At 71.0% G+C, this 115,343-nt stretch carries 95 protein-coding genes and 2 pseudogenes (2 of these 97 cut by a window edge); 49 read left to right on the top strand and 48 right to left on the bottom strand.

Going from position 1 to position 115,343, the window contains the following annotated elements:
- The 5 genes from E0500_RS40280 to E0500_RS40260 all read right to left on the bottom strand — a co-directional run.
- Window positions 1-118: the 5' end (the start) of an NAD(P)/FAD-dependent oxidoreductase gene (locus E0500_RS40280; RefSeq protein WP_181587386.1), read on the bottom strand. The gene continues 1,238 nt to the left of window position 1, outside the view; only the first 118 of its 1,356 coding nucleotides appear in the window; its start codon is at window positions 116-118; its stop codon lies beyond the left edge, outside the window.
- 209 nt (window positions 119-327) lie between these two features.
- Window positions 328-1,314 carry an ABC transporter ATP-binding protein gene (locus E0500_RS40275; RefSeq protein ID WP_131568650.1) on the bottom strand — a complete coding sequence of 329 codons (987 nt, stop codon included), beginning with the start codon at window positions 1,312-1,314 and terminating at the stop codon, window positions 328-330.
- 29 nt (window positions 1,315-1,343) lie between these two features.
- The gene (locus tag E0500_RS40270) at window positions 1,344-3,875 is read right to left on the bottom strand and encodes an FtsX-like permease family protein (RefSeq protein ID WP_165935147.1); all 2,532 of its coding nucleotides are present in this window, start codon (window positions 3,873-3,875) and stop codon (window positions 1,344-1,346) included.
- Window positions 3,872-4,189 (bottom strand): hypothetical protein, encoded by a 318-nt coding sequence (locus tag E0500_RS40265; protein WP_131568648.1) that lies wholly within the window; start codon window positions 4,187-4,189, stop codon window positions 3,872-3,874. Before E0500_RS40265 ends, E0500_RS40270 begins: the two co-directional genes overlap by 4 nt.
- Complete coding sequence (locus tag E0500_RS40260; protein WP_131568646.1) at window positions 4,186-7,425, bottom strand: ABC transporter permease; 3,240 nt, start codon at window positions 7,423-7,425, stop codon at window positions 4,186-4,188. Before E0500_RS40260 ends, E0500_RS40265 begins: the two co-directional genes overlap by 4 nt.
- A 265-nt stretch (window positions 7,426-7,690) precedes the next feature.
- Between E0500_RS40260 and E0500_RS40255 the strand changes: the two genes are divergently transcribed.
- Entirely contained in the window at window positions 7,691-9,091 is a 1,401-nt protein-coding gene (locus tag E0500_RS40255) for a glycoside hydrolase family 43 protein (RefSeq protein ID WP_131568644.1), read from the top strand.
- On the opposite strand, the gene E0500_RS40250 is transcribed toward E0500_RS40255, so the two are convergent.
- Entirely contained in the window at window positions 9,085-10,284 is a 1,200-nt protein-coding gene (locus tag E0500_RS40250; protein ID WP_131568642.1) for a 4-hydroxybenzoate 3-monooxygenase, read from the bottom strand. The two genes, E0500_RS40255 and E0500_RS40250, sit on opposite strands and share 7 nt — an antisense overlap.
- Here E0500_RS40250 and E0500_RS44650 point away from each other — a divergent pair.
- A complete protein-coding gene (locus E0500_RS44650) occupies window positions 10,283-10,405 on the top strand; it encodes a hypothetical protein (protein ID WP_258573783.1) in 123 nt (40 codons plus the stop codon). The two genes, E0500_RS40250 and E0500_RS44650, sit on opposite strands and share 2 nt — an antisense overlap.
- A 49-nt stretch (window positions 10,406-10,454) precedes the next feature.
- Here E0500_RS44650 and E0500_RS40245 read toward each other — a convergent pair whose 3' ends face one another.
- From E0500_RS40245 to E0500_RS40225, 5 genes are all read right to left on the bottom strand, one after another.
- Window positions 10,455-11,657 carry a type III PLP-dependent enzyme gene (locus E0500_RS40245; protein WP_131568640.1) on the bottom strand — a complete coding sequence of 401 codons (1,203 nt, stop codon included), beginning with the start codon at window positions 11,655-11,657 and terminating at the stop codon, window positions 10,455-10,457.
- Entirely contained in the window at window positions 11,654-13,624 is a 1,971-nt protein-coding gene (locus E0500_RS40240; protein ID WP_258573782.1) for an IucA/IucC family siderophore biosynthesis protein, read from the bottom strand. The genes E0500_RS40245 and E0500_RS40240 overlap by 4 nt, the downstream gene beginning before the upstream one ends.
- 82 nt (window positions 13,625-13,706) lie before the next feature.
- Window positions 13,707-15,485, bottom strand: coding sequence for an IucA/IucC family protein (locus E0500_RS40235; protein WP_181587385.1), 1,779 nt, complete (start codon window positions 15,483-15,485; stop codon window positions 13,707-13,709).
- On the bottom strand, window positions 15,482-16,663 hold the full coding sequence (locus tag E0500_RS40230; RefSeq protein ID WP_131568638.1) for an acetyl-CoA carboxylase biotin carboxylase subunit family protein: 1,182 nt from the start codon (window positions 16,661-16,663) through the stop codon (window positions 15,482-15,484). Before E0500_RS40230 ends, E0500_RS40235 begins: the two co-directional genes overlap by 4 nt.
- A 105-nt stretch (window positions 16,664-16,768) precedes the next feature.
- A complete protein-coding gene (locus tag E0500_RS40225) occupies window positions 16,769-16,969 on the bottom strand; it encodes a hypothetical protein (RefSeq protein WP_131558238.1) in 201 nt (66 codons plus the stop codon).
- A 222-nt stretch (window positions 16,970-17,191) separates the two neighbouring features.
- Here E0500_RS40225 and E0500_RS40220 point away from each other — a divergent pair, with 222 nt between their 5' ends.
- Window positions 17,192-18,034 (top strand): (2Fe-2S)-binding protein, encoded by an 843-nt coding sequence (locus E0500_RS40220; RefSeq protein ID WP_131558236.1) that lies wholly within the window; start codon window positions 17,192-17,194, stop codon window positions 18,032-18,034.
- Window positions 18,035-18,069: 35 nt separating this feature from the next.
- Here the strand turns inward: E0500_RS40220 and E0500_RS40215 are convergent, their stop codons facing one another.
- From E0500_RS40215 to E0500_RS40205, 3 genes are all read right to left on the bottom strand, one after another.
- Window positions 18,070-19,398 (bottom strand): enolase C-terminal domain-like protein, encoded by a 1,329-nt coding sequence (locus tag E0500_RS40215; protein ID WP_131558263.1) that lies wholly within the window; start codon window positions 19,396-19,398, stop codon window positions 18,070-18,072.
- A gap of 57 nt (window positions 19,399-19,455) precedes the next feature.
- Window positions 19,456-20,793, bottom strand: coding sequence for a gluconate:H+ symporter (locus E0500_RS40210; RefSeq protein WP_131558234.1), 1,338 nt, complete (start codon window positions 20,791-20,793; stop codon window positions 19,456-19,458).
- 134 nt (window positions 20,794-20,927) lie between these two features.
- Window positions 20,928-21,866, bottom strand: coding sequence for a 5-dehydro-4-deoxyglucarate dehydratase (locus E0500_RS40205; protein ID WP_131558232.1), 939 nt, complete (start codon window positions 21,864-21,866; stop codon window positions 20,928-20,930).
- Window positions 21,867-22,663: 797 nt separating this feature from the next.
- Here E0500_RS40205 and E0500_RS40200 point away from each other — a divergent pair.
- From E0500_RS40200 to E0500_RS40175, 6 genes and pseudogenes are all read left to right on the top strand, one after another.
- Window positions 22,664-23,761, top strand: a pseudogene (locus tag E0500_RS40200) (polysaccharide lyase family 1 protein); the annotation flags it as partial.
- A gap of 139 nt (window positions 23,762-23,900) precedes the next feature.
- Window positions 23,901-25,136, top strand: a complete 1,236-nt coding sequence (locus tag E0500_RS40195; protein ID WP_131558228.1) for an MFS transporter — start codon at window positions 23,901-23,903, stop codon at window positions 25,134-25,136.
- A 151-nt stretch (window positions 25,137-25,287) separates the two neighbouring features.
- Window positions 25,288-25,845, top strand: coding sequence for a GNAT family N-acetyltransferase (locus E0500_RS40190; RefSeq protein ID WP_165934831.1), 558 nt, complete (start codon window positions 25,288-25,290; stop codon window positions 25,843-25,845).
- A 506-nt stretch (window positions 25,846-26,351) separates the two neighbouring features.
- The gene (gene dhaK / locus E0500_RS40185) at window positions 26,352-27,344 is read left to right on the top strand and encodes a dihydroxyacetone kinase subunit DhaK (protein WP_131558224.1); all 993 of its coding nucleotides are present in this window, start codon (window positions 26,352-26,354) and stop codon (window positions 27,342-27,344) included.
- Between the two features lie 96 nt (window positions 27,345-27,440).
- Window positions 27,441-28,058 (top strand): dihydroxyacetone kinase subunit DhaL, encoded by a 618-nt coding sequence (gene dhaL / locus E0500_RS40180; protein WP_131558223.1) that lies wholly within the window; start codon window positions 27,441-27,443, stop codon window positions 28,056-28,058.
- A gap of 4 nt (window positions 28,059-28,062) precedes the next feature.
- On the top strand, window positions 28,063-28,503 hold the full coding sequence (locus tag E0500_RS40175; protein WP_131558221.1) for a PTS-dependent dihydroxyacetone kinase phosphotransferase subunit DhaM: 441 nt from the start codon (window positions 28,063-28,065) through the stop codon (window positions 28,501-28,503).
- Between the two features lie 89 nt (window positions 28,504-28,592).
- On the opposite strand, the gene E0500_RS40170 is transcribed toward E0500_RS40175, so the two are convergent.
- A complete protein-coding gene (locus E0500_RS40170) occupies window positions 28,593-29,294 on the bottom strand; it encodes a glycoside hydrolase family 75 protein (RefSeq protein WP_131558220.1) in 702 nt (233 codons plus the stop codon).
- 427 nt (window positions 29,295-29,721) lie between these two features.
- Between E0500_RS40170 and E0500_RS40165 the strand changes: the two genes are divergently transcribed.
- Complete coding sequence (locus tag E0500_RS40165; protein WP_131558218.1) at window positions 29,722-30,684, top strand: fibronectin type III domain-containing protein; 963 nt, start codon at window positions 29,722-29,724, stop codon at window positions 30,682-30,684.
- Window positions 30,685-30,882: 198 nt separating this feature from the next.
- Entirely contained in the window at window positions 30,883-31,458 is a 576-nt protein-coding gene (locus E0500_RS40160) for a hypothetical protein (RefSeq protein ID WP_131558216.1), read from the top strand.
- A 14-nt stretch (window positions 31,459-31,472) separates the two neighbouring features.
- Here E0500_RS40160 and E0500_RS40155 read toward each other — a convergent pair whose 3' ends face one another.
- The 3 genes from E0500_RS40155 to E0500_RS40145 all read right to left on the bottom strand — a co-directional run bounded on the left by E0500_RS40155 (window position 31,473) and on the right by E0500_RS40145 (window position 34,189).
- The gene (locus E0500_RS40155) at window positions 31,473-32,291 is read right to left on the bottom strand and encodes a putative protein N(5)-glutamine methyltransferase (protein ID WP_131558214.1); all 819 of its coding nucleotides are present in this window, start codon (window positions 32,289-32,291) and stop codon (window positions 31,473-31,475) included.
- A gap of 204 nt (window positions 32,292-32,495) precedes the next feature.
- Entirely contained in the window at window positions 32,496-33,272 is a 777-nt protein-coding gene (locus E0500_RS40150) for a GNAT family N-acetyltransferase (RefSeq protein ID WP_131558212.1), read from the bottom strand.
- Window positions 33,269-34,189: an NADP-dependent oxidoreductase gene (locus E0500_RS40145; protein ID WP_131558210.1), complete on the bottom strand. Its 921-nt coding sequence runs from the start codon at window positions 34,187-34,189 to the stop codon at window positions 33,269-33,271. The genes E0500_RS40150 and E0500_RS40145 overlap by 4 nt, the downstream gene beginning before the upstream one ends.
- A 646-nt stretch (window positions 34,190-34,835) precedes the next feature.
- Here E0500_RS40145 and E0500_RS40140 point away from each other — a divergent pair.
- The 3 genes from E0500_RS40140 to E0500_RS40130 all read left to right on the top strand — a co-directional run bounded on the left by E0500_RS40140 (window position 34,836) and on the right by E0500_RS40130 (window position 37,960).
- The gene (locus E0500_RS40140; protein ID WP_309505304.1) at window positions 34,836-35,264 is read left to right on the top strand and encodes a DUF485 domain-containing protein; all 429 of its coding nucleotides are present in this window, start codon (window positions 34,836-34,838) and stop codon (window positions 35,262-35,264) included.
- Entirely contained in the window at window positions 35,258-36,868 is a 1,611-nt protein-coding gene (locus E0500_RS40135) for a cation acetate symporter (RefSeq protein ID WP_131558207.1), read from the top strand. The genes E0500_RS40140 and E0500_RS40135 overlap by 7 nt, the downstream gene beginning before the upstream one ends.
- Before the next feature lie 123 nt (window positions 36,869-36,991).
- Window positions 36,992-37,960, top strand: a complete 969-nt coding sequence (locus E0500_RS40130) for an acetylxylan esterase (RefSeq protein ID WP_131558206.1) — start codon at window positions 36,992-36,994, stop codon at window positions 37,958-37,960.
- On the opposite strand, the gene E0500_RS40125 is transcribed toward E0500_RS40130, so the two are convergent.
- Window positions 37,918-38,700 carry a class I SAM-dependent methyltransferase gene (locus E0500_RS40125; protein ID WP_131558204.1) on the bottom strand — a complete coding sequence of 261 codons (783 nt, stop codon included), beginning with the start codon at window positions 38,698-38,700 and terminating at the stop codon, window positions 37,918-37,920. The genes E0500_RS40130 and E0500_RS40125 overlap by 43 nt on opposite strands.
- Before the next feature lie 52 nt (window positions 38,701-38,752).
- On the opposite strand from E0500_RS40125, the gene E0500_RS40120 reads away from it, so the two are divergent.
- Window positions 38,753-40,339, top strand: a complete 1,587-nt coding sequence (locus tag E0500_RS40120; RefSeq protein WP_131558203.1) for an alpha-amylase family glycosyl hydrolase — start codon at window positions 38,753-38,755, stop codon at window positions 40,337-40,339.
- Window positions 40,340-40,359: 20 nt separating this feature from the next.
- On the opposite strand, the gene E0500_RS40115 is transcribed toward E0500_RS40120, so the two are convergent.
- The gene (locus E0500_RS40115; RefSeq protein WP_181587492.1) at window positions 40,360-41,568 is read right to left on the bottom strand and encodes a cytochrome P450; all 1,209 of its coding nucleotides are present in this window, start codon (window positions 41,566-41,568) and stop codon (window positions 40,360-40,362) included.
- 141 nt (window positions 41,569-41,709) lie between these two features.
- A complete protein-coding gene (locus E0500_RS40110) occupies window positions 41,710-43,551 on the bottom strand; it encodes a sulfatase-like hydrolase/transferase (RefSeq protein ID WP_131558199.1) in 1,842 nt (613 codons plus the stop codon).
- Window positions 43,552-44,026: 475 nt separating this feature from the next.
- Here E0500_RS40110 and rho point away from each other — a divergent pair, with 475 nt between their 5' ends.
- Both rho and E0500_RS40100 read left to right on the top strand, forming a co-directional pair.
- Entirely contained in the window at window positions 44,027-45,172 is a 1,146-nt protein-coding gene (gene rho, locus E0500_RS40105; protein WP_131558198.1) for a transcription termination factor Rho, read from the top strand.
- A 147-nt stretch (window positions 45,173-45,319) separates the two neighbouring features.
- Window positions 45,320-46,150: pseudogene (locus tag E0500_RS40100) on the top strand (D-alanyl-D-alanine carboxypeptidase family protein); the annotation flags it as partial.
- A gap of 59 nt (window positions 46,151-46,209) precedes the next feature.
- On the opposite strand, the gene E0500_RS45240 reads toward E0500_RS40100, so the two are convergent.
- Both E0500_RS45240 and mptB read right to left on the bottom strand, forming a co-directional pair.
- Window positions 46,210-47,700 (bottom strand): glycosyltransferase 87 family protein, encoded by a 1,491-nt coding sequence (locus E0500_RS45240; RefSeq protein WP_131558196.1) that lies wholly within the window; start codon window positions 47,698-47,700, stop codon window positions 46,210-46,212.
- Window positions 47,697-49,085, bottom strand: a complete 1,389-nt coding sequence (mptB, locus tag E0500_RS40090; RefSeq protein WP_131558194.1) for a polyprenol phosphomannose-dependent alpha 1,6 mannosyltransferase MptB — start codon at window positions 49,083-49,085, stop codon at window positions 47,697-47,699. Before mptB ends, E0500_RS45240 begins: the two co-directional genes overlap by 4 nt.
- Window positions 49,086-49,415: 330 nt before the next feature.
- On the opposite strand from mptB, the gene E0500_RS40085 reads away from it, so the two are divergent.
- The gene (locus tag E0500_RS40085) at window positions 49,416-50,927 is read left to right on the top strand and encodes a discoidin domain-containing protein (RefSeq protein WP_131558192.1); all 1,512 of its coding nucleotides are present in this window, start codon (window positions 49,416-49,418) and stop codon (window positions 50,925-50,927) included.
- Between the two features lie 15 nt (window positions 50,928-50,942).
- On the opposite strand, the gene E0500_RS40080 is transcribed toward E0500_RS40085, so the two are convergent.
- Complete coding sequence (locus E0500_RS40080) at window positions 50,943-54,644, bottom strand: glycoside hydrolase family 78 protein (RefSeq protein WP_258573779.1); 3,702 nt, start codon at window positions 54,642-54,644, stop codon at window positions 50,943-50,945.
- Between the two features lie 205 nt (window positions 54,645-54,849).
- Between E0500_RS40080 and E0500_RS40075 the strand changes: the two genes are divergently transcribed.
- Entirely contained in the window at window positions 54,850-55,458 is a 609-nt protein-coding gene (locus E0500_RS40075; RefSeq protein WP_131558190.1) for a TetR/AcrR family transcriptional regulator, read from the top strand.
- Between the two features lie 102 nt (window positions 55,459-55,560).
- Here E0500_RS40075 and aspA read toward each other — a convergent pair whose 3' ends face one another.
- The 9 genes from aspA to E0500_RS40030 form a co-directional block, all read right to left on the bottom strand.
- Window positions 55,561-56,976 carry an aspartate ammonia-lyase gene (aspA, locus tag E0500_RS40070; RefSeq protein ID WP_131558188.1) on the bottom strand — a complete coding sequence of 472 codons (1,416 nt, stop codon included), beginning with the start codon at window positions 56,974-56,976 and terminating at the stop codon, window positions 55,561-55,563.
- Between the two features lie 80 nt (window positions 56,977-57,056).
- On the bottom strand, window positions 57,057-58,139 hold the full coding sequence (locus tag E0500_RS40065) for an asparaginase (RefSeq protein WP_181587384.1): 1,083 nt from the start codon (window positions 58,137-58,139) through the stop codon (window positions 57,057-57,059).
- Window positions 58,136-59,572: an amino acid permease gene (locus E0500_RS40060; RefSeq protein ID WP_131558186.1), complete on the bottom strand. Its 1,437-nt coding sequence runs from the start codon at window positions 59,570-59,572 to the stop codon at window positions 58,136-58,138. Before E0500_RS40060 ends, E0500_RS40065 begins: the two co-directional genes overlap by 4 nt.
- Window positions 59,569-60,246: a FadR/GntR family transcriptional regulator gene (locus E0500_RS40055; RefSeq protein WP_131558258.1), complete on the bottom strand. Its 678-nt coding sequence runs from the start codon at window positions 60,244-60,246 to the stop codon at window positions 59,569-59,571. Before E0500_RS40055 ends, E0500_RS40060 begins: the two co-directional genes overlap by 4 nt.
- Window positions 60,247-60,379: 133 nt before the next feature.
- The gene (locus E0500_RS40050) at window positions 60,380-61,213 is read right to left on the bottom strand and encodes an undecaprenyl-diphosphate phosphatase (protein WP_131558184.1); all 834 of its coding nucleotides are present in this window, start codon (window positions 61,211-61,213) and stop codon (window positions 60,380-60,382) included.
- 110 nt (window positions 61,214-61,323) lie between these two features.
- Window positions 61,324-61,737 (bottom strand): DUF190 domain-containing protein, encoded by a 414-nt coding sequence (locus tag E0500_RS40045; protein ID WP_131558182.1) that lies wholly within the window; start codon window positions 61,735-61,737, stop codon window positions 61,324-61,326.
- Entirely contained in the window at window positions 61,734-62,213 is a 480-nt protein-coding gene (gene crcB / locus E0500_RS40040) for a fluoride efflux transporter CrcB (RefSeq protein WP_131558180.1), read from the bottom strand. The genes E0500_RS40045 and crcB overlap by 4 nt, the downstream gene beginning before the upstream one ends.
- Before the next feature lie 155 nt (window positions 62,214-62,368).
- On the bottom strand, window positions 62,369-63,937 hold the full coding sequence (locus tag E0500_RS40035; RefSeq protein WP_131558178.1) for an arabinogalactan endo-1,4-beta-galactosidase: 1,569 nt from the start codon (window positions 63,935-63,937) through the stop codon (window positions 62,369-62,371).
- Between the two features lie 67 nt (window positions 63,938-64,004).
- Window positions 64,005-66,026 carry a beta-galactosidase gene (locus E0500_RS40030; protein ID WP_131558176.1) on the bottom strand — a complete coding sequence of 674 codons (2,022 nt, stop codon included), beginning with the start codon at window positions 66,024-66,026 and terminating at the stop codon, window positions 64,005-64,007.
- A gap of 186 nt (window positions 66,027-66,212) precedes the next feature.
- Between E0500_RS40030 and E0500_RS44640 the strand changes: the two genes are divergently transcribed.
- From E0500_RS44640 to E0500_RS40000, 6 genes are all read left to right on the top strand, one after another.
- Window positions 66,213-67,532: an ABC transporter substrate-binding protein gene (locus E0500_RS44640; protein ID WP_131558174.1), complete on the top strand. Its 1,320-nt coding sequence runs from the start codon at window positions 66,213-66,215 to the stop codon at window positions 67,530-67,532.
- Window positions 67,529-68,503, top strand: a complete 975-nt coding sequence (locus E0500_RS40020; RefSeq protein ID WP_131558172.1) for a carbohydrate ABC transporter permease — start codon at window positions 67,529-67,531, stop codon at window positions 68,501-68,503. Before E0500_RS44640 ends, E0500_RS40020 begins: the two co-directional genes overlap by 4 nt.
- The gene (locus E0500_RS40015; protein WP_131558170.1) at window positions 68,500-69,405 is read left to right on the top strand and encodes a carbohydrate ABC transporter permease; all 906 of its coding nucleotides are present in this window, start codon (window positions 68,500-68,502) and stop codon (window positions 69,403-69,405) included. Before E0500_RS40020 ends, E0500_RS40015 begins: the two co-directional genes overlap by 4 nt.
- On the top strand, window positions 69,402-70,433 hold the full coding sequence (locus E0500_RS40010; RefSeq protein WP_131558168.1) for a LacI family DNA-binding transcriptional regulator: 1,032 nt from the start codon (window positions 69,402-69,404) through the stop codon (window positions 70,431-70,433). Before E0500_RS40015 ends, E0500_RS40010 begins: the two co-directional genes overlap by 4 nt.
- A 456-nt stretch (window positions 70,434-70,889) precedes the next feature.
- Window positions 70,890-71,240, top strand: a complete 351-nt coding sequence (locus E0500_RS40005; RefSeq protein ID WP_131558166.1) for a VOC family protein — start codon at window positions 70,890-70,892, stop codon at window positions 71,238-71,240.
- Window positions 71,241-71,315: 75 nt separating this feature from the next.
- A complete protein-coding gene (locus tag E0500_RS40000) occupies window positions 71,316-71,708 on the top strand; it encodes a MarR family winged helix-turn-helix transcriptional regulator (RefSeq protein ID WP_131558164.1) in 393 nt (130 codons plus the stop codon).
- Window positions 71,709-71,887: 179 nt separating this feature from the next.
- Here E0500_RS40000 and E0500_RS39995 read toward each other — a convergent pair whose 3' ends face one another.
- A complete protein-coding gene (locus E0500_RS39995; protein ID WP_131558162.1) occupies window positions 71,888-72,736 on the bottom strand; it encodes a LysR family transcriptional regulator in 849 nt (282 codons plus the stop codon).
- 353 nt (window positions 72,737-73,089) lie between these two features.
- On the opposite strand from E0500_RS39995, the gene E0500_RS39990 reads away from it, so the two are divergent.
- From E0500_RS39990 to E0500_RS39955, 8 genes are all read left to right on the top strand, one after another.
- On the top strand, window positions 73,090-73,809 hold the full coding sequence (locus tag E0500_RS39990) for an alpha/beta hydrolase (RefSeq protein ID WP_131558160.1): 720 nt from the start codon (window positions 73,090-73,092) through the stop codon (window positions 73,807-73,809).
- Window positions 73,810-73,882: 73 nt separating this feature from the next.
- Window positions 73,883-74,791: an ABC transporter permease gene (locus E0500_RS39985; protein ID WP_131558159.1), complete on the top strand. Its 909-nt coding sequence runs from the start codon at window positions 73,883-73,885 to the stop codon at window positions 74,789-74,791.
- Window positions 74,792-74,793: 2 nt separating this feature from the next.
- The gene (locus tag E0500_RS39980) at window positions 74,794-75,522 is read left to right on the top strand and encodes an ABC transporter ATP-binding protein (protein ID WP_220141501.1); all 729 of its coding nucleotides are present in this window, start codon (window positions 74,794-74,796) and stop codon (window positions 75,520-75,522) included.
- Window positions 75,519-76,490: an ABC transporter substrate-binding protein gene (locus tag E0500_RS39975; RefSeq protein WP_131558157.1), complete on the top strand. Its 972-nt coding sequence runs from the start codon at window positions 75,519-75,521 to the stop codon at window positions 76,488-76,490. Before E0500_RS39980 ends, E0500_RS39975 begins: the two co-directional genes overlap by 4 nt.
- A gap of 22 nt (window positions 76,491-76,512) precedes the next feature.
- Entirely contained in the window at window positions 76,513-77,613 is a 1,101-nt protein-coding gene (locus E0500_RS39970; protein WP_131558155.1) for an LLM class flavin-dependent oxidoreductase, read from the top strand.
- A 27-nt stretch (window positions 77,614-77,640) separates the two neighbouring features.
- Entirely contained in the window at window positions 77,641-78,645 is a 1,005-nt protein-coding gene (locus E0500_RS39965) for an ABC transporter substrate-binding protein (protein WP_131558153.1), read from the top strand.
- Window positions 78,642-79,760, top strand: coding sequence for an acyl-CoA dehydrogenase family protein (locus E0500_RS39960; RefSeq protein WP_309505303.1), 1,119 nt, complete (start codon window positions 78,642-78,644; stop codon window positions 79,758-79,760). Before E0500_RS39965 ends, E0500_RS39960 begins: the two co-directional genes overlap by 4 nt.
- A 2-nt stretch (window positions 79,761-79,762) precedes the next feature.
- Window positions 79,763-81,184 carry an FAD-binding oxidoreductase gene (locus E0500_RS39955; RefSeq protein ID WP_131558151.1) on the top strand — a complete coding sequence of 474 codons (1,422 nt, stop codon included), beginning with the start codon at window positions 79,763-79,765 and terminating at the stop codon, window positions 81,182-81,184.
- 45 nt (window positions 81,185-81,229) lie between these two features.
- On the opposite strand, the gene E0500_RS39950 is transcribed toward E0500_RS39955, so the two are convergent.
- Complete coding sequence (locus E0500_RS39950; RefSeq protein WP_131558149.1) at window positions 81,230-81,649, bottom strand: SseB family protein; 420 nt, start codon at window positions 81,647-81,649, stop codon at window positions 81,230-81,232.
- A 178-nt stretch (window positions 81,650-81,827) separates the two neighbouring features.
- Window positions 81,828-83,069, bottom strand: a complete 1,242-nt coding sequence (locus E0500_RS39945) for an acyl-CoA dehydrogenase family protein (RefSeq protein ID WP_131558147.1) — start codon at window positions 83,067-83,069, stop codon at window positions 81,828-81,830.
- A gap of 301 nt (window positions 83,070-83,370) precedes the next feature.
- On the opposite strand from E0500_RS39945, the gene E0500_RS39940 reads away from it, so the two are divergent.
- Both E0500_RS39940 and fusA read left to right on the top strand, forming a co-directional pair.
- Window positions 83,371-84,660 carry an alpha-L-fucosidase gene (locus E0500_RS39940; protein ID WP_131558145.1) on the top strand — a complete coding sequence of 430 codons (1,290 nt, stop codon included), beginning with the start codon at window positions 83,371-83,373 and terminating at the stop codon, window positions 84,658-84,660.
- A gap of 439 nt (window positions 84,661-85,099) precedes the next feature.
- Entirely contained in the window at window positions 85,100-87,199 is a 2,100-nt protein-coding gene (fusA, locus tag E0500_RS39935) for an elongation factor G (protein WP_131558143.1), read from the top strand.
- Between the two features lie 72 nt (window positions 87,200-87,271).
- Here fusA and E0500_RS39930 read toward each other — a convergent pair whose 3' ends face one another.
- Window positions 87,272-87,412, bottom strand: a complete 141-nt coding sequence (locus E0500_RS39930; RefSeq protein ID WP_220141500.1) for a hypothetical protein — start codon at window positions 87,410-87,412, stop codon at window positions 87,272-87,274.
- On the opposite strand from E0500_RS39930, the gene E0500_RS39925 reads away from it, so the two are divergent.
- Window positions 87,383-87,808: a LysR family transcriptional regulator substrate-binding protein gene (locus tag E0500_RS39925; protein WP_165934830.1), complete on the top strand. Its 426-nt coding sequence runs from the start codon at window positions 87,383-87,385 to the stop codon at window positions 87,806-87,808. The genes E0500_RS39930 and E0500_RS39925 overlap by 30 nt on opposite strands.
- Window positions 87,809-87,812: 4 nt before the next feature.
- Here the strand turns inward: E0500_RS39925 and E0500_RS39920 are convergent, their stop codons facing one another.
- Together E0500_RS39920 and E0500_RS39915 are read right to left on the bottom strand one after the other, a co-directional pair.
- Window positions 87,813-91,187, bottom strand: a complete 3,375-nt coding sequence (locus tag E0500_RS39920) for a pyruvate carboxylase (RefSeq protein WP_131558141.1) — start codon at window positions 91,185-91,187, stop codon at window positions 87,813-87,815.
- 258 nt (window positions 91,188-91,445) lie between these two features.
- A complete protein-coding gene (locus E0500_RS39915; RefSeq protein WP_131558139.1) occupies window positions 91,446-92,477 on the bottom strand; it encodes a LacI family DNA-binding transcriptional regulator in 1,032 nt (343 codons plus the stop codon).
- Between the two features lie 145 nt (window positions 92,478-92,622).
- On the opposite strand from E0500_RS39915, the gene E0500_RS39910 reads away from it, so the two are divergent.
- The 4 genes from E0500_RS39910 to E0500_RS39895 are packed head-to-tail and all read left to right on the top strand — an operon-like array spanning window position 92,623 to window position 96,653.
- On the top strand, window positions 92,623-93,825 hold the full coding sequence (locus E0500_RS39910; protein ID WP_131558137.1) for a phytanoyl-CoA dioxygenase family protein: 1,203 nt from the start codon (window positions 92,623-92,625) through the stop codon (window positions 93,823-93,825).
- Window positions 93,826-93,841: 16 nt separating this feature from the next.
- Complete coding sequence (locus tag E0500_RS39905; protein WP_131558135.1) at window positions 93,842-94,603, top strand: SDR family oxidoreductase; 762 nt, start codon at window positions 93,842-93,844, stop codon at window positions 94,601-94,603.
- A gap of 29 nt (window positions 94,604-94,632) precedes the next feature.
- Window positions 94,633-95,637: a Gfo/Idh/MocA family oxidoreductase gene (locus E0500_RS39900; protein WP_131558133.1), complete on the top strand. Its 1,005-nt coding sequence runs from the start codon at window positions 94,633-94,635 to the stop codon at window positions 95,635-95,637.
- Window positions 95,634-96,653 (top strand): Gfo/Idh/MocA family protein, encoded by a 1,020-nt coding sequence (locus E0500_RS39895; protein ID WP_131558131.1) that lies wholly within the window; start codon window positions 95,634-95,636, stop codon window positions 96,651-96,653. Before E0500_RS39900 ends, E0500_RS39895 begins: the two co-directional genes overlap by 4 nt.
- Before the next feature lie 66 nt (window positions 96,654-96,719).
- Here the strand turns inward: E0500_RS39895 and E0500_RS39890 are convergent, their stop codons facing one another.
- Window positions 96,720-97,739, bottom strand: coding sequence for a Gfo/Idh/MocA family protein (locus E0500_RS39890; RefSeq protein ID WP_131558129.1), 1,020 nt, complete (start codon window positions 97,737-97,739; stop codon window positions 96,720-96,722).
- Between the two features lie 75 nt (window positions 97,740-97,814).
- Window positions 97,815-98,702, bottom strand: coding sequence for a sugar phosphate isomerase/epimerase (locus E0500_RS39885; RefSeq protein ID WP_131558127.1), 888 nt, complete (start codon window positions 98,700-98,702; stop codon window positions 97,815-97,817).
- A 317-nt stretch (window positions 98,703-99,019) separates the two neighbouring features.
- Between E0500_RS39885 and E0500_RS39880 the strand changes: the two genes are divergently transcribed.
- A complete protein-coding gene (locus E0500_RS39880) occupies window positions 99,020-99,925 on the top strand; it encodes a 2-hydroxy-3-oxopropionate reductase (protein WP_131558126.1) in 906 nt (301 codons plus the stop codon).
- Window positions 99,926-99,968: 43 nt separating this feature from the next.
- On the opposite strand, the gene E0500_RS39875 is transcribed toward E0500_RS39880, so the two are convergent.
- Window positions 99,969-100,682, bottom strand: a complete 714-nt coding sequence (locus E0500_RS39875; protein ID WP_131558124.1) for a GntR family transcriptional regulator — start codon at window positions 100,680-100,682, stop codon at window positions 99,969-99,971.
- Between the two features lie 187 nt (window positions 100,683-100,869).
- Between E0500_RS39875 and manD the strand changes: the two genes are divergently transcribed.
- The 6 genes from manD (at window position 100,870) to E0500_RS39845 (ending at window position 108,584) form a co-directional block, all read left to right on the top strand.
- Window positions 100,870-102,078 carry a D-mannonate dehydratase ManD gene (manD, locus tag E0500_RS39870; protein WP_131558122.1) on the top strand — a complete coding sequence of 403 codons (1,209 nt, stop codon included), beginning with the start codon at window positions 100,870-100,872 and terminating at the stop codon, window positions 102,076-102,078.
- Window positions 102,075-103,496 (top strand): mannitol dehydrogenase family protein, encoded by a 1,422-nt coding sequence (locus E0500_RS39865; RefSeq protein ID WP_131558120.1) that lies wholly within the window; start codon window positions 102,075-102,077, stop codon window positions 103,494-103,496. The genes manD and E0500_RS39865 overlap by 4 nt, the downstream gene beginning before the upstream one ends.
- 64 nt (window positions 103,497-103,560) lie before the next feature.
- The gene (locus tag E0500_RS39860) at window positions 103,561-104,958 is read left to right on the top strand and encodes an MFS transporter (RefSeq protein ID WP_258573777.1); all 1,398 of its coding nucleotides are present in this window, start codon (window positions 103,561-103,563) and stop codon (window positions 104,956-104,958) included.
- Window positions 104,955-106,001 carry an L-idonate 5-dehydrogenase gene (locus tag E0500_RS39855; protein WP_131558118.1) on the top strand — a complete coding sequence of 349 codons (1,047 nt, stop codon included), beginning with the start codon at window positions 104,955-104,957 and terminating at the stop codon, window positions 105,999-106,001. The genes E0500_RS39860 and E0500_RS39855 overlap by 4 nt, the downstream gene beginning before the upstream one ends.
- A 159-nt stretch (window positions 106,002-106,160) precedes the next feature.
- Window positions 106,161-107,174 (top strand): sugar kinase, encoded by a 1,014-nt coding sequence (locus E0500_RS39850; protein ID WP_258573776.1) that lies wholly within the window; start codon window positions 106,161-106,163, stop codon window positions 107,172-107,174.
- 399 nt (window positions 107,175-107,573) lie between these two features.
- Entirely contained in the window at window positions 107,574-108,584 is a 1,011-nt protein-coding gene (locus E0500_RS39845; RefSeq protein WP_131558116.1) for a sugar ABC transporter substrate-binding protein, read from the top strand.
- Window positions 108,585-108,683: 99 nt separating this feature from the next.
- Here E0500_RS39845 and E0500_RS39840 read toward each other — a convergent pair whose 3' ends face one another.
- The 3 genes from E0500_RS39840 to E0500_RS39830 form a co-directional block, all read right to left on the bottom strand.
- Window positions 108,684-109,685, bottom strand: coding sequence for a LacI family DNA-binding transcriptional regulator (locus tag E0500_RS39840; protein ID WP_131558248.1), 1,002 nt, complete (start codon window positions 109,683-109,685; stop codon window positions 108,684-108,686).
- A gap of 199 nt (window positions 109,686-109,884) precedes the next feature.
- Window positions 109,885-110,586 carry an SDR family oxidoreductase gene (locus E0500_RS39835; protein ID WP_131558115.1) on the bottom strand — a complete coding sequence of 234 codons (702 nt, stop codon included), beginning with the start codon at window positions 110,584-110,586 and terminating at the stop codon, window positions 109,885-109,887.
- A 162-nt stretch (window positions 110,587-110,748) separates the two neighbouring features.
- On the bottom strand, window positions 110,749-111,318 hold the full coding sequence (locus E0500_RS39830; protein WP_131558113.1) for a TetR/AcrR family transcriptional regulator: 570 nt from the start codon (window positions 111,316-111,318) through the stop codon (window positions 110,749-110,751).
- Window positions 111,319-111,559: 241 nt separating this feature from the next.
- Between E0500_RS39830 and E0500_RS39825 the strand changes: the two genes are divergently transcribed.
- Window positions 111,560-113,014: a glyceraldehyde-3-phosphate dehydrogenase gene (locus tag E0500_RS39825; RefSeq protein WP_131558111.1), complete on the top strand. Its 1,455-nt coding sequence runs from the start codon at window positions 111,560-111,562 to the stop codon at window positions 113,012-113,014.
- A gap of 219 nt (window positions 113,015-113,233) precedes the next feature.
- Here the strand turns inward: E0500_RS39825 and E0500_RS39820 are convergent, their stop codons facing one another.
- Window positions 113,234-114,028, bottom strand: coding sequence for a LysR family substrate-binding domain-containing protein (locus E0500_RS39820; protein ID WP_131558109.1), 795 nt, complete (start codon window positions 114,026-114,028; stop codon window positions 113,234-113,236).
- Window positions 114,029-114,154: 126 nt separating this feature from the next.
- On the opposite strand from E0500_RS39820, the gene E0500_RS39815 reads away from it, so the two are divergent.
- Window positions 114,155-114,559 carry a DUF5997 family protein gene (locus E0500_RS39815; protein ID WP_181587383.1) on the top strand — a complete coding sequence of 135 codons (405 nt, stop codon included), beginning with the start codon at window positions 114,155-114,157 and terminating at the stop codon, window positions 114,557-114,559.
- 31 nt (window positions 114,560-114,590) lie between these two features.
- Here E0500_RS39815 and E0500_RS39810 read toward each other — a convergent pair whose 3' ends face one another.
- A complete protein-coding gene (locus E0500_RS39810) occupies window positions 114,591-115,175 on the bottom strand; it encodes a DUF998 domain-containing protein (RefSeq protein WP_131558106.1) in 585 nt (194 codons plus the stop codon).
- 134 nt (window positions 115,176-115,309) lie between these two features.
- Window positions 115,310-115,343, bottom strand: the 3' portion of a protein-coding gene (locus tag E0500_RS39805) for a hypothetical protein (RefSeq protein ID WP_165934828.1). Its footprint extends 110 nt past the window's final position; 34 of the gene's 144 nt are visible here — the last part of the coding sequence; its start codon lies beyond the right edge, outside the window — the gene reads right to left on this strand; the stop codon is at window positions 115,310-115,312.

Raw genomic sequence — 115,343 nt, 5'->3', positions numbered from 1 at the left:
GCGCGCCGGGGCGTGGACCGATCCCCTCGGGATAGCGATCGCGCTCGACAACCGTCACCCGGTCGGCGTGCTCGGCCAGAACGTGGGCCGCGAGCAGCCCCGCGATACTGCCTCCCACGACGACCGCATGGCGCCCCGCTGGGCTGCTTCTGTCCCAACCGCCCGCCTGTTGCGCAGAGTTCACGATGCCTTCGCTCCCCTGATTCAGCTCGTGGATCCCGAAGGTCCAGTCTCTCGCGCGCGAGAGACGGTTGAGCGGATTCCGGCCCGTCTCCGCGGGGCGCATCGTGGCACACCCGCGCCGGGCGGGATCCCGTCCGCCCGCTTTCACCACTGCTCCCCGTCGGCGTCGCCGGCTCCGTCCCGGCGGTCGACTCCGTCCCGGCGGTCGGCTCCGTCGGGCCACACTCCCACGTGGTCCGGTTCGGCGGTGAGGCGGACCCGGCCGTGCAGGCCGTAGCGGTCCACGTAGTCGCGGGGCAGCTGGAGGCGGCCGGCACGGTCCAGAACGGTGTACTCCTCGGTGACCGTGCCGCCGGGGCCGCGCAGGGTCTCCGTCGAGGTACGGCCGTCGCGGATGCGGACCGTGCGGCGGACCTGCCCGGAGACGAGCGGGTCGTGGGTGACGACAAGGACGGTGGCGCCGAGTTCCTCGTTGGCGCGGCGGAGCGCGGCGAACACGTCCTCTCCGCTCGCGGTGTCGAGTTCCCCCGTCGGTTCGTCGGCGAGCAGTACGCGCGGCGCGTTGGCGGTGGCCACCGCGACGGCGACGCGCTGCTGTTCACCGCCGGAGAGTTCGGCCGGGCGCCGGTCGCGGCAATGGGTGACGCCCAGCACGTCGAGGAGTTCCGCGGCGCGCGAGGCCCGGACGCGACGCGGCACGCGCGTGTACTTCATGGGCAGCGCCACGTTCTCCAGGGCCGTGAGGTAGGGCAGCAGGTTGCGGCCCGTCTGCTGCCACACGAAGCCGACGGTGTGCCGGCGGTAGCCGAGGCGCTCGCGCCGTCCCATGGTGAGCAGGTCGTGTCCGGCGACCCGGGCGCGGCCCGCCGTGGGCAGGTCGAGGCCCGAGAGGATGGACAGCAGCGTCGACTTGCCGGAGCCGGACGCCCCGACGAGCGCCACGCACTCACCCTCCTCGACGACGAGGTCGAGGCCCTGGAGCGCCTGTACTTCGACCTCCTCGGTGCGGTAGACCCGGACCAGGCTGTCGCACACGACGAGCCCGTCTCCGTCGTCGGCGCGCGGTCGACGGGCGTCGCGGGCCCGCTCCTCCAGGGTGCGCAGGTCGCTCTCGTCGGGCTCGGTCACCATTCCTCCAGACTGGTCTCCCTGAACTCCGGTCACCGTTCCTCCGTGAGGCGAAGGACCGCGCCGAGGCCGCGGCGGCGTCCGAGCCACGTCTCCACACCCACGGCGGCGGCCACGAGCACGCCGAGACCGATGCCCAGGGCTGCGGTCAGCAGCAGGTCGGGGCGGGTGGTGGGGTCGGTGGGGCCGCCGGTGAACTCCCGCAGGTCCAGGGCGGGGCCCAGCAGCGCGGGCAGTGTCAGGCCCAGCGCGGTGCCGCCCACCAGCGCCGCAAGCACCATCGGCAGGAGCTGCACCAGGTGCAGGGCCGACGTGGCGCGCCGGCCCAGGCCGAGGGTGCGGAGGTAGGAGGCGGTACGGCCGCGTTCGGGGGCGGACAGCAACAGGTCGAGCACGAGGGCCAGCAGGGCGAGGAGCACGGCGAGCGCGGTGCACGCGGTGTGCGCGGTCCTCAGGACGCCGACCATGCCGTCGGCGTCGGCGTCGGCCTCCTCCTCGGCGCGCAGGCGCAGTTCACCGACCGCGGCGCCGGCGGCGGCGCGCGGTACGAGGGACCGCAGCGTCTCCACGTCCAGCCGGGGACCGTACAGCAAGAGCGCGGACTCCTCGAAGTCGCTTCCCTGGAAGGCCCCGAGATCGCGGTTGTCGGCGAGCAGCAGTCGGTCCCGCGGCGTGGTCGTGCTGCGGACGGGGCCGAGCGCCGGGTCGCGGAGCACGTCGTCGGGGAGTCCGCCGACGACGCGCAGGCGCAGGGAGCGGCCCTGTGAGGTGATGCTCAGCAGATCGCCGGCGCGGGCGTCTGTGGCGAGGACCCGGATGTCCCGTGAACGGTCCCCGCCTGGTCCGCGGCCGCTCAGTCCGGCGGTGTCGAGCGCGCGTGCCGCGGCCGATTGAGGTGCCGCCTTGCGGAGTTCGGCGCCGTCTACACCGACGAGGCTCGCGATGCCGTACCCCTCGCCGCTGGTACCGCTCGTCGGGTCCACGCGCAGCTGACGCACTCGCACTGTGGCGCGTACTCCGGAGACGCGGGTCAGGCGGTCGGTGAGGCCGGGGTTGCGTTCCGCGCCGCGGAAGGACGCGTCGGCGCCGACCTGCCAGGCGGCGGCCTCCCGGCGCCCGTCGGCAAGTGTCCCGGCGACCAGCCCGCCGAACACGGCTCCGGCCAGCGTCACCACCAGCACGAGCAGCGCGAGCGCCCGGGCCGGGGCATCCTTCGCGGCCCGGGAGAGCGCGACGATCCCCACGACGCCGCGCCACCGTGCGGACCAGCGCGCCAGGAGCCGTACCGGCGGCGGACAGCAGCGCACCAGGACGACGACGGTGACGAGCCCCAGCAGGGCGGGCACGGCGGCGAGCAGCGGATCGGGACCGGCGTCACCCGTGGTGCCCCGGGCCCGCAGCGCGGCCACGCCGGCCGCGGCGAGCAGCAGCACCGTCGCCTCGGCGACGATGCGGCGGCCCGCCGCCTGCGGGCGGTGCCCGCCGGCGGTTACGCGGTCGCGCAGGGCGTGCCAGGTGAGCGCGGGGAGAGGCAGCCAGACGAACAGGGCGACGAGCAGCCCGTACCGGTACCCGGGTGACAGGTCCGGAAAGGACCGTGCCGTGACGAGTCCGGCGGCGAGCCCGAGCAGTACGGCGGGTGCGGTCTGCGCGGCCCGGGTCAGCGCGAGACCCGTCGCGGAGGCACCGCGGGCACGCTGGAGCCGGTGGGCGGCGAGGCGTCGGCGCACCGCGAGCAGGGCCGTGACGACGGTGGTGAGCAGCCCGACCACGATCAGGGAGGCGAGCGCGAAGGAGATCACGGTACGGCCCTGCCGCCACTGCGGACCGAACTCGGTGAGCACATCGGGGAGTCGGGAGCTGTTCTGGAGTCCGGAGGACGGGTGAGGGCCGATCTGGCAGTACATGCCCATGTCGAAGTCGCCGCAGTAGTCGCCGCGCGCGTCGTGCGGGTACTGGTAGAGCAGCCGCCCGAGGTCGGCCTGTCCCTGCTCGTCGGCGAACCGTGCGGCGGTGCGCGCGTCGAGGTCGAGGCGCATGCCCCAGGTCACGGTGAGCGTGGCGTCGGACTGCCCCTGGAGGGTGGTGACGGTGCGCGGGGCGACGAGGGCGCGGGCCTCCCAGTCGAGCCCGGAGTCGCTGTCGGGCGGGTACTGGGCGGGGCGGGCCAACTGGGGCAGTTCGCGGGAGAGTCGGTCTCCGCGCACACTGTCGGCGGCGGTGGCCCCGACCGTGGTGCCCCTGCCCGCCCGGAAGAAGCCCACCACGGCAGCGGTGCCGCGCACACTCTCCAACGCCCCCGGCTCGATGGGCAGGTGCTGCCCCAGCCGTAGTTTCAGTGCCTCGCGGGTGCGCGTGGAGACGGCGATCTCCAGAGCCTCGGCGCCGGGGTCGGGTGGCCGTCCCTCGGTGTAGGCGCCGCGGTCGGGTGCGTCGGAGGCGTACACCAGGCCCAGGCCGACGTCTCCGGCGGCCGTTCTCGTGCGGACGGGGGGCAGTTCGACGCGGGTGGAGTCGTGGACGAGGCCGCCGTCGAGGGCGTCGGGGACCGCGTTGCCGATCACTGCGGTGATACGGGGCGCAGGTCCTCGTCGAGATCGCCGGCGGCGCCCGGGACTGCGGGGGCGAACTCTGCGGTGAACCGGATTCCGGGCTCGGCGCTCTGCTCCTGTTCCAGCCGTGAGGCGAGTGCCTGTCCGGCGAACCGGTCGAGGAGTACGGGGCTCGCGGCGGCGACGGCGGTGAGGAGTGCCGTCACGGCCATGAGGCAGGCCAGCAGGGGCAGTTCGGCCCGTGCCTCGCGCAGGGCGACGGGGACGGGCCGCCTCGTGTGGCGCCGCACCGGCCCTGCCCCCGCGGGCGGTACCCGGCGTGTCATCGGTCCTCCCCCGCCCGCAGCACCCGGGCCAGGTCGACCCGCCCCAGGACCTTGGCGGCGACCGTCACGACCGCGCAGATCAGGAGGGTCGTCGCGCCCGCCGTGAGGACCACGCGCATCCACGGCACCTCGGTGAGCAGCCCGGGGTAGACCGGGCGGCCGGTGTCGTCGACGGTGACCACCGGCATGATCAGCGCGGCCAGCGCGGTCCCCAGCAGGGTGCCGAGCACGGCCGCGACGGCGGCGAGCGCGAGCTGTTCGGTCCACAGGTACGCGGCGAGCTGGCGGCGTCGTACGCCCAGCGCCCGCAGCAGCGCGAACTCCCGTGCCCTGGCGCGGACCGAGAGCGCCGTGTGCAGGGTGAAGCCGACGACGGCGAACGCCGGGGCGAGCACCAGGCACAGCGTGAGTCCGCCGCGTGCGCCCTGCCGGAGCGGGTCGGCGGCCAGCAGGGCCCGTGTGTGGGGCACGTCGACAGCCGTACCGAGGCGGGGGTCGGCCCGGACGGCGCGCAGGGCGGCCGTGGCGTCCCCGCGGTCGGCCGCCACCCACCAGGCGGTCTCGGCGCCGGGCAGAACGCCGTCGAGCGCGAGCTGGGCGGCGAGGGCCCGGGAGTCGGCGAGCAGCCGGGGCCGGTCCCGTTCGGCGCCCGGCACGGCGTCGATCTCCCCGACGACCTTGACGCGGGCCGTTCCGCCTCCGGCGCGCTGGAAGGTGACCGTGTCTCCGACGCGGACGACGCCGGAGGCCAGCAGGGCGCGATCCGCGAGGACGGGCGCGGCCGGTCGGCCACGGGCGCGGTCCGTGCCGAGACGCACGCTCCATGTCGGGTACTTGACCTCGGTGTCGGGGCCGCGCAGCACCGCGTCCAGGAGCGTGCCGGGTCCGGGTCGGTCGGCGCAGAGCACGGGTCCCGGGGCGCGCCCGGCCAACTTGCGCGGCTTGGCCGCCGGGCATCCGGCGACGTGCTCGTCGGGGGCGTCGGCGCGCAGGTCGTGCCAGGCGGCGGGCCGGGTGAGGCCGGGTACGCGATCGACGGTGAGGCGGTAGGTACGCCGCACGGACTCGCCCTTCATGCTCAGGCCGAGCTGGACGACGCGTAACCCGCCGCCGTCGGCCGGGACCTTCAGACGGACCGTACGGGCCTGGCCGCCGGTGTCGTCGAGGAGCACCTCACTGGTGTGGGCGAGGCCGTCGGCGTCGACGAAGTGCACGGAGAGCCGGACGGGTACGGGGGTGCCGGGTCCGTCGGCGGACAGGCGGACGCGGAGCGGGAGTTCGCGCGGGGCGCCGTCGAGCGGCAGCCCGTAGGCGGGGATGTTCCGGCCGAGCGGGGCGACGAGGTCGGACACGGGCCGGTCGGTGAGGTCGGGGCGCAGGGCGGGGGCGGGGCCGCGCGCGGTGTCGATGCCGGTGACGGCGATGTAGCTCTGGCCGACGAAACCGTTGATGTCCACGACGGGCGTGACGGACCGGGCGCCGGGTAACGCGACGTACGTCGTGCGCCGTTCACCGGGCGCGAGCCGGTCGCTCGGCTCGATCCGCAGGTCGGAGCCCACCTTGAAGACCGCCTGGTCGTGGTCGCCGCGGTCCAGGATGGCGAGCGCGGTGCTGCTGAGCGCGGCGACGGCCAAGGCCAGCGTCACCACCAGCGCGGGTCCGGCGTGCCGTGCCGCGCGCCGCCCGATCTGCCAGGCGCCCAGGGGCAGCACGAGCCCGGTGCCGCGCCGTGCGAGGGGGTCGGTGACGCGGGCGAGCAGGGGCAGCGCCCGCAGCACGAGGAGTGCGGCGGCGCAGGTCATCGCGACGGGTGCGAGGACCAGCACGGGGTCGACACCTCCGCCGGTGACGGGCGAGCGGTACTGCCGCAGCTGGAGCCAGCCGAGCACGGCGACGGCCGCGAGCGCCAGGTCGGCACCCAGCCGCTGGGCTCCCGCGAACCGCCCCAGCCACAGCCTGAGCCGGCGCACCGCGTGCTGGTCCCGCACGGTCCGTACCGTCGGCAGCAGCAGGGAGGCACCGTGCACGGCGACGGCCAGCAGCGCGGCCGCCCAGGCCGCCGTCGGCGTCGCCGTCGCGGACACGTCGCCGGGGATCAGTCCGGCCCGGTCGAGCAGCCGCAGCAGGGGACCGGCGAGGAAGGGCGCGGCGAGTCCCGCGGGTACCGCGAGGGCCGCCCACTGTGCCACCGTCGCCGAGGCCAGTCGCGGTGTTCCGGCGCCGCGCGCGGCCAGCAGCGCCAGTTCGGGGCGGCGGTGTTCGGCGATCTGGCGCGCGGTCAGTACGAGGGCGGCCGCCGCCAGGGCGGCCAGAAGCGTCGCCGGGACGTAGAGGCCGGCCCGGGCCACGGCTATGGGGGTGGTCAGGCCGTCGAGGGCGTCGTCGAGCTGTGACCTGACGGTGAGTTCGCCCGTGGGCCGCGTACCGCGGAGGACGGAGAGCGAGACGTCGCTTCCGCCGAATCCGTCGGCGCGCCGCTCCAATGGCCGGATGTCGCCGAGTCGCAGCCCGCCGCTATCCGGTACGGCGAGCCAGAGCGCTTGGGCGTTCCGGGCCAGGGTCGGGGTCGCGGTCAGTACCGGTCGTGGCACCAGGGCGATGGATTCGGACGTTCCGAGGGCGCTGTTCAGGTTCGCCCAGACGGCCGGGCTACGGGTGTCCGTCCGGTACAGGCCGGCCACTCGCAGACGGAGCCGCGTTCCGTCGTCGGCCCGCACCCTCAGCTCGTCACCGGGCCGTACCGCGAGCCGCGCGGCGAACACGTCGGTGAGCGCGGTCTCGACGGCGCCCGTGTGCCCGGTCGTGCGGGGCCAGCGCCCGGCCACCAACCGGGCGTGCCGGAACTCCTCCTGGAGGGCGACCAGGGAGATTCCGGCGTCGTCGCGCGGCTGCCCGGCCGCCTCCGTGACCGAGAGCTGGGCGGAGCGGTTGTCCGGGACCCGTAACGCGGACCAGGTGTGGTGCGGAACGCCGCCGAAGGTGCGTTCGACGGCGGCCCGTACGAGTTCGTCCAGGCGCTCGACGTCGTGCGGCGGGTACGGCCCCGAGACGTCGAGCACGGCCTCGGGGTCGCTCGCCAACCGCCGTTGCACCGCGCCCTCGACGGCCTTCTCGGTGAGGGTGGCCAGCGCGGCCAGGACGGTCGCGGCCAGCAGCACAGCGAGCCCGGCGGCACCGAGCACCAGTGCGTGGTGCCAGGTTCCCCGTACCGCGGCAGGCGTACGTCTCCCGCTCAAGCCACTGCTCTCCCCCTGTGCGACCGACCGGCACAGTATGGGTACGCCCCGGTGCGCCCGCAATCATGAAATTCGGCCAGCTGTGCATCTCAGTTGTGCACCACCGGCGTTCGCAGAAATCACCGAAGAACGACAGAACAATTGACGTGTTCGCAGCACACCCCTACCTTCTGATCGATTCATCGAACCTCGTTCGAAATATCGGCCACCTCTCGGTCATTTCTCACTTCCCCCCCCCGGCTCCCGCACGCCCATTGGAGACCAGATGAGCGCAAGACCCCACCCCGGCCCGCAGCCGTCGCGTCGGCTCTTCCTCGGCATGGCCGCCGCCACTCCCCTGGCCATGACCGGCGTGATGAGCCTCGGCGCGGGCGCCGCTCACGCCGCCGACTCGGCCTACGTGATGTGCTACTTCACCGAGTCGACCAGCCTCGGCGAGGGCACCGACTACGGTCTCCACCTCGCGGTCAGCCCCGACGGGCTGAACTGGACGCCGCTGAACCAGAACAACCCGCTCGCCACCCCCACCGCGGGCGCGCTCGGACTGCGCGACCCCTTCCTCATGCGCAAGCAGGACGGCACCTTCGTCGTCCTCGCCACCGACCTCAAGGGCACCGACTGGAGCTACAACAGCCAGTACATCCACGTCTGGGACTCCGCCGACCTGCGCACCTTCACCGGCTACCGCCGCCTCAGGCTGCACGACATGACCACCCACAGCTGGGCTCCCGAGGCGTTCTGGGACGCCGGGCGGGGACAGTACGCGGTCATCTACTCATCGGTGAACTCCAGCGGGCACAACGTGATCATGGTGAACTACACCAGCGACTTCATCACGGCCTCCGCCCCGCAGGTCTTCTTCGACCCGGGCTACGACGTCATCGACGGCAACATGACTGTCGGCGTGGGCGGCGTCAACTATCTCTACTTCAAGAAGAACCAGACCCTGGTCGCCGCGCGCTCCACCTCACTCAGCCCCGGGAGCTTCACCGAGTTCAGCACCGGTGTCGCGCACGGCGGCACCGAGGCACCCACCGTGTTCAAGTCCCTGACCTCGAACACCTGGTACCTGTGGGGAGACACCTACACTCCGAACGGCGTCTTCTACGCGTGGCAGACGTCCGACCTCGCGTCCGGGACCTGGACAGCCCTCGACCAGAGGACCTACACCCAGCCGGTCAACTCCAAGCACTGCGGCATCGCGACCATCACCGGCACCGAGTACACCAACCTGCTCGCCAAGTGGGGCGCACCGGCCTGGAACCGGCTCAAGTCCTACAACTATCCGGCCCGTTACGTCCGTCACGCGAACTTCGCCGCCCTCATCGACACTTACCCGTTCGACCTGTACACCGACTCCCAGTGGAAGCTCGTGCCCGGCCTCGCCGACAGCTCCGCCGTGTCCTTCCAGTCGGTCAACTACCCCACCCGCTATCTGCGGCACTACAACTACGAGCTGCGGCTCGACGTCAACGACGGCACGTCGACGTTCGCGGCGGACGCGACCTTCCACCGAACGGCCGGCCTCGCGGACTCCGGCTGGGCGTCCTTCCGCTCGTACAACAACCCGACCCGCTACATCCGGCACTCCGACTACGTGCTGCGCATCGACCCGGTCTCGACGGCCGCCGAGCGGCAGGACGCGACCTTCCGCGTCGGCTACTGAGCGAGCGGCAGCCCCGTGTAGTTCTCCGCCAGTTCGGCCGCGGCGTGCTCCGAGGTGGCGATGCGGTCGAGCTGGGAGAGCTGGAGCCTGGTCTCGAACGGGGACTGTTCCGGATCGGTGTGGAGGGTCGTCGTCATGAAGTACGAGAAGTGCTCGGCGCGCCACACCCGGCGCAGGCAGGTGTCGGAGTAGGCGTCCAGCAGGCCGGTCGAGCCGGTCTCCTTCAGGTGCGCGAAGGCGCGGGCCAGCACGATGACGTCGGCGGCGGCCAGGTTGAGGCCCTTGGCGCCGGTGGGCGGCACGATGTGGGCGGCGTCGCCGGCCAGGAAGACCCGGCCGTACCGCATCGGCTCGGTGACGTGGCTGCGCATCGGCAGCACCGCCTTGGACGTGACGGTGCCGCGCTTGAGCCGCCAATCGGGGTTCGCGTCGAGGGCGAAGCGGGCGTCCAGCTCGTCCCAGATCCGCTCGTCGGACCAGTCGGCCGGGTCCGTTCCGTTGGGCACCTGGAGGTAGAGCCGGCTGACGGACTCGGAGCGCATGCTCGCCAGGGCGAAGCCGCGCTCGGAGTGGGCGTAGATCAGCTCGTGGTAGACGGGCGGCGCGTCGGCGAGGATGCCCAGCCAGGAGTACGGGTAGGTCCGCTCGTACGTCGTCCGCACGCCCTCGGGCAGCGTGCCCCGGGTCACGCCGTGGAAGCCGTCGCAGCCGACCACGTAGTCACAGGTCAGGGTCTTCTCGCGGCCCTCGTGGGTGTAGCGGATCGCCGGGCGGTCCTCCGCTCGGCCCGATGCCGTGACGCCCTCCACCGCGTGCACCTCCGCCTCGAAGTACAGCGGTCCGCCGTCGGCGAGCTGGAGGGCGACGAGGTCCTTCACCACTTCGGTCTGGGCGTAGACCCACACCCGGCGCCCGCCCGTCAGTGCGGGGAAGTCGACCCGGTGGGCGCGGCCGCCGTGGCGCAGCTCGATGCCGTCGTGGGGCATGCCCTCGCGGTCCAGCCGCTCCCCGGCGCCCGCGGCGCGCAGGACGTCCACGGTGGCCTGCTCCAGGATCCCCGCCCGCTGCCGCTGTTCGACGTAGGCCCGGTCGCGGCGTTCCAGGACGACGCTGTCGATGCCGGCGTTGTGCAGCAGGCGGGCGAGCAGCAGCCCGGAGGGGCCGCCGCCGATGATCCCGACGGTCGTGTGCATGGACGTCTCCTCGTCGTCGAGGACGGGCGCGCGCCTGAAGGGGGCTCCGGACACGAGCGAGTGCGGCTTCCTGGTGTGGCTTGCGCGGCTCGTGCGGCTTCCCGGGCCGTTCGCCCAGTGAAACAACCTTCACCGACTCGGAGTGAGTCTGCGCTCCCGCTCGTCCCCTGTCAACGGCCGCCGGCCCCCAGGAAGTGGAACCCGGGACGCGGGTGCATCAGGAAGTCGTGATGGGAGATGTTCCACGCGTACGCCCCCGCCAGGGCGAACACCACCCGGTCCCCGGCCCGCAGCCCCGGGGCGTGGACATGCCGGGCGAGGACGTCCTTCGGGGTGCACAGCTGGCCGGTGAGCGTGACACGGTCGCCACCGCTCGCCGGGCGCTGCCAGGGGTGGGGCCAGGCGTCCACCTCCAGCACCGAGCACGGCTGGTCGTGCCCCTTGGTCGCGGGGGTGCGCAGATGGTGCGTGCCACCCCGGACGACCGCGAACTCCTCACCGTGGCTGTGCTTCACGTCCAGCACCTCGGTGGCGTACCAGCCGCAGTACGCCGTGAGGGCACGTCCGGGTTCGATGCGCAGCGTCAGGTCCGGGTACTCGTCGGCCAGCCGGGCGAGCCCCTCGCCGTAGGCCGCCCAGTCGAAGCGGCTCTCGGGCTGCGCGTAGTCCACGGTCATGCCGCCGCCGACGTTCACCTCGCCGATCGGGGCGCCCAGTCCCACCGCCCAGGCCATGACGGCGCGGGCCACCGCCAGGAGGTCGGCGGCGTCGAGTCCGCTGGCCAAGTGGGCGTGGATGCCGCGGAGTTCGAGCTGCGGGTGGGTGCCGTCCGTGAGGGCGCGGAGCATCGGGGCCGCCCGGGACGGGTCGAGGCCGAAGGGGGTGGGGCGCCCGCCCATGGTGAGGGAGCTGCCCGCCAGGGTGCTGTCGGCCACGGTGAGGTTGAAGCGGAGCAGGACCGCCACCCGCTCCCCCGGTACGACGCGCCGCGCCAGTTCGGCCAGCACACGCAGCTCGTGCTCGCTCTCCACGTGGAAGCGGTGGACGCCCCGCTCCAGGGCCGCCGTGATCTCGTCCGGGGTCTTGCCCGGGCCGCCGAAGGCCAGCGGGTGTCTCGGCACGGCCTTGGCCACGTGGGCGAGTTCGCCGCCCGAGGACACCTCGAAGCCGTCGACGTACGGGGCGAGTTCGGTGAGGATCTCCGGCTCGGGGTTGGCCTTGGCGGCGTAGTACAGCTCGACGTGCGGCGGCAGCGCGGACCGCACGGTCGCGACGTGCTCGCGCAGAGCCGTCAAGTCGTATATGTATGCGGGGAGTTCGGCGCTCGGCAGGGACAGGACGCGGTCGCGGACGGTGGACGTGGGGTGGGTCATCGGGCACTCCGGCGCAGGATGTCCTCGGCTGGTGCCCCGGCAGGCAACGTTTGCCCGTCAAGGAGCGGCGTCGTGGGGGTACCTCCCGCCCGAGGCGTGCGAAGCGCGGTTCGAGGGTGGGGGAGCGTGCTCTCGGCGTGCCGTCCGGAGGACCCCGTTGATGGACCGGACGTACTTGGGCTTTCGGCCGGTGCGGCGAAGGGGTTCCCCCCGTCCGAGCCGTGCGAAGCCGGTTCGAGGAGGGGGGCGCGTGCCGGGCGTCGCGACGGGGTGAACGTTGCCTGTTGGGGCACTAGGGGGGAGGGCAGACGGACGTAGCCGGCCTCGCGGTCGGCCTTGCGTTCCCAGCGGGTGAGCAGGTTGGCCTTGGCGGGCAGCGGCACTCCGGCGAGCAGGGCGGCGAGGCGGGGCGGGCAGCCGTACCGGTCCGCGTACGTCTGGAGGGCGGCCCGAACCCTCGCCCACAGGTCGGCCTCGGTCTCCGGATGGAGGTCGGCGAGGGCCGCGAGGAGCTCGGCGATGTGGTTGACCAGCAGGCAGTACACGACCCGGTCCCAGCCGCGCTGGGCGCCGTACGTCATCGGGCCCGCGACCTCGGGCGGCAGCGCGGCGAGCGTGTCGGCGTGGTGGTCGGGGAGGAGCTTGGTGCCCTCCAGGTCGCGGAAGAGGACCTGGGCGGGCATGCCGTCGGCGTCCACGCAGATCAGCACGTTCTGCAGGTGGGGTTCGAGGACCAGTCCGTGATCGAAGTAGGCGGCCAGGACGGGCGGGACGAGGAGGCGCAGATAGGCGTCCCACCAGTCGAGGGCGGCCCGTGGGCCCGCTCCGTCGAGGAGGCGGGACAGATGTGCGGGGCCCGTCGGGTACTCGTCGGCGACGGCCGCCGCGAGCAGCGGCGTCGTGCCGGGCAGCAGTCGGCGGCTCAGGCCCTCGCGCACGATGACGCCCAGGCCCTCCAGGAGGGTGCGGTCGGGGGTGCCGTCCGGGCCGGGAAGGGCGAGGCTGCGGTAGGCGGGTTCGCGGAGCATCGCGCTGCCGGGGAAGCGGTCCTCCAGGTCGGCCAGCACCGGGGCGAGTACGCGGGTGAGGGCCACCGCGCCGGAGAGTTCGTAACTGGCGTTCTTGCGCAGGCAGTTGGTGATGCGAACGTTGAGGCTGAACTTCAGGAAGGCATCGCCGCCGAAGAGCGTGCGCACGGACGCGGTGGCGGCGAAGGGCGTGCCGCCGGGGCCGAGGTCGAGCACGTCCCGGCGGCCGAGGGCGTCGCGCAGGGGCGGGTGGGCGCGCAGCATCTCGTACTGCCAGGGGTGCGCGGGCAGCAGCCGGTAGCCGTCCGGGACGTCGTCGCGCCCGCGGTCGAGGATGTCGGTGGCGCCGGGCTCGGCTCTCTCCTCGGCGATCAGATGGTCGCGTACGGCGAGGTGCCGCAGCGGGAAGGTCGCCCCTGCCTCGGGCGCGTACTCCCGCCACGCTTCCACGTCGCCGGTTCGGGCCTTGGGCGTGGGGTGGAAGCGGTGCCCGAAGAGCAGGGACTGCTCGGAGGCGAGGTAGTCCGGGCAGTCACCGGCGGCGGTCCTGTGGGCGGCGAGGGCGGCGGAGACGGTGCGGTGGCTGGAGGCGATCTGCTCCAGGAACTCCTCGTTGCGCACCCCGGTACGGAGGAACAACTCGTCGTGGGTGTACTCGGCGAGGCGGCGCCAGTCCACCTCCCGCCGGCCGGTGCCGGTCTCCTCGTGCACGGGCCCGGTGAAGCGATGGGCGCCGAGCAGCGACGTACGACGCAGGGCGGCCCGCAGCAGGACGCCGCGGCGCGGCAGCCGCAGCATCAGGTGCCCGTCGGCGACGGCGGTCTGCCGTTCGGGACCGGACACCTCGCGCAGCAGGCAGTTGAGGAGGGTGTGGGCCACGACGTCATCGGCGGTGGGCAGAGAGGTGGCGGTACCGAGGGCGTCGGTGAGCGGGGACATCAGCGGCTCCAGCGGAGGTTCAGAGCGACGGTGGCCGAGCGATGGCGGGATGCCGGACGTGTCATGGGCAGGGCTTCGGTGGTCATGCCGAAACCCCCTTCGTGAGCGTGGGGTTGCTGCCGGTGGTGTCCTGCCTGTCCGGCAGCAGGTAGTTCGGCCCGGTCGTGTAGTGCTTGTTGATGTCGACGGCGCCCGACCTCTCCTTGCTGAGCAGCGTCCCGGCGGTGACCATCGCCTTCACCGGCAGCCGGGGCGCGTCCAGCACCCGCTCGCGCAGTACGGCTCCGGGCTCGCCGCCGAGCCGTTCCACGGCCTGCGCGAGCCGGTCCCGTACGAGCCCCAGCAGCCGCGGCAGCGGAGCCCGGCCGTGCTCGGCGAGCCCGAACGCGTAGGCGCCCGCGCACAGATGGAGGGTGATGGTGGTGAAGAGGTCGGCGACCGGCCCGTCGTCGCGGCAGAAGGTCCGGGGGTCGTCGAAGTCCCACGGACCGCCGAACACCGCCTCCAGCCGCGTGGTGTTGATGCGCGGTCCGTCGTTGTCCTTGAGCAGCAGCCGCAGGTCGCCGGGGTGTGGCCCCAGGACGAGCGACACGTTCTGCTGGTGCGACTCCAGCGCGATCCCGTACCCGAACAGCGTGGTCTGCCAGTCGAAGAGGAGCGTCAGGACGGCGTCCAGGAGGGCGGTCACGTCACCGCCGTGGAAGCGGTCGGCGAGGTGATCGATCACCAGCCGCCCGCCGGGCGCCTCCGCGAGCAGCGCGGCCATGGGGACGACGACCGAGTCGTCGAGCCCCTCCGGGTAGCGGCGGCACAGCACGGCCAGCATCTCGTGCCCGGCGTGGGCGTACACGGTCTCGTCGGCGTGCAGGACCGTCTCCCGGAAGCGGGTTTCGCGGTCGACGACCGCTTCCAGCAGCCGCTGTCCCGCCGCGCCGTCGACGAGGGTGCCGGGTTTGATCGAGCGTTTGTTGCGCAGGCCCAACGAGGCGGTGGGCAAGGGCAGTTTGAGGTGCTCGGCCGGGTCGGCGGCCGATGCGACCGTACGGGTCGACAGCGTGGGAACGACCTCGAGGTACGCGTGGTCGGCGAGCACCGCGCGGCCGGTCAGCCCCGTGTCGCGGAGCGCCTCGTCGAGCGGAGCGCCCACGGACAACGGGTGGACGGGCAGGGCGACATGGGTGCGGTCGAGTTCGGCGAGCCCGAGGACGGCGGGCGTGGGCCAGTACGCCGGCAGGCTCCCGGCCACGGTGAGAGCGTCCTTCGGCACGGCCAGCCAACGGAGTGCGAACCTAGGATGTAACTCGGGCGCGTATGCACGGAGTTGGTCGTCCCCGAGCCCGGAGCGTCCACGTGCCGTCGGGTACACCGGGTGGTCGAGGCGGGCTGCGAGCGTGTCGTGGGCGAGGCTTCCGGTGAGTCCGGTCCACCGGGCGGGGTCGGCACCGTAGCGGTCGGCGAGCCGGTCGCGTGCCGCCTCGGCCGTGCGGGCGTGCAGCCGCATCGTGGCCAGCGTCTGGCGGCACTCCTCGGCCAAGGCGTCGAAGCCGCCGCGGTCGACGGGTTCGGCGAGGGCCCGCAGCTCGGAGAGAACGGTCCCGTACGTCGTCGCCTCGGAACCGTTCGACTCCCTTACGAGCAGCGGCAGTCGGGCGGTGTACGCACACTGGAAGCCGTCCTCGGCGACCGGCAGCAGCAGGGCGTCGCCGTCGACGGGCAGCCGGAGCCACGGGCCGTCGGGGCGGTGCACGAGTGCGCTGCGGGTGCGCAGGCCGACGACGTCCTCGCGGAGCAGGGCGCTGAGCACACGTGTGAGCAGCTCGGACTCGACGGCATCCGCGGAAGTCGTCGCAGTGGTCGTCACGGCTGGATCACCCAGCTCTGAGCCGCGAGGAACCGGGCCGCCGCACGGTCCACGGCTTCCTGGTCGGTGCCCACCGCCCGCAGGACGCCCAAGTAGTCGCGGTTGGTGCGGTACAGCTCGTGCCGCTCCCCGAGCGGGCGGAGCCGACGGTACGTCAATTGCACGCCGTCCACGCTGAGTTCGCTGCTCGGTGGTGCGGCGGTGAGGGTTCCGGCGCGCTCGGCGCACGGGTACTCCAGCAGGGCCGCTCCGTCGCGCCGCGCGCCCAGGTCCGCGGGCACGGATTCACCGAGGTGCGTGCGCAGGATGTGTTCGAACAGCGGGATGTCCAGGAGCTGTGCGAGCAGCAGGTCGCACTGGTCGCCGACGGCCCGGTAGTTGACCTCGATGAGGCGCGCCCGGCCCTCGTGGACCACGAACTCGGTGTGGCAGGCGCCGAACCCGACGCCGAGCGCGTCGAGCTGGGCGAGGACCTGGTCGACGACCGGCTCAGGGTGGGCCGGGACGAAGGTCATCCGCTCCTCGACGAAGTACGGCGGTGGGGACGGCTCGGTGTGGAACCCGCCGAGGACGTGACGGATGCGGCCGTCGCCGAGGGTCTCCAGCGTGTACAGCTCTCCCGGCAGGTACTCCTCCACGAGCAGGGTGGCCCCGGGGCGGCGCGCGAGGATCGCCTTGCTGTGTGCCACGAGTTCCTCGGGCCCTTCGACGAGGACGACGTCCTCGCTGGCCACGCCCTCGCGGGGCTTGATCACGCAGGGATACGGCGCGTCGAGGGCGACGGGGTCGGTGAGTTCGGTGAGTTCCGCCGACCAGACGGTGTCGGCACCCGCCGCGGCGAGCCGACGGCGCATCTCGGCCTTGTCCTTGGCTCGCAGGGTGGCCCGCCAGTCCTTCGCGGGGAGACCGAAGTACTGGGCGGCGAGGGCGGCCTGGGTCTGGAGGTGGTCGCTGTTGGTGAAGACGGCGTCCGGGGTGTGGTGTGTGGAGATGCGCGTGACGACGGCGCGGAAGTCGCGCACATCGCACTCCAGGATCTCGATGCCGGGGCAGATGCGGCGGTGGGCGTCGGGCTGGTCGGTCAGGAGGGTGACGTCGAGGCCGAGCCGGGCGGCGGCGGGCAGGAAACCCTCGGTGACGGAGTCGGTGGGGTTGAGAGCGAGCAGGTACAGACGCATGGGGTCGGGAGCACAACTTCCTTGAGGGGCTGGGGAGTTTGGGAGGGGGCGGGCCGCTCCTGGAGGGCCCGGCCCCGGACCACGCGGGCTGGTTCTCCGGCAGCTTCAGTCCTCCGGCAGCTCGACGCCGCCGACGTCCGCCACGCCGGCGAGCATCCGCTCCGCCGCCTGTCCGCCACCGGCTCGGCGGGCGGCGAGCGCGGCGCAGGGCGCGAGGGGCCCGAGGCCGGCGAGGAAGCGGGGAACGTGCCGGAGGGCACGGCAGGGTGGCACACCGGTCGGTGCGGCCCGTTCGGTCGCAATCACGAGGCGTGAGTTTAGGTTAGGCATGCTTTAGTTCCCAACCGGCCACACGATCACCACGAGGCACAGCACCCCCCTGATCACTGACGAGCAACCTCGCAGATCGCCGAAGTGCACCACCTTGCCCGCCTTCACGTGACCCCCTTGGTCATCAGCACTCGATCTTCAGAATAAGGTAAGCCTTACCTTCTTGTTTCGCAGCGAATCTCACTCTCTGGAGTTCCGATGACCGTGGCCCTCGATCTCGCGCCGGCAGAAGCCGACACGGACGTGCCCGGACTCCTCGCCATGTCGTACCGGCGCCTGACCTCCCTGTGCGAGGCGCTGTCGGTGCGCGTCACGCACGGCGGTCGACCCGGCCCCCTGAGGCCGTGTCTGGTGGAGGGTCAGGAAGGGGTCGAGGCCTTCGTCGACGCCGAGGCCGCACGGATTCAGAACCGCTACGGCCGCACCGCGCCCCGCCATGTCGCCGCCTCGCGCGCCCTCCACGACTACGCCTGGTCGGTGGGCCTGCTGATGGGCGGTGTCTGGTATCTGGAACGGAGGGTGCCACGCATCGCACCCGGGGACGTACGGGTCGACCTCGCCTCGGGGGCGTTCGACATCATGCCGGGTGCCCGCCTCGCCTGCCTGCCGGACGACCCGGCCGTGGCCCTGTCCGGTGTGCTGCCCGTAGCCCAGGAGGAGGCGCTGCGGGGCGAGTTGAGGCAGGCGGTCGCCGCTCACATGGGTCCGGTGCTGGACGCGATCGGCCCGTACGCACGGCGAGGCTCACGCGCCCTGTGGGGCATGGTCGCCGACGATCTGATCTCGGGCATCTGGTATCTCGGCCGGGTGCTCGGCGAGGAGGCCATCGCCGTACGGGCCGCGACCGACGTACTGCCCTCCGCCCTGGCGCCCTTCCCCGGCGGCGCCGGATTCCGCCGTCTGCGCACCGCCGACGGCCACGAACACCCGACCCGCACCCGCACCGGCTGCTGCCTCTACTACACGATCCGCCCCGACGAGGCCTGCTCCACCTGCCCCCGTACCTGCGACGCGGAACGGCTGCGCCGACTCGGCGGATGAGCCGACGCAGCGGATGAGCGGGGGCGTCTCCGCGCTCAGCGCACGAGACAGGGACGCTTGCTGTCGAAGGTCCAGTCCTTGATCAGGTACTGCATCCCGATCGCGTCGTCGCGGCCCGACAGCGCCTTCTGCTTGTAGAGCTCGTGGGCCGCGAGGAGACGGTCCATGTCGAGACGGACACCGAGGCCGGGCGTGTCGGGGACGGCGACCTCGCCGCCGACGATCCGAGGCGGTTCGACGGTGAGGTGCTCCAGCCCTTCCTGCCAGATCCAGTGGGTGTCGAGGGCGTTGTACTCGCCGGGCGCGGCGGCCCCGCAGTGGGCCATCATCGCCAGGGAGATGTCGAAGTGGTTGTTGGAGTGGCATCCCCAGGTCAGCCCCATGGCGTTGCAGAGCTGGGCGACCCGTACCGACCCCTGCATGGTCCAGAAGTGGGGGTCGGCGAGCGGGATGGAGACCGACTGCAGGGCCAGGGCGTGCGTGAGCTGGCGCCAGTCCGTGGCGATCATGTTGGTCGCCGTGGGCAGGCTCGTTGCCCGGCGGAACTCGGCGAGGATCTCACGGCCGGAGTAGCCGTCCTCCGGCCCGCAGGGGTCCTCGGCGTAGGCCAGCGTGCCGACGAGGGGGCGGCACAGTTCGACGGCCTCGCGCAGGGACCACGCTCCGTTGGGGTCGAGGGTGATCCGGGCCTCGGGGAAGCGCTCCTTGAGCGCCCGGACGGCCTTGACCTCCTCTCTGCCCGGCAGGACACCGCCCTTGAGCTTGAAGTCGTGGAAGCCGTACCGGTCGTAGGTGGCCTCGGCCTGGCGGACGATCGCCTCGGGAGTCAGTGCCTCCTCGCGCCGGATCCGGTGCCACTCCACGTCCGAGTCGGGTTCACGGACGTACTCCAGGTCGGTGCGGTCCGGGTCGCCGACGTAGAAGAGGTAGCCGAGGACCCGTACGGCATCACGCTGCTTGCCGTCGCCCAGCAGGGCGGCGACCGGGAGGTCCAGGTGCTGGCCGAGGAGGTCCAGGAGCGCCGACTCGACCGCGGTGACGGCGTGCACCGTGGTGCGCAGGTCGAAGGTCTGGGCGCCGCGGCCACCGGAGTCGCGGTCCGCGAACGTCCCCTCCATCGAGCGCAGGACGCGCTTGTAGTCGCCCACGCGCGCACCGACGACGAGGGACTCGGCGTCACGCAGGGTCCGCGTGATCTTCTCCCCGCCCGGTACCTCCCCCAGGCCCGTACGGCCCTCGGAGTCCTCGATGACGACGACGTTGCGGGTGAAGTAGGGGGCGTGCGCTCCGGAGAGGTTGAGCGCCATGGAGTCCCGGCCGGCGACCGGGAAGACGGAGAACTTGGTGACGACGGGCTGGCTCATGACGAATGGTGCCATTCTCGTGAGGGTCGCCGGCACGTGGGCCATGCCGGCGATCGGTCAGATACTGAGGGCGTCGAGGACCTGTTCCAGAACCAGTACGCCACCCAGACCGAGGATCGCGAGCACCGTGGTGTAGGTGGTGCGCGCCTTGATGGCGTCCAGGACGGACAGGTTGAAGTACTCCTTGAACATCCAGAAGCCCGGGTCGTTGACGTGGGAGAACGCGATCGAGCCGCAGGAGACCGCCAGCACCAAGACCTCGGCGTGGACACCGCTGCCCGCGAGCAGTGGCAGCGCCACACCGGAGGCGGTGACGACGGCCACGGTCGCCGAGCCGAGGGCCACCCGGAGGATGGCCGCGATCAGCCAGGCCAGGATGATCGGCGAGATGGACCAGCCGTCGGTCGTGTCCTTGATGTAGTCGGATATCCCGCCTTCGACGAGGACGTTCTTGAAGGCTCCACCCGCGCCGATCACCAGCAGGATCATCGCCATCGCCTGGGCCGCTTCCTTGCAGGAGGTGCTGACCTCCGTCAGGCTGCGGCCCACGCGCGGACCGAAGGCCCAGATCGCGACGAGCAGCGTGAGCAGCAGGGCGATCGGCGCGGATCCGATGAAGGCGACGAAGTGGAGCAGTGGGTTCGAGGCGGAGGTGGACAGGTCGGTCACCGCGGCACCGGCGATCAGCACCACGGGCAGCAGGGCCACGCCCAGGGACCAGCCGATGCCGGGCATCTCCTCGTCCTCGAAGACGCGCTCGCTGACCAGGCCCTTGGGGATGGAGGGGTTCATCGCCCGGACGAAGGGGATGCGCGGCCACAGCAGGGCGACGAGCGCACCGATCGGGACGGCGATGAACAGGCCGTAGAACAGCGTCAGTCCGACGGACGCGTGGAAGGTCGCGGCCACCGCGGTCGGGCCCGGGTGGGGTGGCAGGAAGCTGTGCATGGTGGACAGGGCGATCGACATGGGGAGCCCCACCCACAGCAGGTTCGAACGGGTGACCCGTACGAGGGTGAACGCGACGGGGACGATGATGACGAAGGCGACCTCGTAGAACATGGTCACGCCGATGACCATGGCCGTCACCACCATGGCGACCTGGACCCAGCGCGGGCCGCAGATGGCGAGAATCCTGTCGGCGATCCGCTGGGCGGCACCGGAGTCCCCCATCACCCGGCCGACCATGGCTCCGAGCCCGATGGTCAGCATGGTGTCGCCGATCTGGCTTCCGATGCCCTCGGAGAGGACGTCCGGGATGTCCTCCAGGCCTATCCCCTGGACCAGGGCGACACCCACGGCCACGAGGAGCAGGGCGGCGAAGCCATTCAGTCTGAGCTTCGTCATCAGGACGAGCAGGACCAGAACACTGATCCCGACAACGACGAGCGGCATGTGTCAGTTCTCCTTTGAACTGGCGGTGTGCTTTTGCGTCCGTGAACTGGCGGTGTGCTGGTGCGTGCGTGAACTGTGGGTTGGCCGTGGGTGCGTGAACTGCCGCCGAGGGTGCGACGACGGGGTGTGAAAGGTCAGCGGCCGGCGCCGACGAGCCCCAGACCCTGGTCGAGCAGTTTCGTCAGCTCGGCGAGGTCGTCCGGGCCCGGGTCCGTGAGCGGTGCGCGCACCGGGCCGACGGGCAGGCCGCGCAGTCGGGCGGCGGCCTTGACGAGGGAGACGGCGTAGCCGGGGACCCTGTCTCGCAGTTCGACGAACGGGATGTAGAAGCCGCGCAGCAACTCGTCCATCCGGGCGCTGTCGTCCTCCTGGAAGGCGCCGAAGAAGGCCCGCGCGATCTCCGGGGCGAAGGCGTGGACGGCCGACGAGTACGCGGGGACCCCGACAGCGGCGTACGCGCGTGCCTGGATCTCCGCCGTCGCGGCCCCGTTGAAGAACAGGAAGCCCTCGGGTGCCGCGAGCGTCAGCCGCTGGAGGCGGTCGAGGTCGCTGTGTCCGTCCTTCAGCCCGATGACGGTGGGGATCTCCGCGATACGGCGCACTCCGTCGGCGGTGAAGGAGACCTGGTCGCGCTGGTAGGCGATCAGGGGCAGCCGGGTGCCGTCGGCGATCCGGCGCAACTGCTCCACCAGCCCGTCCTGCGGGGCCCGCACCAGGTAGTGCGGCAGCACGAGTGCCGCGTCGGCACCCGACTCCTCGGCGATGCGCGCGAACCGCAGCGCCTGCGCCCAGCCGTACCCGATGCCCGCGACGACGGGAACACGCCCGTCGGCCACCTCCACCGCGGCCGTGATGACCTGGCGGTACTCGTCCTCGTCCAGGGCCGTGAACTCCCCGGTACCGCAGGCGGGGAAGACGGCTCCCGGACCGGCGTCCAACTGGGGGGCGAGGTAGGCGCGGTAGGCATCCAGATCCAGGCTCCCGTCCTCGCGAAAGCTGGTGAGGGGGAAGGACAGGACGCCCTGCGCCATGCTTCGGCTCAGGCGCCCGGCAACATCGGCAGTTTCCACCATGTTCGCTCCATTGAATGAGATCCCCATATGAAGACATCATCTACATATGGGGACGGAGGCTAGGTGTGCGGACGCGTCAGGTCAATGGGTGTGCAGGTATTGATTGCGATCCGGTGACGCAAAGGCCGGCCGAGAAGCATCGCCGGGACAGGTCGCAGGCCCGATGAGGACAGGACACGGGGCAAGTAGGTCCCTATCGCGTCCGGGCGGGCCAGGTCGGCTGGGCGGTGTGGTGGCGGGTCCCGGGCTCCCTTGCCGGGCCGCTGTCCGGCCGCTCGCCGCCGGCATGTCTACGCGGAACCGGAGGCGGCGAAAGCCGTAGAACCGCAAAGCCTCGGGCGTGCCTGCGACGACTGGATCCTGGCTGACGACCAACGACAAGGACCAGTCAAGGGACGAGATGCCGGCGCAGCCGCGTGCGCGCGGCCCTCTCGGCGTCGGCGAACCTGGCACGTCCTGCATCGGTCAGGGTGACCTCGACCGTCCTGCGGTCTCCGTCACAAGGACCAGTCAAGGGTCGAGATGCCGGGCAGCCGCGTGCGCGCGGCCCTCTCGGCGTCGGCGAACCTGGCACGTCCTGCATCGGTCAGGGTGACCTCGACCGTCCTGCGGTCTCCGTCACGGCGATCGCGTTCGATCAGTCCAGCCGCCTGCAGAACAGCGTCGTACAGCTCTTGGGCGAGCGCGGGCTGTCTGGACCAAAGGCCCGGCCATGGGCGGCAACCTTGGCGGCCCGGCGGGCGACTACAGCGTGGAGGAGCGACGCTCACCATTCGAAGACGAAAAGTGAGGCAAGGATGATACGACCAGTCGGACGACTCCATGCGGCAGTGGCGACGGTGGTCCTGGCGGCCGCGACCGGTGTGGCTCTGCCGATGACCGGGGCATCGGCAGCCGCCGGTGGTGCCACGGGGTACGCGACCCAGAACGGAGGGACCACCGGCGGCGCGGGCGGGCAGACCATACGGGCCACCACGGGGACCGCGATCCATGCGGCACTGTGCGGCCGTGCCAGTAGCAGCACCCCGATCACCATCGAGGTCGAGGGGACCATCAACCACGGCAACACCAGCAAGGTGTCGGGCGACAGCTGCAATACCGCCGCGGGCGTGATCGAACTCAAGCAGATCAGCAACGTCACGATCATCGGCGTCGGCAGCGGAGCCGTCTTCGACCAGCTGGGCATCCACATTCGCGAGGCCAGCAACATCATCATCCGGAACGTGACCGTCCGGAATGTCAAGAAGTCCGGCTCGCCCACGTCCAACGGTGGTGACGCCATCGGCATGGAGAGGAACGTCCGCAACGTCTGGGTCGATCACACCACCCTTGAGGCATCGGGTGGGGAGGCGGAAGGGTTCGACGGCCTCTTCGACATGAAGGACAACACCCAGTACGTGACCCTGTCCTACAGCACCCTGCGCAACTCGGGCCGCGGTGGCCTCATCGGGTCCAGCGAGAGCGATCTCTCGAACAGTTTCATCACGTACCACCACAACCTGTACGAGAACATCGACTCCCGCGCGCCCTTGCTGCGCGGCGGCACAGCCCACATCTACAACAACTACTACGTGAAGCTCAACGACTCCGGTATCAACTCCCGAGCCGGGGCCCGCGCCAAGGTGGACAACAACTACTTCAAGGACTCCAAGGACGTCCTGGGCACCTTCTACACCGACGCGGCCGGGTACTGGCAGGTCAGCGGCAACACTTTCGACAACGTGACCTGGTCCAGCCCCAGTAGCGAGAACAATCCCGCCGGACCCGACCCGAAGTCCAACACCACCGTCAGCATCCCCTACTCCTACAGCCTCGACGGGACCGGCTGCGTGCCGAACATCGTGACCCGGACGGCCGGTGCCAACAAGGGGCTCCAGGAGTCCAACGGCAGCTGCTAGGCAGTATCTTCAGACGCGCCCACGTGCTGAGCGTGTCGAACATATTCCGTTGACCGAGAGACGCCCGCGGAGGAAAGTGTCGCCCTGGTCGGGATCAACGGCATACGTGGGGCGGTGAGCGGTGGCTGGTTCGGACATGGCCCGTGACCTGCACGTCAAGGAGACCTCGTCTGATCTGCCGCTGTGGACAGCGGACTTCCGGCTGTTCTTCGCCGCCCGCACCACCTCACTGCTGGGCGACGCGATGCTCCCCGTCGCGATCACGGCCGCCGTGATCCGGGCGGGATACGGGCCGAGCGGGGTGGGCTACGCGCTCGCCGCGCTCGTAGCCCCGTTCGCAGCGCTGATCATCTTTGGTGGGGTACTGTCCGACCGCTTCGGTGCCCGACGACTGATGGTCGTCTCGGACACGGTCCGGCTGTGCTTCCAGGCGGTGCTTGCGCTGCTGTTCCTGCTGGGTACGCCACAGCTGTGGCAGATCCTGGTGCTGCTGGCCCTGGTCGGGGCAGGTAGCGCAATCTTCCAGCCGGGAGTCGCCAGCATCACCCCGCGCATAGCCCAGGACGTGCAGAAGGCGAACGCCACCCTCCGCATCTCGGAGTCCGTCACCGTCGTGATCGGCCCGTCGCTGGCCGGCCTGCTGCTGATGGTCTCCTCACCGGCAACGGTGGTCGCCCTCGACGCCTTGACCTATGGGGTCAGCGGCGCCTGTCTGCTCCTGCTCCGCTCGGTCCCGATGGGCCCGGACGCGCGGGACGGCGCCTCGTCGTTCCGGTCCGATCTCGTCGAAGGGTGGCGGGAGTTCCGGGCCAGAACATGGCTGTGGAGTGTCATCGTCGTCTTCATGCTCTGGCAGCTGGCGGGCGCCGGCCCCACCATGACCCTCGGCAACAGCACGCTGGTCACCGACTACGGAGCATCGACGTTCGGCCTGGTCATGTCGTCCCTCGGGGCGGGAAGTGTGTTGGGCGGAATCGTCGCGATCAGGCTCCGCCCGCGATATCCACTCCGGGCCGGCGCCCTCTCCATGATCCTATGGGCGTTCATGCCGTTGGGAGTCGCTCTCGGCCTTCCCGCGCCGCTCATCGCCGGGTGCTACGGGGTGAGCGGCGTGGGCATGGCGTTCTGGATCGTCATGTTCCACACGAGCGTACAGACGCACATCCCGCAGGACGTCCTCGGCAGGGTGCACGCGTACGACGCGGCCGGCTCACTGGTGATGAAGCCAGTTGGGCAGGCGCTGGCGGGCCCGCTTGCGGTCGTCGTGGGGACGGTGCCACTGCTGTGCGCGTCCGCGTCCATGGCGTTCGTCGCCTGCGCCCTGCTGCTGACGATCCCAGCCGTGCGCGGCCTGAAGCGCGTGGAGCGCTGAGCCGGCCGAGCGGAGTCACCGATCAGGGCAAAGCACGCTGCCCCTTCTTGATCCATTCGAAGCTGGTGAGCGTTATCGTGGCCGGGTCGACAATGAGTCCGGGCCCGGTGAGGCGGGCTGAGGGCTGGGCGTTCCGGGTGAGGGGATGGATATGGGCGAGGTGTTCTTTCGCAGGCTGAGCCGGTGGCAGGCCGACGGGGACCGGGAAGAGCTGGCGGACCTGTACGTGGCTGCCTATGAGGAACCCCCGGGCGAGGAATACCGAAATCGCGAGCGGTTCCTGACCAGACTCGCGGAGGATGTCCAACGTCCGCGCTTCGACATGGTGGCGGCTGACGATGAGGACGGCGACGACGACGAACCCGCTGGGCTGGCGTACGGGTATCCGCTGCACCGTGACGGTTCGTGGTGGCGGGGATTCGTCGGGGTGCTTCCCGATGAGGTCGAGGAACTCACCGCCTCCGGGAAGGTGTTCGCCCTCGCCGAGCTGATGGTACTGCCGGAGCACCACCGTCGCGGGATCGGTGGTCGCCTCCAGGAGAGGCTTCTGTCCGCCAGCGACGCGGAACTGGCGGTCGTCCTGCTCGACCCGGCCAACACGGTGGCGCGCGCCGCCTTTGAGTCATGGGGTTGGGACGCGCTCGGCGAACTCCGTCCCGCTAAAGGGGACTCCGTTCTCCATGTACTCACCCGGGCCCTGCCGGACTGAGCGCCGGCCGTATGCCCGGCCGACATCGACGCCAATGCAACCCCGCTCCCGCTGACGCCGGTGGGCTGCTTGGGAGAGCGCCACCGCGCGTTCGCCACGAGGTGCGACTTGCTCGCCGCCCGGTATCACGCGACCGTGCTGGTCACAGCCATCAACGAGTGGCTGGGACCGGCAGGGCCGTGGCTCACCGGAGTATCGACAGCGTGATCATCACGTCCGCTCCGACGGCGGAGTACACGTCCTGCCCGACGACCTCACACGTACGCCCCGCACCCGGCTTCGAAGTCCCACGCGTTCGCCTTTGCACCCATCCCTGGAAAGGGCTACAGGGCACCCCGAGTTCGCACAAGAGGGTTCCAGGTCCGCAGCCAAGTGAGGCACAAGACGACACCACGCCCAGGTGCATCCGCACACGTGACCATCGCTGGCGCAAGGTCGATACTGCCGATAGTGGCACTCCAAGAAACCCATCCCCGACACATCAGCACCGAGCCTAGGAGACACCCATGAAGATGCTGATCAACGTCGCGGAAACCGTGGTCGCGGACGCGCTCCGCGGGCTGGCGGCGGCGCATCCCGAGCTGACCGTGGATGTCGAGAACCGGGTGATCGTGCGACGGGACGCTCCGGTGGACGGGAAGGTGGCCCTGGTCTCGGGCGGGGGTTCGGGTCACGAGCCGTTGCACGGTGGGTTCGTGGGGCCGGGGATGCTGTCCGCGGCTTGCCCCGGTGAGGTGTTCACCTCACCCGTGCCGGACCAGATGGTGCGCGCGGCCGCCGCGGTGGACAGCGGCGCAGGCGTGCTGTTCATCGTCAAGAACTACACCGGCGACGTGCTCAACTTCGACATGGCGGCGGAGCTCGCCGAGGACGAGGGCATCCAGGTCGCGAAGGTGCTCGTGAACGACGACGTCGCCGTGACCGACAGCCTCTACACCGCGGGGCGGCGTGGCACCGGTGCCACGTTGTACGTGGAGAAGATCGCCGGGGCCGCCGCCGAGGAGGGGCAGCCCCTGGAGCGCGTCGAGTCCCTGGCCCGGCAGGTCAACGAGAACTCGCGCAGCTTCGGTGTCGCGCTCAGCGCCTGTACGACCCCCGCCAAGGGCAGCCCGACCTTCGATCTCCCCGCCGGGGAGCTGGAGTTGGGCATCGGCATTCACGGCGAACCGGGGCGCGAGCGGCGCGCGATGATGACCTCGGGCGAGATCGCCGACTTCGCCGTGAACGCCATCCTGGAGGACATGACTCCGCGCAACCCGGTGCTGCTTCTCGTCAACGGCATGGGCGCCACCCCGCTGCTGGAGCTGTACGGATTCAACGCGGAGGTGCAGCGCGCGCTCACCGAGCGCGGAGTCGCCGTGGCACGCACCCTCGTCGGCAACTACGTCACCTCGCTCGACATGGCAGGCGCGTCGGTGACCCTGTGCCAGATCGACGAGGAACTGCTGCGGTTGTACGACGCGCCGGTGAAGACGCCGGGGCTGCGGTGGGGCGTCTGAGCGGCACGCCCCCACGCTCACCGACGGCCCGGCCACGACTCCCCTCCGGCCGTCTCCGTCCGTCGCATCAACTTCCGGACCACGCAAGGAGATACCGTGCTCGACGCCGACTTCTTCCGCCGTTGGATGAGCGCCACCGCGGCGGCCGTGGATCGCGAGGCCGAGCGGCTCACCGCCCTGGACTCACCGATCGGTGACGCCGACCACGGCAGCAATCTGCAGCGCGGGTTCAACGCCGTGGTGGCCACGCTGGAGAAGGAGTCCCCCGAGACGCCGGGCGCGGTCCTGGTGCTCGCCGGGCGGCAGTTGATCTCGACGGTGGGGGGCGCCTCCGGGCCGCTGTACGGGACGCTGCTGCGCCGTACCGGGAAGGCGCTCGGGGAGCCGGAGGAGGTCACCGAGGAGCAGCTCACGGGCGCGCTGCGTGCGGGCGTCGACGCGGTGATGACGCTGGGCGGCGCCGCGCCCGGCGACAAGACCATGATCGACGCGCTGATGCCGGCCGTCGACGCGCTCGGCGACTCGTTCGCCGCAGCGCGGGCCGCCGCCGAGCAGGGTGCCGAGGCGACGACGCCGATGCAGGCCCGCAAGGGCCGGGCCAGCTATCTGGGCGAGCGCAGCATCGGGCATCAGGATCCCGGCGCCACGTCGAGTGCGCTGCTGATCGCGGCACTCCTGGAAGCTGCTGAAGCAGCCGAGGCCGCCGGTGAGTGACTCCATGGACACCACGGATGCCACCGACGCCACCGACGCCAGGAACGATCTGGTCGGGATCGTGCTCGTGTCGCACAGCGCCGCCGTCGCTTCCTCGGTCGCCGAGTTGGCGAAGGGCCTCGCGGGCTGCGGCCCCACCGCCCCGGTCGCCCCTGCGGGCGGCACCCCGGACGGCGGGCTGGGCACCAGCGCCGAGTTGGTGTCGGCGGCGGCCGCCGCCGTGGACCGCGGTGCCGGTGTGGCGATTCTGGCCGACCTCGGCAGCGCGGTCCTCACCGTGAAGGCTCTCCTCGCCGAGGGCGACGAACTGCCCGCGGGCACCCGCCTGGTCGACGCCCCCTTCGTCGAGGGCGCGGTCGCCGCGGTCGTCACGGCCTCCGCGGGTGCGGACCTCGCGGCGGTGGAGGCGGCGGCCACGGAGGCGTACGCGTACCGCAAGGAGTGACCTGAGCCCGTATGGAAGCGGGAGCCGGCTCAGGGCGGGCTCCGGTTTCCGGCCGTCCTGGTCACTCCGCCGCCGCGGGCCCCCTGCGGTCACTCGTTCCTCACCAGCTTCCGCACCAGCGCCTCTCCCTGGGCCACCGCTTCCTCGTGGTCCTCGATGTGTGTCACACGGGTGTTCTTGAACACGACGTACGTGACCCCGGAGGGTGCGCCTCCGGAACGTGGGTCGGGGCGGAGACCGAGGCCCTTGGCCGTGGCGTACGAGGCCTCGCCGATGAGGCGGTGGGGGCCGATGTCCCCGACGACGGCGTACTGGATGCGGCCGTCGTGGATGACGGCGGCGACGGACCCGGCCCCGACACCGTGGGCACGGTGGTCCCAGATGCGGCTCGGGGCGGGGACGACGATGAAGGGGAGGGTCTCGGCGTTCAGGTAGCGGCCGTCCGACTGCCTGTAGGCGGTGGAGGGCCAGAACCAGGGGTCGGTCGTGTGGTTGCAACGGGAGCCCGGCCGGCCGTCACAGTCGATATCTATGTCGGCCTTCCAGAACACCGCGTCCTGCGTACCGCAGACGGGGATGTCGGCGGGGGCGTCGGCGTCGGTTCGGTAGCGGCCCTGCGAGACGGGCTCGCAAGCGGCCAGCCTGTCCAGCAGATCGGCGGCGCTGACGCGGCTGACACGGCTGACAGGCTCGACCCGGACCGGCTCCCGTGGGTGCGCCGCAGTGGACGCCGTTGTGAAGGCGAGCAGGGTGGCACCGGCGGCAGCCGGCGCCAGCGACTGGGCACGCACAGTGAGTGGCCCTCTCGTCGGCGGATAGTGACGATCATTCGCCCACGGTGCTGGAAAGCCACGCGGCCCGGCCAACGCGGCACGTCCGGATGGAGCACGGGTCACTCCGGCGCGCGCATGCGGCCGAGGGCCCGGGTCCGTTGCGGCCCGGGCCGCTCGGCCGCCCCCGTCGGCGCGGGATCAGCGACGACAGCGGGCCGCGCCGTGCAGCGCGAACCCCCCTCGGACGAGAGCGAGTTCACGCCGCGTCAGTGCCCCAGCATACGTAAGCGGGGTGCCGATCCGGCGGAACCGTCGCGCGTGTGATGTCTCGTCACCCGCCCGTGACCGACACCCCGGCTCCGCGAATCACCCGCACCTCTTGACGAGAGCATGCCGACACCGCCATACAGGTACAGACCAATCCCGTACCGGGGAGGGCGGAGAAGTGCGTCTCGTTCCTGTACTGGCGATCTGTGGCTCGCTGTTCCTCGCCGTGGCCTGCGGCCAGGACGGGGTACCTGAGCGGCGCACGCCCGGGGCTCCCGTCGGGGTCACCGCCGCGGCGGGCAGTGCCACCAGCGTGCACGTCATGTGGAACCGGGCGTCCGGGAAGCCGGAGGTCACCCGGTACGAGGTGTATCGCGGCACCACGAAGGTGAAGGACGTGCCCGGCGGTGAGCACATGGTGGACGTCACCGGACTGGACCCGTCCACCACGTACGCGTTCACGGTCCGGGCCCGGAGTGAGGGAGGGGTGCTCGGGCCGCCCAGCCGGCGGGTACGGGCCACGACACCCGAAGCGGTCGCCGCCGACAGCAGGGCACCGAGCCGGCCGGGGCGTCCCCAGGGCACGGTGGCCGGCAGCCGGGCGGTTCAGCTGTCCTGGGGGAGGTCGGCGGACGACCGGGGCGTGGTCTCGTACGACATCCTGCAGGGCGGCTCGAAGATCCACAGTGTGGGCGGCGGGCAGACCGCGGCCGTGGTGACGGGGCTGCGGCCCGGCAACCGCTACTCCTTCACCGTGCGGGCGCGGGACGCGGCGGACAACGTCTCACCCGCGAGCGAGGCCGTCCGGCTCACCACCCCGCCGGGAACGGACGACGGCTGGGGCACCGCGCCCACCCGGTTCCGTGCGACGACCCGACGGGCCGACAGGGCGTACTACGTCGACCTGGCCTGGGTCCCGCCGCGCGCCGACGGCACGATCACGGAGTACGAGATCCATCTCGACGGACAGGTGGCCACCTCGCTCGTCTGGGGTGGCACGGCACCCCAGGACCGGGCCGAGTACAGCTTCTACTTGGGACGTGAGGCCGGAGTGACACACCGGGTGCGGATCAGGGCCAAGCTGCCGGACGGGACGTGGGGCGGGTTCTCGGCGGAGCGCACCGTGACGACAGGTCGATGAGGAGATCCGTGGTGGGAAACGGAGCGGCACGAAACGGGACGGGCTCCCCCGGAGGAAGGAATCCGTCACCTGCCCGGGGGCGGTCCGCATGCGGGAGGGCCCGCGGGCACGTTGGCTCGCTCTGAGGCAGCACGGGGTTTCCCGATCCTCGGCGGCGCAAGGGATGTACCGCCAACCGTGCCGCTGGAGGGCAGTCCTATGCGAACCACTCAGCCACTCCTCCGCTCCTGCCTGACGTCGACCGCCGCTGCCGCGCTGCCGCTCGCCCTGGCCGCCCCGGCGGGCGCCGAGTCGGGGATCTCGGTGAGCACCACCGGGTCCACCGTCTCGGTCACCACCAGTGCGTGCACCACCATTGACGCCAACGGCACGTTCGGCCGGGCCTCGCTGCTGGCCGGCGGGCAGACGAACTTCTCCCAGGGACGCCAGGCGACGCTGACCGGAACGAGCAGCAGCCAGTCCGCCGCCTTCGCGAACGTCAGTTCCGGCACCTTCACCGTTACCGTGGTGTGCAACAACGGGACCACGGCCGGCACACAGTCCATCATCGTCTCGGGCACGGCCACCCCCACCCGCACACCCACCATTACGCCCACACCCACGCGCTCCGTCACCGCGTCGCCCTCGCCCACGCGTGGTGTCATGGGCGGTTTCGGCGGGACGGCCGAGGACTACCGCACTCTCACCCTGGTGGGCGGCGGTGTCCTCGTGGCCACGGGCCTGGGGGCGACGGTCTGGTACCTGCGCCGCCGTGCCAAGCCGCACCGCCTGTGAGACGTCGTAGCGTGCTAAGCGGAGCCCTCGGGCGCGGGCAGGTGCTCGAACAGCGCTCCGGGTCTGGTGCCGATCACGACGTGGGCGTCCCACTCCTCCGACACTGCCAGGCGCGTGCTCAGCCCGCTGTGGGTGAAGGTCCGCACGGCGAGGGGTGCCTGCCGTGCGCTCGTCTCGATGAGCAGGTGGCCGCCGGGGGCCAGCCAGCGCGGTGCCTCGGCGGCCACCCGGCGCAGGACGTCGAGCCCGTCCACGCCCCCGTCGAGCGCGGCCAGGGGTTCGTGGTCGCGGGCCTCCGCCGGCAGGAGGGAGACCTCGCCCGTGGGGACGTACGGGACGTTCGCCGCGAGGAGGTCGATGCGGCCGAGCAGGGTGTCGGGCAGGGCCGCGAACAGATCGCCCTCGTGGACATGACCGCCGAAGGGAGCGACGTTGTGGCGGGCGCACCGCACCGCCGCCGGCTCGATGTCGGCGGCGTACAGGGCGGCACCGTCGAGGGAAGCGGCCAGCGCCGCCCCCACCGCGCCCGACCCGCAGCACAGATCCACGACGACGGAGGCGCCGGGTGCCGCGGCGAGTGCCTGTTCGACGAGGAACTCGGTACGACGGCGGGGTATGAACACACCCGGCTCGACGGTGATGCGCAGGCCCCGGAACCCCGCCCAGCCGAGGACGAGTTCGAGGGGGAGGCCCGCGACGCGCCGGTCCAGCATGGCGGCGGCCTCGTCGGCGGTGCGGGCGGTGGAGAGGATCAGCTCCGCTTCGTCCTCGGCGAAGACGCATCCGGCGGAGCGAAGCGCGGTGACGACAGCGGAAGTCGAGAGAGGTGGCATGGGTGCCGAGAGCCTTTCGGTGGGCCGAAGGGCGCTCTCAACGGTGGGCCGGTGTCAGCGCACCGTGCCGTTCGGGGGTGAGAGCACCCGACCTGACACTGCGGTGATGGGTCCCACCTCCTCCGGCGACGTGACGACTGGCCGGGCCACACTACCCCACGGCAGCCCACCGCCACTCTCCTTTCCCCGGCGACCCGTCGCGCCTCACCGGCCCGCGGCCACGAGCTCCTCCCGCCCTTCGGCGGCGGGCACCCGCACGGCGCTGAACCTCGTCGTACGACGCAGCCGGAAACCCAGTGTCTCGTACAGCCGTATGGCGCCGGTGTTGCCCGCGCCGGTGTGCAGGAACGGGGTTTCGCCGCGCTCGCGGATGCCGTGAGCCACGGCACGGATCAGCCGGGTGGCGAGGCCTTCCCCGCGGAAGTCCGGGTCGGTACAGACCGCGCTGATCTCGGTCCAGCCAGGCGGGTGCAGCCGCTCCCCCGCCATCGCGACGAGGACGCCGCCGCGGCGTATCCCGAGGTACGTGCCGAGTTCGACGGTGCGCGGCAGGAAAGGCCCGGGCCGGGTCCGTTCGACCAGGCCGAGCATCTCGGGAACGTCGGCGGGGCCGAGCCGTACGGCTTCCGGATCGGGTGCGGCGGCCATGCCCTGGTCGACGAGCTGGACGCCGTCGACGCTGAACGTCACGTCCCAGCCGTCCGGGAGTGCTCCTTGGAAGCCCGGCAGCTCGATCTCCGCGCCAGGGCCCGCCAGCGCCGCGACGTCCGCCCAGTCGTCGGCGTCGGGCTCGTCGGGCAGGGCCAGCCACGGGGACACGTCGGCGGGGTAGCGCAGGATGCGTCCGCGCCGCTCGGCGAAGCGGGCGTGCGGGCCGGTCAGTGAGGCCAGGGCGGGGTTGTTCAGGACGTGCCGTGCGGGGCTCGCGCTTCCCGGACGGTCCGCCTGGTCCGTGAGGCCCGGGCGCGCCGTACGGCTCATCCGCCGACCTCGATCACGATCTTGCCCCGGGCGTGGCCCTCCTCGACGGCGCGCAGAGCTCCGGCGGCCCGGTCGAGCGGGAAGGTCTGCGTCACGTACGGCTTCAGGCTGCCGTCGACGACCAGCCGGGCCACCTCGTCGAGCACGGCGGAGGTGCGGGCGCGGACGACGGGCGCGCCGCCGAGCCGTCCCACGATGTCCTTGCCGCCCGCGGTGATCAGCTTCGTCCGGTCGGCGGGCAGTTCGGCCGCCGCCTCCAGGACATCGCCGCCCACCAGGTCGTAGACGGCGTCCACGCCCTCCGGGGCCGCGGCCCGTACGCCCGTCACGAAGCCGGGTCCGGAGGGCACGTGCACGGCGCCCAGCGACTCGACGAACTCCTTCTTGCCGGCGCTCGCCACGCCGATGACCTTCACTCCGAAGGCCCTGGCGATCTGCACGGCGGCCACGCCGACGCCACCGCCCGCGCCGGTGACGACGAGGGTGGCACCCACGGGCAGATCGAGCTGGCGGACGCCGTCGTACGCGGTCGCGGCCGCGACGGGCAGGGCGGCGGCCTCCGTGAAGGAGATCTCCGGGGGCTTGTGCGCGGTCATGGCGACGGGCAGCAGCGCGTACTCGGCGTACCCGCCGGAGACGGGGTTGCCGAACACCTCGTCGCCGACGGCGAATCCGGTCACGTCCGGGCCGACCCGCTCGACGACTCCGGCGACCTCGTTGCCGAACACGGCGGGCAGTTCGCGGGCGCTCTGACCCGGCCGGGCATAGCCGCTCCGCTGCTTCCAGTCGACGGGGTTCACGCCGGCCGCGCGCACCGCGACGAGCAGTTGGCCGGGGCCGGGGCTCGGCTTCTCCTGCTCGACGAGGGCCTCGGCCTCCGGGCCGCCGAACCGTGTGAAGACGTACGCCTTGGGCATGGGCTTCCTCACTCTCCTTTCACTGTCACCGGGTCGCCGGTCGCACCGCCGGCCACCGTAGTCGGCACCTTTCGCCAAGGAAGATCGCGCGGCGGCTATTCCCGGGAGCGGCAGCGTTCATGCCGCCGCAATGATCAGCGCGAGCACACGGCCCCGGGTTCTTCACCTGGCCGGGCGAGCGGCCCGCGCTGCTGAGCGGGGCGGTTGCCCACGTTGTGGCCGGCGCACGCCAGGCCGGGACGGGGACGTCCGCGGGCCGGCGTGGAAACGTCGCCGGGCCCGGGACAAGCCGGCCGAACCCGGTTCCGCGATCTTCACCCCATCCGAACTCCCCCTGCATAGATAGCGGTTGCTGGTGATCACGACTCTCCGTACGCTGTGGGTCACGCTGACGGCACCGAGGACGTCATCCGTCTTCTCGGGCCACCGGTGACGCGCCCTCGGATCGTCCGACCTCCGTATCCGAAGAGGTGCGTTTTCCATTCGGCGAGGCCGTTGATCCTTCAATGGCCGCACTGCCATACTCCGGCTTTCCCCTCCCCCCACGGTCCGCACGGAAAGCGTGGCTCTCCAGGTTGTCGGCGGCTCTTTTGAGCCTTTTCCCGGCTGGAATGGGTCACGTGCGTGACATAAGGCAGCGAAGAAGGTGCTTGTGTCCCAACACCACCCACCGCACGGTGGTTATGCCCCGCCTCCACCCACCGGGTACGAACCGGCCGGCTCACATGCGATACACGACGACCCCGAATTCCATTCACTGCGGCGCGCATATCGCTCCTTCGGCGCGGTGGCGGCTCTTCTGTCCGTTGGCGGATTTCTTTCGTACGTTCTGCTGTCGAGTTTTGCTCCGGCCCTGATGAACCAGGAGTTGTTCGGCCGGATCACCCTCGGGCTGGCGCTCGGACTCGTCCAGTTCGTTGTCATGGGGGTCGCGACGTGGTGCTACGTGCGGCACATGCGTGAGCGGGTCGACCCGATCGTCCTCCGGCTGCGCGCCCAGCAGCGCGAGCAGGAGCGCGCGCAGGAGGAGCAGCAGGCCCGCGTCGCGGCCGGAAGGCGGTTCCGCGCGTGGTGACGCAATCGGCTGCCATAGCCGACCAGTTCAGCCTGCGGCTGACGTTCATCCTGTTCGTGTCCGTCGTCGTGGTCACCCTGTTCACGGCGCTGCTGACGGCACCGCAGCGCGACGAGATCAGCGAGTTCTACCTCGGCAACCGTGACATGTCGCCGCTGCGCAACGGGCTCGCGATGTGCGGTGACTACGTGTCGGCGGCGACGCTGCTCGGCAGTACGGGACTGGTCGCGCTGAACGGGTACGACGGTCTGCTCTACCTGGGCGGCACGATGGTCGCCTGGATGATGGTGCTGCTGATGGTGGCCGAACCGCTGCGCAACTCCGGCAAGTTCACCCTGGGCGACACCCTGGCGCTGCGCCTGCCGCAGGGACAGCGGTCGGTCCGGCTGGCGCTCGCCCTGTGCACTCTGGCCGTGTGTCTTCTCTACCTGGTGGCCCAACTCGTGGGCAGTATCGCCCTGTTGACCCAGTTCATCGGTGATCCGAGTCCGACGACGCGGGCGATGTGCGTGGTGGTCATCGGCTCCATGGTCGTGGTGTACGCGGCGATCGGCGGCATGCCGGGCGCCACGTTCATCCAGGTGGTGAAGGCCGTGATGCTGGTCGCCGGAGTGGCGATCACCGCCGTCATGGTGCTGCAGCACTACAGCTGGAACATCGACAAGCTCCTGTCGACGGCCGCCGACAACAGCGCCCTGGGCGACCGCTTCCTCGAACCCGGGCTGCGGTACGGCGGGACCACCACCAACAAGCTGGACTTCTTCAGTCTGCAACTGGCCATCGTGCTCGGCCTCGCCGCGCTGCCGCACATCATGATGCGGCTGCTCGCCCCGCGCTCCACCCGCGTCCTGCGCGGCTCCGTGGTGTGGGCCGTGGGGCTGGTCGCCTTCGTCTGCCTGATGGCGGGTGTGCTGGGCCTGGGCGCCACGGCGATCGTGGGCCGGGAGAACATCGCGGAGGTCGACCCCCGTGGCGACGCGGCCATTCTGCTGCTCGCGCACAAGCTCGGCGGTGCCGTACTCGAGGCGCTCCTGTCCAGCCTCGCCTTCATCACACTGCTGGCCGTGGCGGCCGGGCTCACGCTCGCCGCGGCCTCGTCCCTCGCCCACGACCTCTACAGCGAGGTGATCCGCAAGGGGAAGGCGAAGCAGACGGAGGAACTGGGCGTCGCCCGGCTCGCCGCGGTCGTCATCGGGGTCATGGGCATGCTGCTGGCCCTGCTGTCATGGGGGACGAGCACGGCCACGCTGGCGTTCCTCGCCTTCGCGATCGCCGCGTCGGCCATCCTGCCGGCCATCGTGTACGGCCTCTTCTGGCGCGGCTTCACCGCGTGCGGCGCCCTGCTCAGCCTGTACGGCGGGCTGCTCAGCTCGGTGCTCCTGGTGGTGTTCTCGCCGATCATCTCCTCGCAGCCCAACTCGGTCTATCCGGACGCGGACTTCGCCTGGTTCCCGCTGCAGAACCCCGGCATCGTGTCCATCCCCGCGGGCTTCCTGCTGGGCTGGCTCGGCTCCGTGGCCGGCGGGCGCGGTCAGGACGCGACCTCCACCGACGCGTTCAAGGAGTTCGAGGTCCGCGCCCTGGTCGGCACCGACCAGCGGTGACCGGACACCGGCGATGACCCGAGGTCAGGGGTGAGCGGAACGGACCGCCCGCCCCTGGCGGCCCGCGGCGATCGCACCGTACGGTGTGATCAGCCGCGCCCCTGACCTCGAAGGTGGTCCTGCATGGCCCTGTTCGACCTGCCCCTGGACGAGCTTCGCGGTTATCGAAGCGCTTCACCCGAGCCTGAGGATTTCGAAGCGTTCTGGGCGAAAACGCTCCAGGAAGCGCGCGCACACGACCTCGACGCACGCTTCGAACCGGTCGAGACCCGCCTGAAGACGGTCAAGGTGTACGACGTCACCTTCGCCGGGTTCGGCGGGCACCCGGTGAAGGGCTGGCTGGTCCTGCCGGCGTGGGCGGACACACCGCGTCCCGCGGTCGTCGAGTTCATCGGGTATGGGGGCGGACGGGGCCTGCACCACACACATCTGCTGTGGGCGTCGGCGGGCTTCGCGCACTTCGTGATGGACACCCGGGGCCAGGGCAGCGCATGGGGCGGTGGCGGCGGCACACCCGACCCGGTGGGCGGCGCCCCCGCGTTCCCCGGTTTCATGACGCGGGGCGTCGACGCCCCCGAGAACTACTACTACCGGCGCGTGTACACGGACGCCGTACGGGCGGTGGAGGCGGCCCGGTCCCACCCGCTGGTCGACGCCGCGAAGACGGCGGTCGTCGGCGCCAGCCAGGGCGGCGGCATTTCCCTCGCGGTCGGCGGCCTGGTGCCCGACCTGGCCGCGGTCGCCCCGGACGTGCCGTTCCTGTGCGACTTCCCGCGCGCGACGACACTGACGGACCGCGACCCGTACCGGGAGATCGGCAACTACCTCAAGACGCACCGCGGCCGCACCGGGCAGGTCCAGCGCACGCTCTCCTACTTCGACGGCGTCCACTTCGCCGCGCGCGGCCGGGCACCCGCCCTGTTCTCGGCGGCTCTGGAGGACCAGACATGCCCGCCGTCGACGGTCTTCGCGGCCTTCAACGCCTGGGCGCCCGGCGACAAGCACATCGAGGTGTACGACTTCAACGACCACGAGGGCGGCGGCCCCTATCAGGAAGCGGCCAAGCTGGAGTGGCTGGCCTCACGCCTCTGAGAGGGGTCGTCCCGGCGCGTCGCCACGACCATCCGGCAGCGCGGGCTCCCGTCACGCCGACTCCCGAACTCGGGCAGCGCGTACAGCTCGACGTCGAACCCGGCGCGTTCCAGCTCGCGTCGTACGTCCCCGAGCCGGAAGGCCCGGTAGTACATGACGAACGGCGGATGCCAGACGGCGTTGCGCACCCGCATCACCGTGTCGAAGCCCAGCAGGGCCCAGTACCAGGGGGAGCTCGGCGGTGCGGGCGCCGGCAGCGGGAACGCGAAGCGTCCGCCCGGCCGCAGCGCGGAGTGGACCTGACCGAACAGCTCCGGGAACTCGCGCGGCAGGAAGTGCCCGAACGCTCCGAAGCTCACGACCAGATCGAAGACGGGCCCGAAGGGCAGGGCCAGCGCGTCACCACGCACCCAGGCGACACGGGGCCCGGGCTCCGCGGGACGCGGCTCCTGATCCCTCCCCACCGTGAGCATCCCCGCACTGATGTCGACCCCGGTCACACGCTCCCGGCACACCGCGCGCAGGACGCCCATGCCCGCGCCGGTGCCGCAGCACAGGTCGAGCCCGTGATCGAACGGCCCCAGGACGGACAGGGCCCGCTCCACCGCCTCCAGGATCGAGTCCGGCGTACGGAACGGGGTGTGGTCGAACTTGGGCGCGAGCAGGTCGTATCCGCGCTCGACGGACGACAGCGCCTGAACAGCCAGTTCGCGGAGGCTGGGACCGTGCGGAGTGAACATCACCTTCAGCTTAGGGCAGTGCCCGACGTACGCGATCACTTATCGTTACATCATGACTTCGTTCCGTCCCGCCCCCGCCTGGCTGGCAGACGCCGTCTTCTACCAGCTCTACCCCCAGTCGTTCGCCGACTCAGGCGGCGACGGCATCGGCGACTTCAACGGAATCACCGAGCATCTCGGCCATCTGGCCTGGCTGGGCGTCAACACCGTCTGGCTCAACCCGTGCTTCGTCTCGCCGTTCCGCGACGCCGGGTACGACGTCTCCGACTACCTGAACGTGGCGCCTCGCTACGGCTCGAACGACGAGTTCGCCAAACTCGTCGACGAGGCCCGCCGCCACCGCATCCGTGTCCTGCTCGACCTCGTGGCGGGCCACACCTCCGACGCGCACCCGTGGTTCACGGCCTCCGCGAACGACCCGGACGACCACCGCTACATCTGGGCCCCCGAGGGCCGCCCAGACGGCTTCGTCCCCTCCCCCGGCACCCGCCCGGGCGCGTATCTCCCGAACTTCTTCGACTCGCAGCCGGCCCTCAACTTCGGCTATGCGCGAGAGAACCCGGCCGAACCGTGGCGCCGGCCGGTCGACGCCGAAGGCCCGCGCGCGAACCGTGAGGCGCTCCGCTCGATCATGGACCACTGGCTGCGTCTGGGCGTCTCGGGTTTCCGTGTCGACATGGCCTCGTCCCTCGTCAAGGACGACCCGGACCGGAGCGAGACCGCCAGGATCTGGTCGGAGCTGCGCCGCTGGCTGGATGCCGCGCACCCGGAGGCCGTCCTGCTGTCGGAGTGGGGCGAGCCCGAGGTCTCCGTCCCGGCGGGCTTCCACGCGGACTTCTTCCTCCAGTTCGGCGGCCCCACGGACGGCCTCGCCCTGCGCTCGCTGTGGAGCAACGGCGAGGGCACGGTCGACGAGAACTGGGCCCCGCTCGACTGCTTCTTCGACCCCGGCGGCAGGGGCTCACCCCGCCCCTTCGTCGAGGCGTGGCAGCGGGCCTCCACCGCCATCGGCGGCAAGGGGTTCATCTCCCTGCCCACCGCCAACCACGACTTCTCCCGCCTCAACTGCGGCCCGCGCACCGCCGAACAGCTCCCCGTCGCCTTCGCCTTCCAGCTCACCTGGCCGACGCTCCCGGCGATCTACTACGGCGACGAGATCGGCATGCGCTACATCGACGGACTGCCCGACAAGGAGGGCAGCGTCCTCGGCCCCCGCTACAACCGGGCGGGCTCGCGCACGCCGATGCAGTGGGACGACACCGAGAACGCCGGCTTCTCCTCGGCCCCCGCCGACGACCTGTACCTGCCCCTCGACCCGGACCCCGGCCGCCCCACCGTCGCCGCCCAGCGCGCCGACGAGACCTCTCTCCTCCACCTCGTCCGCCGCCTCGTCCGGCTGCGCACCACCACCCCTGAGCTCGGCTCGGGCGGCTCGGTGGAGGTGCTGCACATGGGCTGTCCGTTCGTGTACCTCCGGGGCGGGCGGTACCTGGTGGTGATCAACCCTCAGCGCAACGAGGCGAGTTGGGCGTACGACTCCGCCGCCGCAGACCCCTTGGAGTTGTCGGGCGTGGAGCTCGACGGCGGCAGGATCACCGCCCGCGGCTTCGGGTACGGGATCTTCGACCTCGGTCACTGAACGGCGAGCGAGCCACGGGCTCAGGTTCGTACCGGTAGCGCCTGCACGCTGTTGCCCACGAAGCTGGAGTGACGAGGGAGGTCCGTCTCGGGTACGGCCAGGTCGAGGTCGGGGAAGCGGGTGAACAGCCGCTCCAGCGCGATCGTGGCCTCCAGGCGGGCCAACGGTGCGCCGAGGCAGTAGTGGGCGCCGTGCCCGAGCGAGAGGTGGCGTACGGCTCCGGGCCGCCCGGGCCGGGTGACGTCGAACAGTTCGGCGTCCGGCCCGTGCACGGCGGTATCGCGCCCTGCCGCCGAGTAACCCGCCAGCACGGGCGTCCCCTTGGGGATGACCGTCCCGTCGACCGTCAGGTCCCGCACGGGATAGCGGAACGGGAAGTAGCTGACCGGCGCGTCCCAGCGCAGGGTCTCCTCGACGGCGTCCGCCCAGCTCGCCTTTCCGCCCCGGACGAGATCGAGCTGGTCCCGGTGTCCGCACAGCGCCCGTACCGCGTTGGTGATGAGGTTCAGCGTGGTCTCGTGCCCGGCGATGATCATCAGCACGAGGGTGCCGATGAGTTCCTCCTGGCTGAGCCGGTCGCCGCCCTCGTCACGGGCGGCGATGAGCGCGCTGGTCAGGTCGTCGCCCGGGCGTTCGGCCCGGGCGGCGGCGATGTGAGCGAGCAGGGACACGAGCTCGCGGTTGGCGGCGACGGCCTGCTCGGGGCCGATGTCGGTGGCCACGACCTGGTTCGACAAGTGGTGCAGCGCGTCCCGGTGCTCCGCCTCCACTCCGAGCAACTCTCCGATGACGCCCATCGGGAGCGGCAGCGCGAAGTGCCGGCGCAGATCGGCGACCCCGCCGCCGGCCTCGCCCGCGCCTGCGAGGTCGTCGAGCAGGGCTTCCGTCAACTCCTCTATACGAGGTCGTAGTTGCTGTACTCGTCGCGCGGTGAAGGCCGTACTCACCAGCGACCTCAGCCGCCGGTGGTCGTCACCGTCGGCGGTCGTCATCCCGCGTACGGTCGCGAAGGTCCGCAGCGGCCATCCGGCGCCGATCCGGCCCTGTCTCAGGGCGGTGAAGTGCCGGGCGTCCTTGGCGACGTCGGGGTGCGCGAGGAAGTCCTTCAGCGCCTCGTGGCCGAGTACGGCCATGCCCGCCACCTCGTCGGGGAGCACGACGGGCGCGACGGCGCCCCGGGCGAGGAGCCGCGCGTTCGCGGCGTGCGGGCAACCGCCGGACGGGTCCATGCGGTACGGCTCTGACGATGGAGTACCCACGGTCGATCTCCCTGACCACAGCGGCGAGTTGGCGCGTACGACGCACTCATGCTCACAGTGCCGTACGCGCCGTCTCAAGAGGTCACTCGGCCAACCATGCCGTCTGCGGCCTCACGGGTTCGCCGGGGACGCCGACGGAGTCGGGGTGGCACCGTTCTGCGGGCCGTACGCCGTGAGGAAGCGGTTCCGGAAGCGGTCCATCCGCCATACCGGGGCGTCCTCCGTGGGCTTCAGGCCGTCCGACCAGCCCCAGTCGGAGACCCGGTCGAGGACCTTCTGGTCATGGGCGACGATCGTGACCGGCACGTCATGACTGGCGCCGTTGCCGCTGACGCGGGCCATGGGCTGGTGGTCTCCGAGGAAGACGACCACGGTGTCCTTGTCGCCGTACCGCTCCACGAACTCCGTGAGGCTCCGCACCGAGTACTGGACGGACCTGCCGTACTCCTCCTTCACCTTGGTGCCGTCGGAGAACACGTCCGCCGGATCCTTGCCCGCCTTCTCGACGGGCTTGTAGACGGAACCGTCACCGACGCGGTCCCAGTCGATCATCTCGGGCAGGGGCGCCCACGGCTGGTGGCTGGAGGTCAGGATGATCTGCGACATCAGCGGCTTGTCGCGCTTCTTGCCGTGTTCCAGGCGCTGGAACGCGGTCAGGGCGTACTGGTCCGGCATGGTGGACCAGCTGAACTTCGGGCCCCGGTAGCCGAGGTCGCGGGAGTCGTAGACCTTGTCGAGGCCGTAGAACCTGCCCTCCGGCCAGTTGTACTGGACACCCGGCACGACACCGACCGTCCGCCAGGCACCCGTGCGGTGGAAGGCACCGGGGAGGGTGAGGCGCTCGCCGGCGGTGACGGTGCGATAGCGGTCCTGGTTGTCGATCCACAGACCGCTCAGGAACGTGGAGTGACCGAGCCAGCTGCTGCCGCCGTACGTCGCGGAGGTGAGCCAGCCGCTCTTCGCCGAGAACCCGGCCTCGCTCAGGTCGTCGGTGGCGTCGTCGAGGGTGGCGTTCACGCCGGGTGCGATGGCCGGATCCTGGAGGGCGGCACGGCCGTAGCTCTCGATGAAGGCGAAGATGACGTCCTTGCCGCGCAGGCCGGTCAGCAGCTGGTCGGGCGGTACGTCGGCGAAGGCGTCCTTCTCGACCTCCTTCGCGAAAGCCGCCTCGTCCCTCAGCGTCGCCTTCACGCGTGCGGCACGGTCCTGGAGGAGGCCGATCGTGTTGTTGGCCGCGACCGGTGTGGTGCCGATGAGTTGGAAGCCGAGGGCCGAGCAGGTGATCCACACGGTTCCGGCAATGATCGTGGCCCGGCTCGCGGTGTGCCGGTCGCGGTGCATGAGGCCGACGAGCCGGACCACCGCCAACGGCATCACGACGAGCAGGGCCAGGACCAGGACGACGATCCCGATCACGGCGGCCAGCGCGCCCGCGCCGCCGGCCGTGTCCTGGAGGTACGACTCGGCGTCGTCGAGCAGGCCCCAGTCGAGCACCACGTTGAACCCTCGCCCGAGGAACTGGTTGAAGCCGATGTCCAGCAGCTTCAGGATCAGCACCAGCGCGAGGCCCACCCCGGTGAGCACCGCCAGGACACGTCTCGGCCGTCTGGGCAGCACCAGCAGCAGGGCCGCGAGGAGGATCGGCTCGGCCGGTATCCGCAGGAAGCTCTTCGCCTGGAAGTACGCGACGTTGCCCGGCAGCATCAGCGCCACGAACACGAGCGCCGCGGCCAGCACGGTGACCGTCCACCAAAGGACACGGGCGGCGACGGGGTACTTGGCACGCCAGCCGGGGGTGCGGGGGTCGGCTGTGCGGGGGCCGTCTCCGGCGGTGCCGTTGTCCGTGCCGCCGTCGCGGAGCCCGTCCTCCGGGGGCGCGGACGGTTCGTGATCCTCCTTGGTGGTTGCCCCGTCCGGGTCCGGCGGTTGGTGAGAGCGCGTGAAGAGCGACACCCCGAGTGTCCTTCCGGTGCGAAGCGCGGTGGTGGCACGACGGGCCGGGCTCGGGGGCCCGGATCGCCGCCCTCCCCTGTACGGCTCACGAACACCTGCAGTTCAACGCGCACAAAAAAGCCAGCCAGTGTTTCCTTGCAGGTCAAGTACGGTCCAAGCCTGGTTCAAGTGCCGGCCAAGCCCAGTCGGCGGACTCTCGTCCAACGGCTCGTCTTACTTGAGTCCACCAAACGGTGCTACACTGCCGAAAGCACGTGTGTTCGCCCCGTCGTGGGCGCCGGTGCGGGTTCCACAGTTTTCTGCTTCATCCTCCTTTCGCAGTACCACCTCTCGCGTATGGCTCAGGGCTCAGTCGCCGCCGTACCCGACGGCGTGGTGTCCGGCCGTACCCAGGCGTGACCACTCCGCCTCGCGGCAATCCCCCCTCCCCCATGCACTTGTCCGCTGAGCCCGGCTCAGTCCCGAAAGGACCTCCATGACCACCACACTCGAAGCCCCTCCCACCCAGCGGCAGCTCCCGGTCCCCGTGTCGGGTGTCCTCGACATCGCACAGGGCGGGCAGGGGTTCCTGCGCACCGACAGCTGCCTGTCCACCCCCGACGATCCGCAGGTACCCGCCGCGCTGATCCGCCGGTACGGCCTGCGCAAGGGCGACACCGTCGAAGGCGTGCGCGGCGCTCGACGCGCCCTCACCGAGATCGAGCGGGTCAACGGCCGCGCCCCCGAAGGAATGCGCGGCCGCCCCCACTTCCACGACCTCACCCCACTGCACCCGCACGACCGGCTACGGTTCGAACACCGAGCCAGCGGTCTCACCGGACGCGTCGTCGACCTGATCGCGCCCGTCGGAAAGGGCCAGCGCGGCCTGATCGTGGCCCCGCCCAAGACCGGCAAGACCGTGCTGCTCCAGCAGCTGGCCGCCGCGATCGCCGGCAACCACCCCGAGTGCCACCTCATGGTGGTGCTGCTCGACGAGCGCCCGGAGGAAGTGACCGACATGCGGCGCTCCGTGCGGGGCGAGGTGTACGCCTCGACGTTCGACCGGCCGCCGAAGCAGCACATCGCGCTCGCCGAACTCGTCGTGGAGCGCGCCAAGCGCCTCGTCGAGCAGGGCGAGGACGTCGTGATCCTCCTGGACTCGCTCACCCGGCTGTGCCGGGCACACAACAACGCCGCCGCGGCCGGTGGCCGCACCCTCAGCGGCGGTGTCGACGCCGCCGCACTGCACGGACCCAAGCGGATCTTCGGCGCCGCACGACGGACCGAGGAGGGCGGCTCGCTCACCATCCTCGCCACGGCCCTGGTGGAGACCGGCTCCCGCGCCGACGACTTCTTCTTCGAGGAGCTCAAGAGCACGGGCAACATGGAGCTCCGCCTGGACCGCTCCCTGGCCGCCCGGCGGGTCTTCCCGTCCGTCGACATCACCCCGTCCGGGACCCGTCGCGAGGAACTCCTGCTGTCGGCGGGCGAACTGACGGCCGTACGAGGACTGCGGCGCGCCCTGCGGTCGCGGGACGGTCAGGACCGGGCGTCCCTCGAAACCCTCCTGGAGCGGATGCGCGCCACCCCGGACAACGCGGCCTTTCTGCGCCAGGTCCAGCCCACGCTCCCCGCCGCTTGACGTTCAACGCCATGGGGTGTCCGACACCACCCGCCGTGTGCACCGACCCGCCCCACCGGCACGGCCCTTGATGCATCCGGGTGTTCGATCCACTCGCTTGGCCCCGGTGGCCCGGCGGGACAGCGCACGGGTTCTTACGTTGACGCCATGACCATCGGTTTCTCTTCCCGCGCCGCCGCCTTCTGCTCCGCGGTCTGTGTGATCGGGATGCTGCCCCTCGCTCCGGGCGCCGCCGCGCTGCCGGGTGCGGACCCGGACGCCACCCGTGCGACGGCCTCACCGGGGCAGCGGTCGTCGCTGCACCGGTCCGGGACGCAGGTACGGCCACGGAAGGGGGCACCGAGGGTTCCCGCGGACCTGTCCGCGCTGTCGTGGGTCGTGGCCGACGCCGGCAGTGGTGACGTGCTGGCCGCGCGCAACGCGCACCGCAGGCTGCCGCCCGCCAGCACCCTGAAGACGCTCTTCGCGCTCACCGTGCTGCCGAACGTGCCGGGAAGCACCCGGCACACCGTCAAGCCCAAGGAACTGGCAGGCATCGGCGAGGGCAGCAGCCTGGTCGGGGTCCAGGAGAACCACACCTACCGTGCGGCCGACCTGTGGCGCGGTGTCTTCCTCAGCTCCGGCAACGACGCGGTGCACGTCCTGGCCTCGCTCAACGGCGGCTGGCGCAGCACCGCGACCCAGATGCAGGCCAAGGCCCGCGCCCTGGGCGCCCTCGACACACGGGTCGTGTCGCCCGACGGGTACGACGCGCCGGGACAGGTCTCGTCGGCGTACGACCTCGCGGTGTTCGGGCGGGCCGGGCTGCGCAACAAGGAGTTCGCGCGGTACTGCGCCACGGCCGAGGCGCGGTTCCCGGGGGACGGCGAGACGTACCCCATCCGGAACACCAACCGCCTCCTCACGGGCGCGCAGGGCGTCGACCGCTACCCGGGCCTGATCGGCGTCAAGAACGGCTACACCAGCAAGGCGGGCAACACGCTCGTCGCGGCCGCCAAGAGGAACGGGCGCACCGTGGTCGTCACGGTGATGAACCCTCAGGCGGGCGGCGGTTTCACCGTGTACCAGGAGGCGCGTTCGCTGCTCGACTGGGGTTTCCGGGCAGCCGGGCGCGTCGACCCGGTCGGCTCGCTGCTGCCCCCGCACTCCTCGGCGGACACGCCGAGCCCCTCCGCGCATACGCCGCGGCCGTCGGCGGGAGCGGGCTCCGAGCCGGTGCCGCTCGCCGAGAAGGAGACCTCGCCTTCCCGCTGGACGGTGGCGGGCGTGATCGTGGGGACCACCGGGTTCGGCGCGGGAGCCGTCGCCCTGACCCTGCGGCTCAGGAAACGGCGGCCCGCCGAGGACTGACCGACGGGCAGCCCGAGCAGCAGACCCAGCGTGATCCACACGTAGATGTTGCTGCCGAGGAATCCGCCCGGACCGGACGCGTCGTCGAACCACAGCCACACGACGCTGCTGCACAGCACCGCGTACAGGCACCCCGCGAGCCACAGCAGCCGGCGGTGCCGCAGCAGTACGGCGAACGACGGCAGCAGCCACACCAGGTGGTGCACCCAGGTGATCGGACTGACCAGGCACGCGGTCAGCCCGGTGACCGCGAACGCCCCCACCCAGTCGCCGGTCGTGACCGCCCGGTGCGTCCGCCAGGCCCACACGCACAGCACCACCAGCACCAGCGACGCCCAGGCGGCACGGCTCGGTTCGGCCGGTTCCGCGAGCCGGGCCAGCACGCCCTGCAACGACTGGTTGGAGACGTAGGCGAGGCGGCCGATCCGGTTGGTGTCCCAGAGCGCCTCGGTCCAGTAGAAGCGGGAGGCGTCGGGCGCCACCCAGGCCGCCGCCGCGGTGGCGGCCGCGGCGACGGCGGTCGCGAGCCCGGCGGCGCGCCAGCGCCGGGCGATCAGGAGCAGCCCGATGAACAGTGCGGGCGTCAGCTTCACGGCCGCGGCCAGCCCGATGCCCACGCCCACCCAGCGGCCCCGTCCCGTGGACAGCAGCCAGGCGTCAGCGAGGACGAGCGCCAGCAACAGCAGATTGACCTGCCCGAAGCTGAACGTGTCCCGCAGGGGTTCGAGCAGGGCGAGGACACAGGCCGCGACCGCCGTGCCGTACCAGCCGTACCGGCGCAGCAGCGGCCCGGCGATGATGTACAGCACGGCCGCCAGCGCCGCGAGGTTGAGCAGCAGGCAGAGCGCGATCGCCGTGTCCAGGCTGACCAGCGCCATCGGGAGCATGCCGACGGCGGCGAACGGCGGGTAGGTGAAGCCGTACGTCGTCCCGGGCACCTGGTAGTCGTAGATACGGCCGTCGTGGTGCACCCAGGTGTCGATGGTCCCGTAGTAGACGCGCAGGTCGAACCAGTCACGCAGGAGCGGCACGGTGGCGGTGAAGACGGTGACCGCGGTGGCGAGTACGAGCAGCAGCAGGAGCCGTCGGCGATCGATTCCCACGCTGTCGCTGTTCACTTTCTCGTTGTCCACCCTTGCGGCGTCCGCTCTCTCGATGTCCGGCGGGGTCGTTGTCATGCCGTCCGCTCCAGCATGGGTGCGCGGGCCGCCTGATGGGCGTGCCAGAGCACGACCAGCGCGAGCGCTCCACCCGACACCGCGAGGGCGATCTGGTCGGCGTCCGGAGGTCCGCCGCTCGGCAGGACGGCGAGCGCGAGCACCGCACTGGCGGCGGCGACGCGCCCGCGCACGGAGCCGTTGGGTGCCGCGGCGGCGATGAGGAACAGTCCCCACAGCGCGTACCAGGGCCGGATCGCCGGACCCAGCACCGCCACCACGGCGAGACTGAGGCCCAGCGCGTACACGGGGCTGGGGCGCAGTTTCAGCCATATGTAGAGGACGACGGCGGCGGTCGCGACGAGTCCGACAGCGTGCCAGGCCGGCAGGGCCAGGGGGGCGAGTTCACTGCCCAGGTCGTGCAGGAGGGCTCCGGTGGCGCGCCCGAGGACACTGGTGGGCGACCAGTTGTCCGGGGACACCGGGGTCCGCAGCGCGGCGATCCAGCCGTATCCCGTACCGGTCAGGGCGGTGGTCACGGCGGTAGTGGCGAGGGCGACACCCACCGTGGTGGCCGTCGCCCGCACCACATGCGTGCGCCCCTGCATCACGACGATCGCCAGCAGACCGAGCGCGGCGGGCGCCTTGACCAGCGCGGCGAGCGTCACGAGGACGACGCCGAGGACGTACCGCCGGCCGCGTGCCGCGACCAGTCCGACGCCGAGCAGCCCGAGCATGACGGCGTCGTTGTGCGCCCCGGCCACCAGGTGCAGCAGCACCAGCGGGTTCAGGGCACCCAGCCACAGGGCGGCGGCCGGATCGACACCGCTGTGCCGGGCGAGGCGGGGCAGCGCCACTGCCATCAGTCCCACGCCGAGCAGGGCGACCATGCGCATACCGATCAGCCCGGCGGGCAGCTGACCGCTGGTCAGACCCGCCAGCCCGGAGGCTATGGCGAGGAAGACGGGGCCGTACGGCGTCGCCGTGTGCTGCCACACCGGGGCCACTTCGGCCGCGAGGGGCCCACCCATGCGCGCGGGCCCGTCGGCGTACACGTCCATGTTGGCGTCGACCATGGCGCCCTGCGCGAGGTAGCTGTACACGTCCCGGCTGAACAGTGGCGGAGCGAGCAGCAGCGGAGCCGCCCAGACGACCAGAACGACCAGCAGGGACCGAGGAGTCGGCGGCCGCGTTCCTCGTACGACCCGGCCCAGCAGCGCCCATGCGGCGATCAGCAGGACGACGCCGAAGTACACGCCGACCAGTCCGAGCGCGGCGCGCGCCGACGCGGGCGCGAGCAGGTCGCGCACCGGGAGAGCACCGGCGGTCTCACCCCCCAGTGCGAGGACGGCGGAGCCGACGAGGCCCAGCGCCTGACAGCGACGGAGATCGACGGGAAAAGCCATGGCCAACACTCGGCAAGCCTGTCGACACGGGGTGACGGGGAGGCGACGTCCCGCTCGCCGGGCGGCGGCCTGTACATGACCGCCACGTGATCGACGGCGTCGGCCGCCGACGAGGAGTTAAGCGCACGCGAACACGGACGGTCCGGTGGGTGTCGCGCGACGGTCGAGCACCGGGGACGCCTTCTGCGGAGCCTGCGTGATCGCCCTGTGCGGACCGCGCGGCGACCGGGCTGTGAGACCCGAGCACCAGGGTCGTTGATCACGGTCACCGGCCTTTGGCGCGACCGTAGTTGACGATGCGTTACTTCAAGACCGGAGCCCCCCAGGAGCTTGAACGTCACCATCGCGGACTTCTCCGTCGACCCCCCGCGTCTGTCCAACGCCGAGGCCAGGCAGCACCAGTGCGATGTCGCCGGATCACACCTGGCGCTGAACGCGGGCGGCAGCGTGGAACTGGACTTCGAGGTGGCGGACCCGGAGGAGGTCCCCGAGGCGACGTTGACCATCACGGCCCTCGTCTCCAAACTGGGCTCCTCTCTGGGGTACTCACCGATCGACGTACTGCTGCAGGGCGAGGTGCTGGTCGAGGGACTCACCGTGCCCGGCGGGGGCGACCTTCCGCACGACAATGTGTTCGCGGTACCCGGACACCTGCTGAAGCCCGGCACCAACACCTTGGAGATACGGGTTTCGGCCAAGGCACGCAGCATGCTGTGGCTCTACCGCATCACTCTGGACCCCGTCCATGAGCGGGGGCGCTCGGAGCGCGCCCGGGCGGCGGAGGCCGTTCGGGACTCGATCTTCGCCTTCAGGACGGAACGTCACCCCGCGCACTCCGAGTCCTCTTCCTGGGAACCGGCCCCGCGACTGGTGTTCCACATCGACCGGGGTGAGCACTCGCTGCCCGCGCAGCTCAGCTGGCGAGGGGAGGACGGCGCGGAGTCGGCCGTCAGCTTCCAGTCGAGCATGTCCGACTTCTACGGCTGTCACCGCACGGGCGACGGTACGACGTACGAGTACCGCGGCCGCCGCGTCGACGGACAGGAGTGTCCGCAGAGTGTCGAGAACTCCTTCCACCTGCACCGCTTCCGCACCGAGGAGGGGTGGGGCGGCGGCTGGCACCCCTCCCACGACCTGCGGTTGATGGTGGACGACGGCGGAGCGCCGGCGGAGCGGGTGGCGTGGCGCGATCAGCAGGGCAACTCCGGGGTGGCCGTCCTGCAGTCCGCGTCGACCGATGTCGAGGTGACCGGCGTCGTGGCGAGCGACGAGTTCAGCGCGGCGGGCGAGACGGCCGACAACCTCCTGGACGAATCCCCGGAGAAGTGGCTGGCCGGCTACGACACCGCATGGGTCGACTTCACCCTCGCCCGCCCGACCGTGATCACCTCGTACTCCCTGATGTCGGCGAACGACTTCCCCGGCCGCGACCCCCGCAACTGGACGCTCCACGGCTCCCACGACGGCCGCCACTGGACTCCCCTGGACTCCCGCACGGGCGAGACCTTCGCCGGCCGTTTCCAGACCAGGAAGTTCTCCCTGGGCGCCAACACCACGGCCTACCGCCACTACCGCCTCGACATCACCCGCAACGGCGACGCGACCGAGGTCCAACTCGCTCACGTCCGCTTTGCCGGAGCGCCCGCCGACCAGACGTTCACGGGCTACTACCAGCGCTTCAACGAGGGCCCGATCGGCTACCGCGGCACGGCCCTCTCCGCACCCACGCCCCCCGCTTTCCCCGCTCCCCGGCTGGCCGCCGACCTCGAAGCGGCCGCCGAGAGCCTGACCGCCACCGCCCAGACCCTGTCGGACCTGGCGGCCCGACTCCGCGACCACTGACCTCGGGCGCTCACATCAGGCGTTGAAGCGGTACGCCCCCTGCCGGGCCCGGTAGATCCGGTAGGGGGCTCCGCCGGAGGTGTCGTCGCGGACGAAGTCGACTCCTCGGGGAGCGGTGACCGGCTTGTTCCGGGTGGGGACCCAGACCTCGGCCTCCGTGTTGTATGGGATGGTGACCGCGAGATCGATCCTGCCGTCCTGCCGGCGCCGCCATTCGGACGACACCCTGCCGCGGACGGTGTCGATCGAGGCACTGACATGGTCGAGAGTCGCGGGCGCCAGGTCGGTGTCCTCGGTGTTCTCCGGGACGCGGCTGTTGACCGCGGCCGAGGGGATGCGGGGGCGGATGCGCAGCGTCTCGTAGGCGGTCGAGGTCGGCCTGATGCCGGCCAGGCTCTGGTAGAACCAGGTGGCCACGTTGGAGCGGTAGTGGTGGTTCACCGAGAGCCGGTCGGTCCACTGTTCCCACAGCGAGGTGGCGCCCTTGGCGATCTGGTCGACGTAGCCGGGTACGCCGGTCTGTGTGACGGCCTTGAGCGCGATGTCCGTGTAGCCGTACTCGCTGAGGATGTCGAACTCGTAGCGCGAGCCGTACATGTCGTTCTGGAGGTGGTGGTCCGCGGCCACGATGCGGTCGGCGAGGAGCTTCGCCAGGGCCTTCTCGTTCTCCGCGACCGTCCTGGTGCCGGCCAGGTGGCGGGGGTCGTCGGGGCTGAGGTCCGAGCCGGGGACCAGGTCGAAGGCGATGGCCATGGCGTTCTCGCTGGAGATGCTGCCCTGGGTGAAGTGGCCCTGTGCGGCGTCCCAGTAGTTGGCGATGAACGCCCTGCGCAGGGTGCGCGCCAGCTTCGCGTAGTGGGCGGCGCGTTCGGTGCGGCCGAGTCCGCGGCCCACCTCGTCCATGTAGTCGCAGAAGTGGATGTAGAACGCGAGGCTGATGACGGCGTTGCTGCCGGGGCTCTCGGCGCCCGAGTAGGCGCCGAGGGACGCCTCGAACTTGTAGTCGTTCTCGGCGGTGAACAGGGTCTCGTAGTACTTCAGGAGCGTGTCCTGGTGGTCGTACAGCTCGGCGAACAGACGGCTGTTGCCGTAGTAGGTGTACAGCTCCCTCGGGATGACGAAGTACGCGGAGTCCCAGGCCGGCACCGCCTTCCATGCGGCGTTCCAGCCGGGGGTGTGGTCGTAGCCGTATCCGCCCTTGGCGACGGGCACGATCATGGGCAGCTGGCCGGTGGAGATCTGGGTGTCGGGGAAGTGGCGCAGGTAGGTGGTGAGGACGGCGTTGACGTCCCAGGTCAGGCACTCCGACTCGGAACTGGCCATGGCGTCGCCGGTCCAGCCGTTCTTCTCCCGTGACGGGGTGTCGGTGGGCTTCTGCACCAGGTTGTTCTGCTCGGCCCACTCCAGGTTGCGCTGAAGCCGGTTGATCAGGGCGTTGTCCGTGGTGAAGGTGCCGGTGCGGGCGAAGCCGGTGCGGGCGACGTCGACGGTCAGCACCTCGGCGTCCCGCTTCAGGTCAGGGGCCCGCCCCAGGACGGCATCGAGGTTCATGACTTCCAGGTAGCGGAAGCCGAAGTGGCTGAACTGCTGTTCCCAGGTCTGCGCCGACCGCCTGCTGAGGGTGTAGTAGTGCGTCTGGAGGTTGGCGTCGTGCTGGAAGTTCTCCTCCTCGACGGAGAGCGGGGAGCCGGCCGTGCCGTCGCCGGTGCTGATCCGGTTGCCGCCGCGGATCCGCAGAGTGAGGCCCTCCTTGCCGGGGCGTACGCCGGTGAGCGCGAGCCGGACGAAGCCCGTCACGATCTGGCCGTAGTCGAGGACCCAGACGCCCGAGCCCGGGGCCGTCTCCGTGATCGAGACCGGGCGCAGTGTCTGGCTGACCAGCACCGGCTCCGCCTCGTGGGCCCGCAGGCCCGCGGGCTTGAAGCCCTCGGGAATCGTCGTGGCGGGGAGCGTGCCGTGGTGCTTCGGCGAGGGGCCGGCACAACTGCCCGGCGGGATCAGTACGGTGGCCGGGCGCCAGTCGCGGCCGGTCCGGTAGCCGGCCGAGCGCCAGTCTCCCAGTTCGTCCGCCCGCCGGGCGTCGTACTTCTCTCCCGAGTACACGGAGTCGAACGTCGTGGGCCCGTCCGCGACGAGCCAGTCCTCGTCCGTGACGAGCGTGGTGGCGGAACCGTCGGTGTGGGTCACGACGAGCTTCGCGCGCAGGCGGGGCTGGCCGGCATAGGGCGCGAGCTGCCAGTACCACTCCTGGGGTGTCGTCACGCCGTACCAGCCACGACCGAGCTCCGCGGCGACGACGTTCTCCCGGCCGGCCCTGAGCAGGACGGTCACGTCGAAGGTGTCGTACAGCACCGTGCGGTCGTAGGTGCTCTGGTCGGTGAGCAGCCGAGGCACGTTGGACCGGTCGCCGGCCGCGCGTTCGCCGTCGACGGTGATCGGGTCGCCGTTGACGGTGAACGTGACGTTGCCGGCGGCGCTCAGGTGCAGGCGGGCCTTGGCGATGCGGCGGCCCCGGGGCAGCGTGAACGCGCGGCGCAGCACCGGTGCCGGGTTGGCGATGGGCAGCACGCTGGTCTTGGCGGGAATGTAGGGGTTCTTGGGCGGGAAGGTCAGGCCGGCGAGGGTGCCGATGCCGTTCTCGAACGGGTTGGCGCCCGTGGTGAGGTCGGCGGAGAAGTCGGGGGCGCCGGTGCCGGTCACCTTGACACCGCGCACGGTGGCCGAGGTGCCGCCACCGAAGCCGAAGCTTCCGTGGCGGCGGATCTGGTCTCCGGTGAGCGTGCGACTGTCGACCTCGACGCCGTTGACGGAGGTGGTCACTGCGAGCCCGCGGGCCGTGACCACCACGGTGTGGTCGCGGGTGGCCCAGGTGTCCTTGGTCAGCCCGGTCGCGGCAGGGAGTGTGACGGTGCCGACCGGGACGCTGCGGGTGCCCGCGGCGGTGGGGTTGGTCTCGCTCTGCGGGTCGTAGTGGTCGACGCCCCAGTCGGGCTCCGAGGCGCCGTCGTCCACCCAGGTGTTGCCGGCGTAGTGACTGGTCTTCATGACCAGCTGCATGTCGTCGCCACTCTGCCGGACGGTCCAGTTGAGCCCCTCGCCCCAGGTCTTGCCGATGGGTTCGGCGCGCAGCAGCAGGGACAGCCCTCCGGCGGCGTCGGGACCGCCGCGGAAGACGACGGTCGCGCTCAGGTCCTTCCAGTCGTGGTCCTGTGCCTCACGGCCGCCGACCCACCGCGCCCCCGACCAGTCCTGCTCGCCCTTCAGCAGACCGGTCTCCCACGTCGCGGGCCCGCTCCAGGAGCCGGGTACGCCCTTGTCGTCCCAGGTGCGCACCCGCCAGAAGTAGGCCTGCCCGGACCGCAGCGCGCCGCCGCCGTAGGCCACCTCGGTGCTGTTCGAACTCGCCACCCTGCCGCTGCGCCAGACGTCCGCCTTGCCGGGCCCGGTGCCGACCTGGATCTCGTACGCGGCCTGCCTGGCCACCGGAGGCACCCAGCCGAACGTGGGCGCCGTCTCCGTGCCCAGCGGTTCGGTCCGGGAGTTGACCCGCAGGTTCACGGGTGCGGAGGGTGCGGAGCTGTGCCTGCCGGATGCTGCCGGACTCGCCGCCACGGCGTTCCGCGCGGCGGTGAGCGGGAGGGAGGCCCCGGCTGCCGCCGCCGTCATGATGCCGAGCATGTGTCGGCGGTTCAACGCACTTCTGTTCTCCTCGGCCATGGCTCAGTTCCCTTGCGATCGCTGGAGATTGAAACGATTCAATACCTTCCAAGTGGAAAGCTTACGAACAGGCCGGGCCGGAGCACAATGGTCTGGGACTTCACGGCAGGCAAACCCCCGTCGCCTGGTAAGTTTTGGCGCCCAGTTGCCCGGTTACTGCGCAGGACCGTCCCGGACCGGCTTCGTCGAGGAGAGTGAGCGCACCGTGGGTCAGGCAGGAGCGCGGGGGCCGTACGCCAGGACACCGGCCCGCAGAGCCGAGATCGTACGGGCGGCGCGCGACAGTTTCGCCGAGAACGGCTACGCCAAGGCATCCCTGCGCGACATCGCGGAACGGGCCGGCATCACCCACGCCGGCCTCCTGCATCACTTCCGCAACAAGGACGAACTGCTCACCGAGGTGCTCGCCCAACGCGACGCCGAGGAATGGCAGCAGGGTGTGGCGCAGGTCGACAGCCCGGACCAGCTCGCGCCCTACCTCGGCGAGCTCATCCGCCACCATCAGAGGGCGCCCGAGCTGATGCGCCTGTGGATCGAGCTCGCCGCCGCGGCCTCACGGTCGGATCACCCCGCGCACGCCTACTTCGTCGAACGGTACGAACGCGGGCGGGCGCAGTTCGCCGAGGGACTCCAGGACGACACGGACCGCGACAGGCTGCGCGGGGACATCAGCCCCGAGAGCGCCGCCATCCTCTTCCACGCGGTGCTGGGCGGGCTCCAACTGCAGTGGGTACTCGACCAGGACCTCGACATCGTCGGGCCCGTGACCGACTTCGTACACCTGCTCTTCGACCGCGACCACTCAGGCGAGTGAGCGGGTCGCCGCCCGACCCGGCGCCGTGACGGACGGCGTGGGGGAGAACTGTCGCCACTCCCCCAGGCCGTACGCCGTCTCGTCACCGAACCGCGCCGGGTCTCAGATCGTCTGCGGCGCCCCGTTGCCCGCGACGACCTCCGGCCGGAGCAGGGCCTGGAGCCGCTCGGCGGGCAACAGGCCCTTCTCCAGGACCAGTTCGGCGACGCCGCGGCCCGTGGCGAGGGCTTCCTTGGCGATGTCGGTGGCGGCCGTGTAACCAATGTGCGGGTTGAGGGCGGTGACCAGGCCGATGGAGTTCTCCACGGCGGCGCGCAGCTCCTCCGTGTTGGCGGTGATGCCGTCGACGCATCGCTCGGCGAGCGTGAGGCAGGCGGCCCGCAGGTGGGTGATGCTCTCCGAGAGCGAGTGGAGGATGATCGGCTCGAAGGCGTTGAGCTGGAGCTGTCCGGCCTCCGCGGCCATGGTGATGGTGACGTCGTTGCCGATCACTTCGAAGGCGACCTGGTTGACGACCTCGGGGATCACCGGGTTGACCTTGCCTGGCATGATGCTCGAACCCGCCTGCACGGGAGGCAGGTTGATCTCGTTCAGGCCCGCGCGCGGCCCGGACGACAGCAGGCGCAGGTCGTTGCAGCTCTTCGAGAGCTTGACGGCGATGCGCTTCAGAACACCTGACATCTGCACGAAGGCGCCGCAGTCCTGGGTCGCCTCGACCAGGTTGGCCGCGGTCACGAGCGGCAACCCGGTGATCTCGGCGAGGTGGCGGCGGGCCGACTCGGCGTATCCGGCGGGGGCGTTGAGGCCGGTGCCGATGGCCGTGGCGCCCAGGTTGATCTCGTGGATCAGCTCCACGGCCTCGGCGAGCCGGCTGCGGTCCTCGTCCAGCATCACCGCGTACGCCGAGAACTCCTGCCCCAGCGTCATCGGCACCGCGTCCTGGAGCTGTGTGCGCCCCATCTTCAGCACGTCACGAAACTCGACGGCCTTGCGGGCGAAGGAGTCCTGGAGGACCGTCATCGCCTTCAGCAGCTCGCGCACCGCGAAGACCGTCGCGATCTTCACCGCGGTCGGGTAGACGTCGTTGGTCGACTGCCCGAGGTTGACGTCCTCGTTGGGGTGGAGGTGCTCGTACTGGCCCTTCCGGCGGCCCAGCAGCTCCAGCGCCCGGTTCGCGACGACCTCGTTGGCGTTCATGTTCGTCGACGTGCCGGCTCCGCCCTGGATCACGTCGACGACGAACTGGTCGTGCAGCTTGCCGTCACGGATCTCCTGGCAGGCCGCGACGATGGCGGACGCCTTCTCGGAGTCCAGCAGGCCGAGTTCCTCGTTGGCTCGGGCGGCGGCCTCCTTGACCGCGGCGAGGGCGTCGATCAGATGCGGGTAGGCGGAGATCGGCGTACCCGTGATGGGGAAGTTCTCCGTGGCGCGCAGGGTGTGGACACCCCAGTAGGCGTCGGCGGGTATGTCCCGGTCGCCGAGCAGGTCGTGTTCGCTGCGGTGGGTCGCGGCGCTCATGGCTGTGCGGGCCTTCTTTCGTACGGCAGTACGGGGATGGGCGGGTGCGGGAGTGCGGGAGTGCGGGATGCGGGAGACGGTCAGGCGTGGTTCGTCAGGTCTGCGTGGGGCGGCGTGAGGGGATCGAGTGCGCGGGTCGGCCTGACGCGCCCGACCACCGCCCCGCCGCCGAGCAGCGGGGCGCCGGCGAACTCGTCGAGCGTCGCCGGGTCGATGCCCGCGCGGACGAGCGCGGCCGCGGCGACGGGTACGCGGGCCCGGTCGGCGCCGTCGGCGATCTTGACGGCGACGGCACGGCCGTCCGGCAGCGCCGCGACCTGGACGCCCTCGAAGCCGTCCTTGGTCAGCAGCCCGGGCACGGCCCGCATCATGGCGGCGACGTCGCGCCCGGAACCGGACGCCATCTCGGCGTGCTCGCGCATCGCGTCGGCCACCTGCCGCTCGGGGGTGCCCACGGCCGCGGTGGTGATCCGGGCCGCGGCGCGCGCGAGCCCGTGCAGCGAGATCGAGAACAGGGGCGCGCCGCAACCGTCCACCGTCACCTCGGCGATGCCCTGCCCGGTGAGGTCCTCGACGATCTCGGCGATGGCCTGCTGGAGCGGGTGCCGCGGGTCGAGGTAGTCGTCGAGGGACCAGCCGTTGAGCTTGGCGGTGTAGAGCATGGCCGCGTGCTTGCCGGAGCAGTTCTGCGCGAGCCGCGACGGCAGCCGGCCCTCGCGCAGCCAGGACTCGCGAACGACCGGGTCGTAGGGCAGGTCGGGCACGTTGAGGAGGTGGTCCTCGCTGAGCCCGGCCAGTTCCAGGATCCGCCGGGTGCCCTCCAGGTGCCGTTCCTCGCCGGAGTGGCTGGCCGCCGTCAGCGAGAGCAGCGCGCCGTCGAGCGGCAGCCCGGCCCGCAGCATGGCCACGGCCTGCACGGGCTTGAGCGCCGAGCGAGGGTAGAAGGCCGCCTCGATGTCACCTATCTGGAACTCGACGCTGCCGTCCGCGGCCAGGACGATCACCGAGCCGAAGTGGATGCCCTCGATGACGCCACCCCGTACGAGGTGGGCGACGGGGGCGTGCAGGGGCTCCCGGATCGCGGGAGCCGCGGCCACCGGCGACGAAGGGGTCGCCCGGACACCGGAGGCCGCTGAATTGCCGTACGTCACTGCTTGAATCACGCATCCGCTCCGCTAGAACGGCGGGCGACCCGGGACTTTATCCCGAACCACCCCGCCACCAACGCCCCCACGATCAGCGGGAGGCACAGCACCGTCGTGCGGCCCGCGCCGCCGTCGGCGTACATCAGGACGAGGACCGAGGCGAGGAAGAACAGCGTCACGAGCTCGGTCCACGGAGAACCCGGGAGCTGGTAACCCGGCCGGGACAGCTCGCCGTTCTGGGTCTTCCGCCAGAACAGCAGGTGACAGATCATGATCATGCCCCAGGTGGCGAGGATGCCGATCGCTGCGAAGTTCAGCACGATCTCGAAGGCCTCGGCCGGGACCACGAAGTTCAGCCCGACGCCCAGCACACAGATACCGCTGGTGAGCAGGATGCCGCCGTACGGGACCTGGCTGCGGCTCATCACGCCGGTGAACTTCGGCGCCGAACCGGACATCGCCATGGAGCGCAGGATGCGACCGGTGGAGTACAGGCCCGAGTTGAGCGACGACATGGCCGCGGTCAGCACGACCAGGTTCATGATGCCGCCGGCCGCCGGGATGCCGATGTTGGAGAGCACGGTGACGAAGGGGCTCTCGCCCGCCTTGTACGAGGACCAGGGCAGCAGCATCGACAGCAGCACCACGGAGCCGACGTAGAACAGGCCCACGCGCCACATGATCGAGTTGATCGCCTTCGGCATGATCTTCTCGGGGTTCTCGGTCTCACCGGCCGCGACACCGACCAGTTCGACGGAGGCGTACGCGAAGACGACGCCCTGGATGATCAGCAGCATCGGCAGCATGCCGTTGGGGAAGACACCGCCGTTGTCGGTGATCAGGGACGGGCCGGGGACGGTGTCGCCGACCTGGTGCTGGGTGACCAGCAGGAAGATGCCGATACACATGAAGAGGACGAGCGCGCCGACCTTGATGATCGCGAACCAGAACTCCAGTTCGCCGAAGATCTTCACCGAGATGAGGTTCACGGTCAGCACCACCGCGAGCGCGATGAGCGCGATCACCCACTGCGGGATGTCGGAGAACATGCCCCAGTAGTGGGTGTAGGTGGCCACCGCGGTGATGTCGGCTATGCCGGTGGTGGCCCAGTTGAGGAAGTACATCCAGCCGGCGGTGTACGCGCCCTTCTCACCCATGAACTCGCGGGCATAGGACACGAAGGCGCCGGACGACGGCCGGTACAGGACTAGTTCGCCGAGGGCGCGGACGACGAGGAAGGCGAAGATGCCGCAGACCGCGTAGGCGATGAACAGGGACGGGCCCGCGTCGGCGAGGCGGCCACCGGCGCCGAGGAAGAGGCCGGTGCCGATCGCGCCGCCGATGGCGATCATGTTGACATGCCGGGACTTCAGGGACTTGCTGTAGCCCGCGTCGCCGGCGTCGACGTGCGCGGCCGGTTTCTGTACGGCTTGCTGGAGTGACTCGCTCACGCCTCGGGTCCGCCTTCCGTGGAACTGTCCGTGCGTGGGGGACGCACGATGTCGGTGAGGGTGCTTTCGACGCGGTCGAGGTGGTGGGACATGGCCTCCACCGCGTCGTGTTCGGAACCGTCGACCAGCGCCTCGACGATGGCCCGGTGCTCGCGGTTGGACTGCTCTCGGCGGCCGCCGAGTTCGTTGAGGAAGGCCGACTGGCGGGCCAGTGCGTCCCGGATCTCCTCTATGACCCGGCGGAACACCGGGTTCTGCGCGGCCTCGGCGATGGCCAGATGGAACACCGTGTCCATCGCGACCCACGCGGTCGTGTCGGTCTCCCGCTCCATCCGCTCCAGCAGATGGGCCAGGTGGTCCAGGTTCTCCGGGCCCCGGCGCAGCGCCGCGTATCCGGCGACCGGGATCTCCACGTGCCGGCGCACCTCCAGCAGGTCGCTCGCCGTGAAGTCGCCGAAGGTGGGGTCCTCGACGGAGCTGGCGATCACGAAGGTGCCCTTGCCGGTGCGGGACTGGGTCAGTCCCATCGCCTGCAGGGCCCGCAGCGCCTCGCGCAGGACCGGACGGCTCACGTCGAGCCGTCGGCACAGCTCCGCCTCCGAGGGGAGCTTGTCGCCGATGGCGTACTCGCCGCGCTCTATGGCGCCGCGGAGGTGGATGAGCACCGCTTCCATGGCGCTGATGCGCCGGGGTGCCGAGCCACCTGTCTGGCTGTCTGACAGGTTCACGGGGGTGATCCTGAGGGTGACGCAAGGGTGCTGTCAAGGGGCGGCGACCCGGGCTCCGCCCCCCTGCCCTCCCCCTTGGTCAATTGAGCACGCCCGTGCCCAGCAACCCGAACAGCAGCAGACCGATCGCGATCCGATAGATCACGAACGCGTTGAAGGAGTGGTTGGCCACGAACTTCAGCAGCCAGGCGATCGAGGCGTACGCGACCGCGAACGACACGATGGTGCCGACGACGAGCGGGGCGGCGCCCACGCCCGTGCCCAGGGCGTCCTTCAGCTCGTACAGACCGGCACCCGTCAGGGCCGGGATTCCGAGGAAGAAGGAGAGCCTGGTGGCCGCGACGCGGTCCAGGTCGAGCATCAGCGCGGTCGACATGGTGGCGCCGGAGCGGGAGAAACCGGGAAAGAGCAGGGCGAGGATCTGCGAGCTGCCCACCAGCATGGCGTCCTTGAACGAGGTGTCGTCCTCGCCCCGCTTGTGCCGCCCCATCTGGTCCGCCGCCCACATCACCGCGCTGCCGACGATCAGCGAGGCGGCCACCACCCAGAGGGAGGCGAGCGGACCCTGGATGAGCGGTTTCGCGGCGAGCCCCACGACGACGATCGGGATGGTCGCCGCGATCACCCACCAGGCGAACCGGTAGTCGTGGTGGTACCGCTCCTCCCGGTTGGTCAGGCCCCGGAACCAGGCGGAGACGATGCGCGCGATGTCCTTGCGGAAGTAGACGAGTACGGCGGCGATGGCACCGACCTGGATGACCGCTGAGAACCCGACCACCGCGTGGTCGTCGACGGGGATACCCATGAACCCCTCGACGATCTTGAGGTGACCCGTCGAGGACACCGGCAGGAACTCGGTCACCCCCTCGACGACTCCGAGGATGACGGCTTGACCTAGGGAGATGGCGCTCATGTGATCCAGTTCCGGTGGGCGTCGGGTGGGCGCGGACAGTCCTACCACGACGAGGTAAGGAACCAGGGCAAACCGGTTACGGTTCACCTCGTATGGTTCACAACGACCTCTTACCCTCCGCGGCCCGTTCCGCCGGACTCGCCTTCCCGGCCGGCGGTGAGGTTGCCCCCGATCGGACGAGGCTGGGACCGGGGGATGACGACCTCGCACTCGTCGAGGAGCACGAGCCCCTCGGTGACGAGCCCGTCCAGCTCCGACAGGAAGGCACGTACCCGGTCCTCCTCGTCCACGACGACGACGGCGACGGGCAGGTCCTCGCTCAGCGAGAGCAGCCGCGAGGTGTGGACGATCGAGGAGGCTCCGAAGCCCTCGATGCCCCGGAACACGCTCGCGCCCGCCATGCCGGCCGCGTGGGCCCGGTGGACGATCTCGCTGTACAGCGGCTTGTGGTGCCAGGTGTCGTGCTCGCCGACGAGGACGGTCAGCCGCAGGGCACGACCCGTGAGCCGGGTGGATCGCGTCATCTCTGCCTCACCGCCAGGATGCGGCGCGCCGCCGCCACCGCGAGCCACACCGAGGCGAGGGCCGCGAGGAGCGTGGCGGCGAGATAGGCGAGGCCGGTGCCGGGACGACCCGCGCCGACCAGTCGTTCGATCTCGACGGCGTACGTCGAGAAGGTGGTGAAGCCGCCGAGCACCCCGGTGCCGAAGAAGGGGCGCACCAGCCGGTGGGCGGCCCACACGTCGGTGATCACGACCATGAAGACACCGATCACGGCGCACCCGACGATGTTCACCCAGAACGTCGTCCAGGGAAAGCCGCCGGTCGGTGTGGGCCACAGCAGCGACGCACCGTACCGGGCCGCGGCGCCGATGCCGCCGCCGAGCGCGACCACGGCGACCACGGGCGCCTGGCCGTGCCAGAGGGGCAGCCGTCGGGCGGGGACGACGAGGTCGGCGGCGTCGGGAACGCCGAGCCCGTCGGGGTGCGGAACTGTCACATGACTCAGCGTGCCACGTCGGGCCGGTCGCGCACCGCGACCCGCTGTTCCCACAGGCTGCCCAGAGCCGGTCGCCCGTCGGTCGGCTTCCAGCGGGGCGCCACGCGGCAGGGCCCGGCCGCGCACGGCGACCGGGCCCGCGTCACGGACGTGGCTCAGCGGTGGCCGAACCACGCCATCGCCGGAAGTGCCCTGTCGTCGTAGCCGAACAGTGCCTGGTTCTCCCAGCCGTTTCCTGACGAGGGGTCCGCCGGGTCCCAGCCGTTGCCGGTGACCGCGGTCCAGGTCGACTCCCAGTAGAAGACGCCGAGGCCGCGGCCGTTCGGGACGGCCTCCACGATGCTCGCCACGTCCTTCATCCACTGGGTCTGCCCGGCCGTCGAGGCCGGGTAGCCGGACACGAGCTCACCGGTGGTGTCGATGATGTTCTCGTGCGCGTCGTCGCTGTCCAGCCGGAACGGGTAGGCGGTCTCGGCGAGGAAGACCGGCTTGCCGTAGCGGGAGGCCGCGTCGTCGAGGGTGGTCTGGAAGTCGGACAGCGTGCCGTGCCAGTAGCCGTAGTAGGACAGGCCGATGACGTCGAACCTGACCCCGCCCGAGACCGCGTTGTCGAACCACCAGCGGGTGCCCGACAGGTCGCCGCCCTTGGCGAGGTGCAGCGCCACGGTCGTGCCGGAGTCGACCGCCTTGACCGCGTCGTAGCCGGAGTTGAGGAGTCCGGCGAGCTGCGGCCAGTTGTCCGTGGAGCCCTCGTTCCACAGCATGCCGCCGTTGATCTCGTTGCCGACCTGCACCATGTCGGCCGTGGTGCCCTGTGCCTTCAGCGCGTTCAGGACGTCGTACGTGTGGTTGTAGACGTCGGTCTTCAACTGGCTGTACGAGTGTCCGGCCCACGCGGACGGTTTGGACTGCGCGCCCGGGTCGGCCCAGGTGTCCGAGTAGTGGAAGTCGACCAGCAGCTTCATGCCCTGTGCCTTGACGCGCTTGGCGATGGCGAGGACGCGCGTCTTGTTGTTGTAGCCGTCGGCGGGGTTCACCCACACCTTGAGGCGGGCGTAGTTCTGCCCGGCGGACCTGAGGATGGCCAGGGCGTCCCCAGCGGTACCGGAACTGGTCTTGTAGACGCCTCCCTTGGCCGCGCTCTTGGCGAGTGACGACACGTCAGACCCCTTGATGGACAGGCCGGTCGAGCCCGGGGTGAAGGTCAGGTCGTCGACGTTGCTCCAGTTGCCCGCGCCCGCGTCGGAGGTGACGCCGATCGTGCACTGGTTGTTCGTCACCGTGACGGAGGTGACGATCCGGACCCAGCCGCTGGAGGAGACGGGAATGTCGGTGCGCTGCTCGGAACTCCCGCAGTTCTTCAGCGAGATGTACGCCGCCTTCTGGCCGCCGCCGGAGCGCACCCAGGCGGTGAGCTTGTAGTTCCCGTTGGTCAGACCGGACAGGTACTGGTACGTCTCCACCTTGTAGGCGGAGGACGACCAGTGGGTCAGGCGGTGACTGCCGCCGTGGCCACCGGACTCGGTGAAGGAGGCGGTGTTCTGGCCGGCCGCCGAGTACGTCGACCAGCCGGCCGGGGTCGCGGTGCCCGTGCCGTCGGACTCGAAGCCGCCGTTGGTGAGGGTGCTCGCGGCGTGGGCGGTCTGGGCGGGCAGGGCGGTGAGGGCGAGCCCGGCGGTGAGGGGCAGCAGCAGGGTCCGCAGTATGCGTCTGGGATGGAACATCGTTGTCCGTCGTCCCTTCGACGTGGTGGGATGAATACTCCGGTGCGACCCGGAACCGGCAGCGGGCTCAGCCGTCGAGTCGTACGACCCGTACGGCCCCCGCGGGCACCGCCAGGCGCCCCGCGGCACGTTCACCCGTCAGCAACTCGGTCCCGTGCGCGTCCAACGGCACCTTGACGTCCGAGGAGCCGTGGTTGATCGCGAACAGATAGGTGCCCGACTCCCCCGCCCGCCGCACGACCTCGACGTCCCGCGGCAGATCGGCGCGCGGCGCGATGCCGGCGTCGTCCAGGGCCCAGCCCAGCAGCGCGTCCAGCCCCTGGGTGTCGAGGCGGGTCGACACGTACCAGGCCGAGCCCTCGCCCAGACGGTGCCGGGTCACCGCGGGGTGGCCCTCAGCCGGGCCGTCGGCGTACGTCCACACGGTCTCGGCGTCACCCGGCACCACGAACTCGGTCCACACGTCCCCCGTGAGCTCGGAGCCGTCGGGCCCGGTGACGCGGACGCTCTCGGCGGGCAGCAGCGGCGAGAACTCCTCGACGGTCAGGCCGAGAACGTCCCGCAGGGCACCGGGGTACGGGCCCTCGTGCACGGCGTCGTGCTCGTCGACGATGCCGGAGAAGTACGAGACGACGAGGGTGCCGCCGTTCTCGACGTACGCGCGGACGTTGTTCCCGGCGGCCTGAGTCATCAGGTAGAGCGCGGGAACGACGACAAGGGGATACGCCGACAAGTCGGCTTCCGGGTGGGCGAAGTCGACGGTGAGGTGGCGGTCGTAGAGGGCCTCGTAGAAGGCGTCGGCGCGCTCACGGGCGTCGTGGTCCTCGCTGGGACGCCACGCCAGGTTCTGCGCCCACCAGGAGTGCCAGTCCCAGAGGACCGCCACGTCGGCCCGGGTGCGGGTGCCGCGGACCGAGCTCAACGAGTCGAGGGACGCGCCGAGTTCGACGACCTCGCGCCACACCCGCGACTCGGTGCCCGCGTGCGGCACCATCGCCGAGTGGAACTTCTCGGCGCCGCGCAGGGACTGCCGCCACTGGAAGAACAGGGCGCCCTCGGAGCCGCGCGCCACATGGGCGAGGGAGTTGCGGGCCATCTGACCGGGGGCCTTGGCCGGGTTGCGGGGCTGCCAGTTGACGCCGGACGTGGAGTGCTCCAGCAGCAGCCAGGGCGCGCCGCCCGCGACGGAGCGGGTGAGGTCGGCGGCCATGGCGAGGTTGACGTGGGTACGGCGGCCGTCGGTGATCAGATAGTGGTCGTTGGTGACGAGGTCGACCTCGCGGCCCCAGGCCCAGTAGTCGACGGAGTCGCACTGGCTGAGCGCGGTCATGAAGTTGGTGGTGACCGGGATGCCGGGGGCGAGGCGGTGCAGGATGTCCCGCTCCGCGCGGAAGTTCTCCCGCATGGTGGCGTCGGCGAACCGCTTGTAGTCCAGGGCCTGGCCGGGGTTGCCGACGGTGGGGGCCACCCGGGGCGGGTTGATCTGCTCGAAGTCCGTGTAGCGCTGGCCCCAGAAGGCGGTGCCCCAGGCCTCGTTGACCGCGTCGACCGTCTCGTACACGGCCGCCAGCCAGCGGCGGAAGTGCGCGGCGCAGGTGTCGCAGTAACAGGCCGAGACGGGGACGCCGTACTCGTTGTGCACGTGCCACAGGGCGAGGGCGGGGTGGTCGGCGTACCGCTCGGCCAGCTTCGTGGTGATGCTCGCGGCGGCGGCCCGGTAGTCGACGTTGCTGTGGCAGATGGCGCCGCGCGAGCCGAACTCGTACCGCGTGCCGTCGGCGGCCACGGGCAGTGCGTCGGGGTGCGCGCGGTAGAACCAGACGGGCGGTACGACGGTCGGTGTGCCGAGGTCGGCTCGTATGCCGTTCTCGTGCAGCAGGTCCAGCAGACGGTCGAGCCAGGCGAAATCGTACGCGCCGGGTGAGGGCTCCAGCAGTGCCCAGGAGAAGATCCCGACGCTCACCATCGTGACGCCCGCCTCGCGCATCAGCCGGACGTCCTCGTGCCAGACGCCTTCCGGCCACTGCTCGGGGTTGTAGTCCCCGCCGAAGGCGAGCCTGGTGAGGCCCTTGGGGGTGGTCTCCGGCATCGAAGTCTCCCGTTAAATCGATCATTTGGGAACGTGCACACACGACATCTGGCGGCGTTGGCCTTACATAACCGCACAGAAACAACCATTGACAAGTGTCCCGAGTGTTTCTCTACTGTGAACGCTCACATACGCAGGGCAGGTCCTCGCCGAGGGCGAGGGCCCCAGGCCAGGGGAGAACGATCCATGCCCAACACGAAGCAACGCCGCTTTGTGGCCACTGCCGTCGCCGTGGCGCTCGGTGCCACGACGCTCGCCGCCTGCGGTGGGTCCGACGACGACAGCGAGGCCCCGTCCGGACCCGCGAACCTGACGTACTGGACCTGGACGCCAGGCATGGACAAGGTCGTGGACCTGTGGAACAAGGGTCCCGGCAAGGAGCAGGACATCACCGTCACGGTCAAGAAACAGGCCTCGGGCGACAACCTCGTCACCAAGATCCTCACCGCGCACAAGGCGGGCAAGGGCCCCGACCTGGTGCAGGCCGAGTACCAGGCACTGCCGACCCTGGTGAGCAATGACGCGGTCGCCGACATCTCGGGCGACGCCAAGGACGCGAAGAGCAAGTTCGCCGAGGGGGTCTGGCAGCAGACGACGCTGGGCACGGACGCGGTGTACGCGATTCCGCAGGACATCGGGCCGATGATGTTCTACTACCGCGAGGACCTGTTCGAGAAGTACGGCCTGACGGTGCCGACGACCTGGGACGAGTTCGCCGAGACGGCCCGCGCGCTGAAGCGGAAGGCGCCGGACGTGGATCTGACCACCTTCTCCGCCAACGACTCCGGCCTCTTCGCGGGCCTCGCCCAACAGGCGGGCGCCCAGTGGTGGACCACCGAGGGCGACAAGTGGAAGGTGGGCATCGACGACGCGGCCAGCCAGAAGGTGGCCGACTTCTGGGGCGGCCTCGTCAAGGAGGGCGCCATCGACAACCAGCCGATGTACACGCCGGCCTGGAACAAGGCTCTCAACACCGGCCGGCAGATTGCCTGGGTGAGCGCGGTCTGGGCGCCCGGCACGCTGACCACCGCCGCGCCGGACACGAAGGGCAAGTGGAGGATGGCGCCGCTGCCGCAGTGGTCGAAGGGCGAGGATGTGACCGGCAGTTGGGGTGGCTCCTCGACCGCCGTGACCACGGACTCCCGGCACAAGGCGGCCGCCGCGCGGTTCGCCGTCTGGCTGAACACCGACCGGGACGCGCTGACCGCGCTGGCGAAGGAGGGCGGCATCTACCCCGCTTCCACCAGCGCGCAGCTCAGTGACGCGTTCGCCGAGCCGCCGGCCTTTTTCTCGAACCAGACGGATTTCTACGCCGGCGCCGCCGAGATAGCGAAGACCACGGCTCCCTCCGCATGGGGCCCGAACGTGAACGTCGCGTACACCACCTTCAAGGACGCGTTCGGCGCCGCCGCCAAGAGCAGGTCCGACTTCGGTGCGGCCCTGGGGACGATGCAGGACGACACGGTCGCCGATCTGAAGAAGCAGGGCTTCGAGGTAGCGGAGTGACGAGTGCACACCGGACGTCGTACGGGGCCAAGGGGGCCCCGTACGCCCGCCGGTCCCCCGCCGCCACCGTCGAACGAGCGCGCAGCGCCCCCTTCTTCTTCCTCCTCCCCGCGGCAGTCCTGTTCGCCCTCTTCTTCGCGCTGCCCATCGGCTACGCGGTCTGGCTCAGCCTCCACAAGATCGAGGTCAAGGGCCTGGGCCTGGGCTCGGGTGCGCGGAGCGAGGTCTGGGCCGGTCTGGAGAACTACGCCGACGCCCTGACGGACTCCGAGTTCGTGGGTGGCGCGCTGCGTGTGCTGGGCTACGGCGCCATCGTGATTCCGGTGATGCTCGGACTGGCGCTGGTCCTCGCGCTGATGCTGGACAGCGAGAAGGTCCGGTTCGCTCCCTTCACCCGGCTCGCGATCTTCCTGCCGTACGCCGTCCCGGGTGTCGTGGCGGCCCTGCTGTGGGGCTTCCTCTACCTGCCGGACGTCAGCCCCTTCTACTTCGTGCTCGACAGGCTCGGGCTGCCGCAACCGGACCTGCTGGACGGCGGCGGGCTGTACGCGGCGCTGTCGAACATCGCGGTGTGGGGCGGCACCGGCTTCAACATGATCGTCATCTACACCTCGCTGCGGGCTATCCCGGCCGAGGTGTACGAGGCGGCGAAGCTGGACGGCGCGACCCCACTGCAGATCGCGCTGCGGATCAAGATCCCGATGGTGGCGCCGTCGCTGGTGCTGACCTTCTTCTTCTCGATCATCGCGACGCTCCAGGTGTTCAGTGAGCCCACCACCCTGAAGCCCCTCACCAACTCCGTCTCCACGACATGGAGTCCGCTGATGAAGGTGTACCAGGACGCCTTCGGCAAGGGCGACATCCACGCGGCCGCCGCCGGCGCCGTGATCATCGCCGTGGCCACGCTGGTCCTGTCCTTCGGTTTTCTGCGGGCCGCGGGCTCCCGTTCCCGGCAGGAGGAAGCACGATGAGTTCACCTGCCGTCGTCAAGGCCGGTCCCGTGGCGGGCACCACGCCCGGCGCCACCCAGGGCCCCCTGCCGCGCCGCCGTGCCGGGCTCGTCCCGACGCTGGCGCTGCTGCTGGGCACGGGCTACTGCCTGCTGCCCGTGGCCTGGGTGGTGATCGCGGCCACCAAGTCCGGCAGCGAACTGTTCTCCACGTTCACCTTCCTGCCGGGAACCGGCCTCACGGACAACCTGTCCGGCCTGAACGCCTACCGCGACGGCATCTACTGGCAGTGGATGGGCAACTCCGCCCTGTACGCGGGCCTGGGCGCCCTGCTGTCCACGGCCGTCTCCGCGATCAGCGGCTACGCGCTGGCGGTCTACCGCTTCCGCGGCCGCGAGACCGTCTTCAACATCCTGCTGGCGGGCGTGCTGATGCCCCCGGTGATCCTCGCCATCCCGCAGTACCTGCTGCTGGCCCGGGTGGATCTGGCGGACACCTACTGGTCCGTGCTGCTGCCGCTGGTCCTGTCGCCGTACGGCGTGTACCTGTCCCGGATCTACGCGGCCGCCGCCGTGCCCGGTGACGTGGTCGAGGCGGGGCGCATGGACGGGGCGAGCGAGTGGCGGATCTTCATACGGATCGCCCTGCCGATGATGGTGCCGGGCCTGGTGACCGTCTTCCTGTTCCAGTTCGTGGCGGTGTGGAACAACTTCCTGCTGCCGTACATCATGCTCAGCGACGACGAGAAGTTCCCGATCACGCTGGGTCTGTTCACTCTCCTCGAACAGGGCTCCAACACTCCGGCCCTCTACACCCTGGTGATCACTGGCGCGCTGCTCGCGGTGCTCCCCCTGATCGCGGTCTTCCTGGTCATCCAGCGCTTCTGGAGCCTCGATCTGCTGTCCGGAGCCGTAAAGTCATGACCATGAGCAACACCGCGGGACGGCGCAAACCGCCGACCATCCACGACGTGGCGCGCGTGGCGGGGGTCTCCCGGGGCACGGTGTCACGCGTGCTCAACGGCGGCCGCTACGTCAGCCCGGCGGCACAGGAAGCGGTCAACGCGGCGATCCGCAAGACCGGTTACGTGGTGAACCGGCACGCCCGCTCACTGATCACGGGTCGCTCCGACTCGATCGGCTTCCTGCTGACCGAACCCCAGGAGAAGCTGTTCGAGGACCCCAACTTCAATGTCCTGCTGCGCGGTTGCACCCAGGCGCTGGCCGCGCACGACATCCCCTTGCTGCTGATGCTGGCCGGTACGGAGGACGAACGGCGCCGCATCACGCGGTACATCACGGCGGGCCACGTCGACGGCGTGCTGCTGGTGTCCAGCCACTCCGGTGACCCGGTCGCCGAGGAACTGCGCGAGGCGGGGGTGCCTCTGGTCCAGTGCGGCAAGCCGATGGGGCTCGGCTCCAAGGTGAGTTACGTGGCGGCGGACGACCGGGACGGGGCCCGGGACATGGTCCGCCATCTGCTGTCGCTGGGCCGCCGCCGCATCGGTGTCGTGACCGGTCCGCTGGACACGCCGGGCGGAGTGGAGCGCCTCGCCGGGTACAAGGAGGTGCTCACGGACGCGGGCGTCGAGATCGACGAGCGGCTCGTCGTCACCGGCGACTACAGCCGGGCCAGCGGTGCTGCCGGCGCGGAGCGGCTGCTGGACCGGGCGCCGGACATGGACGCCGTGTTCGTCGCCTCGGACCTGATGGCGCAGGGCGTCCTGACCGCGCTGCGCCGGGCGGGCCGCCGGGTCCCGGAGGACGTGTCCGTGGGTGGCTTCGACGACTCCCCCGCGGCGACGGAGTCCGCTCCGGCCCTCACGACGATCCGCCAGCCCTGGGACCGGATCAGCGGCGAGATGGTGCGGGTCCTGCTGGCACAGATCGGCGGCGACGACCCCGCGGCGGTGATCCTGCCGACGGTGCTGGTGCGCCGGGACTCGGCCTGAGGGACTCCGGCCTCGCGGGCGTGGGCGAAGACCGATCAGGATCGAAGAAGCGGGCCCCGCTCCCCCGTCCTGGGCCCTGTCGTCAAACTCCCGTCGTCCGCCCGGAGGGCGGGCCCCGCGGAGGCGATGGGGGCCCCCGCGCGAGCGAAGCCGAGCGTGGGGGAGGAGCTACTAGGGCTTTCGGGCAACGCGGCTGGGGTCCCCCCACGCCCTTAAGGCAGTGGGGGAGTGCGTGCCAGGCGTCGTGCCAGGCGTCGCGGGGCTGGGGGCACCCCCCACGCCCTTAAGGCAGTGGGGGAGTGCGTGCCAGGCGTCGTGCCAGGCGTCGCGGGGCTGGGGGCACCTCCCACGCCCTTAAGGCAGTGGGGGAGGGAGTTTGACGACAGGGCCTAGCGTGGGATTGTCGGCGGAATCCCGTCGGTGCGACAGGCGACAGGACCATGCGAGGAGTACGCCATGACCCGCGGTCTCACCACCATCATCTATCCCGTCAAGGACCTCGACCGGGCAAAGGCGCTGTTCAGCGAGTTGTTCGGCACGCCCTACGCGGACTCGGCCTACTACGTCGGCTTCAGGGACGCCGGACAGGAGGTCGGCCTGGACCCGCACGGGCACTCCAGGGGCATGACGGGACCGGTGCCGTACTGGCACGTCTCCGACATCAGGTCCACCCTGGCGGCCCTCCTCGCTGCCGGGGCCGAGACCCTCCACGACGTGCGCGACGTGGGCGGCGGCAGGCTGATCGCCTCGGTGAAGGACACCGACGGGAACCTGATCGGGCTGATGCAGCAGGCTCCCGCGGAGTGACGTCCGGGAGAAGAACCTTGCACCCGCACTAGTTGCACAATCAACAAGTGTTCACATGTCTGTTACCGTGCAGGTATGGCAGCGAACACGGCCGACGCCCGGCTCGAGGACGAGTGGCGGGACATCCTGTCGGTGCACGCGCGCACGATGTGCGAGATCGACCGCGCACTGCATCCGCACGGCCTCGGCGCCAGTGACTTCGAAGTCCTCGACATCCTCGCCTCGGGCACGGTCGCGCACAAGGGTGAGCAGTGCCGTGTGCAGAACATCGCCGACCGGGTGCACCTCAGCCAGAGCGCGCTGTCCCGCCTCATCGGCCGTCTGGAGAAGGACGGCCTGGTGGAGCGCTCCGTCTGCCAGGAGGACCGGCGCGGAGTGTGGGTCGTCCTCACCCAGAAGGGCCGTGACCTGCACGCCGAGGTCCTGCCCCTGCAACGGGCCGCCCTGTCCCGCATGTTGCGGGGCTAGGGCCTGTCGTCAAATTCCCTCCCCCACTGCCTTAAGGGCGTGGGAGGTGCCCCCAGCCCCGCGACGCCTGGCACGCTCCCCAGGGCTGTCATCGTGCGGGGCCGGGAATGCCATGTTGCGGGGCTGGGGCTCGGTTTGGTCCTGTGCCGGGAGTGGCGCCTGCCGCCCACGACAGGCCCTCAGCCCAGCAATTCCCGTACCGCCTCGAAGGCCGCCTCCGCCGTCGCCGGATCCGCTCCGGGCCGGGCCAGCGCGCTCATCGGGATCGGGGTGACCGGAGGCAGCCCCTCGTACGGGGCCAGACCGTCCGGCGCGGATCCCACGGAGGCGAGCAGGGCGACGCCCTGACCCGTGCGGGCGAGGTCGAGGACACCCGCGAGATACCCGGCGTCGCCGACGACGGTGGCCGCCACCCCGTGCGCGGCCAGCGTCGCGATGGCCCGGCGGCGGATCGCGCACGGGTCCTCGATGGCGACCAGCGGGACGGGGACCGGGGCTGCGGGCGGTACCCAGCCGGGTGTGGCGTGCCAGGTCAGGGGCAACCCGCCGACGGGCGTGCCCTCGGTGGCGGCCGCCTCCGTGACGTATACGGCGACATCGACGCTGCCCCGTTCCACCGCATCGACGAGCCGTGCCGAACGGTCGATGCTGAAGCGCACCCTGCAACCGGGACGCACCTCCTGGACGGCCGCCGTCAGCCGGGGCAGGAACTGGTCGGCCGCGTGCTCGGTGGACCCGATGGTGACGGTGTCGCCGTCGACGTCGAGCAGGGCGCGTACGGCCTCGTCGTGGACCGCGAGAATGCGCCGGGCCTGCTCGACGAGCAGGCGCCCCCCGTGAGTGAAGCGGGTGCCCCGGCCCTCCCGCTCGACGATCGTGCGGCCAAGGGTCTTCTCCAGCCTGCGCACGTGCTGGCTCACCGCGGACTGGCTCAGGGTGAGGGAGCGGGCCGCGCGGTGGAAGCCACCGCAGTCGGCGATCGCGATCAGGCTGCGCAGTGCCACGATGTCGAGGACGGGTTGGGGCATGCGGTGACCGTAACCGCTGCCGGGCATCGATCGCGATCGCTGATCGGTTTTGATGCGGAATCGTCGTTGGACGCGGTGCGGCGCCGCCGGTCATGATGAACGCATGGTTCCGACCCGCGCCTTCGCTGCTCTTCTGACGCAGCGCCGAGTCATCGACTTCGGCGTTGCGTGCAGCGCGCGCTGTCGTTGATTCCCGCCGTACGTCGGCGCTCCTCCCCGGTCTGAGCTGATCACGTCCGGGCTGTCCTGACACGCGTCGGTCCTCTCCTCGGCCCTGCCGCTCCGTCCTCTGCCCTACCGCTGCCCTTCCGCATGCACTTTCCCTGTTTCCTGACTACGGGAGTCACCCCCTCATGCCCTCGTCCCCCTCCCCCGCCGTGTCCTCCTGGGACGAACCCGAAGGTCTCGCCCCGCGCGGCACCCTGATCGTGCTGGCCGGGCGCGGTGAACACGGCGGTGTGTACGAGCGGTTCGGCCGCCGTCTCGCCTTCGACGCCTACCGCGTGCGTGCCCTCGGCGACCCGTCGGCCGACGCGTCCGTGCTCGACCGGGCGGCCAAGCTGCTCGCCGACGAGTCGCTGCCCGGTCCGAAGGTGCTGGTCGGCTCGGACACGGGTGCCCGGTACGCCGCCCGCCTCGCCGCCGAGCACACCGCGGGCGTCGACGCGCTCGTCCTCGCCGGGCTCCCCACCGGCCCGTGGATGTCGCGGGGCTGGGAGGCCGAGGTGACGGCGCGCACCGCCTGCCCCACCCACCAGGGCCGGCTCACGAACGACCCGGGCTTCCGGCGCGGCGCACTCGACGAGACCCCGGACCTGCCGGATCTATGCCTCGATCACGTACGGGTTCCGGTGCTGGCCCTGCACGGCACGGACGACCGGATCAGCCCGCTCGACGGGGCGTTGCGGGCCTACGCGGGCCACCCCCGCGTACGGACGGTGACCTTCGACGGTGGCCGTCACGACGTCCTCAACGACGCGCTGCACCGCACAGTCGCCGCGACGCTCGTGCTGTTCCTGGAGCGGCTGCGCCTCTCCCCCGAGCTGCCCCTCATCGCGGACGGCGTCTCCTGAGCGGACCCGCAAGGAGTTCCGAGGAACCCCCGAGAGGCCCCCGGAGGCCTGAGATGCCGAGAGGAATCCCCACATGACGACGAAACCGATCGACGTGCCCACCACGGCACCGCCCGACGACCCCGCCCATTCACCGCCTTTCCCGCCGCACCCGGCCAACGAGCCCTCCGCTCCGCGCGTCACCATCCGCGGAACCGCCAGGTCCGCCCGCCAGATCTCCGTTCCCCGCTCCGTACGCCGCGCCTCCGGTCCGGTGGGCCTCGTGCTCGCCTGGTTCCTGGCCTCGGCCACCGGCGTGCTCCCCGAGTCCGTGCTCGCCTCCCCCGTGGACGTGGTGAAGCAGGCCGTGGAGCTGACCCGGAGCGGCGAACTGCCCAGCGCCATCGCCGCGTCCGGACGCCGGGCCGCCACCGGGTTCCTCATCGGTGCGACGGTCGCACTCAGTCTGTCCCTGCTCGCGGGGCTGTTCCGGCTCGGCGAGGACGTCATCGACTCCTCGATGGGTATGTTCCGCGCGATCCCCTGGGTGGGGCTGATCCCGCTGTTCATCGTGTGGTTCGGCATCGAGGAGACCCCGAAGATCGCCCTGGTCGCTCTCGGTGTGACATACCCGCTCTACTTCAACATCTACGGCGGCATCCGCTCCACCGACGCCCAACTCGTCGAAGCAGCCCGGATGATGGGGCTCGGCAGGCTCGGCCTGATCCGGTACGTCATCCTGCCGAGCGCGCTGCCCGGGGCGCTCGTGGGGCTCCGGTACGCGCTCTCCACGGCCTGGCTCGCGCTCGTGTTCGCCGAGCAGGTCAACGCGGACGCGGGGCTCGGTCATCTGATGAGCAACGCCCAGCAGTACTTCCGCACGGACATCATCGTGCTCTGCCTCGCCGTGTACGCGCTGCTCGGCCTGACCTGCGACTTCGCCGTACGGGTGCTGTCGCGCCGCCTGCTGCGGTGGCGGGCCAACTTCGAGGGTGAGGCGTGACCATGACGACCACCGTGCGCAGCAGCGTGGAGATCCGGGGCCTTTCACGGGCCTTCGACGGCAACACCGTGCTCCACGAGCTGGATCTGGACATCCGTGAGGGCGAGTTCGTGGCCCTGCTCGGCCACAGCGGCTGCGGCAAGTCGACGTTGCTGCGCATCCTCGCGGGGCTGGACGACGAGATCGGCGGCGAGGTGACCGTGCCGGCCCGGCGCAGCGCGGCCTTCCAGTCGCCGCGGCTGCTGCCCTGGCTGAAGGTGTGGCGCAACGTCGTCCTCGGACTGCCCGGCCGGCCCGACCGGGCGCTGGCGCTCAGGGCACTCGACGAGGTCGGCATCGCGGAGCGGGCCACGGTGTGGCCCAAGACCCTCTCCGGCGGTCAGGCACAGCGCGTCTCGCTGGCCCGCGCACTCGTCCGCGAGCCCGAACTGCTGCTGCTGGACGAACCGTTCGGTGCCCTGGACGCGCTCACCCGCGGCAAGGCGCAGCAACTGGTAGCCGAGCTGTGGCAGCGGCACGGCTGCGCGATCCTCCTGGTCACCCATGACGTCGAGGAGGCGCTGCTGCTCGCCGACCGCGTCCTGGTGATGGACGAGGGCCGTATCGCCCACGAGATCGGCGTCGGCCTGCCCCGCCCCCGCGACCTCACCGCTCCCGAATTCGTCACCCTGCGCGCCCGCCTGCTGACCTGGCTCGGCGTCACCCACTCCCCGGAAGGCACCCCCTCGTGATACGCAAGATCGCCGCCACCGCGCTGAGCCTCGCCGCCCTGCTGACGGCGACCGCCTGCGGCGGGGACTCGTCCGCGGACACCTCGGCGCAAGGCTCGCAGGTCACCCTCACCATCGGCGACCAGGCCAGGACCCTCCAGACCATCCTCGCCGCCTCCGACGCGCTCAAGGGCGCGGACTACCAGGTGAAGTGGGCTGAGTTCGAGGGCGCCGCCCCGCTGTTCCAGGCCGTGCAGGCGGGCGCCGCAGACACCACGTACTCCGCCGACCTGCCGGCCCTCCAGGCCCTCAGCGGCGGTGTGAAGTTCAAGAACGTCGCCGTGCTCAAGAACGACGGACGGCACGTCGGCCTCGTCGTCCGCAAGGGCTCCGGCATCGACAGCGTCAAGGACCTCAAGGGCCAGAAGGTCGTGGTGTCCTCGGCGCAGGGCAGCATCGCCGAGTACCTGCTCGCCAACGTCCTGAAACAGAACGGCCTGAGCTACTCCGATGTGAAGGTGCAGTACCTCCTCCCGACCGACGCGCAGGCCGCCTTCGCCTCCGGGAAGATCAACGTCTGGGCGACCTTCGGCGTCTACCAGGCGGTCGGACTGGAACAGGGCGGCAGGCTCCTCGTCGACGGCGCCGACGGGCGCGTGAGCGGGTACGGCTTCATCGGTGCCTCCGAGAAGGCCCTCGCCGACAAGGCCAGGAAGGCCGCCCTCGCCGACTTCCTCAAGCGCCTCAGTACGGCCCTGGAGTGGACCAGCACACACCAGGACGCGTACGCGAAAGCCATCGAGCAGCGCAACGGCGCCGACCCGTCCGTGGCGAAGACCCTCGCGTCCGCCGCGTACAGCAAGGTCCTGCCGATCACGCCGGAGGTGAACGACACCGTCCAGGGCGTGGCCGACCTCATGCACGGCATCGGCGTCCTCGACCCGAACGTCGACGTGGCGGAGTCGGCCGACACGTCCCTGCTCAAGTAGCCGCACCCAGAAGGAGTTGCTCATGCCTGTCGAGTTCATCAGCGCAGTCCACACGGACGCCGGGGCGTCGGGGCCGGCGGCCGCGAGCCGGACCGGCTTCGACCCCGCCCATCTGCGCCGGTACGCCCGCGCCCTGGACGACGGCGGCTTCGACCACACCCTGGTCGCCTACCACTCGGCCTCGCCGGACGCCTTCCAGGTGGCCCAGTTCGTCGCCACGCACACCGAGCGCGTCCGCCCGATCCTGGCGCACCGGCCGGGCGTGGTCTTCCCCACGCACGCGGCCCGTGCCCTCGCCACCCTGGACCGGATCAGCGACGGCCGGCTCACGCTGCACATCATCTCCGGCGGCAACGACGAGGAGCAGCGGAGGGAGGGCGACTACCTCGACAAGACGGAGCGGTACGAGCGTTCGGACGAGTACATCCAGATCCTGAGGAAGGTGTGGCAGGCCGACGGACCCGTCTCGCACGAGGGCAGGCACTTCAGGTTCGAGGGCTACTACTCCGACGTGAAGCCCGTGAACGGACTGGTGCCCATCTCGGTGGGCGGCTCCTCCGAGGACGCCTACCGTGTCGGCGGTCAGCAGGGCGACATCTTCGGGCTGTGGGGCGAGCCGCTCAAGGAGACGGCCGAGCAGATCGCCGCCGTGAACACGGTCGCCGATGCCGCGGGGCGCCCCCGTCCCCGTATCTGGGTGTCGTTCCGCCCGATCATCGCGCCCACGGACGAGTTGGCCTGGGAGAAGGCGCACCGCACGCTGGGGGTGCTGCGGGACCAGGCCAGGAACACCGAGCTGCTGCGGCACTACCGCACCACCGGCCGCCCGGCCAACGTCGGCTCCCAGCGGCTGCTCGACATCGCCGAGCGCGGTGAGGTCCACGACCGGTGCCTGTGGACCGCCCCGGCGGTCGCCACCAACGCCGCCGGCGCCTCGACCGCGCTCGTCGGCTCCCCGGAGACGGTCGCGAAGGCCCTCCTCGACTACGTCGACATCGGCTGCGACCTGCTGTCCATCCGCGGTTACGACCCGCTCAACGACGCGATCGACTACGGCCGTCACGTGCTGCCGCTGGTCCGTCAGGAACTCGCCCACCGCGCCGCCACGACCCGGGCCGCCTGACCGGCTCCCCCATCCCATGGAGATTCCGTGTTCCTTCGCACCATCCGCGCGTCCGCCGCCGTCGCCGTACTGTTCCTGCCCTTCGCGGCGGCCTGCGGCAACCGGGCGCAGGCCGAGTCGTCGTCCGACGCGTCGTCCGTGACCCTCACCGTGGGCGCCACCGGCTGGAAGACCGAGGAGGCGGTCCTGAGGTTCGCCCACCTCGACGACACCCCTTACAAGGTCAAGTGGAGCCTCTTCCAGGGCGGTGACCAGCAGCTCCAGGCGATCCGCGCCGGTGCGCTCGACCTCGCCTCCTCCAGCGAGATCCCGCCGGTCTTCGCCGCCGCCGGCGGCAGGCCGAACTTCAAGGTCGTCGCCGTGCAGCGCGGTGCCACCCTCAACCAGGAGGTCGTCGCCTCCCGGCACTCGAAGATCAACGACATCGCCGGTCTGAAGGGCAAGAAGGTCGGCTACGTGCAGAACACCACCGCCCACTACTTCCTGTACGAACTGCTCAAGCAGGCCGGTCTGCGGTGGTCGGACATCGACGCGAAGCCCCTGTTGCCCAACGACGGGCTCGCGGCCCTGAACGGCGGCGGCATCGACGCCTTCGCCTCGTACGGCACGTCGATCATCACCGCCCACCAGCAGGGCGCCGTCACCATCGGCTCGGGCAAGGACATCCTGTCCGGCAACTTCCTCTGGTCGGCGCGGGACAGTGTGCTCGGCAGTCCCGCGCAGAGGGCGGCCGCAGCTGATCTGATCGCCCGGATCACCAAGGCATACGCGTACGTCAACGACGGGCGCCGGAGCGAGTTCGCACAGGTCGTCGCCAAGGCCACGCACCAACCCCTCGCCCAGGCCGAGAAGGACCTCCGCGACGCGCAGTCCCAGCGCCCGACCGAGGCCCGTACGGTCGGCGACGACACGATCGCCTCGCAGCAGAAGGTGGCCGACGCCTTCCTCGAACTCGGGGCGCTGAAGGAGAAGGTGGACGTGGCCTCCTTCTGGAGCCGCGAGCTGAACACCGACCTGGAGAAGGCGCTGTGACCGCCGGCCTGATCGACCGCCTCGCCCGCCTCGCACCCGGCTACGACGAGTCGGCCGCCTTCCCCGCCGAGTCCCTCCGCGCGGTGCACGAGGCGGGACTGCTCACGGCCACTGTCGGAGAGCGGTACGGCGGTCAGGGCGCCCGCACGGCCGAGACCGCGCGGATCCTGCACACCCTCGGCAAGGGTGATCCGTCCGTTGCCCTCATCACGGCGATGACACTCAACGCCCACGCACGCCAGGCCGCCGAACCCCACTGGCCGGACGAGCTGTACGCGCGTGTCGTCAAGGAGTCCGAGGAGCGTCCGGTGCTCGTCAATCACGCCCGCGTGGAGCCCGAGTTGGGATCGCCGGCGCGCGGCGGCCTGCCCGCCACCCTCGCCCGGCGGACGGCCGACGGCTGGTCGGTCAGCGGCCGGAAACGATTCGTGACCGGTGCGGAGGGACTCGACTGGTTCCTGGTGTGGGCCACCACCGACGAGCCGGAGCCGCGCGTGGGCACCTTCCTCGTGCCCGGTGACTCGCCCGGCATCCGGGTCGCCGAACGCTGGGACCAGTTGGGGCTGCGGGCCAGCGGCAGCCATGGCATCGCCTTCGAGGACGTGGAGATCCCGTACGGGAACGTCATCGGGCTCGGGCCGTACGGTCCGGCCGCGGAGCAGGACAACCGGGCGGGCGCGGCGGTCCATCTCCCGCTCGCCGCGCTCTACCTGGGCGTCGCGCGGGCCGCGCAGTCCTTCTTCCACACCTTCGCCCACGCGCGCGTGCCCGCCAACCTCGGTCACGCGGTGGCTCGCACGGAACGTTTCCGGCGGGCCGCCGGCGAGATCGAGGTGCTGCTCGCCGCGGCCGAACAGCTGGTCTTCGACGGCGCCGCGCGCGTCGACGCAAGCGACTCCTCGTACTCGCCCGAACAGGCGCTGGGCGCACGGGTGCTGGCCGACCGGCACGCCGTGCGGGCCGTCGAGCTGGCCGTGCGGCTGCTCGGCAACCCGGGGCTGGCCCGTGGCAACCCGCTGGAACGGCACTTCCGCGACATCCAGTGCGCACCCGTGCACGCACCCCAGGAGGACATCTCCTTGCTCGCCGTCGGAACAAAGGCTCTTGACCTGTGACCATGACCGATCCTGTGTCCTCGTCCCATCCCGTGACCACGACCGGCTCCGTGACCGCGCCCGCCCCCACTGCTTCCGCCCGGCTCCTGGGTCTGCTCGCCCGCGATCTGGCTCCCGACCTGCTGACCACGCACCCGGCCGAGGTCGCCGCGTACGCCACCGACCGCTCCGGCACGCGGCCCGACGGCGCACCCCTGGCGGTCGTCCATGCGCGGCGGACCGAGGACGTGACGATCACGCTCCGGCACGCGAACGCCCTGCGCGTGCCGGTGGTACCGCGCGGCGCGGGCACCGGGCTCTCGGGCGGCGCGAGCGCGGGCGAGGACACTCTGGTCCTCGACCTCTCCCGCATGGACCGCATCCTCGAACTGTCCCCGGAGGACCAGTTCGCCATCGTCGAACCCGGTGTCATCACCGCCGAACTGGACCGGGCGGCCGGTGAGCACGGCCTGCGGTACGCACCCGACCCGGCGAGTGCCGCCCTGTCCACCATCGGCGGAAACATCGCGACCAACGCGGGCGGACTGCGCTGCGCGAAGTACGGCGTGACGCGGGACAGCGTGCTGGGCCTGGAGGCGGTGCTCGCGGACGGCACGGTGGTGCGCACGGGCCGCCGTACGGTCAAGGGCGTCACGGGCTATGACCTCACGGCCCTGCTCACCGGCTCCGAGGGCACGCTCGCCGTCATCACCTCGGCGACACTGCGACTGCGTCCGGTACCGGTGGCGACGGCCACCCTCGCCGCGTACTTCTCCTCCGTCGAGGCGGCCGCCGACGCCTCGTACGCGATCAGCCGTGCTGGGGTCGTCCCCGCCCTCGCGGAACTGGTCGACGGGCCCGTGCTGGAGGCCGTCGACCCGGTGCTGCGGGAGCGCGGGGCCGCGCTGCTGCTGGTGCAGTGCGACGGCGCGGGCGCGGCGGCCGAGACGGAGGCGGTGGCGCGGGTCGTGGCTCCACTGGCGACAGCCGTCGAGCAGACCGCCGACCCGGCCGAGGCCGAGGCGCTGCTCGCGGCCCGCCGTCTCGCTCTGCCGGCGCTGGAACGGCTGGGCCGTCCGCTGATCGAGGACATCGCGGTGCCGCGCTCCCGGCTCGCGGAGGCGGTCCGCGGGATCCGCGCCGTCTCCGCACGTCATGGCGTGCCGGTGTTCACGATCGCGCACGCGGCGGACGGGAACCTGCACCCGATCATCGTCGTGGACCCGTCGCTCCCCGGGCTCCCGGACGCGGCCTGGGAGGCGGCCGGCGAGATCTTCGCGCTGGCCCTGCGGCTGGGCGGCACACTGACCGGCGAGCACGGTGTGGGCGTGCTCAAGCGTCAGTGGGTCGCGGACGAGCTGGGGCCCGCGGCGCACGCGCTGCAGCGTCGGCTGAAGGCGGCGTTCGATCCATACGGGATCCTCAATCCCGGCAAGGCCCTCTGAGAGGGCCAGGCCGGGACGTGCGCTTGGTTCCTCAGCTCTGTGGCCTCAGCTCTGTGGCCTCGCCAGCAGCGTGCGTACGCCCTCGGAGTCGAGGGTCAGCCCGTGCGGCGAACTGGCGTCTATGGTCAGCGACAGGTCCGCGTCCGGCCACTGCGAGGCAAGGGCGCCGAGCGGCACCAGGCGGTAGCGCGAGACGAACGGCAGCAGATCGGCCATCTCCATTTCCGAGGTGAACACGGGTACGACCTGTTCTCCGCCCGACTGCTCCAGCACCGGAAGTGCCACCACGGTCGGGTCGGAGGCGGCGTCGTCGCCGGCGTCGTCCGGCACGGGGACCAGCACGTCCGACTCGGCCAGCGTGTCGAGCGCGCCCCTGTCCCCGGTGTTCAGGGCGAGCACGGTCAGCGCCTCCTGTGCCGGTGTCACGGCCTGGGGCGCGGTGTTGTCGTTCGAGGGTGTGTCCATGGCAGATCCCCGGGTAGTGGCGGGCGGGCGACCCAGGACGCCTTCTGTCCCGGGCGCAACGCCCGTCGCGTACCCGGCCAGGTCCCGGGCAATCCTGTGCGATGGACCAGGGTTCGCTGTGGATCAGCAGAGATCAGCAGCTCATGGGGCCAGGGGTCACGGGCCAGGTATCAGGGGTTCATGGGATCAAGGGGATGTCGTCCGACGGCAGGCCCAGGTGGTCGCGGCCGACGCGCCGGGCCAAGGGCTCGGCCATCGACGCGCCGACATGGGTCCAGTAGGTGGCCGCATCCCGGAAGTAACGCTGCATGCGCTGTCCGTCACGGGCGTAGCGGGAGCCCGCGGTGCGGAAGAGGCTGCCCTGGAGCACGTCCCAGGCCATACGTCCGGCCGTCTGGAAGACGAGCGCGAGGCGGTTGTCCACGGCGGTGGTGAACGGCTCCTCCCCGGAGACATTGCGGCGGCAGGCCTCCATCCAGTGCTGGGCGTTGCACTGGAGTGCCGCCTCGGCGGTGTGGATGATGCCGAGGGCCTCGCCCAGGTGCCGTTGGTAGTCGTGGAGTCCGGCCCGCGTGCGGCCGGGGTCGGCGATCAGCGGGCGTTCGGCGAGGATGCGCGCGTATTCGTCGGCCGCCGCGTACGCGGTGCCGATGATGATGGCGGCGAGCTCCCCGTGGAAGAAGCTGGGCGCGCGCCCCGCGTACATCGGGTTGCCGTGCAGCGTCGAACCTGGTGAGCCGCCCTCGACGGGCAGGTCGAGCAGGCTCACCTCACGGGTGAGGTACCTGGGGATGCGTCCCTGGTCGATGCGGATGCTGTTGGAGCCGGTGCCGCGCAGGCCGAGCACGCCGTGCCAGTCGTCGACCACCGTCCACAGCGCGCGCGGGGCGACGAACAGCACGAACGGTCCGGGCGGATCGCCGGGCTTCTCGGGGGCGCGCAGGGTCTGGCCGACGTAGTGGGTGGAGTAGGGGGCGCCGGAGGCGTAGGACCAGGTGCCGTCGAGGACGACGTGGCCGTCGCCGTCGGGCTGGGCGACGCCGACCGGTGTGACGGTGGACGCGGCCCGGAACTCGCCGTCGGCGCCGAAGATCTCGTCCTGCGCCCGCTCCTCGAAGAGCGTGGCGGCCTGGAGGACGTGGGCGGCGGTGAGCGACAGGGCCCAGCCGGTGGAGGGGCAGCCGCGGGCGATCTCGGTGACCATGCGGAAGAACGTGGGCAGGCCGAACTCGTAGCCGCCGTACCGGCGCGGCTGGAGTACGCGGTAGAAGCCCGCCCGCAGGAAGTCGTCGTGGGTGGCCTCGGGGTAGTGCGTCAGGCGCTCGGTCTCCGCCTGCCGTTCGAGCAGCGCGGGCCGCAGCGCTTCGGCCCGCGCGATCAGATCACGTTCGGTGAGTCCCGGTTCCGGGGTGGTGATCACGCTTCCTCCTGACGTGTGGGGGACGTCGGTGGTCGACGCTTGTGCATATGTGCACCTGCGATTGAACCCGCGGAGTCCCGGCGGTGCACCTACCTGACAACGCCAAGTACGGTTGTTCCACCGGTCGGTTGAACGGCGTGCGCCCGCGCGGCGGACGCGCGAGGAAGCACTCCTCCCCGTGGTCCTCCCTCGTGGCGCGCTCCGTCCATACAGGCGAAGGCAGCGCGGCGAGGTGAAAATCGACCAGTAGTGGTGACCCGCGCCCACGCGCCTGCCGCACAGCCGTGCCTAGCGTGGGCGCATGCCGATGCAACCCTGGTTCACCGACGCCAAGCTGGGCATTTTCATCCACTGGGGCATCTACGCCGTGGAAGGGGTTCCGGAGTCCTGGTCCTTCTACTGGGGCGAGGTCCCGCACGAGCGGTACATGCGACAGCTCGACGGATTCACGGCGTCCCGGTACGACCCGCGCGCCTGGGCGGAGCTGTTCGCCCGCGCCGGCGCCAAGTACGCGGTGCTCACGGCCCGGCACCACGACGGCGTCGCCCTGTGGGACACCGCGCACGGCGACCTGAACGTCGTCCGGAGCACCCCGGCCGGCCACGACCTGATCGCCGGATACGCGGACGCGCTGCGCGAGCAGGACCTCAAGGTGGGCCTGTACTACTCGCACTCCGACTGGAACCACCCGGACTACGCGAGCGTCCGGCACCCCGGGATCGACGAGTGGCCGGACACCTATCCGGGCGGCAACGACGCCAATCCCTACTCCCACACCGAGGCCGGCAAGGAGGACCCCGACGCCTGGGCGCGGTTCCTGGCGTACCGCGACGCCCAGATCAGCGAACTCGTCCAGCGGTTCCGCCCCGACCTGCTGTGGTTCGACGGCGAGTGGGAGCGCACCGAGGAGCAGTGGAGGATCGGTGAGCTCGCCGAACTGATCCTCGCGGAGAACTCGGAGACCGTCCTCAACGCCCGCATGCTCAGCCACGGCGACTACTCCACCCCCGAACAGGGCGTCCCGCTCCAGGCACCGGACGGCCCCTGGGAGCTGTGCCTGACGATCAACGACTCATGGGGCTTCCAGCACCAGGACCACAACCACAAGTCGGTGCGCCAGCTGGTGCGCTACTTCGCCGAGACGATCGGCATGGGCGGCAATCTGCTGCTCGACGTCGGGCCCAGGGAGGACGGGACGATCCCCGCCGAGCAGGTCGAGCGGCTGGAGGCACTCGGCGCGTGGATCGGACGGCACTCCGAGGCCGTGTACGGGACGGTCGCCGGGCTGCCCGCCGGGCACCACTACGGGCCGAGCACCCTGTCCGCCGACCGGCGCACCCTGTACCTGGTCTGCTTCGACGTGCCGCGCGAGACGGTCTCGGTGCGCGGGATGCGCAACCGCGTGCAGCGGGTCACGGTCCTGGGCACGGGCACCGAGCTGGGGCATCACGTCACCGGCGGGCTGGACGCGGTGCCGGGCGTGACGTGGATCGACGCGCCCGCGGAGGCCGACCTCGACGCGTACGCGACGGTGCTGGCCGTCGAGTTGGACGGGGAACTCGACCTCTACCGGGGTACGGGCCGGGACTGACGGAGCACCGGTTACGGAGCACCGGTGTCCCGGTGTCCGCAGTGGCACAAAAACCCGGTGCCTGACCGCAGTCGGGTTCCCTACACTCGCCGTGCGCTGCCGCGAGATCGCGGCACGCTTCGAGACATGTGACGAGTGAAGGGGGCCCGACCGTGCAGTACGGCACCCTTGTCGTCGTTCCCCGTCGCGTCGTTTGTGTTTCCGTCGCCTCCGTTTCTGTCGCTTCCCGTTCCGCCGTTTCGCCGTCTCGGTACGACGTGATCCTGGTGTCTTCGTAGACCCGGTGCCGGCTGCGCGGCCCGCACCGGACGGCTGTCACGAACAACAACTGGTACGGCATGTCAGGCAGTTGAGCACGCCTCCTGCCCCCTGCACCCATCCGTTGTCGTCAGCCGCATCGCGCTGCCCTTTTCTCGCTCACGACGAAAGGCCCCGGGCCGTGCGCACCAACCTGCACCACCGTTCCCTCGATCGTTCTCGCAATCCACTGACCGCCGTCCGGAACCTCGGCATCCTCGCCCACGTGGACGCCGGCAAGACGACTGTGACGGAGCGGATCCTGTACCTCACCGGCGCGACCCACAAGCGGGGCGAGGTCCACGACGGGACGACCGTCACGGACTTCGACTCCCAGGAGCGCGATCGCGGCATCACGATCTTCGCCGCCGCGGTGAGCTGCGTCTGGGACGGCCACCGGATCAACCTGATCGACACACCGGGTCACGTGGACTTCTCCGACGAGGTGACGCGTTCGCTGCGCGTGCTCGACGGCGCGGTCGCGGTGTTCGACGCAGTGGCGGGCGTCGAACCGCAGAGCGAGGCGGTGTGGCGGCAGGCGGACCGGCACGGGGTGCCACGGATCGCCTTCGTCAACAAGCTGGACCGCGCGGGCGCCGATCTCGACTCGGCCGTGGCGTCGCTCAGGGACCGCCTGGGCACGGTCCCGTTGGTGGTGCAGCTGCCGATCGGGCGTGAGGCCGGCTTCACCGGAGTCGTGGACCTGGTGCGTATGCGTGCACTGGTCTGGGGCGCCGAGGGCGGCTCGTACGAGGAGGGTCCCGTGCCGGAGGTGCTGCGGGAGGATGCGGTCGGGCGCCGCAGGCTGCTGGAGGAAGCCGTGGCGGAGCTCCATCCGGCCGCGCTGGAGGAGTTCTGCGCCCGGTCGTCGGTCTCCGACGGCACCCTGGCCGCGGCCCTGCGCGAGCTGACCCTCAGTGGTGAGGGCGTGGTCGTGCTGTGCGGGTCGGCCTACCGCAACCGGGGGATCGAGCCGCTGCTGGAGGCCGTCGTGGCGTACCTGCCGTCGCCGGTGGACGTTCCGCCGGTGCGGGGCGAATCGGGTGACGGGGCGCAGGAACGGGCCGCCGATCCTCGGGCGCCGTTCGCGGCGCTGGTCTTCAAGGTGACGTCGACCGCGACGGGCCGGCTGACCTGTCTGCGGGTGTATTCGGGAACCCTGAGGAAGGGGGACGTGGTGCTGGACATGGGCGTACGGCGAACCGAGCGGGTCGGCAGGATCGTGCGGGTGCAGGCGGACCGGCACGCGGAGACGGACCTGGCGGTGGCCGGGGACATCGTCGCCGTGGTCGGGCTGAAGTCCGCCCGCGCCGGGACGACGCTGTGTGCCCCTTCGGCGCCCCTGGTCCTCGAACCGCCCACCGCGGCCGACCCGGTCGTCTCCGTGGCGGTCGAGGCCCGCCGCAACCTCGACGCGAACCGGCTGGCCACCGCCCTGGCACGGCTGGTCGAGGAGGATCCTTCGCTGGTGGTGCGGACCGATCCCGAGACCGGGCAGACGGTGCTGTCGGGGCTGGGCGAGCTGCACCTGGAGGTCGCCGTGGAGAAGGTCCGCCGTGACCAGGGGCTGGAGGTCGCCGTGGGCCGTCCGCAGGTCGCCTACCGGGAGACGGTGGCCCGCGGGGTGTCCGGGCTGGTGTACCGCCACGTCAAACAGGACGGCGGCGCGGGCCAGTTCGCGCATCTGGTCCTGGACGTGGAGCCGCTGGAGGTCCCCGCGGGGTCGACGGGCGAATTCGTGTTCCGCTCGACGGTCGTCGGGGGCCGGGTGCCGCGGGAGTACGTCCGCGCGGTGGAGGCCGGTTGCCGGGACGCGCTGGCCGAGGGTCCCCTCGGCGGTCATCCGGTGACCGGGCTGCGGGTGACACTGGCCGACGGCGCGACCCACTCCAAGGACTCCTCGGAGATGGCGTTCCGTACGGCGGGCCGGCTCGGCCTCCGGGAGGCGCTGCGCGCCTCGGCGATGGCGCTCCTGGAACCGGTGGCCGAGGTCACGGTCACGGTGCCCGACGACGCCGTGGGCACGGTGCTCGGTGACCTGGCGGCCCGGCGCGGGCGTGTCTCGGGCTCGACGGCCCGGGGCGGCACCACGGCGGTCACCGCCACCGTGCCGCTGGCCGAGCTGTTCGGCTACGCGTCCCGGTTGCGCAGCCGCACTCAGGGCAGGGGCACGTTCACCACGCGCCCCGCGGGTTACGCCCTCGTACCGTCGGCGGTGTCCCGGACGCTGCTGACCCGGTAGCCGCGCGCCGCGGGGTGAGGTGCCGGCGCCGACTGTGATCCCCGCCGCCGCGCGCGGCCCCTGCCGAGTACGTCAGGACGCGGCCGCCGCGGCGGGGATCCCCAGGTCGCCCTCGACGTACTGGGCGCGGCCGAAGCCGAAGGACCAGTCGGCCGGGGTGTTCTCGACGTACCGTTCCTCGCGTTGTTGGCCGGCGTTGGCCGAACTCCGCATCCGGGATGTCCCGAACTGCCCCGCGCGGACGAGTTCGTCACCACCCCGCTGATCACCTACGGCCCGGACAGCGGGCTGTACACCCGGCTGCGCACAGCCTTCGAGGAGGCTCGGGTGCCTTTCCGGCCCGCGTACGCGACCAACCACGTGGCACTGCAACTGGAGCTCGTCGCCGCAGGCGTCGGGATCGCTCTCGCCGCGGGCGCGGTCCGGGGCATCACCCGGGACCCGCGGGTCGCCGTCGTGCCGGTGACGCCCCGGATCCCCTACGCCAAGGCGCTGATCTGGCGCGCGGGCCCGCACGCCTCGGCTCCGCTGCGGGCTCTGCTGGACCTGCCGCACCAGGGCCCCGAACCCCCGGCCGCCGAGCCCTCGGGCAGAGAGCACCGGGAGTGACGACTCAGGCGATCTCGACGAGGAGGTCGCCGCCCTCCACCTGCTGGATCTTGTTAATGGCGAGCCGCGACACCTTCCCGGCCTTCGGGGCGGTGATCGCGGCCTCCATCTTCATCGCCTCGATGGTGGCCACCGTGGCACCCGCGGCGACCTCGTCGCCCTCGGCGACCACGAGCGTCACCACTCCGGCGAACGGCGCCGCGACATGGCCGGGGTTGGCCCGGTCGGCCTTCTCCGTCACCGGAACGTCGGAGGCCGCAGCGGTGTCGCGTACCTGGATCGGCCGCAGTTGACCGTTCAGGGTGGACATCACGGTACGCATGCCGCGTTCGTCGGCCTCGCCGATGGCCTCAAGACCCATGAGGAGACGGACGCCGGGCTCCAGGTCGACGGCGTACTCCTTGCCGGGACGCAGCCCGTAGAAGAAGTCCTTGCTGTCGAGGACGCTGGTGTCGCCGTAGGTCTGGCGGTGTGTCTCGTAGTCGCGCGTCGGCCCCGGGAAGAGCAGTCGGTTGAGTGTGGCGCGCCGGTCCTTCTCCAGCCCGTCCCGGTCCTCCTCGGTCAGCTCCTGCGTGGGCCCCGGCTCGGCGCGGCCCTCAAGTGCCTTGCTGCGGAAGGGCTCCGGCCAGCCGCCGGGCGGGTTGCCGAGCTCGCCGCGCAGGAAGCCGATGACGGAGTCCGGGATGTCGTACGAGTTCGGCGCCGCCTCGAAGTCCTCCGGCTTCACCCCCGCGCCCACCAGGTGCAGGGCGAGGTCGCCGACCACCTTCGACGACGGGGTGACCTTGACCAGCCGGCCGAGCATCCGGTCGGCGGCGGCGTACATGGCCTCGATGTCCTCGAAACGGTCGCCGAGGCCGAGTGCGACGGCCTGGGTACGCAGGTTGGAGAGCTGCCCGCCGGGGATCTCGTGGTGGTAGACGCGCCCGGTCGGCGAGGCGAGGCCCGCCTCGAAGGGGGCGTAGATCTTGCGGACGCTCTCCCAGTACGGCTCCAGGTCCCCGACGGCCTGGAGGTCCAGGCCGGTGGGCCGCTCGGAGTGGTCGGTCGCGGCCACGATCGCCGACAGCGACGGCTGCGAGGTGGTGCCCGCCATGGACGCCACCGCGCCGTCCACCGCGTCCGCGCCGGCCCCGGTCGCCGCCAGATAGGTGGCGAGCTGGCCGCCCGCGGTGTCGTGGGTGTGGATGTGGACGGGGAGGTCGAATTCGCGGCGCAGCGCGGACACCAGCTTCGCGGCGGCCGGGGCGCGGAGCAGACCCGCCATGTCCTTGACGGCCAGGACGTGGGCGCCCGCGTCCACGATCTGCTCGGCGAGGCGGAGATAGTAGTCGAGGGTGTACAGGCGCTCCGACGGATCGGACAGATCGGAGGTGTAGCACAGGGCGACCTCGGCGACGGCCGTGCCGGTCTCGCGTACGGCGTCGATGGCGGGCCGCATCTGGCCGACGTCGTTGAGCGCGTCGAAGATGCGGAAGATGTCGATGCCGCTGGCCGCGGCCTCGTGGACGAAGGCGTCGGTCACCTCGGTCGGGTACGGCGTGTAGCCCACGGTGTTGCGGCCGCGCAGCAGCATCTGGAGGCAGATGTTCGGGACGGCCTCGCGGAGTCGGGCCAGGCGCTCCCACGGGTCCTCGGCGAGGAAACGCAGGGCGACGTCGTAGGTGGCGCCGCCCCAGCACTCCAGGGACAGCAGCTGCGGCAGGGTCCGCGCCACCACGGGGGCGACGGCGAGCATGTCCTTCGTACGGACCCGGGTGGCGAGCAGCGACTGGTGGGCGTCGCGGAACGTGGTGTCGGTGACGCCGATCGTCGGTGATGCGCGCAGCCGGCGGGCGAAGCCCTCGGGACCGAGGTGGGTGAGCTGCTGCTTGGAGCCGGCGGGCGGCTCGGTGCCGGCGGGGCGCGGAAGCTTGGTGGTCGGGTCGATCAGGTCGGGGCGCTCGCCGTGCGGCTTGTTCACCGTGACGTCGGCCAGGTAGGTGAGCAGCTTGGTGCCGCGGTCGGCGGAGTGGCGTGCGGTCAGCAGGTGCGGCCGCTGCTCGATGAACGACGTGGTGACCCGCCCCGCCCGGAAGTCCGGGTCGTCCAGCACGGCCTGCAGGAACGGGATGTTGGTGGCCACACCACGGATACGGAACTCGGCCACGGCGCGCCGGGCCCGCTTGACCGCTGTCGTGAAGTCCCGTCCGCGGCAGGTGAGTTTGACCAGCATCGAGTCGAAGTGCGCGCTGATCTCCGAACCGGCGTGGGTGGTGCCGCCGTCGAGGCGGATGCCCGAGCCGCCCGGCGAACGGTAGGCGCTGATCCTGCCGGTGTCGGGGCGGAAGCCGTTGGCCGGGTCCTCGGTGGTGATACGGCACTGGAGGGCGGCGCCGCGCAGGACGACCGTCTCCTGCGTCAGCCCGAGGTCGTCCAGCGTCTCACCGGCGGCGATCCGCAGCTGCGACTGGACGAGGTCGACGTCGGTGACCTCCTCGGTCACCGTGTGCTCGACCTGGATGCGCGGGTTCATCTCGATGAAGACGTGGTTGCCGTCGCGGTCGAGCAGGAACTCCACGGTGCCCGCGTTGCGGTAGCCGATCCTGCGGGCGAACCGCACGGCGTCGGCGCAGATCCGCATCCGGAGTTCCGGGTCGAGGTTCGGGGCGGGGGCGAGCTCGATCACCTTCTGGTGGCGGCGCTGCACCGAGCAGTCACGCTCGAAGAGGTGGATGACGTTGCCCTGCCCGTCGGCGAGGATCTGTACCTCGATGTGGCGGGGCTCGACGACGGCCTTCTCCAGGAACACGGTGGGGTCGCCGAACGCGGACGCCGCCTCGCGGGACGCCGCCTCGATGGACTCGCGCAGCCGGTCGGGGTCCTCGACCCGCCGCATGCCGCGCCCGCCGCCGCCGGCGACCGCCTTGACGAACACCGGGAAGCCGATGTCCCCGGCGGCACGGACCAGTTCGTCCACGTCGGTGGAGGGAGCGGAGGAGCCGAGCACGGGTACGCCGGCCTCTCGGGCGGCGGCCACCGCGCGCGCCTTGTTGCCGGTCAGCTCCAGGATCTGCGCGCTCGGGCCGACGAACGTGATGCCCGCCTCCTCGCACGCGCGGGCCAGTTCGGGGTTCTCGGACAGGAACCCGTACCCCGGATAGACGGCGTCGGCCCCGGCCAGGCGGGCCGCGCGGACGATCTCCTCGACCGAGAGGTACGCCCGCACCGGGTGCCCCGGCTCGCCGATCTCGTACGCCTCGTCGGCCTTCAGCCGGTGCAGCGAGTTCCGGTCCTCGTGCGGGAAGACGGCGACCGTCCTCGCGCCCAGCTCGAAGCCGGCGCGGAACGCGCGAATCGCGATCTCTCCACGGTTGGCGACCAGCACCTTGCGGAACATGCCTGATCCCTTCAGCCTGCCGGTGACGAACACCGACGAACACATCGTGTCGGCGACGCCCCCTGCCGCGCCAGGCGAAGCCCGGCTCCTCACCAGCGGGTGCGACGCCCGGCCTCTCGTCCGGCGGCAACACTAGGCGCCGGGCAGTGGGTTTCTGAAGGGCTGGGGATCGTCGATCACGTCACTTCAGAGGACCTCCAGTGCCTCGCGCTCGCCGCCGTCGGCCTCGGGGGCGTCGGGGCGTCGGGGGCGTCGCGGTCAGGGCGACACCCCGGGCGGCATGTTGTACGGCGTGACCACCTGGGTCGCCGAGGGCAGGGCAGGCCCTTCGTCGGGCAGGGCCCGGTGGGCGCGCATGATGGTCTGGCAGGTGCGGCGCATGTCCTGGCGCAGGTCGTGATGGAGGACGGCGGAGAGCCGGCGCTCGCGCAGGAGCCGGGTGTTGTCGTGGTCCAGGTCGTGGGCGACGAACACCGCACACGTGCGTCCGAGCGTGTCGAAGGCGTCGAGGGTCGCGGCGTTGCCGCCACCGGCGGAGTAGACGGCGACGATGGCCTCGTCCCGCCTCAGCGCCTCCAGGACCAGGTCGCGCTGGGTGGCGTCCAGGCCGTCGCTGTCGGTGACCTCCACCAGGGACCGCTGGGGGTGGGCGACCCGCATCGCGCTGCGGAAGCCCATCTCGCGCTCCTCCTCGCCGCGGAAGGAGCCCCTGCTGATGGTGGTGAGCACATTGCCGGGCCGGTCGCCGAGCCACTGTCCGACGAGGTAGGCGGCGGTGGCTCCGGCCGCGCGGTTGTCGATGCCGACGTACGCCAGCCGGGCGCTGCCGGGCAGGTCGGTGACCAGGGTGACGACGGGGATACCGGCCGCGACCAGGCGGCCGACGGCCGCGCCGACCTCCGGCAGGTCCGGGGCCTTGAGGATCACGCCCTGCGACCCCCGCTTGGCGATCTTGTCCATGACGGCGATCAGCTCCGAGGCGGGGCCGGTCTCCCGGAAGTGGAAGCGCGAGCGCACGACGGCGGGGTGCAGGGACGGCAGTTCGGCTTCCAGTGCGTCGCGTACGGCCGTGGAGAACCGCTCCGGGGCCTGCATCACGATGTCGATCATGAAGGTGCGTCCGCCGATGCGCACCTGGGTCCGCTGGCGGTCCAGGTCCTTGATCGCCTGATGGACCTCCATGATCGTGCTCTCCCGGACGCCTCCCCGGCTGTTGAGGACCCGGTCGACGGTGGCCTCGCTCAGCCCGGCCTGTCGGGCGATCTCCCTGATCGGATACGGATGCCGCATGACTGTTCCCGAGCTTCCCGAGAGTGGATGACGGTTGCTGATGATGGATCGCTGATGACGGGTTTTTGATGGGTTTCTGCGGATTGAATGACGGTCACCGGTTCATCAGACTGACAGAAAAGCAGGCATGGCGAAAGGACCGGGGATGTCCCCCACAGACACGGGATCACAGACGGGATCACGGACGGGATCACGGACTTGGCTGAGCGAGGACGACTGCGACCTCGACGCGTTCCGCTCACTGGTCGAACAGGACACCGATCCGCAGGCGTACCCCTCGGCGGAGCGAACCGAGCGGCGCGTACTGGTCTACGACAGCGAGCGGCTTCGCGCCCTCACGGTCACCCCGGAGGGCCGCCGTGCGGTGCAGAGTGAGCTGGTGCGGGCCCTGCTGGACGGGCCGGGCGTCGTGGTCCTCAAGGCCGCCTACACGGACCCGGCTGTCGTGGACCGGGCCTCGGAGGCCTTCCACGCGCTGATCGAGGAGGAGCGCGCGGCCGGCACCGCACGCGGCGACCACTTCGCCAAGCCGGGCGCCAACGACCGCGTGTGGAACGCCCTGGACAAGGTGGCCGTACGCAACCCGGAGGTCTTCGCCGACTACTACGCGAACGACGTGCTGGCGCTGGTCTCCGAGGCCTGGCTCGGCCCCGCCTACCAGGTGACCTCGCAGGTCAACGTGGTCAACCCGGGCGGCGCCGCGCAGACCGTGCACCGCGACTACCACCTGGGCTTCCTCTCCCAGGAGCAGGCGTCCGCGTATCCCGCGCACGTCCACCGGCTGTCCCCCGTGCTGACCCTGCAGGGTGCGGTGGCGCACTGCGACATGCCGGTCGAGTCGGGGCCGACGCTGTTCCTGCCGCACTCGCAGAAGTACGAGCCGGGCTATCTGGCGTTCCGCCTCCCCGAGTTCGTCGCGTACTTCGACGAGCACCATGTCCAGCTTCCGCTGGAGAAGGGCGACGCGGTGTTCTTCAACCCGGCGCTCTTCCACGCCGCCGGGCACAACCGCTCGGCCGGCATCCGGCGCATGGCGAACCTGCTGCAGATCTCGTCCGCGTTCGGCCGCGCGATGGAGTCGGTCGACCGTGAGGCGATGGCGAACGCGCTGTTCCCGGTGCTGCTGCGCCGCAGGGCCGAGGGCGTGCCAGAGGAGTGGCTGCGCCGCGTGGTCGCCGCCACGGCCGAGGGGTACCCGTTCCCCACGAACCTCGACCTCGACCCGCCGGTCGGCGGTCTCGCTCCGCCGTCCCAGGCGGACACCGTCTGGCAGGCCGTGACCGAGGGCTGGACCCCGGAGCGGCTGAGCCAGGAACTGCAAGCGGCCGCCAAGCGCCGCAAGAGCTGAAGGAGGCCACGGACTCATGGGACTGCTCGATGACAAGGTCGTCCTCGTCAACGGCGGCAGCCAGGGCGTCGGCGCGGGCATCGTGAGGGCGGCCGTACGCGAGGGCGCGACCGTCGTGTTCACGGGACGCCGGGCGGAGCTCGGCGAGAAGCTCGCGGCGGACGTGGGCGCCCACTTCCTGGCCGCGGACCTCTCGGACCCGGAGGAGGCGCGCGACAGCGTCGTACGGACGGTGGCCCGGCACGGTCGCGTCGACTGTCTCGTCAACGCGGCGGGGCTGACCTCGCGTGGTTCGCTGCTGGACACCACGCCGGAGCTGTTCGACGCGCACATCGCGATCAATCTGCGGGCGCCGTTCTTCGCGATGCAGGCGGCGGTTCAGCATCTGGTCGACCGCAAGGTGCCGGGCACGATCGTCAACATCATCACGTCCTCCTCGCACGGCGGACAGCCCTTCCTCGCCCCGTACGTCGCGGCCAAGGCCGGCCTCGCCGGGCTGACCCGCAACGCCGCCCACGCGCACCGCTGGGACCGTGTCCGCATCAACGGCCTCAACATCGGCTGGACGGACACCGAGGGCGAGGACGCGACTCAGCGCGCGTTCCACGGTGCGGGCGACGACTGGCGGGAGAAGGCGGCCCGGGCACAGCCGATGGGCAAGCTCGGGCAGGTCGACGAGATCGCCGACTTCGTCGTGTTCCTGCTGTCCGACCGCAGCGGGGTGGTGACCGGATCGGTCATCGACTGGGACCAGATAGTGTTCGGCGGGCTTGACTGAACCGCCCCTTGGGCTGAAGGAGCAAGATCATGCGTTTGGGCATCATGGGGCTGGGCCGGATCGGCGCGTTCCACGCGGAAACCCTCTCGGGACTCGACGTGGTCGACTCCCTGGTGGTGACCGACCCGGTGGCCTCGGCCGCCGCGTCCGCCGCCGAACGGTTCGGAGCGACGGCCGTGGACTCCCCCGAGGCCGTGTTCGCCGCCGGAGTCGACGGCGTCGTCATCGCGGCCGCGACCGACGCGCACCCCGAGCTGATCCTCGCCGCCCTCAAGGCGGGCGTCCCGGTGTTCTGCGAGAAGCCCGTTGCCCGCGGCGTCGAGGAAAGCCTGGAGGTGCTCCAGGCTGTCGAGGGCGGCGGCGTCGAGGTGCACATCGGCTACAACCGACGCTTCGACGCGGGCTGTGTCGCCGCGCGGAAGGCCGTGGTGAGCGGCGAGCTCGGCCTGCTGCACACCGTACGGTCCACCACCCTGGACCCCGCGCCTCCGCCGGCCGCCTATGTGGCCGTCTCCGGGGGCATCTTCCGCGACTGCAGCGTCCACGACTTCGACATCGTGCGCTGGGTGACGGGCCGCGAGGTGGTCGAGGTGTACGCGACCGGCGGCAACCGGGGTGCGGACTACATCGCGACGGCGGGTGACGTCGACACGGCCTCCGCGCTGCTCACCCTCGACGACGGAACGATCGCCGTCATCTCCAACTCCCGGCACAACGCCCGCGGTTACGACGTGCGGCTGGAGCTGCACGGCATGAAGGACAGCATCGCGGTGGGCCTGGAGGACAAGCTGCCGCTGCGCTCCGTCGAGCCGGGTGCCACCTTCCCCTCGGGCACCCCGCACACCTTCTTCATGGACCGCTTCGCCGACGCCTACCGCGCCGAACTGACCGCGTTCACCGAGGTCGTGGCGGGCACTCGCCCCTCCCCCTGCACGGTGGCGGACGCGATCGAGGCAAGCTGGATCGCCGAGGCGTGCACGCTGTCGCTGCACGAGCACAGGCCCGTACGACTGGAAGAGGTACGCAAGGGATGACCCACGAGCCGCTGCGGATAGGCGTGCTGGGCGCGGCCCGGATCGCCGAACTCTCGATTGTCGGCCCCGCCCGTGCGGGCGGCCACCGCATCATCGCGGTGGCCGCCCGCGACCGTGCCCGCGCCACCGCGTTCGCGGAACAGCACGGCGTGGAGCGGGTTGTCGGCTCGTACGCCGAACTCGTCGCCGACCCCGAGGTCGAGGTCGTCTACAACCCGCTCGCCAACGGCCTGCACGGACCGTGGAACGTGGCGGCCCTCACCGCCGGCAAGCACGTGCTGACGGAGAAACCGTCCGCGAGCAACGCGGAGGAGGCGGCCGAGATCCACGAGGCCGTCACCAAGGCGGGCAGCGTCTTCATGGAGGGCTTCCACTACCTGTTCCACCCGGTCACCCGCCGCCTCCACGAACTCCTGGACAGCGGGGAACTGGGCGAACTCCGTCACGTGGAAACCGTGATGGCCATGCCCGCACCACCTGGCGGCGACCCTCGCTGGTCCTTCCCGCTCGCGGGCGGCGCCCTGATGGACGTGGGCTGCTACGCGCTGCACGCCCAGCGGATGATCGTTCCCTGGGCGGGCGGCGCCCCCCGCCTGGTCGCCGCACGCGGTGGCGAACGGGCGGACGCGCCCGGGGTCGACGAATGGCTGGACGCCGACCTGGAGTTCCCGAACGGTGCGACCGGCAGCGCCCGCTGCCACATGGCGCACCACGAGGTGCAGTTCAGCTGCCGGATCGTGGGCAGCCGGGGCGAGGCCACGGCCCTGAACTTCGTGCAGCCCCACCTGGACGACCGGATCGTGGTCCGTACGGGCGCCGGGGAGCGCACCGAGGAACTCGGCCGCCGCTCCTCGTACACCTACCAGCTCGACGCCTTCGCCGCCCATCTGCGGCAGGGCGCGCCCCTCGTCCTCGACGCCGGTGACGCACTGGCCACCATGCGTCTCATCGACGACTGCTACCGGGCAGCGGGCTTCCCGGTCCGGCCGCGGACGGTTCCTCCGACCACGGTGTGAGAGGCGAAAGGAGGGGGTGGCGCCGGTCCGGCGCCACCCCCTCCTCCTCGTGATAAAGCGGGCGGCCTAGGCGTAGAAAGCGGGCCGCTCGATCAGTTCGACCTCGACGCGCCGCCCCTCCCGCTGGGCCGACACGCCCGCCTCGCACACCGCTGCCGCCGCGTAGCCGTCCCAGACGCTCGGTCCGGTGACCTCACCGCGCCGGGTGGCGTCCACCCACGCCTGGACCTGACGGCCGTACGCGTCCGCGAAACGCTCCAGGTAGTCCGGCGTGATGGTGCCGCCCCACCGGCCGTCGGCGCTGAGCCGGGGCCCGGCCTCGTCGCCGATGCGTACCGTGCCCCGCTCGCACACCGCTTCGGCATGCACCTGGTAGCCGTAGCCGCAGTGGCCGAAGATCTCGACGTCGACGAGCGCGCCCGACTCCGTTTCGAAGAGGACGAACTGGGGGTCGTCCATGCCCTCGGGGGCATACGACGACGGGGCCGGCTTGAGCACGGTGACCGCTGTGATCTCCTGGTCGAGGAGCCAGCGGGTCACGTCCATCTCGTGCACCACGGAGTCGTTGATGAGCATCTCGTTGGTGAACCACGGTGGCATCGACGGGTTGCGGTGCCGGTGGTGCAGCATCAGTGCTCGGCCCAACTGGCCGCTGTGCAGGAGGCGTTTGAGCTTCATGTACTCGGCGTCGTACCGCCGCATGAAGCCCACCTGGATGCGCCGGTGCCCGAGCCGCCGCTCCGCCTCCAGCACCCGGAGCGCGGAGGCCGCGTCCGGGGTGAGCGGCTTCTCGCACAGGACCGGCAGGTCGCGGTCGAGGGCTTCGAGCAGCGCCGCCTCGTGGGCGGGTCCGGGCGAGGCGATGAGTACGGCGTCCACGTCCTGCGCCGCCATGGCGGCCACGGGTTCGGTGTACGCCCTGCACCCGTCCATCGAGTCGGCCAGGGCCCCGGCCCGCTCCTCGTCGATGTCCACGACCGCGGTCACCCGCGCCCCGCTGATGACCCGCTGAAGCCGGCGCACATGGTCGGCGCCCATCTTTCCGGTGCCGACGACCGCGACGCCCAGCGTTCCCTGAGACGGCATGCTCGTAGTATCTCCGCTGCTGGTGAAGGTGGGTTGGTGGGGAGCACCAGGCGACAGGCACCTGCTGTGCGGCTTCTACGCGGCGCCCCGCAACACCGAGCGCAAGTGCTCGGCACTGGCCCACACGTCCTCGACCGGGCCCTTCTGCCGGGGTTCCTCGGTGAGGATGGTGTCCTGTTCCAGGACGTACCAGCCGTCGTACCCGCGTGCGTTGAGGTGGGTCACGATGGCGTGGACGTCGACGTCGCCGGCGCCCAGCGGGCGGTACATGCCCTCGCGCACGGCATCCGTGTAGGAGAGGCGGCCGGACTGGACCTTGGCGGCGAGGGAGGCGTCCACATCCTTCATATGGGTGTGGGCGATCCGTTCGGGCGCCTGGCGGGTGAGTTCCGCGGGATCGGTGCCGCCGATGAGCAGGTGGCCGGTGTCGAGACACAGAGAGATCGCCGAGTGCTCCAGGACGCGCCGTACCTCGTCGCCGTTCTCGATCATCGTGCCCACGTGCGGGTGCAGGACGGCCCGTACGCCGCGTTCGGCGGCCAGGGCCGCCAGCCGGTCGAGGTTGGACAGCAGCAGCTTCCAGCCGTCGGCATCGAGTTCGGGGCGCGAGTCGTAGCCGTCCTGGCCGGTGACGGCCGACAGGACGAGCACGTCCGCCTTCGAGGCGGCGTAGCTCTCCAGGAGTTGTTCCACCTCGGGCACCGGGTCGTGGCCGGGGACGTGGAGCAGGAGCGGGGTGAAGCCGCCGACGGCCTGGAGGTCGTGGTGGGCGAGGGTCTCGGCCATGGCGTCCGGTTCGCCGGGCAGGAACCCCTCGGGGCCGATCTCGGTGGCGGCCAGGCCGACCTCGCGCATCTCCTTCAGGACGCGTTCCGGGGTCAACTGGTAGCCCCAGCCCGGTACTTCGCACACGCCCCAGGAGATGGGCGCACCGGCGATCCTGTGCTGCGACGGGGTGTTCATGCCGTGGCCTTTCGGTGGATCCAGTAGGGGAGGAAGCCCAGGGCGAGGTGGTCACTGCCGCAGCCGACCGGACACAGCCGACGACCGGGCCGTTTACCTGGACGCAAAGGTAGGCGCGGCGCGAGGCAATACTGAAGAGGCAGAACCCATCATTAACCCATCATTGGGCAGATCTTCTTCCCCTCATTCCTGCGCCTCGGACGCGTGCTTGGGAGGAGCTCCCACGGCGTCGTACTGTCGGGTCACGATCAACCGCACCACCCCCGCGCAGTCCCCGCACAGCCCAGGCCCCCCTCGCAGAAGGAAACGCAGACCACATGGGTACGTCAGCCGTCCAGTCCCGAACGATCGCCTTCATCGGCCTCGGCATCATGGGTTCCCCCATGGCCGCCAACCTCGTCCGGGCCGCGCACACCGTCGTCGGACACAACCGGAGCCGCCCGCCGGTGGACCGCCTGGTCGAGGCGGGAGGCCTGGCGGCGGACAGCGTGGCGGCCGCGGTCGCGGGCGCGGACGTCGTCATCACGATGCTCCCCGCGGACCCGCAGGTCACCGAGGTCGTCCTCGGCGAGAGCGGCGTCCTGGCCCACGCCCGGCCGGGCACCCTCGTCATCGACATGAGCAGCGTCAGCCCCCGGACCGCCGTCGCGATCGCCGAGGCGGGCCGGGACAAGGGCGTTCGCGTCCTGGACGCCCCGGTGTCCGGTGGTGAGGCCGGTGCCGTCGAGGCCGTGCTGTCCATCATGGTCGGCGGTGACGCGGCCGACTTCGCCGAGGCCGAACCGCTCTTCGGCGCGCTCGGCACGACCGTCGTCCACGTGGGCCCGCACGGTGCCGGCCAGACCGTGAAGGCCGCCAACCAGCTCATCGTCGCGGTCAACATCCAGGCCCTGGCCGAGGCGGTGGTCTTCCTGGAGAAGGCGGGCGCGGATCTCCCCTCCGCCCTGGAGGTCCTCGGCGGCGGTCTGGCCGGTTCCACCGTTCTCGCCCGCAAGAAGGACAGCATGCTGAACCGGGACTTCAAGCCGGGCTTCCGCATCGACCTGCATCACAAGGACATGGGCATCGTCACCGACGCGGCCCGCGCCACCGGTGCCGTCCTCCCGCTCGGCGCCCTCACCGCCCAGCTGATGGCCTCCGCCCGTGCCCACGGTGACGGCCCGCTCGACCACTCCGCCCTGCTGCGCGGAGTGGAACGGCTCTCGGGCCGGGCCGCGGAGTAAGCGCGACACCGCGGACACAAGCGAGAACTGACGGGTGCGGGGACTACTCCCAGACGACGACGTTGCGCCGCACCGGCACCGCTGAGGGGTCGGTGGCGAACAGCTCGGGCGAATGCGCTCTTATGCGTTCGATGTCGCTGAAGACGGCCCGCAGGTGCGTGCGCATCGCCGTGCGCGCCAGCGACACGTCCCCGCCCACCACCGCGTCGAAGATCTCCCGGTGCTGGTCCGCGAACACCGCGGGAGACGCGTTCTCGTACAGGCCCAGGCGGCGGGCCCGGTCCAGATGCCCCTTGGCGGCGGCGACGGTCGTCCAGGCGTTCGCGTGTCCACTCAGCCGCATCAGGCCCTGGTGGAACGCCTCGTCCAGCTCGAAGAACTCCTCGATTCCGAGGCCCTCCCGCTGCTGGCGCTCAAGGTTGTCGCGCAGATCCTGGAGGACCGCGGCGTCCAGGTCCGGGGGCAGGTCGTCCAGTGCGGCCAGCTCGACCGCCTCCCGCAGAAACTGCGCGTCGGAGACCTGCGCCGGGTCAACCCGTGAGACGAACGAACCGATCTGCGGGAAGACCTGTACGAGGCCTTCCTGGGCCAGAAGGATCAGGCTCTCCCGCACCGGCGTACGGCTGACGCCCATCGACGCCGCGAGTTCGTTCTCCGACAGCGCGGCACCGGGCGGGAGTTGGAGCGTCAGAACCATCTGACGCAACGTCACATAGATCTCGTGCCGACTGGTCCGCTGCCGTTTGGGTTGGGCCATGGACCCATCGTATCGCCAGGATCATCGCCACCCGGCACCCGACCGCGGAGCTCCGCCACACAGAAAGAACCAGGCCAGAGGCATTGCCCAAACTCCACGACAGGTGCTTGTATACAAGTACTGGCCGACAGTACGGGCGACCGTGTCGGCCGACCGACCATGCCGCTGCCGTTAGGAGAGCTCATCAGTGAGCAGGATCGAGCACGTCGAGGTGTTCGTCGCCTCCCCCGGGCGCACGTTCGTCACGCTGCGCATCACCACGTCGGACGGAGTGACCGGCCTCGGTGACGCCACGCTCAACGGCCGTGAACTGGCCGTGGCGAGCTATCTGCGCGACCACGTGGCCCCCCTGCTGATCGGCAGGGATCCGGCGCGGATCGAGGACATCTGGCAGTACCTGTACCGGGGTGCGTACTGGCGGCGCGGGCCGGTCACCATGACCGCCATCGCCGCCGTCGACACCGCCCTGTGGGACATCAAGGGCAAGACCGCCGGACTGCCGGTCTACCAGCTCCTCGGCGGGCGTTCCCGGGACGGCGTGCTCGTCTACTCGCACGCCAGCGGCACCGACGTACCGTCCCTCCTCGACGACGTCGAGCGGTACCTCGAACTCGGCTACAAGGCGGTGCGCGCCCAGGCGGCGGTACCCGACGTCGGCGGCACCTACGGCGTGCGCAAGGGCAAGCTCTACGAGCCCGCGGCGAGCGACCTGCCCGACGAACAGCCCTGGGACACCGAGGCCTACCTCGGCTTCGCGCCGACCTACCTGGAGGCCGTACGGGAGCGCTTCGGCTTCGGCTTCCACCTGCTGCACGACATTCACCACCGGCTGACCCCGATCGAGGCGGCCCGCTTCGGCAAGAGCGTCGAGGGCTGCCGCCTGTTCTGGATGGAGGACCCGACTCCGGCCGAGAACCAGGAGGCGTTCCGGCTCATCAGGCAGCACACGACGACACCGATCGCCGTGGGCGAGGTCTTCAACTCGATCTGGGACGTCCAGCAGCTGATCACGGAGCAGCTCATCGACTACGTGCGCACCACCGTGGTCCACGCGGGCGGCATCACGCATCTGCGCCGGATCTTCGACCTCGCCGCGCTGTACCAGGTCCGGACCGGTTCTCACGGCGCCACCGACCTCTCCCCCGTCAGCATGGCCGCCGCCGTGCACCTCGACATCGCCGTGCCGAACTTCGGCATCCAGGAGCACATGGGCCACCCGGACGAGGCCGCCGAGGTCTTCCGGACGGGCGTCACCTTCGCCGACGGGATGCTGCACCCCTCCGACGAGCCCGGTCTCGGAGTGGAGTACGACGAGAAGGCGGCCGAGCGCTTCCCGTACCAGCGGCGTTATCTGCCGGTGGCACGCCGCCTCGACGGCTCGGTGCACGACTGGTGAGCGGGACGACGCCCCTGAACCGGCGGGCGCTGAGCGAACTCGCACCCGAACTGCGCCCCCAGGTCGACCCCGCCGGACTGCGCACCCGTGTCGTCCACTTCGGCATCGGCGCCTTCCACCGGGCACACCAGGCCGTCTACACGGAGAACGCGGCGGCGCGGTCGGGCGAGCCCTGGGGCATCGCCGCGGTCGCTCCCCGGTCGACGGCGACGGTGGACGCCCTCCGCGCGCAGGACTGTTTGTACTCGGTCACGGAACGTCGCCCTGAGGGCGGCGTCCCGCGGATCGTCGGATCTCTCACCGGCGCCCATGCCATGCAGCGGGACGGGGCCGCCGTCGACGCCCTGCTCACCGATCCGCAGACGACGGTGGTGACGCTCACCATCACCGAGAAGGGTTACCACCGGTCATCCCGGACCGGTGGCCTGGACACGGCGGTTCCCGACCTCGACACCACGGTGATCGGGCGGCTGGCCGCCGGACTGGCCGCGCGGATGCGCTCCGGTGCGGCCCCGATCAGTGTCGTCTCCTGCGACAACATGGCGGACAACGGCGCCGTGCTGGAACGGGTCGTCCACGACGCCGTCCGAGCGTCCGGGCAACCCGACCGCGAGCGGGTACTGGAGCTGATGGACCAGTACGTGGCCTTTCCCGCCACCGTCGTGGACCGGATCGTCCCCGCCACCACGGCCGCCGACGTGGCGGCGACGGCCACCGCACTGGGCGTCCACGACGCGCTTCCCGTGAGCGGCGAGCCGTACCGGCAGTGGGTCCTGGAAGACCGTTTCGCCGCCCCGCGCCCGCCGTGGGAGCTCGACGGCGCCCTGTTCGTCCCCGATGTCGCGCCGTACCAGCTCACCAAGCTGCGGCTGCTCAACGGCTCGCACTCGGCGCTCGCCTGCCTCGGGATCGCCGCGGGCTGCACCACCATCGCCGACACCATGGCCGCCGGCTGGGGCGAACGGCTCGTGAAGGCGCTGTGCGCCGAGGTCGCGCCCACCCTGCCCGCCGGCGGCCCGGATCCGGACCGGTACGCCGACGACCTCGTCGCCCGCTTCGGCAACACGGCCATGCGACACTTCCTGCGGCAGATCGCCTCGGACGGATCGCTGAAGATCACCGAGCGCTGGCTGCCGGCGCTGCGGTCACTGCGCGAGCGCGGCGCGGCCACCCCGGTGCTCGAACTCGCCCTCGCGGGCTGGGCCCACACCACCGGGCCCGGTCCCCAGGACCACGGCATCACCGACCCCGCACAGGACGCGCTCGCCGCGTGCTGGCGTACCGGCGCGGCTCCGGCGGACACCGTCCGTGCCCTGCTCACGACCGTCGGCGCACCCGACCTCGCCGACGACACCGCTCTCACCACCGCCGTGGCCCGGCATCTCCCCGCCCTGCACGCCGGCCACGTCGACCTCTGACACCTCTGAACCGGGGCGACCCGCGTCTGCCGCACCGTCCCCACCCGCACGAACAACGGAGTTCATGATGAAGGACAGCACCACCACAGCGGAGCCATCCGGCGTCGCACAACGCACCACCAGTGACCTGACCAAGGCCGCCGTGTCCGGCTGGCTGGGTACGGCCATGGAGTTCATGGACTTCCAGCTGTACTCGCTGGCGGCCGCGATCGTCTTCAACAAGATCTTCTTCCCGGACGTCAGCCCCGCGATCGGCCTCATCGCCGCGATGGCCACCTACGGTGTCGGCTACGTCGCCCGGCTCGCCGGCGCGGTCTACTTCGGCCGCATGGGAGACCGGCTCGGCCGCAAGAAGGTCCTGACGATCACCATCGTGCTGATGGGCGCCTCGACCACCCTCATCGGCCTTCTGCCCACCTACGCGTCGATCGGCATCCTGGCTCCCGCCCTGCTCGTCGTGCTCCGGCTGGCCCAGGGCTTCGGGGCGGGCGCGGAGATCGCCGGCGCCACCGTGATGCTCGCCGAGTACGCCCCCACCAAGCGGCGCGGCCTGGTCTCCTCCCTGGTGTCGCTGGGCACCAACTCGGGAACGCTCGCGGCCTCGGGCGTGTGGGCCATCCTGCTCGCCGTCCTCAGCGAGGAGCAGCTGCTGTCCTGGGGATGGCGCCTGCCGTTCCTGATGAGCTTCGGCCTGCTGCTGTTCGCCGTGTGGCTGCGCCGCAACCTCAAGGAGAGCCCGGTGTTCGAGGAGCGCCCCGACGTCGTGGACGGCGTGGCGATGACCCGGAGCGAGGTCGAGTCCGCGGTCACCGAGGGCGCACGGAGCGACACCGGCCTGCTGGAGGCGGGCATGAAGCAGCGCAAGGGCAAGGCGTTCTTCCTGGCGCTGGCCCTGCGCTTCGGCCAGGCGGGCAACTCCGGACTGGTCCAGACGTTCCTCGTCGGCTACATCGCCACAAACCTCTCGGCCGGGCGCTCCGTCCCCACGGACGCAATCTTGTACGGGTCTCTGCTGGGCTTCCTCACGGTGCCTGCGGTGGGCATGCTCGGTGACCGCTTCGGACGGCGCGTGATGTACGTGACGCTGACCGTACTCACCGTCGTCCTGGCCTTCCCGGTCATGCTGCTGATCACTTCGGGAAGCACGCCCGCCCTGATGCTGGGCATGGTCGTGGGCCTGAACGTCGGCGTCCTCGGGCTGTTCGCGCTGGAGAGCGTGACCATGGCGGAACTCTTCGGGTCGCGTACCCGGTTCACCCAGCTCGCCTTGGCCAAGGAGATCGGTGGCGTCCTCGCCACCGCCATCGGTCCGGTCCTCGCGGCGAGCCTGACCGCCGCCACCGGCAGCTGGTGGCCCATCGCGGCGATGCTCGTCGTCTACTCGCTGATCACACTCGCCGGTGCGCTCCTCTCGCCCGAGACGCGCGGCCGGGACCTGGTTCGACTGGAGGATGCCGTATGAAAGCCGTCGTCGTGCACGGGGCGGGGGACGTGAGGATCGACGAGCGCCCCCGGCCCGAGCCGGCGCCGGACGAGGTGCTGCTCGCCATGGAGTGGGGCGGCATCTGCGGATCCGACGTCTCCTACTGGAGGAAGGCCGCCTCCGGCACCGCGGCACTGGCGCACCCCCTGGTCCTCGGCCATGAGGTCGCCGGCCGGATCGCGGCCCTGGGAGCGGAGGTCACCGGCCTGTCGGAGGGACAGCCGGTGACGGTCCACCCGGCCCGCCCCGTGGGCGGTGATCTCCTGCCGGAGCGGCTCGCCGGACGCACCAACCTGCACCCCCGTGTCCGCTACTTCGGCTCGGCGGCCCTCACCCCGCACACCGACGGCGGGTTCAGCGAGTTCCGGGCCGTGCCCGCGGCGCAGATCCGCCCGCTTCCCGACGGAGTGGACACCGAGTCGGGCGCGCTGGCCGAGCCGTTGGCGGTCGCCCTGCACGCCGTCGGCCGCGCGCCCGAGCTGCGGGGACGGACCGTCCTGGTCAACGGCGCGGGACCGATCGGCTCCCTGGTCGTCGCCGCCGCCAGGTACCGCGGAGCGCACACCGTGGTCGCGTCCGATCTCTCCGCCTCGTCGCTCTCCGTGGCCCGTCGCATGGGCGCGGACACAGTGGTCGACGTCTCCCTCGGCGAGGAGCTGCCGCAGGACGTCGACGTCGTCTTCGAGGCGTCCGGCGCACCGGCCGCCCTGGGAGCGGCGCTGCGGGCCACCGCACGCGGCGGCACCCTCGTCCAGGTCGGCAACCTGCCCGGGACGGCCGCGCCCTCCGTGCTGGGCGACCTGGTCACCCGCGAGATCACCTGGATCGGTTCCTACCGCTTCGTGGACGAGATCGACGACGCCCTCGTCGCCCTGCGTGACGGCCTGGACGTCTCCCCGGTCATCAGCCACCGCTTCCCGCTGGACCAGGCCGAGCAGGCCCTCGCGGTCGCCGCCGACCCGGGCAGCGCCAGCAGCAAGGTGATGCTGCGCCTGGCGACGGACCCGCCCCTGCACGCCTGACGGGAGTCAGGACGGTCCTGGCAGGAGTCAGGAGACCTTCCTGGCGGGAGTCAGGACCGTCAGGACGGCACCGAATCGAACCAGGCCGTACAACCCCGCCGCCCCGCCCCAGAGTTGAGCACCAGCACCAGCACCAGCACCAGTCGCCAGGAGATTGCCTTGCCCCAGTCGCCCGCCGGCCTCCGCGCAGCCGCAGGCCCCGAGCATGCGTCGCTGGACGTCGTGTGCCTCGGTGAGACCATGGCCGTCCTCGCTCCGCCGGACGCCCTGCCGCTCGCCGACCAGCCCACGCTCCGTCTCTCGATCGGGGGTGCCGAGTCCAACGTGGCCTGCGGGCTGGCGGCGCTCGGGCACCGGGCCGCGTGGCTCAGCCGGGTGGGCGACGACCCCTTCGGGCAGCGCATCCTGACGGAACTCGCCTCCCGGGGTGTGGAGGTGAGCGCTGTCGGCACCGACCCGCTCCATCCGACCGGCGTCTATTTCAAGGACCCCGGACCGGACGCGACGCGAACCCACTACTACCGGCGCGGATCAGCCGCCTCTCACATGGGCCCGGAAGTGGCCCGGGCGCCCGAGCTGCACGACACGCGCATCGTGCACCTGTCCGGCATCACCGCGGCCCTCTCCGACAGCTGCGCCCGCCTGCTGGAGGAGATCGTGGTGGGCCGGACCCCATGGACGGGGGACATCTCCGGCACGCCGACCCGGCCGATCGTCTCGTTCGACGTCAACCACCGTCCCGCCCTGTGGCGCGACCGCGGTGCCGACGCGGCGCAGGCCCTGCTGGATCTCGCGCGCGCCGCGGACATCGTCTTCGTGGGGCGGGACGAGGCCGAGGCCCTGTGGCACACCGCCCGGCCCGACGAGATCGCGGCTCTGCTCGCGCCGGCCCCGCTCGTCATCGTCAAGGACGCCGAGCACGGAGCCACTTCCTACTCCGCGGGGAGCCGCACCTTCGCGCCCACGCCGCCCGTCGAGGTGGTCGAGCCGGTCGGCGCGGGCGACGCCTTCGCGGCCGGGTACCTGTCCGGCGTACTCCACGACCGCGACGAGATGACGCGGCTGCGTCTCGGCCACCTCACGGCGGCGGCCGTCCTGCGATCCAGGGACGACGTTCCCGTCCTGGAACGCGACTTCGCCGCCACCGTCGGCGGACAGTCCTCACCCGGCTGAAGCGGACGGGGGCGGATACCCCTCGCAAGGCGCCGGACGCGACGCCTCACGAGGGGCGGCCCACGGTTCCGGGGTGCACACGGCGGCGCCCCCGGAACCGTGGGCCTCGCGCGTTTTGTTGGTACGTCATGACAAACCTGTTGACATCCCCTGTGGGCGGCCCCATAGTTCCTGCCACTAGAGCGCGCTAATAAAGCGCTCCAGTGACGAAGAACAGGTGGTCCACACCCATGAGCGCCACAGACAGCAGTCACCGCCACACAGGGCACCCGCAACCGCTCCGCCCGCCTCTCCGGGCCGGGTGAGGCGGTCTTCGTCCGGTCGTACGGCTCGACCGCCGGTATCCGACGCCCCTTCCATCTGCTCCCAGCCCGAACCGCACAGCGAGGTGCAACAGACATGCGCAGACACCACCGGGCGCGCGCCGCCACCCTGACAGCCACCGTCCTCGTCGGCACGGTGCTCGCCGCCGGCTGTTCCAGCGGCTCCGGCGGCAAGAAGTCCGAGGAAGGGGGCGCGGACACCTCGGCGAGCAAGGCCAACACCCCGCGTATGACCGTGGCCATGATCACGCACGCTGCCCCCGGCGACACCTTCTGGGACCTCATCCGCAAGGGCGCCCAGGCCGCAGCGGCCAAGGACAACGTCAAGCTCGTCTACTCCAGCGATCCCAACGCCGGCAACCAGGCCAACCTGGTGCAGAACGCGATCGACCAGAAGGTCGACGGCATCGCGCTCACCGCGGCCAAGCCGGACGCCATGAAGGACGTCGTGGCCAAGGCCAGGGCGGCAGGCATCCCGGTCGTCGGCTTCAACTCCGGCCTGGACAACTGGAAGGAGCTCGGCATGCTCGAGTACTTCGGCCAGGACGAGAACATCGCGGGCCAGGCCTTCGGCCAGCGGCTCAACGAGCTCGGCGCCAAGCACGCCGTCTGCGTCATCCAGGAGCAGGGGCAGGTGGCCCTGGAGGCGCGCTGCGCGGGCCTGAAGAAGGGTTTCGAGGGCAAGACCGAGACCCTGTACGTCAACGGCACCGACATGCCGTCCGTGAAGTCGACGATCACGGCCAAGCTCAAGCAGGACTCCTCGATCGACCAGGTGGTCACCCTCGGCGCCCCGTTCGCGCTGACCGCCGTGCAGTCGGTGTCCGACGCGGGCGGCAAGGCCAAGGTCGCGACCTTCGACCTCAACAAGGACCTGGTGAAGGCCGTCGCGGACGGCCAGGTCCAGTTCTCGGTCGACCAGCAGCCCTATCTGCAGGGCTACCTGTCCGTTGACGCACTGTGGCTGTACCGGACGAACGGCAACTTCAGCGGCGGTGGCGCAGCACCGGTGCTCACCGGTCCGGCCTTCGTCACCAAGGACAACGTCGCCGACATCGCCAAGTTCGCCGCGAAGGGGACGCGATAGCCGTAGGGATCGGCGTCGCCGACGGCAGAGGCGTGACCAGCGGCAGCGGCGTGAGCAGCGGCACCTGTCGAGCCCACACCTCTGCAGCCGGGCCGACCCTCAGGCCGAGGCCTCCGGAACCGGCCCGCTGGTCCCCCGGACCACCAACTTCGGGTCCAGTACCGCTTCCCTGGGCTCCAGCCCCTCGTCCTCCAGCCGCTCCACGGCGAACCTGACCGCGTGCTCCGCCATGAGTGCCGCGTCCTGGCGGACGGTGGTCAGGCCGATCGGCATCAGGTGGGAGAGGTGGCTGTCGTCGTACCCGATGACGGACATGTCGCGCGGGACGTCGATGCCCGCCCGCGTCAGCGCCATCAACAGCCCCCACGCACAACGGTCGTTGCTCGCGAGAACCGCCGTCGGCAGCGGCCGGCCGCTGTCCCGCTCGCTCAGGAGCAGCTCTCCCGCCTCGATGCCCGACTGCTCGGTGTGGTCACCGGGGATCACGCGCAGCTCGGCCTGGAGTCCATGGCGGCGCATCGCGGCCCGGTACGCGCGCCGCCGGTCCGCCGAGCCGGGCCCCTGACCGCCGTCGATGTGGACGATCCGGCGGTGCCCCAGTTCCACGAGGTGGTCCATGGCCTGCCGGACGCCCTTGCCCTCGGCGGAGTGCACGAAGTCGACGTGGGCCTGCGGTACCCGGCGGCTCACCGAGACGGCGACCGTACGGCGGCCGAGTGCGTCGAGGTAGCCGGGCTCGGCGTCGGGGCCGAGCAGGATCACCGCCTCGCAGCGGTGACTGAGCAGGGCTTCCACTGCCTTGGCCTCGTCGCGGCTCCGGGTGGCGGCGGAGAGCAGGACGTCGTAGCCGAGCCGCTCGGCCTCGGGATAGATGCCCGCGATGAGGTTGGTGTGGAAGGTCTGATGGACGGTGAACATCACACCGAGCGTGCGGCTGCGGCCGCGGGCCAGCAGCCTGGCCGCGTTGTCGGGGCGGTAACCGATCTCGTCGGCGACGCGCAGGACCCGCTCGCGGGTCTCCTTGCTCGCTCCCGGCTGGTCACGGAAGATGATCGAGACGAGTGCCCTGGACACGCCCGCCCGGGCGGCGACGTCCGCCATCGTGGGCCGCTGCCTGCCCGATGCATCCACCTGTGAACCCACCCTTCGCCGGCGCCCACCCTACGGGCAGTCTCCGTCCCCCCAGCAACAAGGCACTGACACGACATGTGAGCAGAGTTCATCGTACTCGCAATAGAGCGCGCTAGTAGCGCGTGCCAGTCAAGGGTCGGGCGCCGACGCCACTGGTCGGTCGCCGGTGCTACTGCGCCAGCTCCGGGTACAGCACCGACAGCTGTCCGGACAGGCCCGCCTTGACCTGCCGTGTGATGTCGTCGGCCAGCACCTCGTGAGCTCCTTCCTCGATCCCGTCGAGCGCGAGTGCCGCGATGTCACCCGGTGTGGACTTGGGCACTTCGAAACCGGCGGTCATGTCGGTGTCCACCAGGGCCATGTGGAGTCCGGTGACCGCGATGCCACGCGGCCTCAACTCCAGGCGCAGGGAGTTGGTCTGCGACCACAGCGCGGCCTTGGAAGCGCCGTAGGAACCGTAGCCGCCCAGCCACGAGAGCGCGGAGTGGACATTGAGGACGTGACCACCGCCGTTGCGCTCGATGATCGGCACGAAGGCGCGGGTGACCAGCAGCGGTCCGTAGAAATTGGTCTCGAACTCCCGGCGTGTGTCATCGACGGGTGAGCCGAGGAAGGACGCACCCACCATCGCGCCGGCGTTGTTGATCAGGATCGTGACGTCCTGGGCCTGCGCGGCGGCGGCTGCCACGGAGGCGGGATCGGTGACCTCCAGAGCCACCGGCACGGCGTCGGGATGCGTCACGGTCCGCGGATCGCGGGCCGTGGCGTAGACCTTGGCGGCACCGCGGACGTACAGCTCCTCCACCAGCGCCCTGCCGATGCCGCGGCTGCCGCCTGTGACGAAAATGACGGCGTCCTTGATCTCAGTCATGCTGCACTCCCATGGGAAACCGATCGGTTTCCCTCACCGTAAACCGATCGGTTTTTCCCTTCAAGCCGTACGCCGAACTGCTGAGTCTTTTTTTCAAACTCACTCACGGCGAGATGCGTTCGACAAGCCGTCCGTACTGGAGGCGCACCCCTTGCAGAGGAGTCAGGCCACGCCCGCCGCGTCGAGAAGGGCGGCCACGGTCGGCGCGATCAGCCCGGCCAAGTCGTCGGCCCGGATCCCGGCGCGGGCGCTCACCCCGTCGAAGACGAGGATCAGCTGCCGGGCCAGCAGCTCGGGGTCGCGCGCCCCGCCCCGCACGGCCTCGGTGCGGAAGAACGCCGTCAGGTCCCGCTTGATCCGGTGTGCGACCCGGCTCGCGGGGTGGTCGGCGTCCTTGAGCTCGATCTGGACAGCCAGGTAGGGGCAGCCCCGGTATGCCGGTGAGGCCGACTCGGCCTCCACCTGTTCGAAGACGTGCAGGATCCGCTCACGCGACGACCGCGCATCGTCCGATCCGGGCAGGAGCCGGGCCTCGAAGGAAGGGGCCAGCCGCTCCAGACTCGCGGCCAGCAGTTCGTCCTTGCTCTCGAAGAGCTGGTACATCGAGCGCTTGGACACCCCCGCCGTCCTGCACAGCGCCTCGACGCCGACGCCGACGCCATCGAGGTAGGCGAGCCTGGCCGCCGCATCCAGCAACCGGTCACGCGGGCTGGGCTTCGCCTGTGTGGTCACGGTTCGAGGCTAGCCCGGTCTCCACCGGATCAAAACCGATCGGTTTACCGGGTGGGTTCGGTTCGGCGCGCTTCACCTTCGGCCCGTCAGGCAAGGCGATCAGCAAAGTGGGCCAACTACCGGACCAGCTAGGCCAATCGCCCGCACCCGACCCGTAGCGAGCAGGGCGACCGCACCCCGCTGAACAGTAAAAACGATGGGGGGTAGCATATGAGCGCCGCCTAGCTCGAAAGAGAAGCCTGTGACTCTCAACGAGGACTCGTTCACCAACTGGAATACCCGCGAGGAGATCGCGGAGTCGATGATCCCGATGATCGGGAAGCTGCACCGCGAGCGGGACGTCACGGTCCTGCTGCACAGCCGCTCCCTGGTGAACAAGTCGGTGGTCAGCATTCTCAAGACCCACCGGTTCGCCCGGCAGATAGCCGGTGAGGAGTTGTCGGTCACGGAGACCCTGCCGTTCCTGCAGGCCCTCACCACGCTCGATCTCGGGCCGTCGCAGATCGACATCGGCATGCTCGCCGCGACCTACGGCGCCGACGACCGCGGTCTGTCGGTGCAGGAGTTCACCGCCGAGGCCGTCGCCGGCGCCACGGGTGCCAACAAGATCGAGCGCGGTGAGGGGCGCGACGTCGTCCTGTACGGCTTCGGCCGGATCGGCCGTCTCGTCGCCCGCCTGCTGATCGAGAAGGCGGGCTCCGGCAACGGTCTGCGGCTGCGCGCCATCGTCGTCCGCGGTGGTGGTGGCCGGGCCGCCGAGGATCTCGTCAAGCGCGCCTCGCTGTTGCGCCGCGACTCCATCCACGGCCAGTTCCAGGGCACGATCACCGTCGACGAGGCGAACGACACGATCATCGCCAACGGCAATGCGATCAAGGTGATATACGCGAGCGACCCGTCGGAGGTCGACTACACCGCGTACGGCATCAAGAACGCCATCCTCATCGACAACACCGGCAAGTGGCGCGACCGCGAGGGCCTGTCGAAGCACCTTCGTCCCGGCATCGACAAGGTCGTCCTGACCGCGCCGGGCAAGGGCGACGTCCCGAACATCGTCCACGGCGTCAATCACGACAAGGTCAAGCCGGACGAGCAGATCCTGTCCTGCGCGTCCTGCACCACCAACGCGATCGTCCCGCCGCTGAAGGCGATGGCGGACGAGTACGGCGTCCTGCGTGGCCACGTGGAGACCGTCCACTCGTTCACCAACGACCAGAACCTGCTGGACAACTACCACAAGGCGGAGCGCCGCGGCCGCTCGGCGCCGCTCAACATGGTCATCACCGAGACGGGTGCCGCCTCGGCCGTCGCCAAGGCGCTGCCCGAGCTCAAGGCGCCGATCACCGGCAGCTCGATCCGCGTGCCGGTGCCGGACGTGTCGATCGCGATCCTCAGCCTGCGACTCGGGCGCGAAACCACCCGCGAAGAGGTCCTCGACCACCTCCGCGATGTGTCGCTGACCTCGCCGCTCAAGCGCCAGATCGACTTCACCACCGCCCCCGACGCGGTCTCCAGCGACTTCATCGGCTCGCGGCACGCCTCGATCGTCGACGCCGGCGCCACCAAGGTCGACGGCGACAACGCGATCCTCTACCTCTGGTACGACAACGAGTTCGGCTACTCCTGCCAGGTCATCCGCGTCGTCCAGCACGTCTCCGGAGTGGAGTACCCGACGTACCCGTCCCCGGCGGTCTGATCACGGCGGAGCCGCTCGCGGCGGACCGCTCACCGAGAGCTGTCCGATCCGATGCCCCGCAGACGGGCGGCGGTGGGGCGACAACCGATCCCGATCGGCGTCGAGCTGTTCCCCGACCGCCGCCCGCCGGTCGGGTACCGATCCCGGCACCGGTATCGGTATCGGTATCGGTACCCCACTTCCGCACATCGTCGGCTTCCGCTCACACAGTGCCGCACCTCACCGGTGGCGCGGCCTCCCCCGCTTGCCTCCTCTGGAGCTACCGGAACCACCGGAACCGCCGGAGCTTCCGGAGCCGCCCCCCGTCCTCTTGGTCCTCTTGCCGCTCGGGTTCCCTGCCGCAGGCTTGCGCCGTGCGCGGACCGCGTCGGGCTGCTTGCGCTCCTGCTGCGCCGGGGCCGCGGTGCGCCCCCGGGTGCTGTTGACCGTCCGGCCGCGGACGATCCCGATGAAGTCCTCGACCAGGTCGGTCGTCGCGTCCTCGGGCCACGACAGCGCGACGCTCGACTGGGGGGCGTCCACGAGCGGCCGGTAGGTGAGATCTTTGCGGTGGTGCAGGCGGGCCAGCGACTGGGGGACGGCGAGGACACCCACGCCTGCCGCCACGAGTTCGATGGCGTCGGCCGTCGTGGCGGGGCGTTCGAGGGCGGGCCGCCCCGGCGGCCGGTCCCAGCCGAGGACATCGTCGAGCGGGTGGAACACGACATCGTCGGCGAGGTCCTCCACCGACACCTCGTCCACGGCTGTCGCGAGGTGATCCTTGGGGACGACCACCACCGTTGTCTCGGTGTAGAGGGGAATCGCGCTGAAGACCGTACGGTCGACCGGCAGCCGCAGCAGCGCCGCATCCGCCCCCTCGTCGCGCAGCGCATCCGCCGCCTCCGCGGCCGGCACGGGGACGAGGGTCAAGGGGACGTCGGGCAGGCGCTCGTTCCAGATCCGCACCCACTTGGCGGGCGTCACCCCCGGGACATACGCGAGCCGGAACGAAGGGGAAACATCCGAACCTGTCACTCGGCCAGGCTACCGGTCGAAGGGAGAGGTCCCGCAGGGGAGAGGTCCCGCAGGGCGAGCTCTCGCGGCCAGCGGTCCCGTGCACGGCGAACAGTGCGGATGGACAGTGCGGATAGTCTGGACACCATGAAGTCGCAACAGACCACCCAGACGATGAAGCCCGCGACCGCGGCGAAGAAGCTGGGTGTGTACCTTGAGGCCACCCCGGCCGAGTTCCAGGCCGGTGTCGTCTCACGCGCCGAGTTGAACGAACTCCAGACCAACCCGCCCGAGTGGCTGCGTGAGCTCCGGCGCAACGGCCCCCACCCCCGTCCGGTGGTCGCGGCGAAACTCGGTGTCTCCATCTCGGGCCTCGCGCGCGGTGGGGTCACGGACCCTCTCACCACCGAGCAGATCGAGACTCTGCTGACGGACCGACCCGAGTGGCTGGAGAAGGAGCGCGCCACCCAGGCCGAGGTCCGCAGGGAAGCCACACGCGTCAAGGAGAAGAACGCCGCCCTCGGCGCACAGACAGGCCCCTCGCACGCCTGAGTCCTTTGAGTCGGGGCTTCGCGTACAAGGTTCAGTGATCGGGGTCGCGGAGGCAGGAGGCTACGACCACAAAGGGCCACAGGGACTGAACGGACGTCACAACACGTTCGGCGACCCCGATGTCACCCCGATCATGCACTTCGATCAGGAACCATGCCGCGCCGACGCCCATCAGTGCGGTCACCACGAGGGACGGCATGGGCCGCAGCCCCCACGGTGCGGCGCTGCCGCGACGGGCGGCCAGGACCGGCCACACCGCCAGGAGAGCGAACCCGACCGCGACAACTGAACCGTGACGCAGGGAGCCCCCACTGCTCGGCGCCGGGACCAGCGCCACCACCAGCGCCGACACTCCACCACCGCCCAGCGCCACACGTCCGGCGAACGCGGCCGCGCGCAGCCCCCAAGCGGTCAGCAGATGACAGGCGCCCAGAGCGACCAGCGCACCGGTCATCACCCAGAACCCCGAAGCGCCACGGGCCGCCAGCACGCTGATCGTCTGAGTGGCCGGGTCGTAGGCGGGCCCCTCAAGCAACCCCGCGATCATCCAGCCTCCGACCATCAGGACGGGCGCGCACCCCGACGACAGCAAGGCCCATTTAGGCACAAGTCGCATCAAGCAACGTTAAAACACCCACAGGCCTCTCCGGCCGCACACGCGAGCGGCATCCGAGCGGGCCGTCCGGGCCGCCCTTCACAACGCCCTGAAATACCGTCAGGGGACATCAGCGAAGGCCTTGTTCGCGGTGATCACCAGTGTCGTCCCGCCGCCGGCGGCGACCCA

It is taken from the genome of Streptomyces sp. KM273126 (assembly GCF_004337435.2).
GTDB classification, from domain to species: Bacteria; Actinomycetota; Actinomycetes; order Streptomycetales; family Streptomycetaceae; genus Streptomyces; species Streptomyces acidicola.
This window is presented reverse-complemented; position numbering and strand designations above follow the sequence as displayed.

Bases quoted from the DNA above. Each gene is read 5' to 3' on its own strand.
- E0500_RS40175 (WP_131558221.1), top strand. From the start codon at position 28,063: ATGGACACCACGGATGCCACCGACGCCACCGACGCCAGGAACGATCTG.
- E0500_RS40130 (WP_131558206.1), top strand. From the start codon at position 36,992: ATGGCCCTGTTCGACCTGCCCCTGGACGAGCTTCGCGGTTATCGAAGC.
- E0500_RS39905 (WP_131558135.1), top strand. From the start codon at position 93,842: ATGGGACTGCTCGATGACAAGGTCGTCCTCGTCAACGGCGGCAGCCAG.
- E0500_RS40265 (WP_131568648.1), bottom strand. From the start codon at position 4,189: ATGACACGCCGGGTACCGCCCGCGGGGGCAGGGCCGGTGCGGCGCCAC.
- E0500_RS40215 (WP_131558263.1), bottom strand. From the start codon at position 19,398: ATGAGCCAGCCCGTCGTCACCAAGTTCTCCGTCTTCCCGGTCGCCGGC.
- E0500_RS39875 (WP_131558124.1), bottom strand. From the start codon at position 100,682: ATGGCCCAACCCAAACGGCAGCGGACCAGTCGGCACGAGATCTATGTG.
- E0500_RS40015 (WP_131558170.1), top strand. From the start codon at position 68,500: ATGAGTTCACCTGCCGTCGTCAAGGCCGGTCCCGTGGCGGGCACCACG.
- E0500_RS40195 (WP_131558228.1), top strand. From the start codon at position 23,901: ATGGCCCGTGACCTGCACGTCAAGGAGACCTCGTCTGATCTGCCGCTG.
- E0500_RS40150 (WP_131558212.1), bottom strand. From the start codon at position 33,272: ATGAGCCGTACGGCGCGCCCGGGCCTCACGGACCAGGCGGACCGTCCG.
- E0500_RS44640 (WP_131558174.1), top strand. From the start codon at position 66,213: ATGCCCAACACGAAGCAACGCCGCTTTGTGGCCACTGCCGTCGCCGTG.
- E0500_RS40000 (WP_131558164.1), top strand. From the start codon at position 71,316: ATGGCAGCGAACACGGCCGACGCCCGGCTCGAGGACGAGTGGCGGGAC.
- dhaK (WP_131558224.1), top strand. From the start codon at position 26,352: ATGAAGATGCTGATCAACGTCGCGGAAACCGTGGTCGCGGACGCGCTC.
- E0500_RS39995 (WP_131558162.1), bottom strand. From the start codon at position 72,736: ATGCCCCAACCCGTCCTCGACATCGTGGCACTGCGCAGCCTGATCGCG.
- E0500_RS40230 (WP_131568638.1), bottom strand. From the start codon at position 16,663: ATGCGTCTGTACCTGCTCGCTCTCAACCCCACCGACTCCGTCACCGAG.
- E0500_RS40190 (WP_165934831.1), top strand. From the start codon at position 25,288: ATGGGCGAGGTGTTCTTTCGCAGGCTGAGCCGGTGGCAGGCCGACGGG.
- E0500_RS44650 (WP_258573783.1), top strand. From the start codon at position 10,283: ATGGACGTCTCCTCGTCGTCGAGGACGGGCGCGCGCCTGAAGGGGGCT.
- E0500_RS39950 (WP_131558149.1), bottom strand. From the start codon at position 81,649: ATGGACACACCCTCGAACGACAACACCGCGCCCCAGGCCGTGACACCG.
- rho (WP_131558198.1), top strand. From the start codon at position 44,027: ATGACCACCACACTCGAAGCCCCTCCCACCCAGCGGCAGCTCCCGGTC.
- E0500_RS39835 (WP_131558115.1), bottom strand. From the start codon at position 110,586: ATGACTGAGATCAAGGACGCCGTCATTTTCGTCACAGGCGGCAGCCGC.
- E0500_RS40045 (WP_131558182.1), bottom strand. From the start codon at position 61,737: ATGACGCGATCCACCCGGCTCACGGGTCGTGCCCTGCGGCTGACCGTC.
- E0500_RS45240 (WP_131558196.1), bottom strand. From the start codon at position 47,700: ATGACAACGACCCCGCCGGACATCGAGAGAGCGGACGCCGCAAGGGTG.
- E0500_RS40240 (WP_258573782.1), bottom strand. From the start codon at position 13,624: ATGTCCCCGCTCACCGACGCCCTCGGTACCGCCACCTCTCTGCCCACC.
- E0500_RS40010 (WP_131558168.1), top strand. From the start codon at position 69,402: ATGACCATGAGCAACACCGCGGGACGGCGCAAACCGCCGACCATCCAC.
- E0500_RS40080 (WP_258573779.1), bottom strand. From the start codon at position 54,644: ATGGCCGAGGAGAACAGAAGTGCGTTGAACCGCCGACACATGCTCGGC.
- E0500_RS39980 (WP_220141501.1), top strand. From the start codon at position 74,794: ATGACGACCACCGTGCGCAGCAGCGTGGAGATCCGGGGCCTTTCACGG.
- E0500_RS40115 (WP_181587492.1), bottom strand. From the start codon at position 41,568: ATGGACCCGTCCGGCGGTTGCCCGCACGCCGCGAACGCGCGGCTCCTC.
- E0500_RS39855 (WP_131558118.1), top strand. From the start codon at position 104,955: ATGAAAGCCGTCGTCGTGCACGGGGCGGGGGACGTGAGGATCGACGAG.
- E0500_RS39815 (WP_181587383.1), top strand. From the start codon at position 114,155: ATGAAGTCGCAACAGACCACCCAGACGATGAAGCCCGCGACCGCGGCG.
- E0500_RS39890 (WP_131558129.1), bottom strand. From the start codon at position 97,739: ATGCCGTCTCAGGGAACGCTGGGCGTCGCGGTCGTCGGCACCGGAAAG.
- E0500_RS39970 (WP_131558155.1), top strand. From the start codon at position 76,513: ATGCCTGTCGAGTTCATCAGCGCAGTCCACACGGACGCCGGGGCGTCG.
- E0500_RS39885 (WP_131558127.1), bottom strand. From the start codon at position 98,702: ATGAACACCCCGTCGCAGCACAGGATCGCCGGTGCGCCCATCTCCTGG.
- E0500_RS40145 (WP_131558210.1), bottom strand. From the start codon at position 34,189: ATGCCCAAGGCGTACGTCTTCACACGGTTCGGCGGCCCGGAGGCCGAG.
- E0500_RS40255 (WP_131568644.1), top strand. From the start codon at position 7,691: ATGAGCGCAAGACCCCACCCCGGCCCGCAGCCGTCGCGTCGGCTCTTC.
- E0500_RS40125 (WP_131558204.1), bottom strand. From the start codon at position 38,700: ATGTTCACTCCGCACGGTCCCAGCCTCCGCGAACTGGCTGTTCAGGCG.
- E0500_RS40050 (WP_131558184.1), bottom strand. From the start codon at position 61,213: ATGAGCGCCATCTCCCTAGGTCAAGCCGTCATCCTCGGAGTCGTCGAG.
- E0500_RS40250 (WP_131568642.1), bottom strand. From the start codon at position 10,284: ATGCACACGACCGTCGGGATCATCGGCGGCGGCCCCTCCGGGCTGCTG.
- E0500_RS40120 (WP_131558203.1), top strand. From the start codon at position 38,753: ATGACTTCGTTCCGTCCCGCCCCCGCCTGGCTGGCAGACGCCGTCTTC.
- E0500_RS39920 (WP_131558141.1), bottom strand. From the start codon at position 91,187: ATGTTCCGCAAGGTGCTGGTCGCCAACCGTGGAGAGATCGCGATTCGC.
- E0500_RS39845 (WP_131558116.1), top strand. From the start codon at position 107,574: ATGCGCAGACACCACCGGGCGCGCGCCGCCACCCTGACAGCCACCGTC.
- E0500_RS39860 (WP_258573777.1), top strand. From the start codon at position 103,561: ATGATGAAGGACAGCACCACCACAGCGGAGCCATCCGGCGTCGCACAA.
- E0500_RS39880 (WP_131558126.1), top strand. From the start codon at position 99,020: ATGGGTACGTCAGCCGTCCAGTCCCGAACGATCGCCTTCATCGGCCTC.
- aspA (WP_131558188.1), bottom strand. From the start codon at position 56,976: ATGAGCGCCGCGACCCACCGCAGCGAACACGACCTGCTCGGCGACCGG.
- E0500_RS40275 (WP_131568650.1), bottom strand. From the start codon at position 1,314: ATGGTGACCGAGCCCGACGAGAGCGACCTGCGCACCCTGGAGGAGCGG.
- E0500_RS40035 (WP_131558178.1), bottom strand. From the start codon at position 63,937: ATGTTCCATCCCAGACGCATACTGCGGACCCTGCTGCTGCCCCTCACC.
- E0500_RS39915 (WP_131558139.1), bottom strand. From the start codon at position 92,477: ATGCGGCATCCGTATCCGATCAGGGAGATCGCCCGACAGGCCGGGCTG.
- E0500_RS39985 (WP_131558159.1), top strand. From the start codon at position 73,883: ATGACGACGAAACCGATCGACGTGCCCACCACGGCACCGCCCGACGAC.
- E0500_RS39895 (WP_131558131.1), top strand. From the start codon at position 95,634: ATGACCCACGAGCCGCTGCGGATAGGCGTGCTGGGCGCGGCCCGGATC.
- E0500_RS39900 (WP_131558133.1), top strand. From the start codon at position 94,633: ATGCGTTTGGGCATCATGGGGCTGGGCCGGATCGGCGCGTTCCACGCG.
- E0500_RS39990 (WP_131558160.1), top strand. From the start codon at position 73,090: ATGCCCTCGTCCCCCTCCCCCGCCGTGTCCTCCTGGGACGAACCCGAA.
- E0500_RS40055 (WP_131558258.1), bottom strand. From the start codon at position 60,246: ATGGAAGCGGTGCTCATCCACCTCCGCGGCGCCATAGAGCGCGGCGAG.
- E0500_RS39910 (WP_131558137.1), top strand. From the start codon at position 92,623: ATGTCCCCCACAGACACGGGATCACAGACGGGATCACGGACGGGATCA.
- E0500_RS40220 (WP_131558236.1), top strand. From the start codon at position 17,192: ATGACCGTGGCCCTCGATCTCGCGCCGGCAGAAGCCGACACGGACGTG.
- E0500_RS40160 (WP_131558216.1), top strand. From the start codon at position 30,883: ATGCGAACCACTCAGCCACTCCTCCGCTCCTGCCTGACGTCGACCGCC.
- E0500_RS40205 (WP_131558232.1), bottom strand. From the start codon at position 21,866: ATGGTGGAAACTGCCGATGTTGCCGGGCGCCTGAGCCGAAGCATGGCG.
- E0500_RS40005 (WP_131558166.1), top strand. From the start codon at position 70,890: ATGACCCGCGGTCTCACCACCATCATCTATCCCGTCAAGGACCTCGAC.
- E0500_RS39840 (WP_131558248.1), bottom strand. From the start codon at position 109,685: ATGGCGGACGTCGCCGCCCGGGCGGGCGTGTCCAGGGCACTCGTCTCG.
- E0500_RS40030 (WP_131558176.1), bottom strand. From the start codon at position 66,026: ATGCCGGAGACCACCCCCAAGGGCCTCACCAGGCTCGCCTTCGGCGGG.
- E0500_RS40210 (WP_131558234.1), bottom strand. From the start codon at position 20,793: ATGCCGCTCGTCGTTGTCGGGATCAGTGTTCTGGTCCTGCTCGTCCTG.
- E0500_RS40245 (WP_131568640.1), bottom strand. From the start codon at position 11,657: ATGACCCACCCCACGTCCACCGTCCGCGACCGCGTCCTGTCCCTGCCG.
- E0500_RS40155 (WP_131558214.1), bottom strand. From the start codon at position 32,291: ATGCCACCTCTCTCGACTTCCGCTGTCGTCACCGCGCTTCGCTCCGCC.
- E0500_RS39955 (WP_131558151.1), top strand. From the start codon at position 79,763: ATGACCGATCCTGTGTCCTCGTCCCATCCCGTGACCACGACCGGCTCC.
- E0500_RS39940 (WP_131558145.1), top strand. From the start codon at position 83,371: ATGCCGATGCAACCCTGGTTCACCGACGCCAAGCTGGGCATTTTCATC.
- E0500_RS39810 (WP_131558106.1), bottom strand. From the start codon at position 115,175: ATGCGACTTGTGCCTAAATGGGCCTTGCTGTCGTCGGGGTGCGCGCCC.
- E0500_RS39930 (WP_220141500.1), bottom strand. From the start codon at position 87,412: ATGCGGAGTTCGGCCAACGCCGGCCAACAACGCGAGGAACGGTACGTC.
- mptB (WP_131558194.1), bottom strand. From the start codon at position 49,085: ATGGCTTTTCCCGTCGATCTCCGTCGCTGTCAGGCGCTGGGCCTCGTC.